Here is a 111,791-nt window from a genome sequence, read left to right on the forward strand (position 1 = left end):
ACGACCTATTGCCCGGTGCCGGGTCCGGTGCCGACCTCGCCGGCCAACAACGACTACAAGCCGGGATTCGCCTCGGCGCTGATGGTGAAGGATCTGACGCTGGCGCAGGACGCCGCGAAGGCTGCGGGCGCGGCCACCCCGCTCGGCAAGCATGCGCAGGAGATCTATCAGTCTTTCGACGCAGCCGGGCAAGGCGGGGTGGATTTTTCCGGAATTATCAAGCACGTTCGCAGCCTCGCTGGAAAATAGCGAGGCTTCGTAGCCCGGATGGAGCGAAGCGACATCCGGGACAGCTGCTTCCAATGGCGTAGCCGGCCCCGGATTGCGCTTCGCTCCATCCGGGCTACGTTCGAAGATCAATTCGACGGGCCCGGAACATGACGACATTTCAGGACGCGCGCGCGTTTCTGCTCAAGCACCGCACGGATTACGAGGCCGCGGTCAAAGGATTCCGCTGGCCGGATCCGGTTCCCTTCAACTGGGCGCTCGACTGGTTCGACGAGCTGGCGAAGGACGCCGAAGCCAAGGACCGGCCCGCGCTCTGGATCGTCGATGCCGCGCAGGACCGCCAGACAAAACTATCCTTTGCGGCGCTCTCCAAGCGCTCGAACCAGGTCGCGAATTTTCTCCGCGCGCAGGGCCTGAAGCGCGGTGATCATCTCTTGCTGCTGCTCGGCAATGTGGTTCCGCTGTGGGAGACGATGCTGGCGGCGATGAAGCTCGGCGTCGTCGTGATCCCCGCGACCACGCTGCTCACCGCGGATGAGCTGCGCGATCGCCTCGATCGCGGCAAGGCGAGGGCGGTGGTGGCCGCCGAGGACCAGGTCGCGAAATTCGCAAGCCTTGGTGCCGAGAACATCGTTCGCATCGTGGTCGGCACGGCTCACGACGGATGGCTCTCCTATGATGAGGCCGCAAAGGCCCCGGAGAGTTTTAGCGCCGATGGGCCGACTAATGCCGACGACCCGATGCTGCTCTATTTCACCTCGGGGACCACGGCAAAACCAAAACTTGTCCGGCACAGCCAGCGCAGCTATCCGGTCGGGCATCTGTCGACCATGTACTGGATCGGGCTGCAGCCCGGCGACGTCCATCTCAATATCTCATCGCCCGGCTGGGCCAAGCATGCCTGGAGCTGTTTCTTCGCGCCGTGGAACGCGGGCGCCACCGTGTTCGTGGTCAACCAGCCGCGCTTCGACGCCAAGAGCCTGCTCGCCACCATCGGCCGCTGCGGCGTCACCACGCTGTGCGCGCCGCCGACGGTGTGGCGGCTGTTCATCCAGGAGGACCTGGCGTCCTTCAAGGTGAGCTTGCGCGAGGTCTGCGGCGCCGGCGAGCCGCTCAATCCTGAAGTGATTGACCAGGTGCGGGCGGCCTGGGGTCTCACCATCCGTGACGGATACGGCCAGACCGAAACCACGGCGCTGGCCGGCAACTCGCCGGGCCAGAACATCAAGATCGGCTCGATGGGCCGGCCGCTGCCTGGCTATCGCGTGCAGATCAGCGATGCCGACGGCAACAAGGCGAAGGAAGGCGAGGTCACGCTGGTGCTCGGCGCCGAGCGGCCCGCCGGCCTGATGCAGGGTTATCAGAGCGACGACGGCAAGCTCGCCGGTGTCGAAGGCGAGCTCTATCGCAGCGGCGATGTCGTGTTCGAAGATGACGAGGGCTATCTTACCTTTGTCGGCCGCTCCGACGACGTGTTCAAGTCGTCGGATTACCGCATCAGCCCGTTCGAGCTGGAGAGCGTGCTGCTCGAGCACGAGCTGGTGGCCGAAGCCGCGGTGGTGCCGAGCCCGGACCCGATCCGGCTCGCGATCCCCAAGGCGTTCGTGCTGCTGACCTCGGGCGCGGAGCGGACGCCTGAGACCGCGCTGTCGATCTTCCAGCACCTGCACACGCGGCTCGCCCCGTTCAAGCGCATCCGTCGCCTCGAAATCGTCACCGAGCTGCCGAAGACGATCTCTGGCAAAATCCGCCGGGTGCAGCTACGCAGGCTGGAGCGGGACGATGATCGCAACGATCCGCTGCGCGGCCGGGAATTCCGTGAGGAGGATTTTCCGGAACTGCCGAAAACACGGAGTGAGACCTAAGTGAACGAAGTCTGGAAGAAGCCGCCGATTTCCTTGGAAGCCTACCAGGCCATGGTCGGCAAGGAGATCGGCGTGTCGTCGTGGCACCTGATCGATCAGCCGCGCATCGACACCTATGCCGATGTGATCGAGGATCACCAGTTTATCCACGTCGATCCTGAACGTGCCAAGAAGGAGACCGCCTTCGGCACCACCATCGCGCACGGCTTCCTGACGATGTCGCTGCTGTCGATCATGTCCTATGAGGTGATGCCCGTGATCGCGGGGACCACGATGGGCGTCAATTATGGCTTCGACAAGCTGCGCTTCATCTCGCCGGTCCGCTCGGGCAAGCGCGTTCGCGGCCGTTTCGTGCTGGCCGAAGCCAAGCTCCGTAAGCCCAACGAACTGCAGTCCCGCACCAATGTCACCGTGGAGATCGAAGGCGAGGACAAGCCGGCGCTGGTCGCGGAGTGGCTGGGTCTGATCTATTTCGCGTAGGCCGGGCCGGGCTTGACCCGGCCAGCCATCGCTGCTCAAAAAGGCAACCCAGAGCGGGGTTTTACCCTCTCCCCTTCGGGAGAGGGTGCCTCGCGGAACGCGAGGCGGGTGAGGGGTCTCTCTCCGCGAGCGCATCTGTCGAGAGAGACCCCTCATCCGGCGCTGCGCGCCACCTTCTCCCACAAGGGGAGAAGGGAAGAAGAAATAGAGACCTTCACTCATGGCAATCAGGTTCGACGGACGCGTCGCCATCGTCACCGGCGCGGGCAATGGTCTGGGGCGCGCGCATGCGCTGGGGCTGGCCAGCCGCGGCGCGAAAGTGGTCGTCAACGATTTCGGCGGCGCGCGTGACGGCACCGGTGGCTCGCTGTCGCCGGCCGAGACCGTGGTCGAGGAAATCCGCAAGGCCGGCGGCACCGCGATGGCGGATGGCGCCGACGTCTCCAATTTCGAACAGGTCACCGCCATGGTCGAGCGCGCCACCAAGGAGTGGGGTAGCGTCGACCTCTTGTGCGCCAATGCGGGCATTTTGCGCGACAAGTCGTTCGGCAAGATGGAAGCGGCCGACTTCCAGAAGGTGCTCGACGTGCATCTCGTCGGCACCTTCTATTGCTGCAAGGCGGCCTGGGCCGGCATGCGCGACCGCAACTATGGCCGCATCGTGCTGACGACGTCGTCCTCCGGCCTCTACGGCAATTTCGGCCAGGCCAATTACGGCGCGGCCAAGTCCGGCATGGTCGGCCTGATGAACGTGCTCGCCGAAGAAGGCCGCAAGTCCGACATCCGCGTCAACATCATCTCGCCGACGGCCGCTACCCGCATGACGGAAGAGCTGTTGCCGCCGCAGGCGCTGCAACTGATGAAGCCGAACGCGATCACGCCCGCGGTCGAGTACATGCTCAGCGAGGACGCGCCGACCCGCACCATCATGGGCGCCGGCGCAGGATCGTTCGCCGTGATCAAGATCGTGGAGAGCGAGGGCATCAACCTGCCGGAATCCGAATGGACGCCGGACGCCGTCGCCGCGCATTTCGCCGAGATCAGCGACATGTCGAAGGCGAAGGCGCTGACCGGCGCGTTCGAGCAAACGCAGAAATACGTGGCCCAGGCGGCGGCACGGGCGGGGATCAAGCTCTGACTGACATCGCCGTCATCGGGGCCGGTCCCGCCGGGCTGATGGCGGCGGAGATGCTGGCGCGGGGCGGCGCGCGCGTCACCGTGTACGACGCGATGCCGTCCGCGGGCCGAAAATTCCTGATGGCCGGCCGCGGCGGGCTCAACCTCACCCACAGCGAGCCGCTGCTGGATTTCATGGCGCGCTATCGCGAGGCCGCACCGAAGCTGCAGGCGGCGGTCGAGGCGTTTTCGCCTGAGGCGTTGCGCGCGTGGAGCGAAGCGCTGGGCGAGCCGACCTTCGTCGGCAGCAGCGGGCGCGTCTTTCCGAAGGCGTTCAAGGCCTCGCCCTTGCTGCGCGCCTGGCTCCGGCGGCTCGATGCCAGCGGCGTGCGGTTTGCGTTTCGTCATCGCTGGACCGGCTGGGACGGTGAGGGGCGGCTGGTGTTTCGAGCGCGCGATGGCGCAGCGGCCGTCACTGCCAGCGCCACCGTGCTCGCGCTTGGCGGCGCCAGCTGGCCGCGGCTGGGGTCGGATGGCAGCTGGGCCGACATCCTTGCCGCGAAGGGCGTTGCCATCTCAAAGCTGCGGCCAGCCAATTCCGGCTTCACGGTCGCTTGGTCCGATGTGTTCCGCGATCGTTTCGAGGGCCAGCCGCTCAAGGGCGTGGCGCTGACGATCGGCGCGCATACGGTGCGCGGCGAAGCCATGATCACCCGTATCGGCATCGAAGGCGGCGCGATCTACGCGCTGTCGGCGGAGTTACGGGAGGAGGTGCTCAGTCTCGGGCAGGCGACGCTTTCGATCGCATTGCGGCCCGACCTCGACGCCGCCGCTCTGACCACGCGGCTGTCAGGGACACGCGGCAAGCAATCGCTCGCGAACTTCCTGCGCAAGGCGGCGCAATTGTCGCCGGTCGGAATCGGCCTGATGCAGGAGGCCGCCATCGTGTCCGGCCGGCCACTGGCCTCGTTCTCGCCGGCCGAGCTTGCGCATCTGATCAACGCAATCCCGGTGCAGCTAAGCGGCGTTGCCCCGATCGATCGCGCGATCTCGACTGCGGGCGGAATCACCTTCGACGAGATCGACAACCACTTCATGCTGCGCAAGCTGCCGGGCGTGTTTGCCGCGGGCGAGATGCTGGATTGGGAGGCGCCCACGGGCGGATATCTGCTGCAGGCGTCTTTTGCCACCGGCGCTGCGGCGGGCAGGGGCGTGCTGAGCTGGCTCAAGAAATCGTAGGATGGGCAAAGGCGCGAAGCCCCGTGCCCACGATCTTTCGCAGTCACGACGAGAAGTCGTGGGCACGCTTCGCTTTGCCCACCCTACGGCAGCTCGCCTACCGTAGCTTGCCCCGCGCCGCCACCGGCAGTGTGCCGATGATCTCCTCGCCGCGGACCATCACCACTTCGTCCATCATGTTGACGACGACGCAGACATGGTTCGGCACGATGCGGACGACGTCGCCGACATTGGGCCGCGTGTTGCTGCGGGAGAGATCGAGGAAGCCGTGCTCCTCGGCGAATTTTGCGATCTTGGCTTCGGGATGCTCTAGGATCAGGCCGTGTCCGTCGAGACCGCCGGTATCAGTGGTCAGCGTCTTCGAGCCGGCATCGAGGATGCCGCGCTCGGGCGCGGCGCGGCTCACCACGGTCGAATAGATGTGCAGCGCGCAGTCGTCCCAGGTGGCGGAGCCCGCCGCGACCTGCATGCGGTCGTTGTAGATGTAGGTGCCGAAGCGATGCTCGGTGCCGCCCTTGAGCTTGCCGATATTCTTCAGGTTCGGCGTGCCGCCGGTCGAGACGATTTTTGCGTCCAGCCCGTGCGCGCGCACGCCGACCAGCGCCTCGTCGTAGAATTTCTGCGCGTCCGCCCAGCCGGTCTCGGTCGGATACAGCATGAAGCCGGCGAACTGCAGCCCCTTGGATGCGGCGATCTCGCGCGCCAGCGCGATCGCCTCCGCCGGGGTCTCGACGCCGGCGCGCTTGCGCCCCGTATCGCATTCGACCACGACCGAGAGCGGACGGCCCGACGCTGCAGCAGCCTTGGGCAGGCCGGCGACGACGGTCGAATTGTCGGCGGCCACCGTCATGTTGGCCTTCGCCTGCAGCGCGCCGAGCCGCGCCATCTTCTCTTCGCCGAGGAGGTTGTAGCTGATCAGGATGTCGTCGATGCCGGCGTTGGCCATGATCTCGGCTTCGCCGAGCTTCTGGCAGGTGATGCCTTTGGCGCCGGCCGCAACCTGCATCTTGGCGATGGTCGGGTTCTTGTGGGTCTTGATGTGCGGACGGTTGGCGACACCGGCCTCGTCGCAGGCTTTCTGGATCCGCGCGATGTTGCGCTCGACCCTGTCCATGTCGATGACGGCGCAGGGCGTGCCGTATTCGCGGGCGATTTTTGCAGCGAGGGGAGTTGTCATGGGAGTCGTCTCTTAGTTGGCGCGCATTCTGGTCGCAAAACTGGTGCCCACTTTTGCGGAATGCGCGCTAGGCCTGCTCAATTTCTTCCCGAAGCATTTCAAGTTCGAGCCAGCGCTCTTCAGCGGCAGACAGTTCATCATGCGCCTTGGCGATAGCGGCGGAGGTGTCGTCGAATTTCTTGCGATCTTTCGCATAGAGATTTGGATCGTCGAGCACGCGCTGCAGTTTTGCAATGTCGGCCTGCAGCGTCTCCATTTTCTTCGGCAGCGTTTCCAGCGCATGCTTCTCGTTGAAGCTCAGCTTGCGCTTCGGTGCGGAGGCGGGAGCAGCGGCGCGCTCCTCTCTCTTCTCCGCAACCGGCTGGGCCTTCGCCGTCTCGCGCTTCAGGTCCGCACCGCGCTGGGTCAGCATGTCGCTGTAGCCACCGGCATATTCGGTCCACTTGCCGTTGCCCTCAGGTGCGATCACGGAGGTGACGACGCGGTCGAGGAAGTCGCGGTCATGGCTGATCAGGATGACGGTGCCCTCGTAGTCGCCGAGCATGTCTTCGAGGACGTCGAGCGTTTCGAGATCGAGGTCGTTGGTCGGCTCGTCCAGCACCAGGAGGTTCGAGGGTTTTGCCAGCGCGCGCGCCAGCATCAGCCGACCGCGCTCACCGCCCGAGAGCACTTCCACCGGCGTGCCGCGCTGCTCCTGCGCGAACAGAAAGTCCTTCATGTAGCCGACGACGTGCTTCGGCTTGCCGCCGACCATGATCTGGTCGCCACGACCGCCGGTCAGTGCTTCGGCCAGCGTCGATTTGGGATCGAGGCTTTCGCGGTGCTGATCGAGCGTCGCTATCTCCAAATTGGCCCCGAGGCGCACCGTTCCGGAATCCGGCTCTGCGCCGCCGGTGAGCAGATTGACCAGCGTGGTCTTGCCGGCGCCATTGGGGCCGATGATGCCGAGGCGGTCGCCGCGCTGGATGCGGGTCGAGAAATTCTCGACGATCTTGCGCTCGCCATAGGCCTTGGTGACGCCCTTGGCCTCGATCACCAGCTTGCCCGACTGCTCCGCTTCGGCCGCCGCGAGGCTGGCGGTGCCGGCCGTGCCGCGGTAGTTGCGGCGCTGGTCGCGCAGCGTATGCAGATTGGCGAGGCGCTTGACGTTGCGCTTGCGCCGGCCGGAGACGCCGTGGCGCAGCCAGTGCTCTTCGTCGACGATCTTGCGGTCGAGCTTGTGCTGGTCGCGCTCTTCTTCCGCCAGCACCTCGTCGCGCCAGCTCTCGAACGAGGCAAAGCCGCGGTAGATCTGCTTGATCTTGCCGCGGTCGAGCCACGCGGTGGCGCGCGAGAGATTGGTGAGGAAGCGGCGGTCGTGGCTGATGATCACCAGTGCGCTGCGCCTGGAGTCGAGCTCCTGCTCCAGCCATTCGATGGTGGCGAGATCGAGATGGTTGGTCGGCTCGTCCAGCAGCAAAATGTCCGGCGAGGGCGCCAGCACATAGGCCAGCGCCGCGCGGCGGGCCTCGCCGCCGGAGAGATTGTGCGGGTTCTCGTCACCGGTCAGGCCAAGCTGTTCCAGCAGGTAGCGCGCCTGGTGCTGGTCGTCGCCGGGGGCGAGACCGGACTCGACATAGGCCAGCGTGGTCTTGTGCTCGCCGAAGTCGGGCTCCTGCGGCAGGTAACGCACGGTGGCGCCGGGCTGCACGAAGCGCGTGCCGCCGTCGGGCTCCACCAGGCCGGCCGCGATCTTCAGCAGCGTCGACTTGCCCGAGCCGTTGCGACCGATCAGGCAGACGCGCTCGGATGGCGCGACATTGAGTTCGACGCCCGAGAACAGTGGCGTGCCGCCAAAGGTCAGCCTGATGTCTTTCAGTTGGATCAGCGGCGGCGCCATGTCAGCCCTGACTCAAATTCTGGCTCGTTGCGGCCTGATCGGCGCGGCGGCGCTGGATCCGGCGCAGCGTCTGGTCGAGCGCCGAGAGGAAGGCGGAGCGGTCGCGCGGCGCGAATGATCGCGGGCCGCCGGTGACTTCGCCGGCCGAGCGCAGATCCGTCATCAGATTGCGCACCGCCAGCGTCATCCCGATCGACTCCTCCGTGAACGGCTTGCCGTTCGGGGCGATCACGTCGGCGCCGGCCTTGACGCAGCGGCTCGCGAGCGGAATGTCCGATGTCACGACGACGTCGCCGGGCTTGACGCGTTCGACGATCCAGTCGTCGGCGGCGTCCATGCCGGCGCCTGCGGCGATGCGCTCGATCAGCGGATCGTGCGGCACGCGGATGAAATTGCCGGCGACCACGCTCACGGGCACGCCGTGCCGGAGCGCGACGCGATAGATCTCGTCCTTTACCGGGCAGGCGTCGGCGTCGACATAGATGCGGGTGGGGGTGTCAGTCATTCGCCGCGTGGTACCCCATTCGGGCTGCAAAGGCGAGGGGATTGACCGGTGTTCCCTGGGGCCTACGATCCGTCCGAAACAACAAGAACAGGGAAGATGACCCCATGCCGAACCGGCTCGAAACCTGGCGCGTCGAGGCCTACAACACCGCCAAGCAATCCGAAAACAAGATGCATGACGACACGGTGGCGCGCCGCTTCGGCTTTTCCGGCGGGCTGGTCCCTGGCGTCGATGTCTTCGCCTACATGATGCACGTGCCGGTGGCGCGCTGGGGCCGCGATTTCCTGTCCCGCGGGCTGGTCGAGGCCCGCTTCATCAAGCCGGTCTATGATGGCGAGACCGCCGATGTCGATGCGACCGAGCACAACGGCTTGCTGACGATCGAGGTGTTCAGCCGCACCGAGCTCTGCGCGACAGGCACGGCCTCGCTGCCGGCGGCCGCGCCTGTGGTGTCGCCGAGCGACTATGTCGCGATGCCCGTGGTGGCCGAGCGCAAGCCGGTCAGTCCCGCGACGTTCGAGACCGGCAAATGGCTGGGCACGACGCCCCGGCGCTGGGCCGGGCAGGATGCGGCTGACTATCTCGCCGACATCAGGGAAACCGATCCGATCTTTGCGCGCGAAGGACTCGGCCATCCCGGCCTGATCCAGCGCGTCATGAACCGCGTGCTGGTCGACAACACCATTCTCGGCCCGTGGATCCATGTCGGCAGCCGCATGCAATTGCTGTCGGCGGTACGCACCGGCGACGAGATCACCGCGCGGGCGAAGGTCACGGCCAATTACGAGAAGAAGGGCCACCGCTTCGTCGAGCTCGACGCGCTCGTCGTCGCCAACGGCACCACGCCGCTCGCCCACTGCCAGCACATTGCGATCTACCAGCCGCGCGAGCAGGCGGTGTAGGGTCTTCGCCTCGCCCCGCTTGCGGGGAGAGGCCGACGCGCGGAACGCGCGGCGGGTGAGGGGGAGTCTCCGCAAGGACGATGAAAGTTGGACTCGCGGAGAGTCCCCCTCACCCGAAGCCTTGCTGCGCTCCGGCTTCGACCTCTCCCCGCAAGCGGGGAGAGGTGAACGACGACTACGCCGCCTTCGCCTTACCATCCTGGATTGCCCGCCACACACGCTCCGGGGTCAGCGGCATGTCGATGTGCTTGACGCCGTAATCCGAGAGCGCGTCGAGCACCGCGTTCACTACCGTCGACAGGCTGCCGGCGCATCCCGCTTCGCCGCAGCCCTTGCTGCCGAGCGGATTGGTCGTGGCAGGCACCGGGTGATCGCCAACCGTCATGTTGGGAACGTCCTCGGCGCGGGGCAGGGCGTAGTCCATCAGCGAGCCCGTGATCGGCTGGCCGCTCTCGTCGTAGCGGATGTGCTCCATCAGGGCTTGCCCGATGCCCTGGACGACGCCGCCATGGAGCTGGCCTGCGACCAGCAGCGGGTTGATCACCGTGCCGAAATCGTTGACCGCGCTGTAGCGCACGATCTGCACCACGCCAGTCTCAGGATCGATCTCGACCTCGGCGACGTGACAGCCGTTCGGAAACGCCGAGGCGACCGGTTCGCTGGTGTGATCGACGTCGAGGCTATCGGGCACGCCTTCCGGCGTCTTGCCGTCGTGCAGCTTCTTGGCGAGCTCCATGATGTCGATGCTGCGGTCGGTGCCGGCGATGGTGAAGCTGCCGCCTTCGAATTCGATGTCGGCTTCGGACGCCTCCAGCATATGCGCCGCCGCGCGCTTGCCTTTCTCGATGACGAGCTTGGCAGCCCCCACGATGGCCTGGCCGGTTGCAGTGATCGAGCGCGAGCCGCCGGTGCCGTTGCCGGTGTGGACGATATCGCTGTCGCCCTGCACCAGCTTGATGCTCTCGAAGGGAACCCCAAGCTGCTCGCTGAGCACCTGCGCGAATGGCGTGGCATGGCCCTGGCCGTAATCGAGCGTGCCGGTGATGAGCTGCACGGTGCCGTCAGCGTCGAACACGATCTTGCCGAGCTCGGGGCTCGGCGGCGCGGTGACCTCGAGATAGGAGCCGACCGCGATGCCGCGCAGCTTGCCGGCCTTCTTGCTCTCTTTCTTGCGCTTGGCGAAATTCTCGTGGTCGGAGATCTCGAGCGCCTTGTTGAACACGGCCTGGAAGTCGCCGCTGTCATAGGTGACGCCGGAGGAGGCCGCGAACGGGATCTGGTTCGGCTTGATGAAGTTGCGCTTGCGCAAGGTCAGCCGGTTGACACCCATCTCGTCGGCGGCGCGATCGATCAACCGCTCCATGTAGTAGTTTGCCTCGGGCCGGCCGGCGCCGCGATAGGCGCCCATCAGCGTGGTGTTGGTCAGCACCACCTTGATGTCGACGGCCATCAGCGGCGTGCGGTAGACGCTGGAAAAATTCTTGCCGGTGTTGAGCGAGAGCGGCCCCGGCGCGACGCCGGTGATGTAGGCGCCGAGATTGCCGTAGCCGGACAGCTTGGCCGCGAGGAAATGCCCCTCGGCATCGAGCGCGAGCTCGGCATGGATCTTTTGCGCGCGGCCGTGGCTGTCGGAGAGGAAGGCGGTCGAGCGCTCGTCGAGCCATTTCACCGGGCGGCCCAGCACTTTCGCCGCGTACAGGATGCACATGTACTCGGGATAGTTGATGTTCTTCATGCCGAAGGAGCCGCCGACATTGGCGGTGAGGATGCGCACCTTCTCGCTCGGCACTTTCAGGTTCTTGGCGAGGTTGGCGCGGTTGCCGGCGACGCCCTGCGTCGGCACCTGAAGCGTGTAGCGCTCGGTTGTCTTGTCGTAGGAGGCAAGGCCGACGCGCGGCTCCATCGAGACCACGGCGACGCGGGTGTTCTCGATGTCCATCCTGGTGACATGGGCGGCGCTGGCAAAGGCCGCGTTGACCTTGTCCATGTCGCCGTAATGGTAGTCGAGCGCGATGTTGTGGGGAATGTGCTCATAGAGCTGCGGCGCGCCGGGCTTGGCAGCTTCTTCAGGGTCGGTCACAGCCGGCAGCGGCTCGATATCGAGCTCGACCGCCTCGGCGGCGTCGCGCGCCTGCGCCAGCGTCTCGGCCACGACGAAGGCGACGGGATCGCCGACGAAGCGGACCTTGTCGGTCGCCAGTGGCTGACGGTTGGTCTGGAGCAAAGGCGAGCCGTCGCGGCTCTTCAGCGGCAGGCCGCAGGTGAAGGGGCCATAGCCGGCGGCATCGAGATCCCTGCCGGTCCACACGCCGAGCACGCCCGGCATCGCCTTGGCGGCATCAATGCCGATGCCGCGGATGGTGCCATGGGCGTGGGTGGAACGGATGACCACGGCATAGGCCTGGCCGGGCAGGTTGAAATCGTCGGTATAGCGGCCCTTGCCGCGCACCAGCGTGTCGTCCTCCTTGCGGCGGACGGGCTGCCCGACGCCATATTTTTGCAGTGCAATAGCGTTTTCGAGCGTGGACGATTTGGTGTGTTCTTGCATGGGAAATGACCTGAAAAGCCGGCATTTGCGCATTTTCGCGGCAGCGGGGCACCGGATCCCCTTGAGATAACCCACCACCCCGTTCACGACAACGCACGAATGGGCATGGTCCCATGTGATGCGTTGTTGCGCAGGCCTGCCGCGCTGCTAATGTTTCAGGCGAAAAATCAATTCCAGACCGGCCCGACCGGCCGCGGAAAGACAGTTTGTATGAATGACCACACGCGGCTCCGCGACGGCCATGCGCCGCACGGTGAGCTGGAGGGGTCGATGGCGGCGGTGGCGTTGGCCACCGAACCGGCTGTCGGCGCGCAGGCGTCGGGAACCGGCGTCTATGCGGCGCTGGACCTCGGCACCAACAATTGCAGGCTGCTGATCGCCTGTCCGACCCAGGACGGCTTTCGCGTCGTCGATTCCTTCTCGCGCATCATCCGGCTCGGGGAGGGGGTCTCGGCGACCGGCTGTATCAGCGAGGCCGCGATCGAGCGTGCCATCGCCGCGCTCAGCATCTGCCGTGACAAGATCAATTTGCGCAAGGCGCGCCGGTTGCGGCTGATCGCGACCGAAGCCTGCCGCGCGGCTTCGAATGCGGAGGGGTTCCGCAGCCGCGTCGCGGCCGAAACCGGCATCGAGCTCGAAGTGATCGACCGCGAGACCGAGGCCGCGCTCGCTGTGCTCGGCTGCTCGCCGCTGGTCGACCCGCGGGGACGCGGCGCGATCCTGTTCGACATCGGTGGCGGCTCGACCGAGTTGGTGCGGATCGAGCGCGACGCGGACAATCCGGAGCCGCGGATCAAAGCCTGGATGTCGATCCCCTACGGGGTGGTCACGCTCGCCGAGCAGTTCGGCGGCCGCGACGTGACGCCGGAGATCTACGCCGCGATGGAGCAGGAGGTCGCGAACCACGTCGCGCCGTTCGCCGAGGTCCACGGCGGCGATCTCGCCGACATGCACCTGCTCGGCACGTCAGGCACGGTGACGACGCTCGCCGGCATCCATCTCAACCTCGCGCGCTATGACCGCCGCCGCATCGACAGCATCTGGATGAACGATTCCGACATCACCGCGACCATCAACAAGCTGCTCGGCATGAGCTACGAGGAGCGCGCCGGCAACAGCTGCATCAGCGTCGAGCGCGCCGATCTCGTGCTCGCCGGCTGCGCCATCCTCGATGCTATCCGCCGCGCCTTTCCGCTGCCGCGCCTGCGCGTCGCCGACCGGGGCCTGCGCGAGGGCATGCTGGTCGAGATGATGCGCGAGGACGGCGCGCTCAGGAGCTGGTGAGATGGCCAAGGACACCACCGGCCGCTTGCACGTCCAGGTCAAGACCGGCGGCAAGCGCAAATTGTCGTCGAAGCTGTGGCTGGAGCGGCAGCTCAACGATCCCTATGTCGTGAAGGCCAAGGCGGCGGGCTATCGCTCGCGCGCCGCGTTCAAGCTGCTCGAGATCGACGACAAGTTCCGGCTCTTGAAGCCCGGCATGGCCGTCGTCGACCTTGGCGCGGCGCCCGGCGGCTGGAGCCAGATCGCGGCCAAGCGCGTCGGATCGGTAGAGGGCAAGGGCAAGGTCGTCGCCATCGATCTGTTGGAAATGCCCGAGATTCCCGGCGTCGATTTCGCGCAGCTCGACTTCATGGCCAACGATGCGCCGGACAAGCTGACCGCGATGCTGGGCGGCGGCGCCGATTTCGTGATGTCCGACATGGCCGCCAACACCACCGGCCACCGCAAGACTGACCAGCTCCGTATCGTCGGCCTGGTCGAGACGGCGGCCGCGTTTGCCTGCGACGTGCTCAAGCCCGGCGGTGCGTTTCTCGCAAAAACGTTCCAGAGCGGCGCCGACGCCGATCTGCTCGCCCAGCTCAAGCGCGATTTCGCGACGGTGCGCCATGTGAAGCCCGCGGCGAGCCGGCAGGATTCCTCGGAACGCTACGTGCTGGCGACGGGATTTCGGGGCGGGGCTGCCTGAGCCAATCTCCACTGTCGTCCCGGACAAGCGAAGCTCCCGACAACGCGTAGCGTTGTCTGGAGCGGAGCGCCGATCCGGGACCCATACCCACAGGGAGAAGTTTGGCGAAGACTCTGGGTGAGAGCTTCACGCAACGTCTCCTCCCTGTGGTTATGGGCCCCTGCGTTCGCAGGGACGACAGCGAGTGCGTTCAGTCCGCTCGCCCAGCTCACCCCAACCTTTGATCCCGCACGTCCTGGGTGTCCTCCGTCGCCGCCTTGACCGCCGCCTTCTCCGCACCCTTGCCGGCGCCCCTGCGGCTTGCGATCTCCACCGCCTTGCGGCCGGATATCTCGTGGCCGGCGTCGACGGGCATCTGCCAGAAGAACCAGCTCGATGCCGCCGAGGTCAGCGCGACCACGAGAAAGGCGGGGGCGAACACGGTGGCGTCGATTTCGCTGACATGGTTGAACCACATCGTCGTTTCCACGCAGGCCGCGCCGACGGCGACGCCGGCGGAGACCGCGAGCTGCTGGTTGACGCTGACGAGGGTGGTGGCGCGGCTCATCTGCGCGGTCTCGACGTCGGCATAGGCGACGGTGTTGATCGCGGTGAACTCGAGCGAGCGGAAGAAGCCGCCGACGACCAGGATGACCATGATGATGAGCAGCGGCGTCGTCACCGTGAACAGCGCGCAGACGGCCAGGAAGAACGCGCTGACGATCGCGTTCACCGTCATCAGGTTGCGAAAGCCGAAGGTGCGGATGATGCGCGCGGCAAGCGTCTTCATGCCCATGGCGCCGAGCGAGGAGGCGAAGGTGACGAGGCCCGAATGGAACGGCGACAGGCCGAAGCCGATCTGCATCAAGAGCGGCAGCAGGAACGGCAGCGCGCCGATGCCGAGCCGGAACAGGAAGCCGCCGAACACGGCCGCGCGCAGCGTCGGCAGCTTCAGGAGCGAGAAATCGAGCACCGGCGAGCCCGTGCGCCGGGCGTGAATGACGTAGAGCGTCATCGAGATCGCGCCGCCCGCGATCAGTGCGGCGACGGTGCTCCACGGCAGCAGGTTGAGACCGGCAACCGACAGGCCGAAGGCGATGCCGGCAAGGCCAATGCCCGCCAGCACCATGCCATAGAGGTCGAACGGCTCGCGTTCCTCGCTCTTGATCGGGTCGATGAACTTCAGCGCCATGAAGATGCCGAGCAGCCCGATCGGAATGTTGATCAGGAAGATCCAGTGCCAGGACGCGTAGGTGGTGATGAAGCCGCCGAGCGGTGGTCCGATCACTGGACCTATGAGGGCAGGGACCGTTACCCACGCCATGGCGTTGACCAGAGCGCTCTTGTCCACTGACCGCAGCAGCACGAGGCGCCCGACCGGTGTCATCATCGCCCCGCCCATGCCTTGCAGGATGCGCGCGAACACGAAATCGGTGACCGAGGAGGAGAGCGCGCAGCCGACCGAGCCCACCATGAACACGCCGACCGCGATCGCAAACACCATTCGCGCGCCGAACCGGTCGGCGGTCCATCCGCTCGCCGGGATGAACACCGCGAGCGACAGCAGATAGGATGTGATCGCGAGCTTCAGCGTCAGCGGGCTGGTGCCGATGTCGGCCGCTATCGCCGGCAGCGAGGTGGCGATCACCGTCGAGTCCATGTTCTCCATGAAAAGCGCGGTGGCCACGATCAGCGGAATGATGCGTTGCTTGTCGACCATGACGGATTGGTAATGAAAATCGGAAGTGGGTGGAGTTGCGGCTTATCACCGCCACTGGTCCCCGACCATTGCGGATCGACGCATAGCACCTAAGTCCCGCGTAACAACGGTGTGACCCTCCGCCACCGTCGTTCCGGGGCGCGCCCTTGGCGCGAACCCGAGATCCATTGGGCCGCAGGGCCGGCTGCGTGATGGATTCCGGGTTCGCGACTTTGTCGCGCCCCGGAATGACAGTGGGAGGGTGGGCTACCGCTCGGCTGAATCGGCCAAAAAAGCCTGTGCATGGCTGGCCAGCGGTCCGAATTGCTTTGATTCGTCACGCGGCCGTGCTATCGACCCGCGTCAACCCCACCGATGGGCTCCGATTCTCAAGGCGATGCCGCAAGGTACGCCGAGGGCGGCGCTCATCCATTAGCATTTGCGGCAAGGCCGCAGGAAGGAGTTGGCAAATGGCCACGGTGCAACTTCAGGGCATCCGCGAAGCCTTTACGTTCGACGACGTGTTGCTGAAGCCGGGCCTGTCGGACGTCATGCCGGGCGAGGTCGACATCCGCTCGCGCGTCACCCGCGCCATTCCGCTCAACATCCCGATCATGGCCTCCGCCATGGACACCGTCACCGAGGCCCGCATGGCGATCGCCATGGCGCAGGCCGGCGGCCTCGGCGTCATCCACCGTAATTTCGACCCCGAAGGGCAGGCCGCCCAGGTGCGGCAGGTCAAGCGCTACGAGTCGGGCATGGTGGTGAACCCGCTCACCATCAGCCCCGAGGCCACGCTCGACGACGCGCTCAAGCTGATGAGCGATCACGGCATCTCCGGCATTCCCGTCGTCACCGGCGCCGGCAAGAATACGCCGGGCAAGCTGGTCGGCATCCTCACCAACCGCGACGTGCGCTTTGCCACCGACCGCCGGCAAAAAGTCTCCGAGCTGATGACGCATGAAGGCCTCGTCACGGTGCGCGAGAATGTCAGCCAGGACGAGGCGCGGCGGATGCTGCATCAGCATCGCATCGAGAAGCTGCTCGTGGTCGACGAGCAATATCGCTGCGTCGGCCTCATCACCGTCAAGGACATGGAGAAGGCGGTCGCCCACCCGCTCGCCTGCAAGGACGCGCAGGGGCGCCTGCGCGTCGCCGCCGCCACCACGGTCGGCGACACCGGCTTCGAGCGCACCGAGCGGCTGATCGATGCTGGCGTCGATCTCGTCGTCGTCGATACCGCGCACGGCCATTCCCGTCACGTGCTGCACGCCGTCAACCGCATCAAGCGACTGTCCAACTCCGTGCAGGTCGTCGCGGGCAACGTCGCCACCACCGAGGGCACGCAGGCTTTGATCGACGCGGGCGCGGACTGCATCAAGGTCGGCATTGGCCCGGGCTCGATCTGCACCACGCGCATCGTCGCCGGCGTCGGCGTGCCCCAGCTCACCGCGATCATGGATGCGGTGGAAGCTGCAAAGAAGGCCGACATCCCCGTCATCGCCGACGGCGGCATCAAGTTCTCCGGCGACCTCGCCAAGGCGCTCGCCGCCGGCGCCGACATCGCGATGGTCGGCTCGCTGCTCGCCGGCACCGACGAGACACCAGGCGAAGTGTTCCTGTGGCAGGGCCGTTCCTACAAGGCCTATCGCGGCATGGGCTCGGTCGGCGCGATGGCGCGCGGCTCGGCCGATCGCTACTTCCAGCAGGACATCAAGGATACGCTCAAGCTCGTGCCTGAGGGCATCGAGGGCCAGGTGCCCTACAAGGGCCCGGTCGGCAACGTCATGCACCAGCTCGCCGGCGGCCTTCGCGCCGCGATGGGCTATGTCGGCGCACGCGACATGAAGGAACTGCACGACAAGGCCCAGTTCGTCCGCATCACCGGTGCAGGCCTGCGCGAAAGCCACGTCCACGACGTCACCATTACGCGCGAGAGCCCGAACTATCCGGGCGGAGGTTAGTCTCGCTCCGATCTCGCGAGCGCGTGAGTTTCGACGTGCTTGCCTCAACGACGGTGTCATGCCCCGGCGTGACCGGGGCATCCAGTACGCCGCGGCTTCTCGGCTCAATTACGACCGTCTCTGGAATACTGGATCGCCCGATCAAGTCGGGCGATGACAGCGAGTGTGTGGCTCCGCCGCTTTTGTATTGACGCGCCTCGCTCCCTCCGCTTCCGTTCATGTCGAAAAACAATCGGAGGAAGCCATGTCCCAAGCCAAGCGCATCGTTCTCGCCGCGCGTCCCGTCGGCGAACCCAAAGCATCTGATTTTCGCCTGGAGGAATTCGCGGTCCCGACGCCTGCGGCAGGCGAGGTCCTGCTGCGCACGATCTGGCTGTCGCTCGATCCCTATATGCGCGGGCGCATGAGCGATGGTCCGTCTTATGCCGCGCCGGTACCGGTTGGCGGCGTGATGGAAGGCGAGGCGGTCAGCGAGGTCGCGGTCTCCAACAATCCGGATTTCGCCAAGGGCGACATCGTCCGTGCACGAACCGGTTGGCAGTCTCACGCGATCTCGAACGGCAAGGGCCTGATCAAGGTCGATCCGAAGCTCGGTCCGATCTCGACCTCGATCGGCGTGCTCGGCATGCCCGGCATGACGGCGTATACGGGCCTCCTCGACATCGGCAAGCCGCAAGCAGGCGAGACCGTCGTCGTTGCCGGCGCCTCCGGTGCGGTCGGCTCGGCGGTGGGACAGATCGCCAAGATCAAGGGCGCACGCGCGGTCGGCATCGCCGGAGGCAAGGACAAGTGCGCCTACGTGGTGAAGGAGCTCGGCTTTGACGAGTGTCTCGATCATCGCGAAACTGATTTTCCGGCCAAGCTAAAATTCGCCTGCCCGAAGGGAATCGACGTGTATTTCGAGAATGTCGGCGGCGCCGTGTTCGAGGCGGTGTTCCCGCTACTCAACCCGTTCGCGCGCGTGCCGGTCTGCGGCCTGATCGCGCACTACAACGACACCGAAGCCAAGGCGCCGAAATGGGCGGCCAGCATGATGCGCGCGACCCTGACCAAGCGGCTGACCTTCCGCGGCTTCATCGTCTCCGACTTCGCCTCCCGCCATGGCGACTTCCTGCGCGACATGTCGGGATGGGTCCGCGACGGCAAGGTCAAATACAAGGAGTTCGTTACCGAAGGGCTGGACAGCGCGCCCGGCGCCTTCATGGGCCTCTTGAAGGGCGCCAATTTCGGCAAGCAGCTGGTCCGCGTCGGGCCGGACAAGGCCTAGCGCGACAGAGACTTGGACTCACGTGGTTACAGAGCCACAGGCCTCGTGGGGATAGTTAAGAAAGAGTCACCAAATGGTCACACCTGCCCGCAAAAGCCGCAGGTGTGACCGGCTGTTCATTGACGGGATCGCGAAGGCATTGAATCATCGGGCATATTTTAGGTGCTGCGATGTTAGAGATCAGTGTTTTCTGCGTTATCCTGCTTGCTGCCGGCTATTGGCTGGCCATGTTCGTCATGGGCCGCCACGACGACGTCATCCATGGCAAGTTCGTCCATGTCGACGAGGAGGGCGATCTTGCTCGCCCCTCGATGCCGGCGCCGCCCCCGCCGTTCCCGAAGCGCCCGGTCAAGGCCGCGCAGCCTGTCAGGCAGCCGCCTGCCAATGATCTCGCGGCCAAGCCGGTGAACAGCGAGGCGCTGCAATCCTTGCTCGCCGCGATCCAGCAGGACCTCAAGAGCGTCGCCTGATCGGCGCGCCTTAATGCTCGCCGCCCATCTGGGCGAGCAACTCCTCAATGTCGACATCGACCTGGCCCGCGGCCCTGACGTGGCGGACTTCAAAACTGTCGGGCCGGAAGCGGTATTCCACCAGCCCGACCTCCTTGATCGCGATCCGGTCCTGGCGCTGATCGTTGATGACGAAGCCGGCCGACGGCGCCCAGACATGGCGGGTATGGCAATAGGTGAAGTCGCGCCGCTGGTGCACGTGGCCACTGGCGATGAGGCGCAGATCGATCGTCCCGAGCATCTCGATCAGCCGGGCCCGGGCCGGCTGCGGCACGTAGCGGATCGCGGTCTCCGGCGTTTCGGGATCGTCAGGCAGGTTGAGAAATAGCGGCTTGTGCAGGAACAGCGCGACCGGCCTGCCCTTCGTGCGCGATATCTCCTGCGACAGCCAGTCGAACTGCTCGGCCTCGAAGGCGAGCCCCGAGTTCATCACCAGCGAGTTGAGGCCAATGAAGCGCCAGCCGGCAGCCTCGAACGCCCAATGGTCTTCGCCGATCAGGTCGCAGAATTGCCGGCGATGCGCTTCCGTGACCGGCGGCTTCGGCGCCGGGCCGACCGCGGTCGGATTATCGCCGATGTCGTGATTGCCGGGGAGGTAACGGCAGGCGACGGGCAGGGCGTCGTGCAGGTCTTTTGCGAAGACGACATCGTCGCGGCCGGTCGGCCCGTCGAAGGCGACATCGCCGGTGTTGATCACGAGATCGGGCCGGTTGCCGGCGATATGTTCGCTGATTGCCTGGAAGTTGGCGATCAGGCCGGGGAAGCGCCGGCCGAGATGGGTGTCGGAAATCTGTGTCAGGCGAAATTCGGGCATGCGATCATCGTACCCGTGCTCGCGCGTCGGAACGATGACGGCGCGGTCATGGATCGCAACGAACAAAGTTTAAAGCACGCGGTAGCGGATCGTGTAGGCGTCCTGCGGCGCGACGGTGTCGGCGAGCGGCGAGGCGATGCGGTCGGCGAGGTGCCAGGGGCCGAACTCTTGGGAGCGATGCGGCTCGGCGGGCAGACGGAGGCGGAACTCGAAAATGCCCTTGCCGGGCAGGTTCACGACCAGCACGCGATCCGCGGTGCGGTGGTTGAGCGCGACCGCGCCGCGCAGCAGCGCGCGGCCGTCCGAGAGGTCGCGCACGCCCTCGACCAGCGCCAGCGTCTGGTTGCGGTCGGTATGCAGCTCGATCTGGCTGTCGGTCACCGCCGTCAGCATCGCCCGGGGCATGCGGATTTCGAACTCGACGGCGGGCTTGGACGGATTGAGACCGAGATAGGCGAGCGCGGCGTGGCGCATGTCGTAGGCGGCAAAGGCGAACAAAGCCGTCGCGGCCAGAGCGGCGAGACCATGCCTGACGACATCGCGCCAGGTTCGGTAGCTCAGGCGAAAGTAAACCGTCATCGCCAGCGCGACCGCGAGCGCCATCGCGATACCTGACAGCGCCGACATCAGGATACCGAGCCGGCCGTCGGCGGATTCGGTCCAAAGGCTGGACAGGGTGGTCATGGCGCCATCTCGCCTCGATCTCGCCTTAGGCCCGAAAAGGGACCGAAATCGCTTTAACTATCGGTGGTTGGTCGCAAGAGCGGGAACGCCGGTTCAACTCGTTGATTGTCAGGACGAGGAGCGGCAGCTAATGGACGGTCCGGCGCCGCCCGCCGGATGGGAAAGTTCCGATGTCCGTTCAAATGGTCTTGCTGCCGGTCTTCGTCCAGATCGGCCTCACCTTCGCGCTGCTGATCGGCATGGTTTTCGCGCGCCGCAAGACGCTGGTCTCCGGCGAGACCAAGATCCGCGAAATTGCGCTCGGCGAGCCGAACTGGCCGAAGGGCGCCACGCAGATCGCCAATTGCTACCGCAACCAGTTCGAGCTGCCGGTCCTGCTCTACGTCCTGATCGCGCTGGCGCTGCCCCTGCGCCATGCCGATCTCTTCATCGTGCTGATGTCCTGGGTGTTCGTGGTGACGCGCTTTGTCCATGCCGGCGTGTTCGTCTCCTCGAACGATCTCGGCCGGCGCTCCACGGTCTGGCTCGCCGGCGCGCTGGTGCTGCTGGCGATGTGGATCTACTTCGCGCTGAAAATGCTGTTGCTGATCTAGGCGCATCCGCCAATGCCATCTGAAAGATTCAAATGACTCCCGCTGCCCGGCTCTCCGCAGCCATCGAACTGATCGACACCATCGAGAAAGACCGCGTGCCCGCGGCCAAGGCGCTGAAGGAGTGGGGTACCGCGCACCGCTTTGCCGGCTCGGGCGACCGCGCCGCCATCGCCGGCCTCGTCTGGGACGTGCTGCGCCGCTACGCCTCGAGCGCGTTCCTGATGGATTCCGATAGCGCGCGTGCCAGGCTGATCGGCATGCTCCGGCTCGAGCGCGACATGGACACGGCCACCATGGGCGCCTTGTTCGACGGCAGCCGCTTTGCGCCGGCGCCGCTGACCGAGGCTGAGCAGGCGGCGCTCAGCCAGCGGTCCCTGAAGGACGCGCCGGCCGCGATCGCCGGCGACTATCCCGAATGGCTGGATCCGCACCTGGCCAAAGTGTTCGGCGAGGACCGCGCCGCGGAGGCCGCCGCAATGGCGAGCCGGGCGCCGCTCGACCTGCGCGTCAACACGCTAAAATCCAATCGCGACAAGGCGCTGCAGTCGCTTGCTCATCTTCATGCGAAACCGACGCCTTGGTCGGCAACCGGCCTGCGCATCGCGCTTTCGGCTGATGCGCGCAACCCCGGGATCCAGGCCGAAGAGGACTTCATCAAGGGCGGGATTGAAGTGCAGGATGAGGGATCGCAGCTGGCGGCCCAATTCACCGCGGCAAAGCCCGGCGAGCAGGTGATCGACCTCTGCGCCGGCGCCGGCGGCAAGACCCTGGCGCTCGCCGCCCTGATGCAGGGCAAGGGCCGGCTGATCGCGACCGACAGCGACAAGCGCCAGCTCGCGCCGATCCACGAACGGCTGTCGCGCGCGGGCGTGCACAATGCCGATGTCCGCACGCCCAAGGGCGAGGCCGATCCGCTGGCCGATATCCGCAGCACCGCCGACCTCGTCGTGATCGATGCGCCCTGCACGGGAACCGGAACCTGGCGGCGTAACCCCGACGCCAAATGGCGGATGCGTCCGGGCGCGCTGGAGATTCGCCTGCGCGACCAGGCCGAGGTGCTGGAGCGCGCGGTGCCGCTGGTGAAGCCGGGCGGCCGCATCGCCTACATCACCTGCTCGGTGCTGTCGGAAGAAAACGGCGAACAGGTGAGGACGTTCGTCGCGCGCCACCCCGAGTTCGCGCCCGTGCCACCCGAGCAGACCGCGAGCGTGCTGTGGGACAAGGCGGAGGCGTTTGGCGAGGCCGCGCTGCAATCGCCCGAGGGCTTGCTGATGACGCCGCGGCGGACCGGGACGGATGGGTTCTTCGTCTCGATCCTGAAAAAGGTCTCGTAGGGTGGGCAAAGCGAAGCGTGCCCACCATTTGCCGTTGTTGGAAGGCGTGGGCACGGCGCGCGAAGTGCGCTCCTTTGCCCACCCTACGGCATCATGCTAGCCGACGGGGTTCCACCCCCAAAACAAAAACCCCGCAGACCGGATCCCGGTCGCGGGGTTTTCTAACTTGACGTTCTGCCGGTACGTCCGTGGTCAGAACGGTGCGCGGGCGTTAGCCGACGCGGAGATTGTCAGCCGAGGACTTGCCGCTGCGACGATCGGCGACGATGTCGAACGAGACCTTCTGCCCCTCGTTGAGGGAAGAGAGGCCAGCGCGCTCGACGGCGCTGATGTGCACGAACACGTCCTTCTGGCCGTCATCCGGCTGGATGAAACCATAACCCTTTTGGGTGTTGAACCACTTCACGGTGCCCATAGCCATGGGAATTTCCTTTAGTTAGTTAGATTGAGTACGCACGCGGACCGGTACGCAGCATTGCGCCCATAGTCCCTGATGAGTCGATGTTTGGAGAATTCATCTGAAGCGTGCGCGCCCGTCAGCAACGAAGCGAAGCGGCCCAGTCGTTCGGCCAAGTATCGATGATCACAATATAGCGAGAATTTGGGGCCAGTTCAAGGCACCACCCGTGGCTCGGCACGTTGCACGACTTTGCTATTTTGCGGTGCAAATTAACCGCCCGGCGGATCTCAGTCCACGATGAAAAGGGTCGCCCCGGTCGCGGTCGAAGACCGGTGCGCGGCGTCGCCGTAGTCCGAGACCTGGTAGCTCATCCCTGCCGTGAGCTTGAATTTGCGCCCGTCGCGCAGCTCGCTGTCGAGCTCGCCCTTGAGCACGTAGAGCACGTGGCCGCGATCGCACCAATGGTCGGCCAAATAGCCCGGCGAATACTCGACCATCCGCACCCGGAGATCGCCGATATCGAGCGTGCGCCACAACGCCTGCCCGGTCTCGCCGGGATGCGTGGTCGCCTCGACCTTGCTCCAGTCGGTGACGGTAAAGGGGGAGGCGGGGAGTTTCATGGGAGAGGTCCTGTTTCAGAGCTGGCAGTCTCGTAGGCTGGGCAAAGCTTCCGGTGCGCTCGAAGAGCGAAGCGGATGCGTGCCCACCATATCTCGGGATCTTGAAAGAGATCATGGGCACGGCGCAAGCGCGCCTTTGCCCACCCTACGAGAGCTGCGCTCGCAATGACGAGGATGGGCTAGTGGGGCAAATGGTTCGCCGAGCCCTGCACGATCAGGCCCGCGTCATTCACCCGCAGATATTCGCAGATCTTCTTGCCGCGCTCGTTCGCATAGAACACCACGACGCTATCAGGGCTGACGAACAATTCGATCAGCGAAAAATGCAGCTCCGGCACCAGCCCGAGCGCCTTCCCCCAATAGGCGCGCAAAGCGTTCTTGCCCCGTACGGTGCCGCTGGCATCGAACCCCAGCGCCGGAATGCGGTCCGAGGTCATCACGGCGGCCTCGTCATAGAGCGCGAGCACGCGCTCGAGATCGCGCGCGTTCCAGGCCTCGACCCAGGTCCGGCCGAGGGCGGCAAGTGATGATGGCTGATGATGCTGTGACATGGCGTTCTCCCTGATCGGGCCCCGTTTGAGGATTGGGGCAAATTAGGTCAATGATACTTACCTATATCCGTCTTGTCCATGCCCAAAGAAGAATGTGGGCGCGCGGCCCGCGTGGTTGCGGGAAAAGCCCCCGTCGCGTATCTGCTGGCCATGACAGCAGCACAGAACGACCGCTCCGCGTCGACGCCCTCGGTGGCCTCGGCGCACGACAAGATTCTCATCGTCGACTTCGGCAGCCAGGTGACGCAGCTGATCGCGCGTCGCGTGCGCGAGGACGGCGTCTATTGCGAGATCGTCCCTTTCAACAAGGCCGAAGCCGCCTTCAATGAGATGAAGCCGAAGGCGGTGATCCTCTCGGGCGGCCCCGAGTCGGTCCACGAGGCCGGCTCGCCTCGCGCCCCGCAAGCGATCTTCGATTCCGGCGTGCCCGTGATGGGCATCTGCTACGGCCAGATGACCATGGCGGCGCAGCTCGGGGGTGAGGTCGAGGGCGGCCATCACCGCGAATTCGGCCGCGCCGATGTCGAGGTGAAGGCGCCGAGCAAGCTGTTCGAGGACGTCTGGTCATCGGGCGGCAAGAACCAGGTCTGGATGAGCCACGGCGACCGCATCACCAAGATGCCGCCGGGCTTCTCGGTCGCGGGCACCTCGCCGAACGCGCCGTTCGCGATCATCCAGGACGAGAAGCGCAAATATTACGGCCTGATGTTCCACCCCGAAGTGGTGCACACGCCCGACGGCGCAAAACTCATCCGCAACTTCGTGCGCAAGATCGCCGGGCTCACCGGCGACTGGACCATGCGCGCCTTCCGCGAGGAGGAGATTGCCAAGATCCGCCAGCAGGTCGGCAAGGGCAAGGTGATCTGCGGCCTCTCCGGCGGCGTCGATTCCGCCGTCGCGGCCGTGCTGATCCATGAGGCGATCGGCGACCAGCTGACGTGCGTGTTCGTCGATCATGGCCTGCTGCGCCTCGACGAAGCCAAGACGGTGGTCGACCTGTTCCGCCACCACTACAACATCCCGCTCGTGCACGTGGACGCCTCGAAGCAATTCCTCGGCGAGCTCGAAGGCGTCACCGATCCCGAAACCAAGCGCAAGACCATCGGCCGCCTCTTCATCGAGGTGTTCGAGCAGGAAGCCAAGAAGATCGGCGGCGCCGACTTCCTCGCGCAGGGCACGCTCTATCCCGATGTGATCGAGAGCGTCTCCTTCACCGGCGGACCTTCAGTCACCATCAAGTCGCACCACAATGTCGGCGGTCTGCCCGAGCGCATGAACATGAAGCTCGTCGAGCCGCTGCGTGAGCTTTTCAAGGACGAGGTGCGCAAGCTCGGCCGCGAGCTCGGCCTGCCCGAAATCTTCGTCGGCCGCCACCCGTTCCCGGGCCCGGGCCTCGCCATCCGCTGCCCCGGCGACATCACCCGCGACAAGCTCGACATCCTGCGCAAGGCCGATGCCGTCTACATCGACCAGATCCGCAAGCACCGCCTCTACGACGAGATCTGGCAGGCCTTTGCCGTGTTGCTCCCGGTGAAAACGGTGGGCGTCATGGGCGACGGCCGCACATATGATTACGTGGTTGGCCTCCGCGCCGTCACCTCCACCGACGGCATGACCGCGGACTTCTACCAGTTCGACATGAAGTTCTTAGGGGAGACCGCCACGCGCATCATCAACGAGGTGAAGGGCGTGAACCGGGTGGTGTACGATGTGACGAGCAAACCGCCTGGGACGATTGAGTGGGAGTAGGGGGTGCCCTTTCAATCTCAAGCGCTTCGGGGAGGCGGCGTCGCTTAGATCATGGGATTTGGGGTATTCATCCATCGATCGGACTCGATCTACGATGACAGCCCCGCTGAACAGTATCAATTTCCTAGCCAGTATCTTCGCCGCGTTGAAGCCTGCGTCGGTGATTGGATAATCTACTACGAACCGAGCAAGGTCGCTGAGACGCGGGGCTACTTCGCGATTGCGCGGGTTCAGCAGGTTGTTCCCGACCCAGGTACTTCGGGAATGTATTTGGCTCTGATCGAACCCGGAAGTTACCTCGATTTCGCCAATCCGGTCCCCTTCAACGGGCCAACTGGTCCCGTAGAGCGCGGCGTCCTGAATGAGCAGGGACGAATTTCAGGACGCGCTCAGTCTGCAGTCCGTCCAATCTCTCCCGGCGACTTCAACAGAATATGTGAACTTGGTTTGGCGGAGAATGCGCCGCTGTTGCCGCGACGCGATGACGATGTCCGTCCACTCGACCTTAACGAGGAGGCGGTGCCGTTCAGGTTCGAACAGCAGCGCGAGCGCATTAACGTGACGGTATCTAGGATTTTGCGCGATCGAGTCTTCCGTCGCGTCGTGCTTCGCGCCTACGATGAGCGTTGTGCCATCACCGGGCTAAAGCTTATCAATGGAATGGGGCGTGCCGAGGTCGCAGCCGCTCACATACGACCGGTCGAGGCGCGTGGACCTGACATCATTAGCAATGGCATCGCACTTTGTGGTACCGCGCATTGGATGTTCGATCGCGGCCTCATTAGCCTGGCGGACGATTTGAAGATATTGATCTCGCGCCAGACAAACGATCCGGACGGCGCGCGATCAATCATCAATAAGACGGGGCACGCACTTGCGCCGCGGCGAATATCAGATCGCCCACACCCGCACTTCCTGAAATGGCATCGCGAACATTGCTTCAAGCAATAGGGAAAGCGAGCGAGGTCAACGCGTAGGATGGGCACCTATCTTGGCGCCAACCCCGCGCCGTTCTGGAACGCCAGCAGCCCGACACAGAAAATCGCTGCACCGACCAACAGCACCACCGGGACCAGGTATGGCGACGAGATGACTTCGAGCGCCGGAAATGCCTTGTCCGAAACGAACCGCCTGTAAGCCACCCATGCGGTTGCGATGAGGGGCGTCAGGGCGACGATGATGTAGAGAGCCCCGAGGATCCAGCCGAAGGCCGTCAGGTCCTTGGATCGGGTGGCCTCTCCTGCAAAGCCAAGCGCGGCAATTGAGATGAAGGCACTCAGCGCGCTGACGACAAGCTCGGCGGCGAGGACGACGATCGAGACCGTTACATTCATTCCCGGATTCCGTTCGAGAATGGACTTCCATGAGAAGTCATCCGTGATTCATCCTGTGCGTGCAGCTCGTAGCATCGGTACTGAGCTAACGCCAGCGCAAGCGCGCTTTGCCGCCGGGGGCGCATCAACCACGGTTGAAGTCCACGAGGTCGAGGATAAAGCGCTCGAAGTTCGGCGCGCTCGCGCTCAAAGTGCGCAGCGGAACCCTGTGCGCTAACCGAGACGCGATCTTAATATAAGTATTGACTTATATAAGCCTATGCCGATATTCCTTCCCCGAAACCAAACGGGAGGTCCGGGATGGAGATCGACGTTGCCAGGGTGTTGGGACTTGTCACGCGTTCGGTGCGCAATTTCGAGAAGGACGGGAAGGCGGCCAGTGCGGTCACCTTGACGCGGCTCTACGACACCAGCGTCGACGACCTCTGGGATGCGGTGACGAGCAGGGAACGCATTCCGCGCTGGTTTCTGCCAGTGGAGGGAGATCTCCAGCTTGGCGGAAGATATCAGCTCAAGGGCAATGCGGGCGGCACCATCACGGCCTGTGCGCCGCCAACCCATTTTGCGGCGACGTGGGAATTTGCAGGCGCGGTGAGCTGGATCGACGTCACGCTGGCGGCAGAACGGAGCCAGGCGCGCTTGACGCTTGAGCACAGCGCGATCATCGAGGATCATTGGAATCAGTTCGGCCCAGGTGCGGTCGGCATCGGTTGGGACCTCGCCATTGCCGGGCTCGAGCGATACGTTGCGACAGGGGCATCGGTCGACCACGAGACGGCCGAGGCGTGGATGGGCTCGCCCGAGGGCAAGGAATTCATGACCGGGAGCGGTGAGTATTGGCGCGCAGCGCATGTCGCGAGCGGGGTGGATGCGGCCTCGGCGAAGCAGCGCTCGGATCGGACCATTGCCTTCTATCGCGGCGAGATGCCGCCTGACATCGCGCACCCCGGCACAGGAAGCTGATGCACGTCTTCGAAGTCCTCGCCGATCCCGTGCGCCGACGCATCCTCGAACTGCTCGCCCCGGGAGAGATGGCCTCCGGGGAGGTCGTGGAGGCGATCGGCGCCGAATTCGGCATCACGCAAGCCGCCGTGTCGCAGCATCTGAAGGTGCTGCGCGAGAGCGGCTTTGCGACCGTTCGGGCGGACGCGCAACGACGCCTCTACTCGGTCGACGTGGCCGGACTTCAGGCGGTGGATGCGTGGGTCGGCCGGTTCAGGACTTTCTGGGAGCCGAAGCTGGACGCGCTGGCGACGGAGATCGCGCGCGGCAAGCGGGAGCGGCGCAATGCACCGCTGACAAAGCGGAGCGGCAAGAGGGCCTGAGAGCTGTGCCGAACCCGAAGCGCCTCACTCATGCGCCTCCTGCCAATGTGGATAGGTGACATAGGCCGTGACGGCGCCTTGCTCATGCGAGCGGATGGTGACCTTCTCGCCCTTGGGCATGTAGATGATCTCGCCGGGTCCGGCCGTGACGGTGCCGGCTGCGCTCGACACCGACAGCTTGCCCTCCAGCACGAGCATGACGTCGTCTACGGCGAGCTTTTCATCGAGGCTCTGGTTCGGCGCATAGCGGCCGAATCCGATGGTGATCGGGCCGCCGTGGCGCTGGTCGATCACATTGCCTGCGAAAATGTCTCCGTCCTGCCCGGGCGAGCGTTCGAACGACGCATCCGCCACGGCAAACTTGCGAACCTTCATGGGGATCCTTCCGTTCTGCGCCTGACTTGACAGGGTGGGACGGTAGACGCCTGAAGCCGGTGTTTGTTCAACATCGCCGCGGGGCGGTTTGACGCAGCGCCACGCATCAGGAGATCCTTGCCACACCTCTGGCGGTGAACGATTGCCTGATCGGCGCGCAGGGACCCGGCGCAAACGTCGGATCTCCGTCACGTTCTGCCGTGATACGACATCCGCATCGTCCTCTCCGGAGCCAGCTTGCATGTCCACTGCGATCGCCCCCAGCCAACAGCCCGCAACCGCCGCCGAGACCGACCCCGAGATCGTCGGCTGGATGAAGGGTTTCCCGCCGGCGCCGGACCGCACCATCACCTTCCAGAACGGCTCGTTCCGCAGCTTTCCCGAGCTGCGCTGGGCGTGGAGCAATGTCCGGCAGCTGGTACCGACGGTGAACGTCTGGCGCGGGGCAGGGCCGGCCTCGCCGCTGCCGCGCGAGGACCACGACATCGGCGCGGTCGCATCGATCACGATGGACGGCCGCCCCATGACCTTCGCAAAGATGCTGGAGGAGAGCTATGCGGACGGCATCGCCGTGCTGCATCGGGGCAAGCTGATCTATGAGCGCTATTTCGGCGCGTTGAAGCCGCACAAGCCGCATATTGGAATGTCGGTAACGAAGTCCTTCACCGGCGTGCTCGCCGGCATCCTGGTCGCCGAGGGCAGGATCGATCCACAGGCGCAGGTCACGGACTACGTGCCGGAGCTGAAGGCCAGCGCGTTCGGAGATGCGCGCGTGCACGAGGTCATGGATATGACCACGGGGCTCGCCTACACCGAAGTCTACACCGACAAGAACTCCGCCGTGTGGGGATTGCGGCGCGCCAACGGCATGGCGCCGATCGAGCCTGGTTATGATGGCCCGACCACCATTTTCGATTTCCTCATGGCGCAGAATAAGCAGGGCGAGCACGGCAAGGTCTTTGCGTACAAGACCGTCAACACCGACGTGCTGGCCTGGATCATCAGGCGCGCCAGCGGCATGACGCTGTCCGATTTTCTGTCCGAGCGCATCTGGCAGCCGATGGGTGCGGAGGAGGATGCATATTATCACGTCGACCGCATCGGCACCGAAAGCGGCGGCGGCGGTCTTTCCACGACACTGCGCGATCTTGCCCGCTTCGGCGAGACCATGCGCAACCATGGCCGCTTCAACGGCCGGCAGATCGTGCCTTCGTCCGTGGTCGAGGACATCGCGCGCGGCGGCGATCCCGAAAAATTCAAGCCCGCCGGCTACATCACCTTGCCCGGCGCCTCCTACCGCAACCAATGGTGGGTCAGCCACAACGCCCACGGCGCCTACATGGCGCGCGGCGTTTACGGCCAGGGCATCTATGTCGATCCCAAAGCCGAGATGGTGATCGCACGCTACGCATCGCACCCCGTCGCGGGCAACGCCGCCAACGATCCCGTGACGTTGCCGGCTTATATGGCGTTGGCGAAGGCGTTGATGGCGGGATAGGTGCGTAGGGCGGATTAGCCGCAAGGCGTAATCCGCCGCTCTCGTTCAGATGGCGGATTACGCTTCGCTAATCCGCCCTACGGGGCCGGCGAATGCCGCGATATCCTCTCAAACCGCAAGAGCGGTCGAGCGCGTTATCGCCGTCTGCGACTAGATGGAGCCGCCACGGAGGAGGGACGATGAAGGCGGCGCTGCAAAACTATCAGGACCGGATGCGACGGGTGCTGGATCATATCGACCGGCATCTCGACGATGATCTGGACCTCGACGGGTTAAGCGCTGTTGCCGCGTTCTCGAAGTTTCATTTCCACCGGCAATTCACCGCGACCTTCGGGTTGTCAGTGCATCGCTATGTCCAGTTGGCCCGCATGAAGCGCGCTTCGCATCAGCTGGCCTACGGCAACGCCCAAAGCGTCACTGATATTGCGATGGATGCCGGTTACGACACGCCAGACGCCTTCGCCCGCGCCTTTCGGCAACGGTTCGGGCAATCGCCGTCGTCGTTCCGGAAATCTCCCGACTGGGAGCCGTGGCTTGCGGCCTTCGGGCCTCTCGATATCGCGAGAAACAAGCTCATGAAGACTTTTAACAGTGACGATGTGACGATACGCGACGTGCCCACCACGCGGGTGGCGATCATGGAGCATCGGGGCGACCCGGCGACGCTCGGCGCCACCATCCAGCGGTTCATCGCTTGGCGCAGGGCCGCCGGCCTGCACCCCAGGACAAGCCCGACCTTCAACGTCTGGCGATCCGAGCGGCGTCCTGCGTCGTCGGCCGACTATAGCACGGACCTTTGTGTCGGGACCGACCAGCCGATTGAGGCGAATGGCGAAGAGATCAAGGCTGGCGAGATCCCCGGCGGACGCTGCGCCGTGCTGCGGATCGTCGGCTACACCGACAATCTGGAGCCCGCCGCGCTCTATCTCTATCGCGACTGGCTTCCGGCCAGCGGCGAGGAGGCACGCGACTTCCCGATCTATTGCCAGCGGCTGAGCTTCTTCCCGGAAGTGCCCGAGCATGAAACGGTCGCGGATTTGTTTTTGCCGCTGAAATAGCGCTGCTAGGACCCCAGCGTGCCTCGACAGCCGCTGGATCCAGCAACGACCGTCAGTCGTCGCCTTCGTGATCCAGATCAGAAGACCGCGCCGGCGGAGGAGGTCACGCAGGGGGCCGAGCGGGCTCACAATACTCGATCAGCAATTCTGTGAGCACCCGTATCTTCCGCGCGGGATGCTGGCCCGGCGGGCGGATCACATATGCACCCGCGGGAGGCGGGGGATATCGTGTCATTACGGGCACAAGCCCTCCGGAAGCGACATATTCATGGGTGAGACTGTCGGGAAGATAGGCGATCCCGAGTCCTGCCGTTGCTGCGAAGAGGAGAGCTGTGCCGTTGTCGGCCTTGAAGCGCCCCTGCGGACGAACCGTGATGATCTTGTCGCCATCCATGAGCTGCCACGCTTCGGTACTTTGCATGAGGGCCTCGTGGGCGAGGAGTTCCTCCGGCGACTTGGGCGACCCATGGGCCTTGATGTAGTCCGGGCTCGCGACAAGCTTTCCATAGACGGCGCCGACGCGTCTTGCGATCAAATTGGAGTCCTGAAGATAACCAACCCGTATCGCACAATCATATCCTTCTGCGATGAGATCGACGAAGCGATCACTATAGCAGGTGTGGATCTGGAGCTGGGGATGGCGCCGAGCCATTTCCGCCAGGATGGGAGCGAAGTGGGTCGGGCCGAAGGAAAACGGCACTGCAACCCGCAAGCGGCCGCGCAGCTCTCCAGCGGGTAGGATCGCCTCCCTCGCTGCATCGATCTCGGCGCTGACTCTGGCTGCATAATCGCGGAAGGTAACGCCAGCTTCCGTGAGCGCAGCCCCACGGGTCGTTCGTGCAAGGAGCTGGACGCCAAGTTCCTCTTCAAGCCGGAGGAGCCGACGACTGACGATCGATTTGGCGACGCCCAGCCGAAGCGCGGCGGATGAAATTCCCCCGGCATCAGCGACTTCGACGAACGTCTGTATCTCTTCGATATCCAATTCAGCGTTCCTCATTCGGCGACACAGCGTTCCGCAATGCGACACTACCGCATCGCATTCGGGAACACCAATCTCGGCGTTGGCTACGTCGCTGCTGGCGTACGTCTTTAAAAAACCAGTGCCGCTCACAACGGCAATAGAGGATGCAACGATGAACTTTCGTAACGGCCTTGCTTCGCTTCTTCGTCCCGAAGACTCGGTACTCGTTCTGATTGACCACCAGCCTTACCAGCTCGCGAACGTGAACAGCCACGAACCGCAGATGGTGATCAACAATACGACGGGTCTGGCCAAGGCCGCGAAGGCCTTCGGTGTCCCCACGATCCTGACCACGGTGATCGCTGAGCGGGGTGGTCTTCTGTTCCCTCAGATCACGGATGTCTTTCCTGGCCAGGACGTGATCGACCGGACGTTCATCAACACCTGGCAGGACCGAAAGGTGGTGGACGCGGTCAAGGCCACGGGCCGCAAGCAGCTCATCATCGCCGGCCTGTGGACCGAAATTTGCGTTGCGATGCCGGCGATTCAGGCCCTCGGCGAAGGCTGGGATGTAACGGTGATCACCGATGCCTCTGGCGCCGTGTCAGTGGAGGCCCACGAGGTCGCAATCCAGCGGATGATTGCGGCGGGGGCGAATATGATGACCTGGTTGGCGCTGGCGGCCGAATGGCAGCGCGACTGGGCTCGGACCGATCAAGCTGCCGCGCTGACGGAGGTGATTACGCAGCATGCCGGCGGTAGCGGCATCGCGTTCCTGTGGGAGCAGCAGCTGCTCAATACGCCTGTTCCCGGCAACGCAGGATGATCTGAGCGAGGGTGCGAAGGTCTTGCCAGCGGCTGCGCGAAAGCAAAGGCCGCTGGCGTCATCCAGCAGCTCTTGCCCGTCGCGCCGGGGCAGGACAATTGCATATGGCCGCGATTTCGCCTGTGGCCATTCTTCGAGACGCCCGCCGTTGGCGGGCCCTCAGGATGAGGACCGGACGTTCGGCACTCGCTTCAACGAGCACCGATGCTGCTTAGCCTCATCCTGAGGAGACCGCTCAGCGGTCGTCTCGAAGGACGAGGCGTGCGCTGAGGTCGCTCAAAGCGCCATATGCGATTACCCTGGCCGGCGGGGCGGGTGGAATGCGCTTCCGCTAGTCCTCTATGAGCCGCGCGACATCTTCTCGTACTTCTTCACCAGCCGCTCGCGCTTCAGCCGCGACAGTCGCTGGATCCAGAACATCCCGTCGAGCTCGTCGATCTCGTGCTGGTGGCACACGGCGCGCAAGGCTTCCGACTCCTCGCTCTGCAATTGGCCGTCGAGATCGTGGTAGCTGATCCGCACCCGGGCGTGGCGCTGTACCTCGTCATTGACGCCGGGCATCGAGACGCTGCCTTCGCGGTGCAGGATCATCTCGGGTGACGTCCATTCAATAACTGGATTGACGTAGGTGAGGGGGCCATCCTTGGCGTCGAGCTCGAGCACGACGACGCGCAAGGGCACGCCGATATGCGGCGCGGTGATGCCGATGCCGGGCGCGGCGCGCATGGTGTCGAGCAGGTCCTGCGCGAGCTCACGCAAACCGTCGTCGAATGCGGTGACAGGTCGTGCCGGCATCGCGAGCCGGCGATCGGGGTAGCGGACGATGGGGCGGATGGTCATGCAGGGCTCCTACCACTCACGGAGGGTTGAAGCACGCCGTTCTTGACGACCTACCAACTGGAAGGTAGCTAACTGCCATGACCAAGATTTCCTCGACCGCCGACGACATTCTGGACTGCGCCCGTACGCTGATCATTGCAGGCGGCTACAACGGCTTCAGTTACGCCGATGTGGCCGAGATCGTCGGCATCCGCAAACCGAGCATTCATCACCATTTCGCCAGCAAGGTCGATTTGGTCCGCACCCTCGTGTCGCGATATCGCGAGGAGGCCCAGGCGGGGCTGGCGGCTATGGAGCGCAACGTCCCGGACCCCGGCGAGCAGCTCAAGAGCTACGTCGCGTATTGGGAAGCGTGCATCAAGGACGCGACGGCTCCGTTCTGCGTTTGCGCGCTGCTCGCCAGCGAGCTTCCGATCCTGCCTGAGGAGGTCGCGCTCGAGGTCCGGGCTCACTTCCGCTCGCTGGCGTCGTGGCTGACATCGGTGATGGAGCGCGGCAAGCGGCAGGGGCGGCTCCAGCTCTCCGGTACGGCTCGGGTCGAGGCTGAAGGCTTCATGGCGACCGTTCACGGCGCGATGCTGTCGGCGCGGGCCTATGGCGATCCGAAGATGTTCGGGATCATCTCCCGGCCGCTGCTGGATCGGCTTTCCCCCAAGCACTGACACAACCGGCACCGCTGCAATCGCCCTGAATGGCGAGGCGATCTCGTTTCGCAAGAAAACTACCAACTAGTAGGTAAGGAAGAGAAAATGAGAGATCTTGAGATGGCTTCGGATACGTCCGAGCGTGCGCAATGGCTGAAGCAATACTATTTCCTTCGCGCCGCGTTTTCCGTTGCCTGGGTCATTGCCGCCTTTGCCGTCGCGCCGTCGTCTGCGGCAATCGCGGGAACGTTGCTCGTCGCCTATCCAGCATGGGACGCCGCGGCCAATTATCTCGACGCGTTCTGCAGCGGCGGATTGAACCAAAACCGCACCCAGTCCCTGAACGTATTGGTCAGCCTGGCGACCGCCATCGCGGTCATCCTCGCCTTGCGTGTGAGCATGAACTGGGTGCTCGGGATCTTCGGTGCGTGGGCGATCCTTGCCGGATTGCTTCAGCTCGGCACGGCGGTCCGGCGCTGGAGGAGCTACGGCGCGCAATGGGCCATGGTGCTCAGCGGAGGCCAGTCGGCGCTGGCGGGCGGCTTCTTCATCTTTCAGGCTACGATGCCCGCAATCCCGTCGATCGCGAACGTCGCGGGCTACGCTGCGGTCGGCGCACTGTACTTCCTTGTCTCGGCGGTCTGGCTCACCGTCGGCACGTGGCGCCGTGGCGTGGCGCTGTGAGACGTCACGCCGGATAGGGCGTGCCGTCCTTGTGCAGGAAGCGGCCGTCGGACGCCGGGCTCATCATGTCGACGTCGGAGCAAGTGATGAGGTCGTCGGGTGAGCGCGAGCCGATTTCGAGATAGACGGCCGTTGCATCCGACCGGTTGATCATGTGATGGCCGTTGCCGCTAGCCTTGGGGAAGGCGGCGCAGTCGCCCGCGCGCAGCACGGTTTCGCCGCCGTCCTCGATCAGCGTCAGTTCGCCTTCGAGCACATAGACGAACTCGTCCTCGTGCGAATGCCAGTGCCGCTGGCTCGACCAATTGCCCGGCGGCAGGCGCATCAGGTTGATCCCGAAATCCCTCAGGCCCCCGGCATCGCCGAGCCGCTGGCGGATGCGATCAGTGCAAGGCACATTGAAGGGCGCCGGATAACCGGAGCCTTTTCGCGTTGGCACGGCGGCGATGTCGATCTTCGGCATGGATGCGTCCCTGGAGTTGGCGATATGGGATGGGGAGAGCGCGCTGCGATGAAGAGGGAATACGGCCGCAGACCTCGCCGCTATCGCGCGGAGAGCCTGGGATCGCGGACGTCACGATCGCAGGGGTACACGGGAGCTGGAAGAGCGGGATGATGGCATGGTGCCGGTGTTTTGCCCGACGAGTCAAATGGCGGCATGGTTGTCGCAAATCATCTGCCTCGTAAGTCATTGATTCGACAGCCGCCGGCTACTGTGCATGGGGTTGTTTTTCGACTTTTCTGTTGGCAGCTCACAAAAGCGTGCGGCAAAAATGACGTTCCATTGTCGGCCGGCACTGTTCCCATTCGTCTTCCACGTGAGACAGACCTGACGGGAGACCGAAATGACTTCTTCCCACTATCGCTGGGTGATCGTCGCCGCCGGCGGCCTGCTTGGCTGCGTTGCGATCGGCGGCATGTTTTCGCTGCCGGTGTTCCTGCAGCCGATCGCCAAGGACACCGGCTGGTCGGTGACCGGCATCTCCAGCGCGATGACGATCGGCTTTCTGGCAATGGCCTTCACCAGCATGGTCTGGGGCACGCTGTCCGACAGGTTCGGGCCGCTGCCGGTGGTGCTGACGGGATCGACGGTGCTGGCGCTCAGCCTGTTCGCGGCGAGCCATGCGACCTCCCTGATCGTGTTCCAGTTCGTGTTCGGCCTTCTGGTCGGCGCCTCCTGTGCGGCGATCTTCGCGCCGATGATGGCGACCGTCACCGGCTGGTTCGATACCCATCGCAGCCTTGCCGTGTCGCTGGTGTCGGCCGGCATGGGCGTGGCGCCGATGACGATGGCGCCGCTCGCGGCCTGGCTCGTCTCGAACCATGACTGGCGCACCTCGATGCAGATCATCGCGCTCGTCGTCGGCGCCATCATGATTCCGGTCTCGTTCCTGGTGCGCCGCCCGCCGGCGCTCACTAATGCGGCGGTCGCACCAACGGGCGAGGGGGCCGCGCAGAGCGAGATGTCGATGGGCGAGGCGCTGCGCTCGCCGCAATTCCTCATCCTGCTCGCGACCAACTTCTTCTGCTGCGCCACCCATTCCGGTCCGATCATCCACACCGTCAGCTATGCCGTGAGCTGCGGCATCCCGCTGGTCGCGGCGGTGACGATCTACAGCATCGAGGGTTTTGCCGGTCTCGGCGGGCGCATCGCGTTCGGCCTGATGGGCGACCGCTTCGGGGCCAAGCGCGTGCTGGTCTCGGGGCTGCTGCTCCAGTCGTTCGGCGCGCTCGCCTACGTCTTCGCCCATCAGCTCGCGACCTTCTACGCCGTCGGCGCCGTGTTCGGCTTCATCTATGCCGGCACCATGCCGCTCTATGCCGTGCTGATCCGCGAAAACTTTCCGCTGCGGATGATGGGCACGGTGATCGGCGGCACGGCGATGGCCGGCAGCCTCGGCATGGCGACGGGCCCGCTCGCCGGCGGCCTGATCTACGACGCCTTCTCCAGTTACGCCTGGCTCTACATCGCTTCCTGGGCGATGGGCCTGGGTGCCTTCCTGATGGCGATGAATTTCAGGCCGTTTGCGAAGCCGCAAGGCGAGGTGGCGCCGGCGGCGGCGTAGGTTCGACATCGAGGCGCAAGGTCAGAGCTGCGCCTCGATCGCGGTCTTGTCGATCACCGACCAGACCTGCCGGATCTTGTCGTTGTCGAATTCGTAGAACACGTTCTCGCAAAACGACACGCGCCTTCCGTTGACGGCAAGCCCAAGGAACGTCCCGACCGGCGTACAATCGAACTTCAATCGTGCCGCGATGCGGGGTGGATCGATGATGAGCATCTCGATGTGGAATTGCAGGTCGGGTATCTCCCGAAAATCCTGCTCCAGCATCGCGCGATAGCCGGAGAGCCCGAGCGGCCGCGCATTGTGGGCGACCTCATCATGCACGAACTGGCCGAGCGCCGGCCAATCCTGCCGGTTCAGGCAGGCGATGTAGGCACGGTAGATGCCGGCGAGCTCTTCTCTCTCCATGCGGGCTCCTTCCGGTTCACGCGCGCCGCCGCAGATGCTCGATCAGCGCACGCAGCTTCGGTGCGACGTTGCGGCGGCTCGGGTAGTAGAGATAGAATCCGGCGAAGCGGGGGCAATAGTCCTCCAGGATCGGCACCAGCTCGCCGCGCGCGATCGCGGGGCGAAAGCTCGCCTCCATGCCGAAGGTGATGCCGGCGCCGGCCGCCGCCAGCTTGATCATCAGCGCCATGTCGTTGGTCGTGATCTCGGGCGCGACCGCGACGCTGAACTCCTTGCCGCCGTCGGCAAACTCCCAGCGATAGGGCGGAGCGTTTGGCGCCGGACGCCAGCCGATACAGCGAAAGGACGCCAACTCGGACGGATGAGCGGGCACGCCGAAGCGGTCGCGGAAGTCCGGCGCGCAGACGGCGAGCTGGCGTTCCTCGCCGGCGATCGGCACCGCAATCATGTCCTGCTCGATGACCTCGCCAAGGCGGACGCCGGCGTCATAGCCGGCGGCGACGATGTCGAATTCCGCATCCGTCACGGTGATGTCGAGCTGCACTTCCGGGTTGGCCTCGGTGAAGGCCGCAAGGAAGTGCCCCGAGAGAAAATGCTCGGCGATCGAGGAGACGGCGAGGCGCAGCAATCCGCGCGGCCGCCCGCGCAGCGCCTCGGTACCGTCGAGCGCGGCGCGCATGTCCGCGATCGCGGGCGCGACCTCCGCATGCAGCCGCTCGCCGGCTTCGGTCAGGCTGACGCTGCGCGTGGTGCGCTGGACCAGCGCGATGCCGAGCGTTTCCTCCAGCCGCCGGATCGTCTGGCTCACCGCCGAGCGTGTCACGCCGAGACGGTCGGCGGCGGCGCGGAAATTCCGCTCTTCGGCGACCAGCGCGAAGACGGCGAGGGCGTTGAGGTCTGGTTCCATCGGTTAGCGTAGCTTGTCAGTGTGGTTAGGTATCGTCGTCTTATCACAGCGATGGCGCCGGTCCATCTTCCCGCAATCACTCCGAAAGCAACGGGAAGAATCTCATGCCAATCGACAAAGTCATTCTCATCACCGGTGCCTCCAGCGGTATCGGCGCAGGCATTGCCCGCGAGCTGGCCGCGGCCGGCGCGAAGGTTCTGCTCGGCGCGCGGCGCACTGACCATTTGAACGCGCTCGCGGCCGAGTTGAACGGTTGGGGCGGAACGGCGCTCGCGCATCCGCTCGACGTCACCGACCGCGCCAGCGTTGCCGCCTTTGCGGATGCCGCGCGCGGGGTCTGGGGCCGTGTCGACGTCATCGTCAACAATGCCGGCGTGATGCCGCTGTCGCTGATGGCCTCGCTCAAGGTCGAGGAGTGGGACCGGATGGTCGACGTCAACATCAAGGGCGTTCTCTACGGCATCGCCGCCGTGCTGCCGGAGATGGTGGCGCGCGGCTCCGGCCAGATCATCAACATCGCCTCGATCGGTGCGCTGAGCGTGTCGCCGACGGCTGCGGTCTACTGCGCCACCAAATATGCTGTGCGGGCGATCTCGGATGGCCTGCGCCAGGAGCACGACAAGATCCGCGTCACCTGCATCCATCCCGGTGTGGTCGAAAGCGAGCTCGCGGGCACCATCACCGATCCCGTGGCCGCCGAGGCGATGAAGACGTATCGGGCGATTGCGCTTCAGCCCGACGCCATTGCTCGCGCGGTGCGCTTCGCCATCGAGCAGCCCGATGACGTCGACGTCAACGAGATCGTCGTGCGCCCGACGCGGACGAGGTGACGATACCCGTCCGCGTCAGATGCGCTTCTCGAAAAACAGGTCCGGGTAGGGATCGTCATTGTAGCGTGGGATCTCGCGCCAGCCCGTGGTGCGGTAGAGCTGGCCGGCCTCGGGCAGCGCGCTGTTGGTGTCGAGCCGCAGCAGCGTGATGCCGAGCTCGCGCGCGGCGCTCTCGGCCGCGTCCATCAGGCGCCGGCCGAGCCGCAACCCGCGCGCGGCGGGCGCCACCCACAGCCGCTTGATCTCGGCGTAACCGTGATCGGTTCCCTTCAGGCCCACGCAGCCGATCGGCAGCGTGTCCGACATCGCGACGATGAAGCTGCCGCGCGGGCGGCGCATGTCCTTGGCGTCAGGGTCGCGCGACAGCGAGACGTCGAAGCCTTGGCTGAAGCGGCGGCCGAGCTCGGCATAATACTCGCCGAGGCAGTAACGCGCTTGCTCGCTTCGCGGATCCATGTCCTCCAGCGCAACGCGCTCGCGCGTCAATGCGGACGCGATCAGGTCCATCGCCGCCAGCAGGACGTCAGCCTGCGAATGCTGTGCGAGCAATCCCTCGGCCTGCGTGTTCGACAGCGCCTCATAGGCCGCGAACTCGCGCCGGCCCGCACGCGTCAATGTCGCGACCCGGCGGCGGGCATCGTCCTCATGCGCGGCGGTCTCGACCAGACCGTCCTCTTCCAGGCTGCGGAGCAGCCGGCTCATCAGACCGGAATCCAGGCCGAGATAGTCGCGGATATCGGCCACGTCCGAACGCCCGTGCCCGATCGCATTGAGCACACGCGCCGCGCCGAGCGGGCGGCCGCGCCCAAGAAACGAGGTATCGAGCGCGCCGACGGCGGAGGTGACGGCACGGTTGAAGCGGCGAACGCGGGAAACGGGGTCGAGCATGATGTCTGACTTTAGTCAGATATCATGCTCTGTCAATCGGGCGGGGAACTGATAGGGCTTGGATGCTAGGTTTCCGGCCGGATCAGCTTGATGTCCTGGTCGGCGGCCCAACCGGCAACATCCTCGCGCTTCAGCGCGGTTGCCATTAGATCCGGAAACTGATCCGGCGTGCAGGCGAACACGGGAATGCCGAGACTTGCGACCTTCGCAGACAGCGCGGGATTATATGAGGGGTGGCCGGTGTCGGTCAGCGCCAGCAGCACGATCACGTTGATGCCGCGCGTTGCGAGCCGTGCCAGCCGGTCGACCAGCGCGTCCGCATCGCCGCCCTCATAGAGGTCGGTGATCAGGATCAGATGCGTTTTCGCCGGCCGTTCGATGCGCTCCTCGCAATAGGCGACGGCGCGGTTGATGTCGGTGCCACCGCCGAGCTGGACGCCGAACAGCACCTCGACGGGATCGGCGAGCTCTTCGGTGAGGTCGACGATCGCGGTGTCGAAACAGACGAGCTTGGTCGCGACCACCGGCAGCGAGGCCATCACCGCCGCGAAGATCGAGGCATAGACGACCGAGGTTGCCATCGAGCCCGACTGGTCGACGCACAGGGTGACCTCGTCGAGATCAACGATGCGACGCTGCTGGCGCAGGAAGCCGATCAGTCGCTCGGGCACGACCGTGCGATGTTCCGCCTGATAATGGCGCAGATTGGCCTTGATGGTGCGGGGCCAGTCGATGTCGGCAAAGCGCGGGCGGTGGGTGCGCAGCGAGCGATTCAACGCGCCGCGGACCGCGTCCGCGGTGCGCCGCTCCAGCCGCTCCATCAGCTCGGCCACCACCTTGGCGATCACGATGCGGGCGGTATCCTTGGTCTTCTCCGGCATCACGCCGCGCAGCGCGACCAGATCGGCGATCAGGCCCACATCCGCCTCGACGGTCGCGAGGAATTCGGGCTCGAGCAGCATCTGGCGCAGGCCCTTGCGCTCGAAGGCGTCTTTCTGGATCACCTGCACCACGGGCGCGGGGAAGAACTCCCTGATGTCGCCGAGCCATTTTGCGACACGCGGCGCCGAGCCTCCGAGCCCGCCGCGGCCCTTCTTCGGTGCCTCCTCGCCGTCGCCATAGAGCGCCGTCAACGCCTCGGACATGCGGCGGTCGCTGGCGGACAGGGCAGGGCCGCCCTCGGCGCCTTCGGCGTCAACGCCGAGGGCGAGCGTCCAGCGGCGGCTGCGTTCATCGGCTTCACTCATCGCGCAGCTCCCGGGGTAAGAAGCTCGAGCACGCGGGCCTGATGCGCGGGCCAGATATCGCCTGCGCCGGCGAGCAGCCGATATCCCTTGGCGGCATCGGTGCGGCGCGCGAACAGCGCGTCCATCAATCGCCTGCGCTCGGTCCGGTCCAGCACCGAGAAGACGCGGCGGAACAGCGGCAGGCTGGCGGTGAAGGATTCCTCGTCCAGCGTCATCAACCAGGCGTCGACGGCGCCGCGCAGCGTGCCATCGTGGATCAGCCGCTGGCCGGCCCCCTCGAAAAAGCCCTCGAAGAACCCGGCGGCTTCCGCGACGGGCGTGCCGGGCGAGAGCATCCGCGTCAGCAGGTCGGCCGCGTGATCGGCCGTCAAGAGCTCGGCCTCGTAGAGCAGCCGTGCCGCGGTGCCGGCGATCAACCGGGTCGCCTGATCGTCGTTCAGCAGCGCGCTCAGCGCGTCGCGCCAGCTGGCTACGATTTCGGGCTCGATCTGGGCAAGCTGGATCGCGGCGTCGGCTGCGAGCAGCGCGCCGCGCAGCTTGGCCGCCGCGGGCCCGTCCAGATTGCGCGCCGCATAGGGCAAAGCGAGCGCGGCCTGCACGACAATGCGCGGCATCAGCGCCGCCAGATGCTCGACCGTGCCGGCGCGTGCCTCGCCATAGCGCAGGATGTCGGCCATCGGCGGCATCGCACCGAGCAGAGACTGTCCGTCGCTGGTCAGCGCCGCCTTGGTCTCCAGGGCCGCGATGCCGAACGCGGTGGCACGGGACAGGTCGGCGATCATGGCGTTGCGCACCAGCGTCGCGAGCGGAGCAAGCTCGGCTTCCTTGCCCATCGCTTCGATCAGGCGTCCCCCGGCAGCCTCGGCGATGGTCGATCCATAGAGCAGATTCTCCACGAGCCTGACTGCGAATTCCGGCTCCCAGCGCAGCTGCCAGTTCTCGCGAAACGTACCGCGGCTGCGGCCCGCATCGGACAGCCGTCCCCAGGGCACGTCGAGCGCGTTCAGCCGGTGCAGCAGCGTGGAGCGCATCAGCCCGCTTTCGCTGCGCAGATCGAGCGTCAGCGGTCGATCGAGCGCCTCCGGCTTGAGCCGCGTCGCCTTCTGCTGGCGCTGGAGATCTTCGAGCAGCGGCGCGAGCGGTGTCGCCGCCGGGATCGCGCCGACACCTGCGCCGATCAGCAACTCGGCCGAAATGTCGTCCCACATGGCGCGTTCGCCGTTGCACAGGCAGGCGATCGCCGCCTCGCGCAGCTCCGCGAAACCCGCTGCCGGGCGGCCGCGCAGCGCCGCAAGCGCCGTGCCCAGCCGCTGCGCCTCGATCACCGAAGCGGTCGAGACGAAGTGACCGCGATCGCGCAGCACGCGCGTCGCCTTGGCAAGCCACTCCGCGGCACGATCGCGCTCGCGCGTGTCCCAGACATGTGCGCACCATCCCGGCGCCACCACGCCCGCGCCATAGCCGCTCGCGCGCGCCAGGCGCGGCGCGGTCCAAGGCGCCCAGGTCGCCTTGATCTTCGTCTTGGGCCGGCCCTTGAGCAATTCGCGATCCGCGGCGAGGCTGCGACGTTCGGCGAGCGCCGGCACGTGCCAGGCGCCGCAGACGACCGCGATGGCGCCGTCGTATTCCTTTGCCGCCTTCGCGATCTCGATCCGCATATGCGCCTCGCGCGCGGCCTCGCGGGCCGACAGCGATTTTTCGTCCGCGCGCAGCGCCGTCATCGCGTCGGCGACGGCTGCGAACACCGGCCCCGTCGCGGGGTTCTCCTCGATGACGTCGGACCACCAGGACTCGCCGTCATCATAGCCTGCGGCGGTCGCGAGCGCCCCGATCGGGTCGTGGCTGATTGGATCGGCCTCGGCCCTTGCCGCAATTTCCTCCGCAATGTCACCGTCGGTGGCACCCAGCCGGTCCGACGCCGGCAGGTCGATGAAGCGCAGGGTCGCGCCGTGGCGCACTGCCCAGCGTGCGGCCTGGTATTCCGGTGAATAGTCGGCAAAGGGAAAGAAGCTGGCGTTGGCCGGATTGTCCTCGGCGTAGGTGAGCAAGGCCACCGGCGTCATCATGTCAGGATCGGCGAGCATCGGCAGCAGCTCGGATGCATCTGCCGGGCCCTCGATCAGCACTGCGGCGGGCTTCAGCGCGTCGAGCGCTTCCACCAGCCGCCGCGCTGAGCCGGGGCCGTGATGCCGGATGCCGAACAGAGAGACCTGGCCTGCCATCGGGCGCCGTGCCGTCAGATCAGGTCGGTCAGCGAAGCATAATAGCCTTCGAAACCGCGCCGCTTCTTCAGCACGGTTTCGAGATATTCGCCGAGCACGGCCGTATCCTGCACCGGATCCTTCACGACCGCGCCGATCATGTTGCTGGCGAGCGTTTCCGGTGTCAGCTTGCCGTCGTTGAAGAAGGTCGCCTGGCTGATGCCGCCGACCATCACCGCGATCGCTTCGGCTGTCGACAGCCCGCCCGAGGGCGACTTCAGCGCGACCTTGCCGTCCTCGGTCGAACCCGAACGCAGCTCACGGAAGATCGAGACCACGCGCGCGACCTCGTCGGCGACGTTCTTCGGTGCCGGCAAATCGAGGTTCTGCGCCATCTCGCCGACCCGCTTGATGATGATCGCCACTTCCTCCTCGGCGCTGTCGGGCAGGGGCAGCACGACGACGTTGAAGCGGCGCTTGAGCGCGGAGGACAATTCGTTGACGCCCTTGTCGCGGTTATTGGCGGTGGCGATGATGTTGAAGCCGCGCTGGGCATAGACGGCAGTGTTGAGCTCCGGGACCGGCATCATCTTTTCGGACAGCACGGTGATCAGCGTGTCCTGCACGTCGCTGCCCATCCGCGTCAGTTCCTCGAAACGGCAGAGCTTGCCGCTCTCCATGGCACGCATCAGCGGGGTGGGGACCAGCGCCTCGCGGCTCGGCCCGTGTGCGAGCAATTGGGCATAGTTCCAGCCGTAGCGGATCTGGTTCTCGTCGGTCCCCGCGGTGCACTGGATCACGAGTGTGGAGTCGCCGGTGATGCCCGCGGCGAGATGCTCGGACACCCACGATTTGGCGGTGCCGGGCACACCCAGCAGCAATAATGCGCGATCGGTCGCAAGGGTCGCAACCGCGGTCTCGATCAGCCGCTTGTCTCCGACATATTTCGGCGTGATCACCGTCCCGTCGGTTGCCTTGCCGCCCATGAGGTAGGTCACGACCTGCCGCGGCGAGAGTGCCCAGCCCGGCGGACGATGCCCGTCGCCCGCGGCAAGCGCCTTCAACTCGGCGGCATAGCTGTCCTCGGCGGGCAAGCGCAGTTTCTCGCTCATGGTTTCGCTCCGTTATCGTCCAACGCGGCGTTGAGCCGCAGCATGTCGAGGCGCGGGTCACCCTGCAGCAGGCCCGCAGCCGTCAGTCGTTGCAGTGATCGTTGCGCGCCGTCGCGCGAGGCGATGAGGCCCAGCGCGTGAAGCTCCGAGACCTGATCGCCGGGCCTCGCGTCATCGCGCTGAAGCGCGGCGAGCAGGGTCTTGCCGGCGGGCGCGGAGAGCGGATCGTCCAGCCGTGCCGCTGCGCCTGCTAGTTGTTGGGCCAGTTCGAAGCTGATGCCGTGGGTGCGCAGCGCCGCCTCGGCATGCCCTGTGCGTGCGGCGGGCGCAAGGCGCGGCGCGAGCGCGGTAACGAGGCCGGCGGCATCGCGTTCGCCGATGGTATCCGCCGCTTGCGTGACCAGCGCATCCGTCCCGGTCGCGACGATCAGGTTGATCAGTGACACGTCGGCAGCATGGTCCGCGTTCCAGTCCCAGGCGGCGATCAGCTCCTGCGGCGCAAGCCCCAGCGCTGCGGAAAACGAGGCGAGGTTGGCGCCGTCGAACAGCGCCTTGCGGCGTTGCACTTGCGCTGGTGTCTTGAGTGGTTCGGCCTGGATCACGCGCGAGCGACGCAGAATCCCCTTGGTCTTGACCGAAAAGAAGCGGGCAAGTTCGGCGACGTCCTCGCCGGCCGCAGGGCCTCGGCCAAGACGCGTGAGCAGCGAGGCCGCAAGCGCCTTGACCTTGGGGGCGCGATCATCAGTCGCGATGCGTTCGAGAAAGGCGACGTCGTCGTCGGATAGCCGCTCCGACAGCAGCAACAGGAGGCGCAAGCGTGCGTCGGCAGTCTCGCTCGCGAGCTTGGTCTCGAGCACCGCGCGTGCAGCGGACGGGTCGCGCCGCCTAAGTTCGGCCAGTGCCGCCTTGCGCGCAGCGGGCCAGAAATCGTCCCAGTTCTCGGCGGTGAGATCGTCGCCGGTTTGCTGCCGCCCGGCGCCGTCGGAGTTTGCAAGCGCCGCCCAGTCGCGCCAGACGGCATAGACGTCCGGCGCGTCGTCATCATCGGCTCCGGGCATCCAGTCGGCCGGATGCGTTGTCCAGCCGCGCGCCGCGAGGAAGTGGACGAGTTCGGTCCCGGCCTGCGCCTGCTTCTTCGCCGCGAGGATCCGGCGCACGAGCGGACGCAGCTGTTCGGGCACCGTCGGCAATGCAAGCGTCGGGATATCGGGCAGGACGCGGAGCACCGAGGCCGGCTCCATTGTCACGGAGGTGCCGAGAAACTGGCCTGAAAGCGCAAGCAGCCGCAATTCCGCTTCGGCGGGATCATCGCCGAGTTCGGTACGCCAGAAATTGGCTGCGGGCGCGGCCGCCGATCCCATGGTCCAGCGCGTCAGGACTGCGCTCATGGCATCAAAAATTGCTTCGGCCCTTGTCGCCTCAGTCATGGCCGCCGATCCGCCCCCAAGGGGTCTGCGCGGCGAGGATCGCGAGCCGATTGCCCGACCAGATCGCAGCGGTGCGCGTGAGATCGGTGCCGCACAGAATGCCGTTGACTTCGGAGGCGACCGGCAGCGTCGCGAGGCCATCGGCCGATCGCCACCATGTGTGTCCGGCAGCGTCGCGCGCGATGCGCCCCTGCGGCAGCAGCAGCGGAATGTCGATCATCCAGGGCTCTGCCAGCAACGGTCGCGTCAACGCCTCGGAGAGTGTGTCATCCGGCGCGGGCCATGCCGGCGGCGGCATCTCGTGCGCGGCGTCGCGCCGGACGAGCAAAGCGCGAAGCGGCTGCGCCGACGGATAGAAGACGAGCTCGCCGTGAAAGCGCTCGCCGGGCGTGAAGACTGAACCGCGCCTTCCCGCGCTGGCCGGGAAAAAATCCAGCAGCATAGCGAAGCGTGGACCGGCCGCGGCGAGGTTGAGCAGCCATGTGGTCTGCGATACCAAGCCGTCGCGGCGCGTCTGCACCTGCTCGGCAAGAACCTCCCAGTCCGCATCGACCCGTAGCGCATCTGGATCGACCAGCACCGTCTCGCGGGTCTCCGAGGCGGCGACCGCGCGCCGGATCTCTGTATTGCGCGGGGTGGCGCGGAAGGCGCGCGCGAGCAGAACAAGTTTGCCGAGCTCGACCACGGCGCCGCGCGGACGGTCGCCTGCGGAGAGCGCGAGGAGGCGGGACGGCAGCTCGTCGATCCGGCCGGCGAGCACCGCGGCCTTGCCATCGACAAGCCGCGCCGCGATCCGCCGGCATCGCGCCGTGGCATCATCGATGAAGCCTGACAATCCCATGCGAAGCTGGTCGCCGATCCATTGCTTGAGCGCATCCAGCGCATCGAAAATGGCGCGCTCGGTCTCTTCGTTACGTTTGGCTGCCTGGGCCTCGCGCCGCGCCACGTCCTTCGGGTCGTCTGCGACCCCAGGCTCGGCGGCGCGCGCGGCACCCAGATCCTTGTCGCCGCCGGGCGGCGCATTGGTCGCAGGCTTTGCCGTGGACGGGCCGCGCCGGCGGCCGAGCCAATCGCTGACCCAGGCCGGCGTGTCGGCGGGCGTGAATGGCACCACCGCTTCCGCATTCAGCCACAACAGGCCGAGCACGTGCTTGCAGGGGAATTTGCGTGAGGGGCAGGTGCACTTGTTGCCGAGGTCGCGCAGATCGGCCATCACGCGGTACGGATTGGCGCCGGAGCCCGCGCATTCGCCCCAGATCAGCGCGGCATCACGGCTCATGCCGACACCGGACCATTTGGCGGGCTTGGCGAGGCCGGCGGCGGCCTTGAGCGAGGATTGATCGGTAGCGAGTTGCTCGACCGCCTTCAGATCAATCGCCACGCCGATGTCCTAAATCGAATCCAGAACCGGCAGTATAACGGGGAACAATGAAAGCTCAATGTCGCCGCGAGCGATCCGGGTGCTGCACGCGGGAATGGTCATCATTGCCCTGGTGAGGCGAGGCCGAGTTCCTTGCGTGCCTTCCGCGTCAGCTTTGCCGCGATCAGCGCGTGCGCCTGCGCCAGATACAGAGTGAGCTCAGCATCGGGTAGGGCGTTGTTGCTGACGAGTTGCACCCATTTGGCGCGCGCCAAATACGGCGCAGGCCGGGCCAGGCCGTGCTCGATCAGCATGGCATAGGCCATGTTCGCGGTCTTGAACATGTAGCCGCCGGAGCGCGCGGCAAAGCCGCCGCCGAGCGCGAACATCTTGCCGCCGACCTTGAAGACGGAGGTGCCCTCCCACTGCACCACCTTGGTGACGGCGGGCAGGCGCAGGCAGCGGGTTTCGAAGGATTTGGGTGTCATTGCCGGAGCGATAGCAGGTTGCGCGCGGCTTGCAACGTGCATGCTGGCGGCCGCGCGGCGAGACGTTCGATTGTTTCGCTCGGTTCGCACGGTGATGGCGAAGTTGATGCCGTGTGCCGCCCTTTGTGAGTTGTGCCGGCGCCGCAGGCCGCTACCATGTGCCAACTGCCGTGGAACACGGGAGCGAGCACAAGCGGAGGCGACATGAGCGGACAGGAGCGCAAGGTGAAGGGATCGGATCTGTTTGTCGCGGCGCTTGAGAACGAAGGCGTCGACCGCATCTTCGGCGTTCCCGGCGAGGAGAATCTCGATCTCGTGGAATCGCTCCGCACCTCCAAGATCGAGCTGGTCCTGACCCGTCACGAGCAGGCCGCCGCCTTCATGGCGGCCACGCATGGGCGGTTGACCGGCAAGCCCGGCGTTTGCCTCTCGACGCTCGGCCCCGGCGCGCTCAATCTGTCAACGGGCGCGGCCTATGCACATCTCGGCGCGATGCCGATGATCCTGATCACCGGCCAGAAGCCGATCATGAGCAGCCGTCAGGCGCGCTTCCAGATCGTGGACGTGGTCGCGACCATGAAGCCGCTGACCAAACTGTCGCGGCAGGTCGTCAGCGCCTCCAGCATTCCGACCGTGGTGCGCGATGCCTTTCGCGTCGCGATGGAGGAGCGGCCGGGGCCGGTGCATCTTGAATTGCCCGAGGACATCGCGGGTGACGAAGTGCCTGATGTCCCCGTGATCCCGGTCCATCCGATCGAAATCCCGGTCGCCCATCGCGCCGCGCTCGACCGTGCCGCCGAGATGATTCTGTCAGCGAGACATCCGCTGGTCATGATGGGCGCTGCGACCAGCCGGCCGCGCGCGACCCACGGAATCGCCAGCTTCGTGCGGCGGACCGGCATTCCGTTCTTCACCACGCAGATGGGCAAGGGCACCGTGCCCGGTGGCACCAATCTCTACATGGGGACCGCCGCGCTGTCCGAACGCGACTACGTTCATGACGCGATCGATGCCGCCGACCTGATCATCGCGATCGGTCACGACCCGATCGAGAAGCCGCCCTTCATCATGGGGCCCTCAGGGCCGAAGGTCATTCACGTCAGCTACACATCGGCCAGCGTCGAGCTGGTCTATTTTCCCGACGCGGAGGTCATTGGCGACGTCGGCCCGAGCCTGGAGCTGCTCGCTGACCGGCTCGAAGGCAAGCTGCCGCAGGCTGCGGCGCTGCTGCCGTTGCGCGAGAAGATTCTCGGCCACATCGCCGACCGCGCCACCGAGGCGCGCTGGCCGCCGACGCCGCAGCGGATCGTACACGACATCCGGCAGGTGATCCCGGAGAACGGCATCGTCGCGCTCGACAACGGCATGTACAAGATCTGGTTCGCGCGCAACTACCGCACCCGCGTCGCCAACACGCTGCTGCTCGACAATGCGCTGGCGACCATGGGCGCCGGCCTGCCGTCGGCGATGATGGCCGCGATGCTCTATCCCGACCGCCGCGTGCTCGCGGTCGCCGGCGACGGCGGCTTCATGATGAACAGCCAGGAGATGGAGACTGCGGTCCGCCTCAAGCTCAATCTCGTCGTGCTGGTGCTGGAGGACAATGCCTACGGCATGATCCGCTGGAAGCAGGCCGTCGATCATTTCGCCGATTACGGCATGACCTTTGGCAATCCCGATTTCGTCCTCTACGCGAAGGCATACGGGGCGAAGGGGCATCGGATCGAGAGCATCGACAGCTTTGTCCCGACGCTGGATGCAGCTTTCAAAGAGGGCGGCGTGCATCTGGTCGTGGTCCCGATCGACTATTCGGAGAACGTGCGGGTGCTCGTGGACGAGCTGCGGTCGCGGGAGAGGTAGCGCTCCGGCCGGCGTTTGCCCGGAGGATCATACCAGCCATTCCTTGATATATATCGTGACACGATATATTGGCAGCGCCAAGGACCCTCCCGTCAAAATCTCCCGACAAGAGCTAGCCATGCGCCAGACCCTGGACATCACCGGCGGCCTCCCGCGTCCTCGCGGCAAGCCCGGAGACTTCACCGCCGACCGCCGCGTATTGATCCTGATCGGCATGGCCCTGCTGGTCGGCAGCCTCGGGGCGGGCGCCGCGTGGGTGCTGCTGAAGCTCATCGCGCTCGTCACCAATCTGGTCTGGTTCGGTCATTTCAGCACCGAGAACGTTTCGCTGGCGAATGCCCGTCCCGGGATCTGGATGGTGCTGGCGCCGGCGCTCGGCGGCCTCGTCATCGGGCTGATGGCGCGCTTCGGCTCGGAGAAGATCCGGGGACACGGCATCCCCGAGGCGATCGAGGCGATCCTGATCGGCGGCAGCCGCATGCAGCCGAAGGTTGCGGTCCTGAAGCCGCTGTCCTCGGCGGTGTCGATCGGCAGTGGCGGTCCGTTCGGCGCCGAGGGGCCGATCATCATGACCGGCGGCGCGATCGGGTCGATCTTCGCCCAGTGCTTTCATCTCACCGCCGCCGAGCGCAAGACCCTGCTGGTTGCCGGGGCTGCCGCCGGCATGACCGCGATCTTCGGCTCGACGATCGCGGCCGTCCTGCTCGCGATCGAACTGCTGCTGTTCGAATGGAAACCGCGCAGCTTCCTGCCCGTGGTGACCGGGGCGGTGATCTCGGCGGCGTGGCGGCCGTTGCTGTTCGGGACCGGACCCTTGTTTCCGTTTGCCGAGCGGCCAGACCTGCCGTGGTGGGGGCTGGCGGCAGCGATCGGCGTCGGCATCGTCGCCGGCCTGCAATCCGGGCTGATGACGCGGCTGCTCTACGCGATCGAAGACCTGTTCGACCGCCTGCCGGTGCACTGGATGTGGTGGCCGATGCTTGGCGGTCTGATCGTCGGCCTCGGCGGCCTCGTCGATCCCCGCGCGCTTGGCGTCGGCTACGACGTCATCGCCGATCTCTTGTCGGGCCACATGGCGCGCGATGAGGCGATCCGGCTGCTGCTGGTGAAGTCCGCGGTCTGGGTGATTGCGCTCGGCTCAGGCACGTCGGGCGGCGTGCTGGCGCCGCTGCTGATCCTCGGCGGCACGGCCGGCTGGATGGAGGGGCTGGCGCTGCCCGGTGGCGCGTCATTCTGGGCGCTGGTCGGCATGGCCGCGATGATGGGCGGCACGATGCGCTCGCCGCTGACAGGCGTGATGTTCGCCATCGAGCTGACCGGCAATATCGACATGTTGCTGCCGCTGCTGGCGGCGACCGGCGCAGCGCATGCCGTCACTGTGCTGCTGCTGAAGCGCTCGATCCTGACCGAGAAGATCGCGCGCCGCGGCCAGCATATCACGCGCGAATACGCGATCGATCCGTTCGAGCTGCTCCGCGCCGCCGATGTCATGGTCACTGATGTCGACACGCTGCCGGTCGACATGCCCATCGACGAAGCGGTCGCTTTCTTCACCTCGGACCAGCGCCGTCACAAATCCTATCCCGTCGTCACCGCCGATGGACGGCTGGCCGGCATGGTCACGCGCGCCGATGTGCTGCGCTGGCGCACCGAGGGCGATCATCAGGCCGCAACGCTGGACGACGTGGTCTCGGACTCATCGGCCTTGATGGCGCATCCCGACGACGTGCTGGGGCGTGTCGCCGATCTCATGGTCGCCTCCGATCTCGGGCGCCTGCCGGTGGTCGAACGCAGCACTCATCGCGTGGTGGGCCTGGTTGCGCGCAAGGACTTGCTGCGAATTCGCGCGGTCGTGAACGCGCAGGAGGAGGACCGCAACGCATATTTCCTGCGCGAAAAGGCGCTTGTGCCGGAGGCGTAGATCGCGGAAGGTCGGGCCTCTAGAACTCCAGCACTGATGGGAATGAACATGACTCGTGTTCGCTGCGTCACCGAAATGGGTATGGGCGTCGATGTCCACGGCCGGGACGCCACCAAGGCGGCCAGGCGCGCGGTGGCGGATGCCATCAGGCATTCGAGCCTCGGCTTCTTCCGGATGATCGGCAAGACTGCGAACGACATGTTCGTCGATGTCACGATCGCGGTGCCCAATCCGGAAGCCGTCGACAAGGAGGCTGTGGCCAAGGAGCTTCCTTACGGCACCGTGACCGTCACCGCCGTCAAGGGCGGGCTGGAGATTCCCTCGGCAACCGAAGTGGCCAACGATCCCATCCTGATCGCCAATGCTGCCGTCATCGTCAGCTTCGACAAGGACTAGGCCGGTGTCCGACAGCGATGAGGCGCTGCTGGATCGTCCGATCTGGAGCGCGCTGACGACCAGCCACAAGCATCTGGCCGAAGGCGGCCCGCGGGCGCTGCGCTATCCCGTCGACATGACGCCGTTCGCCGACATGGTCGACATGTCCGCGGCGAGCTTTGCCGCGCTCCGTGATCTGCTGTCGGGCACGCAGGTCGCCGCGCTGTTCACGCCGGATCCGGTCGAGGTACCCGCCGGTTTCAAGGTCGTGATCGCCGGGCCCTGCGAGCAGATGATTGGCTCGCCCGCCGACAGTCCGCTCCGCGATGCCGAGATCGTCACTCTGGGTGCCGACGACGTTCCCGCGATGATGGCGCTGACGGAGCTGACGAAGCCCGGTCCGTTCGCGCGGCGGACCCATGAGCTCGGCACGTTCCTCGGCATCCGCGCCGGGGATCAATTGGTCGCGATGACGGGCGAGCGCATGAAGCCGGGTAAGTTCGTGGAGATGACGGCCGTATGCGTGCATCCCGACTATCGCGGCCGCGGCTATGCGCAGGCGCTGCTTGCGGCCGTCGCCCGCGGGATCGAGGCGCGCGGGGAAATTCCGTTCCTGCACGTGTTTTCCAGCAACGTGTCGGCGATCGCGCTGTACCAGCGGCAGGGCATGCGCATCCGTCGCTGCTTGCACGTCACCGCGTTCATGAAGCAGCAATAGACGCTGCGGCCTTCATTTCCCGCGAAAGCGCGCTATATCCGTCCGAACCACAATTGGGGGAGACTCATGGACGCCAAGGTTACGGAATTTTCCGCCGCACGGACGGCGATGCAGCGCTACGTCGATCAGGAGATCATTCCGGGCGCATCCTGGGCCGTGCTGCGCGGGGGCGAGGTGGTCGACCAGCAATGCGTCGGCTTTGCCGACCGCGAAGCCAAGACCGCGCTTCGTCCCGACCATATCTTCCGCGCGTTCTCCAACACCAAGATCTTCGTCACTTGCGCGATCATGCTGCTGGTCGAGGAGGGCCGCATCGGGCTCGACGAGCCGATCGAGAAATTCCTGCCGCAGCTCGCTGGTCGCAAGGTGCTGAAGCCGGACGCTTCGAGCCTTGCCGATGTCGAGCCGGCGAAGAACCCGATCACGATCCGCCAGCTCCTGACCCACACCTCCGGCCTCAGCTATGGAATCTTCGATCCCGGCACGGTGTTGTTCAAAGGCTACAATGAGGCGCGCGTGCTCAATCCGCTGACGCCACTGGCCGACATGATCGACCAGCTCGCCAGCCTGCCGCTGTCCTATCACCCGGGGACGTCCTGGGAATATTCGGTGGCCACCGACGTGCTCGGCCGTATCGTGGAGGTCGTCTCCGGCCAGGCGCTCGATACCTTCCTGAAGGCGCGCATCTTCGATCCGCTCGGCATGACCGATACCGGCTTTCATGTTCCGGAAGCGCAGCAGGGCAGGCTGGTTGCGCTCTACAATGGCGCTGATGTGCTCGATCCGATGAAGCCCGGCCTCACGCGGGCCGACAATCTGCCGTTTCCGCAAGCCTATCGGCGGCCGTTCCCGCGGCTCTCGGGCGGTGGTGGTCTGGTCTCGACCTTGCCCGACATGCTCGCACTGGTCCGCGCGCTGCTGCCCGGTTCGGATGCGCTGCTGAAGCCGGAGACGCTGCGGCAGATGATGACGAACCAGCTCCCGGCAGGGCAGACCATCCGCTTCGCCAATCTCGGCCCGATCCCCGGCAAGGGCTTTGGCCTCGGCGGCGCCGTCACCTTCGCGCCGACGCCGTTCGATCCGCCGAACTCGACCGGGGAATTCCAGTGGGGCGGGCTCGCCGGCACCCATTGGTGGATCTGCCCTGAGGCCAATACCGCGGGGGTCCTGATGGCCCAGCGTTACATGGGCTTCTGGAATCCATACTTCTTCGAGTTCAAGCGCCTGGCCTATCAGGCCGTCGGAGGCTGACCCGCGAAAAAATTGCACGCGCCCGCGAATCCTTTTCGGTCGGGACGTCCTCTTTGTGGTCGAGGCATTTTGCCTCGGCCTAACTCGGAGGATGAGATGGCGTTTTACAGGAAGAACATCGGCGGCCTGCATCAGGCACTGCGGATCGCCTCGGGCGTCGCGGTGATGGTCGCGGCATTTGTCTATCTGGCGGGTACGACGGCCTGGCTGGTCGCGCTGGGCGGCGCCGGCTTCGCGCTGACCGGCTTCGTCGGCTATTGCCCGATGTGCGCGATGGCGGGGATCGGGCGAAAGGGCGTCTCGTGAGTGCGGCTGCGATCTCGCCAAACCTGTTCGAAGCCGCGCGACTCGGCGATCCCCACGCGATCGCCTCGCTGCTCGAGACGGCGCAGCCGGATATCCGCCGCTACGCGCGCGCCACCTGTCGCAGCTCGGCGGATGCCGAGGATGCGACGCAGGAGGCGCTGTGGATCCTGTTCCGCCATGTCGGCACGATCCGCTCGCTGCTGGCGTTTTCGGCCTGGCTGTTCAGCGTCGTTCGCCGCGAATGCCTGCGGCTGGCGCGTCGGGCCGGTGTCGCCGCCGCCATCGACGACGGCGAGGCGGAGGCGCTGCTGCTGGCTCGCCCCGAAGCCGATCTGCGGCTCGATGTGGCCGCGGCGTTCGAGGCGCTGCCGCCGCACTACCGCGATGTCGCCCTGATGCGCGACGTCAAGGAAATGACCATCGACGAAATCTCCACCGCGCTCGGCGCGTCCCGGCAGACCGTGAAGGCGCGACTGCACCGCGCCCGCGCCTTGATGCGCGAGTATCTGACGAGATGAGACGTGAGTGAATACCGGAGGAGAAGAATCGAATGATGCGGGCGGGAGGTGACGCTCTCCCGCCCGCTGCTTGCGTCAGTCCTTCCAAGGATCGAACTCGCCTTCGCCGGCCATGGCGACGGCGAACGGCCGCAGTGTGTGCAGCACCTTCACGGTGCCGGCGTGCTGCGCCAGCACGTCCGGCAGGCGACGATAGGCCATCGGGCTCTCGTCGAGGTCGGCACCGATCAAGGTGACGCCGCGCTCGTTGAGCCAATGGTCCATCTCCGCGCGCGAGAAGCGCCGCTTCGCCTCCCGTCGTCCGAACAGGCGGCCGGCGCCGTGCACGGTCGAGTAGAGAGAGGCCTTGGCTTCGGGACTGTCGACGCCTTCGAGAATGACGGCGTCGTCGCCCATCGAGCCGCCGACGAATCCCTTCTGGCCGGGAAACGCCGGCGTCGCGCCCTTGCGCACCACCCACAGATCCTTGCCGTCGTGGGTCTCACGCCAGGCATAGTTGTGGTGGTTGTGCACGCTCTCGGTCACGCTGCCGCCGATGATCTGGCGGACGCGCTCGATGACCCACTCGCGGCCCGCATAGGCATAACGCCCGGCGAGCTGCATCGCCGCGATGTAGCGGCGGCCGAGCTCGGAATCCTCGTCGACGACCGCGGGCGGGACGTTCATACCGTCCTTGCCCCCGGCGGCCTTGAGGTAGCGCGTCGCGGAGGTGTGTCCGAGACCGCGGCTTCCGAAGTGGACGCCGATCCAGACAAAGCCTTCCTCGTCGCGCATGAGGTCGACATAGTGGTTGCCCGATCCGACCGTGCCGAGCTGGCTCACCGCCTTCTGACGGTAGGCCTCCATGTCGCTTTCGTGCCAGGCATCTGCGTCGTCGAACAGGTCGTGCTCGGCCCGCTCGGCATTGGCGCGGCCGACCCCGAACGAGATCACCTTGGCGACGTCGCGGATGATCGTGGGGACGAGGCCTGCAATGTCGTCGAAGCGCGTGTCGAGCCGGGCGGCCATGTTGCCGCAGCCGATGTCGAAGCCGACGCCGGAGATGCTGATCTGCTTCTCATAGGCGATGACACCGCCGACCGGCTGGGCGTAACCGAGATGGCCGTCGGCGCAGATCACGCCGGATACGACGTTGCCGACCGCCATGCAGTTGCGCATCTGCGCGATCGTCGCGTCCTCGTGCGGGCCGAAAACCTTCAGCGGCGCATTCTGGAAGCGGGCGTCCTGCATCCGGACCTCGGCGATCGAGTTCGCGGTCGCATTGGCCTCGCGGGCAAGATGCTCCTTGCGCGCGGCGTCCTTGTACAGGCACCAGGCCGGCTGGCCGCGTCCTTCGCCGACGCGCGAGTCGGGATCGATGCCGGCGGCGAGGCAGAGCTCGCGGGCGCGTTCCATGTAGGGATCGGATCGTCGCATGGTCGTGTGTCCTGCTTTGCATTCCGCACGCACCATAGCCGGGCGGACGGATCATTTCAGAGATTTTGAAAACCCCGGGCGCAGTACCCTGCGTCCGGGGCCGTTGTCGTTGCGCATCAGTTCAACGCCGTTTCCGACGCCGCGATCCACGCGACCACGGCCTCAGAGAAGCCGTTGACGCGGGTCCAGGCGCCGTGGCCGACACCGTGCTGATACGAGGCCACGTTCACGATGGTGCCGCGCGCCCTGGGCTCGGGCACCTGGTCGTGGCTCTGCTCGTCGGTGAAGACGATGAGGCGATCGCCCTTGCGGTCGATCTCCGCCACCGCCTTGCCGAGCCAGGTTCCGCTATGCGGCTGCGAGTTGATGATCGCATCTCGAAGCGCGAAGCCGCGGCGGGGAGGGACCTTCACCACCCTGTCGGAGAAGGTGAAGATCTCGACCTCGTCGCAGATCTCGCGGGCGAGGATGGCCAGGCCACACGCCGCCTCCGCGCGCGTCATTTCCGACTGCGCGGAGAGCGTCGCGAACATCGAGCCCGACACGTCGATCAGGAGCCGGGAGCGGCCCGGGAGCCGCACATGATCCTTGACCGACTTGAGCATCGCAGCCTCGAGCTCGGGCTCGAAGTCCGGCGCATAGCGCGCCGCCGTGATGAAGCGATAGGGAAGGATACGATCCGTCCGCATCGCGTCGATCGCGCCTGCGATGGTCTCGCGCGGGACCTGCGCGTTCTGCATCAGCCGCAGATTGCGCATGAGCGCCAGCCCGCCGAGCTTGCGCTCGGCGATCAACCGCTCGAAGGTCTCGCGCTTGTTCTTGCCGGCCGAGAGCGAAACCTCCCAGGTGTCGGGGGAGGCGAGCTCGCCATCGACGAGCTGCTTCCACACCTTGGCCTGGTCGGCGTCCTTCGGCTTGGCGTGCACCAGGAACAGCACGTCCCTGATCCGCACCGCGCCGTCGCGGTCCCACTTGGCGAGCTGGTACGCGTCGAACTTGGTCAGCGCGCGGGCAAGGCCCTTCTTGACCTGCGCCGAGACCGGCTGACGCTTGCGCTGCTGCTGCGGGCCGAGCGCATCCGCCCAGTAGATCGCAAGCAGCTCCGTCATCTCGTCGGGACGCTGGATCACCCGGTGAAGTGTGTCGGCCACGAGGGCGCGGTGCTTCTCGCTCCGCGCCATCTCGCGGATGACGAGCAGCGGCGCGTGCCGCAGCTTCATCACCTCGCGCGCCTCGATCGCAAGCTGTGCCACGCGCGCCGGAGCAACCTTCGGCACCAGGGCCCTGATGCGATCGGCGATCGCGACGCCGTCCTCGTAGAACTGGTCCTCCCACAGGAGGCAGTTGATCAGCGCGCGCTTCAGCTCCATCTCGGGCGTGAAGCGCACGGCACGGGCGCCCTGACGCGTGAAGGCGCGAACGATCTTGTTGAGCCTGACCATGACGGCCTCCTCTTGGGTTGGTGATGGAATGGAAGCGGGTGCCGGGGAACAAGCGAGGCTGAACGTGCTCTACCAACTGAGCTACGGACTGATGTCCGGGAGGGCTCGAACCTCCGACCGCGAAGTAACAGCGCTCTTCACCACCGGCGGTGGCGACGAAGGGACACGATCCGGGAACAGGCGATTCTGTGACCCGGCGAGCGAAAGCCCGCCGGAAAGCGCTCTGGCCACTGAGCTACCGGTGCATCGTACACCGGGCGGGATTCGAACCCGCGACCTCTCGCGTGATAGGCGAAGTAACAGAAATCTTCACCACGGACCGTGATGGTTTGGCGGGGAACGAGCGATGCTGTTGCTGCCCTTGCGGGCGATCCGCCCCTTGCTCTTGCAGGAGTCGAACCTGCGCGGTCCGAAGTAACAGACATCTTCACCACCGCCAGGCCGACGCTCTCGCGTCGGCCGTTGATGGGTACGCTGGGGAACGGGCGATCTCGGCTTTCAGTGACGACAACACAGGACCCTTCTTGCGAACGGATCCTGCGCCGGGCCGCGTGCGAACCTTTTCCGAGGCCGCATCCCGGTGCGTGTGTCAAAGGCGGGAGGCATACCCGCTTTGCCGTGTGGAGAAGTATCCGAGATCTTCACCACCAGCGTCGGTTGAGCCGCGACGACAGCGGCAAACCGAACTACAAAAATTCTATCGCGGCGCTGTCGACGCGCCGCATGTTGCGAACCATCAGGGTTCGCTCTGCCATCGGTGTCCGGCTCATCGCCTCGTTCCCTCCGGCAGGCCCCGCGCGCTTGGGCACGCGCCTCTCTAGCGCGAGCCCCGAGATCCGGGTCTCTCGTTCCGGCGATTGCCGGGATGTTCGGTTGGGCCGCGCGGCGAGCAATAAAAAACCCTCCGGAGCGGCAGGCTCGGGAGGGTCCGTGAGAAGCGGACTGTCGATCTTGCGGTCAGGCAAGATCGCTCCCATGAGCCGGGCATGCGACGTCGAATAGCTTTGAGCTATTCGGCATGCGGACAATTCTTTCGTAGCGGTGTGACATCGCTCGGTTCATGGTGTGCTTGTCGCAAACGGAAGTGTTCTGCGAGGGCGCGGGACATACGCCCGCAACTTGCGGATGTCAAGCGACGCGCGCGTGGAAAAATGAAAATGACGGACGGATGACGTGCCAAACTATCTCGGCCTCGACGGATTTCGTTTCGGCTGGGTCGCGGCCTGGATCGACGAGCGCGACAATCATGGCTTCGATTATTCGCCGGGCCTGATACGCTTGCTCGCGTTGCCGCATGCGCGCGCGATGATCGACATGCCGATCGGATTGAATCCGGCCGGCTATCGCCTGTGCGACCTGCATGCGCGCGAGCTGATTGGCCCCGCCGTGTTTCTCGGTGCGCGCCGCGATCTCTGGACATTTCCCGATATGGCGGCGGCCAATCGTCACTACTGGACGCATGAAGGCAAGGGCAGGGGCGTGTCGGCGCAGCTCTGGAATATCAGGGAGAAGATCAGGGACGTCGATGAGATCATGACTCCGGCACGGCAGTCGACGATCGGCGAAGCGCATCCGGAATTGGTGTTCTGGAATCTCGCAGGGCGAGTGCGGCTTGAACCGAAGACGTCGGCGCAAGGCCGCGAGCAGCGCGTCGCGCTGCTGAGAGCTCGGGGTTTTACCAAGGTCGAAAGATGGCTGACGCTTCGCCACGGTACCGGCATCGGTCGCGACGATCTCATCGACGCCTGTGCCTGCGCGGTGGCGGCGCGTGACAGCACGCAGCGTGTCGGGGGCGAAGAGATCGATCCGCGCGGACTGCGGATGGAGATCAACTACTGACCAGATCAACTCTGCCGATCGCTTGTACCGGCAAGGTGACCACGATCACAACGGCTCGGCTTCAAGGAGCCACCCTCATCGCCCAGCCTTGCTGCTCGCGCTTCGTACACATCGGCCATTGCTCGCAGCCTTCGTGCGGCTTCGCGATGGGCGAGATCGTCCGCGACGCGGCGACAGCGCTGAGCGTGATCGAGCAGGGCGCGCTTCTCAATGTTCATCCCGTCACAACGCGCAAGTTGCTCGATGGTCCCTCGAAACAACGCAACGTCTCGTCTGAGAAAACGGGAAAAACCGGCAAAATTTTCCTGCCGAGTTGGAACACGGCATGTCAGCGGGCGTTTAAGCCACAGGAGTTGAGGGACAAATACCATGCACGATGTCTGCCAATGGGCGACCGCGACCCTCGCGATTGCCTTCACGGCTGCGCTGCTGATCACGGGTCAATGGTTCATCCAGTATCGACTGCAGCATGAAACCATGACGCCGGTCGTCAAGATCGCGACGCTGCCGCTCTAGTCCCTTCAAGGGCGTCAATTGCTAATCCACGCCTTCCCCTGATCTTCCAGATAATCGGCTGGCCTTGCGCCGTTCGCTTGCTCGCCTAGATTAGGCGGCATCTCACCAACGCAGCCGGAGTGCCGATGTCTGATCTGTCCGCCTTTCCCATCACCAAACGCTGGCCGGCCAAGCATCCCGAACTGCTTCAGCTCTATTCGCTGCCGACGCCGAACGGCGTCAAGGTCTCGATCATGCTGGAGGAGATCGGACTTCCCTACGAGGTCCATCTCGTCGATTTCGGCAAGGACGATCAGAAGACGGCTGAATTCCTCTCGCTCAATCCGAACGGCAAGATCCCGGCGATCCTCGATCCCAATGGTCCGGGCGGCAGGCCGCTGCCGCTGTTCGAGTCCGGGGCGATCCTGCAATACCTCGCCGAGAAGACAGGCAAGCTGCTGCCCGAGGATGCCGCGCGCCGCTACCAGACCATCCAGTGGGTGCACTTCCAGATGGGCGGCATCGGACCGATGTTCGGCCAGGTCGGCTTCTTCCATAAATTCGCCGGCAAGGATTTTGAGGACAAGCGGCCCCGTGAGCGCTACGTCGCCGAGGCCAAGCGCCTGCTCGGCGTGATGGAGACGCATCTTTCGGGGCGGCAATGGTTCATGGATGACGACTACACCATCGCCGACATCTCGATGCTCGGCTGGGTGCGCAATCTCATCGGCTTCTACGGTGCCGGCGATCTCGTCGAATTCACCCAGTTCAAATCGGTCGGTACCTGGCTCGAACGCGGCCTCGCGCGTCCGGCGGTGCAGCGCGGGCTGAACATTCCGCCGCGGCCGTAAGATCAGGTTAGCGCCTTGTGGGTCATGTAGAGCGCCATCAGGGAGACGAAGGCGATCATGACCCGGCGCAGCACCGATTTGCTGACGCCATTGGCCAGGCGTGCGCCGAGATCGGTGCCGATCCAGAGGCCGGCCAGAATGCCTGTGATGGCCGGCCATCCGACCAGCAGGCCCTTGCTCCAGTAGATCCAGGCCGCTGGAAGGTTGGTCGGGAGGATCGAGAAGACGAGGCTGACAAGCTGCGCCTGATGCTGCGGCACGCGCAGGCCTGCAGCAAGGCCGACGGTGATTGCAAGGCCGCCGCCGATGCCCATGAAGCCGGAGGAAAATCCGGCAAGCAGGCCGATGAGCAGCAGCGGTAACCGGGGCAGTTGGTCCTGGTCGCCGGGCTCACGGCCGCCGTCCTTGCGATCGCGACGCAGGATCAGCAGGACGATCAGCGCGAGGAGATAGACGACATAAGTCCATTGCAAGACCTGGTCGGAAACCGCCGCCGCGGCGTAGCCGCCACCAGCGCCGCCGACGAGAAATCCGATGCCGATCCAGATAATCCACGGCAAGGGGCTGCGATTGCCGCTCTGCCAATAGCGGCGCGCGCCGGCAAGGCCCGTCGGCGGGACCTGTGTGATCAGTGACGTCCCTTGTGCGACGTGTTGTTCCGCGCCGAGCAGCAGCACGCTGAAGATCACGAGCCCGCCCCCCGGGCTCGTCCCCGTGAAGCCCGATGCCAGGCCGCTGATCAGGCCGACGCCGGCGCCAGCAAGCAGGTCGTGGATCCCTGACATCGCTTACGTCCTGGTTCGCCGCTTGATGTCGGGCCTGGTCGTGCGAAAGCCGTCGATCACCCCGGCCACGGCCGCCATGCAGGCCTCGACGTCGAATGCGTCGCCCCAGCATTTTTGCAGCACAAAACCCTGGAAGATCGCGATCAGCACGCGTGCGATCGCTTCCGCACCGAGGTCGCGTCTGATCAGGCCGTCATGCTGGCCGCGCTCGATCAGCGCCACGATCAAGGCGCGCGGCATGTCGATGCCCTCGACGACGCTGGCGCGGACGCGGCGGTTGCGCAGGGCTTCGGCCCAGCCGTGAATGCCGACACGGCGGCGCGCTTCGCCGGCGGGGTCGGTCAGCCATTGCGCGTAAACGCGGATCAGCGCGTGAAGCCCTTCGATCGGATCGCCGGATCCTTGCGCGACCGAATTGAGCACGGCTTCGTGGCGATGCCGGTCGTCGGCGAGCGCCTCGATCAGATCGTCCTTGCTCTGGAAGTAGAGATAGACCGCGCCGTGGCTCAGTCCGGACCGTTTCACGATGTCGGCCATGCCGGTCTGGTGAAAACCGTCTTCGGAGAAGCAGGCGAGGGCAGCTTCGAGAATTTGCTGCCGCCGGCTTTCGCGCTGCTTGTCGCTGATCTTGGGCATCTCGCCGTCCTTAAATAACTGACAGGTCGATCGTTTTATCCTCGATCCATATTGGGCCGAGAACCAACCGATCGCGATAAAAAACGATCAGTCAGTCATTTTTATTGTAGAAGAGGATTTTGGTCAAGTCTGGCCGGTCTCGGGCCGGGAAGGAGGAGATGATGTCCGTTGCGAATGCGTCGACAGAGGCGACGCTGCACTCGATCGCGCCCGGCTAGAACAGCCGTCCGCCGTTCGGCACTGGCCTGCTCGGCTGCACCAGCACGACCTTGCCGTCGGCATCGGGGAAGCCGAGCGTCAGCACCTCCGAGATGACGGGTCCGATCTGGCGCGGCGGGAAATTGACGACGGCCGCGACCTGTTGTCCCACCAAAGTCTCGAGCGGATGGTTTTCGGTGATCTGGGCCGAGCTCTTCCGCACGCCGATCACCGGGCCGAAGTCGATCCACAGTCGAAAGGCCGGCTTGCGCGCTTCCGGAAACGGTTTTGCCTCGACGATGGTCCCGACACGGATATCGACCGCGAGGAAGCTGTTGAAGTCGATGGTCGGCGTGGCGGTGGCTGCGGGATCGTGAGTGACGTGCATAAAGTGTCCGTTCGGAGAGTTGGCTTCGTTCGCAATATTGTCGCGCGAAGCGGAGTTTCGTACAACGCTGCGAACATCACGATACGCCATGCGCGAGGAACATCTTGCCCAACACCATCTACGGCATCAAGAACTGCGACACCATGAAGAAGGCGCGCGCCTGGCTCGATACCCATGGCGTCGCGTATGAATTCCACGACTACAAGGCGGCGGGCGTCGAGAAGGACAAGCTCAAGCAGTGGAGCGACAAGGTCGGCTGGGAGACGCTGCTCAATCGCGCCGGCACGACATTCAAGAAACTGCCCGATTCCGACAAGGAAGGCGTCACCGAGAAGAAGGCGCTGGCGCTGATGCTAGCGCAACCATCGATGATCAAGCGGCCGGTGCTGGAAATCGGCGGCAAGCTGCTGGTCGGCTTCAAGCCGGACATCTATGCCAAGGAAGTCGGCGCCAAGACGCGTTAGAGATTAGTTCAGCTCGATGATCTCGTTGGTGACGCCGGGAGCCGGCTGGTCCGCGAATTCGACCACGTCGGCCGTCGCGATGCGGCCAGGCGCGCGATGGAAGAGATCGCGATCGATCACGGCGCGCAGTTTCGGGCGCGGCAGCGCGTCATTTCCGCGCATCAGATTCTTGATCTCAAAGCCGCCGTCCTCGCAGAAGGTCTTGACCGAGGCGATGACGTGGCAGACTTGGCCGCCGGTCTGGAAAGGCAGCAGCAGCCGTTCATACGCGACGATGCGTCCGTAGATGTCGTCGACATTGGCAACGCTGTAGACGGGAAGCCCGCGTGCCACGCATTCATAGTAAACTGGCATCACGAAGGGGGCGAGCCGCGGCCCGAGATAATCGTCGAGCAGAACACCCTTGCCGGTATGCCCATAAGCACGGGAGATGCGCGTGCCTTCGCTTTGGATGGTGAGGCGTGGCGCCGGCGTCGAAGCGTCCACCGTATAATAGATGAGATCGGACAGCTCTTCCTCGAGCCGCGCAGGCTGATATTCCCAAACCGCCGGCGCGATCTGCTGGCTCGCGTAAAGTCGCAGCCACGTGTTCAGGAGATCACGCTGCCTGATCGACTTGACGACGGACGGAGCGGCGCTGGCGAAATCCAAAACGATAATCCCGGAACGTCAAAACCCGCACATGATGCCGTGTGCGGGAAAATTTTCTATGAAGGCTGGCGTGCCGGACGAAAGACCGTTAACGACGGCTTGATGACCGGTGCCTTGCGAACCGGGAGGCCGGGCAGGCACGACATCAAAACATCTCCGACTAAGGGAGCATTTGTATCCCAGCCGGAGACCTGATCTGCTCAGCTTTCCGCCTTGCCTAACCCCCGTCACCTCCGGCATATTCCGCGCCCGGAGGCGGCGTTCCGGATGGGCTCCAAGGATAGGCTCCAAGGCCCCCGGAAAGCCGAAGCAACAAGGATAGCCACGCGGCTCGCGCGGGCAGGGGGAAATCTGTTTGGCCGATGAGTTTATTCTCGAAACGGAAGGCTTGACCAAGGAGTTCGCGGGCTTCTTCGCCGTCCGCGACGTTGCGCTCAAGGTTCGCCGTGGGAGCATTCATGCGTTGATCGGCCCGAACGGCGCCGGCAAGACGACCTGCTTCAATCTTCTGACCAAGTTCCTGAAACCGTCCGCCGGAAAGATCCTCTACAAGGGGCAGGACATCACCGCGATGGCGCCGGCCGACGTGGCCCGCATGGGGCTGGTTCGCTCGTTCCAGATTTCGGCGGTGTTTCCGCATCTTACGGCGCTGGAAAACGTCCGTGTCGCGCTTCAGCGCCAGCACGGCTCTTCGTTCGATTTCTGGCGCTCCAAGTCGGTGCTCAACCGCTTCAACGATCGCGCGCGCGAATTGTTGAACGATGTCGGCCTGAACGAGTTTGCCAACACGCCCGCGGTCGAGATGCCCTACGGGCGCAAGCGTGCACTGGAGATCGCAACCACGCTCGCGCTCGACCCGGAGATGATGCTGCTGGACGAGCCGATGGCCGGCATGGGCCACGAGGACATCGACAAGATCGCGGCGCTGATCAAGCGCATCTCGGCGAAATACACCATCCTGATGGTGGAGCATAATTTAAGCGTCGTGGCCAACCTGTCCGACATCATCACCGTGCTGACGCGCGGCCAGGTGCTCGCGCAGGGCCATTACTCGGAGCTCACCAAGGACGAGCGCGTCAAGGAAGCCTATCTGGGAGCCGGTCATGCCTGACACTGCGATCGCCGAGGCTCCGGCCAAGGCTGCGACCGGCGGAAACATCCTTCAAATCCGCAACCTGGAAGCCTGGTACGGCGAGTCTCACATTCTGCACGGGATCAACTTCGACGTGAACGCGGGCGAGGTCGTCACCCTGCTCGGGCGTAACGGCGCCGGCAAGACGACCACGCTGAAGTCGATCATGGGCATCATCGGCAAGCGTACCGGCTCGGTGAAGTTCAACAACCAGGAGATCATCCGCGCGACCTCCGACAAGATCGCGCGCATGGGCATCGCATTCTGCCCGGAAGAGCGGGGCATATTCTCCAGTCTCGACGTACGGGAGAATTTGATGCTGCCGCCGGTGGTCCGCGAAGGCGGGCTGCCGCTCGATCAGATCTTCGAGCTGTTTCCGAACCTGAAGGAGCGGCTCAACAGCCAGGGCACCAAGCTGTCCGGTGGCGAGCAGCAGATGCTCGCGATCGCGCGCATCCTGCGCACCGGTGCGAGCTTCCTGATGCTGGACGAGCCGACCGAGGGCCTTGCGCCGGTCATCATCCAGCAGATCGGCCACACCATTGCGCGGCTCAAGAAGGAGGGTTTCACCATCCTCCTGGTCGAGCAGAATTTCCGCTTCGCATCCACCGTCGCCGACCGTTACTACGTGGTCGAGCACGGCAAGATCATTGACGGATTTTCCAATGCGGATCTTGCCGCCAACATGGACAAGCTCCACACCTATCTCGGTGTGTAGCCGAGCAGACCGGACGTGCAAGAGTAACTATCAAAGGAATATTGGGAGGCGGATTATGAAGCACAGCATTTCGGCAATGTTGCTCGGGACGGCCCTGGCGCTCGGCGCGGCAGGTGGCGCAGTTGCGCAGGACAAGAACATCAAGATCGGCGTGCTGACCGACAATTCGGGACTCTATGCCGATCTCGGTGGCTCTGGCTCGACCGTCGCCGCACAGATGGCGATCGAGGATTCCGGGCTCGCTGCCAAGGGCTGGAAGCTCGACCTGATCTCCGCCGACCATCAGAACAAGCCCGACATCGGCTCCACGATTGCTCGGCAATGGATCGACGTCGAGAAGGTCGACATCTTCATGGATGTCCTGAACTCCGGCGTCGCGCTGGCGGTCAACAATGTCGTCAAGGAGAAGAATTCGATCCTGATCGACACGGGCGCGGCGACGTCGGATCTCACCAACGCGCAATGCTCACCGAACACGATCCACTGGGTCTATGATACCTATATGCTGGCCAACAGTACCGGGCAGGCGCTGGTGAAGGCGGGCGGCGACACATGGTATTTTCTCACCGCGGACTACGCCTTTGGCCATGCCCTCGAGCGCGACACCGCCGCGGTCGTGGTGAAGTCGGGCGGCAAGGTGATCGGCAATGTCAAGCATCCCCTGAATACTGCCGACTTCTCGTCGTTCCTGCTTCAGGCGCAGGCCTCCAAAGCCAAGATCATCGGCATGGCGAATGCCGGCGGCGACACCACCAACACCATCAAGCAGGCGGCGGAGTTCGGCATCGTCTCGGGCGGCCAGAAGCTTGCGGGCCTGCTGCTCTTCATCACCGACGTGCACTCGCTCGGTCTGAAGGTGGCGCAGGGCCTGAACTTCACCGAGACCTTCTATTGGGACATGAACGACGGTACGCGCGCGTTCTCCAAGCGCTTCTCCGAGCGCATGAAGAACAAGGCGATGCCCTCGATGGTGCAGGCCGGCGTCTACTCGGGTCTGCTGCACTATTTCAAGGCGCTGGAGGCGATGGGCGGCAATCCGCATGACGGGGCCAAGGTGGTCGCCAAGATGAAGGAGATGCCGACGGACGATCCGCTGTTCGGCAAGGGGACGATCCGCGGGGACGGTCGCAAGCTGCATCCCGCCTATCTGTTCGAGGTCAAGAAGCCCGAGGAATCCAAAGGGCCCTGGGACTATTACAAGCTGATCGGCACGACGGCCGCGGATCAGGCGTTCCGGCCGCTGTCCGAGAGCGTCTGTCCGCTCGTGAAGAAGTAAGTGTGACGATGCGAGCCGGCGCAACGGCGCCGGCTTGCTCTTGGGGAACGACGAGAAGGGACCGGGTGCGGGATCGATGCAGGCTCTATACGCTCAGCTACTGGTGGGATTGATCAACGGCTCGTTCTACGCGCTGCTCAGTCTCGGGCTTGCCGTGATTTTCGGCATGCTCAACATCATCAATTTCGCCCATGGCGCGCTCTACATGATGGGCGCCTTCGTTGCCTATTTCCTGTTGAGCCTCGGTGGCATCAACTACTGGTGGGCACTGCTGATCGCACCCGTGATCGTCGGCATCTTCGGCATGATCCTGGAAAGGACCATGCTGCAATGGCTGACCGGGCTCGACCATCTCTACGGCCTGCTCCTGACCTTCGGCATCGCGCTGATCGTGCAGGGCGTGTTCCAGAACTATTTCGGCTCCTCCGGTCTGCCTTACGCCATTCCGGACCAGCTCAAGGGCGGCATGAATCTGGGCTTCATGTTCTTGCCGATCTATCGCGGCTGGGTGGTCGTGTTCTCGCTGGTCGTATGTCTGGCGACATGGTTCCTGATCGAGAAGACCCAGCTCGGCGCTTACCTGCGCGCCGCCACCGAAAATCCGACGCTGGTGCGCGCCTTCGGCATCAACGTGCCGCGCATGATCACGCTGACCTATGGCCTCGGCGTCGGCCTTGCCGCGCTCGCGGGCGTGCTGTCGGCGCCGATCAACCAGGTGCGACCGCTGATGGGCGCCGACCTGATTATCGTGGTGTTCGCGGTGGTCGTGATCGGCGGCATGGGTTCGATCATGGGCTCCATCATCACCGGATTCGCGCTCGGCGTGATCGAGGGTCTGACCAAGTATTTCTATCCCGAGGCCTCCAACACCGTCGTGTTCGTGCTGATGGTGCTGGTGCTCTTGGTGAAGCCAACGGGATTGACGGGAAGGGCGGCCTGATATGACAACCCTGACGGACGACACGCTGCCGGTGACCCCTCGCGCGATGCGCGACGAGATGATCGCTTTCGTAGTGATGGCGCTGCTGCTGGCGTCGGTACCATTCACGGGCGTCTACCCGTTCTTCGTGATGCAGGCGCTGTGCTTTGCGCTGCTCGCCTGCGCCTTCAATCTGCTGGTCGGCTATGGCGGCCTGCTGTCGTTCGGCCACGCCATGTTCCTGGGGACCGCCGGCTATTGCTGCGCGCATGCGCTGAAAGTGTGGGCGTTGCCGCCTGAGCTCGGCATCCTCGTCGGCATCGCCGCGGCTTTCGTGCTCTCGATCATCACCGGCTACATCTCGATCCGCCGCCAGGGCATCTATTTCTCGATGATCACCCTGGCTCTGTCACAACTCCTGTACTTCATCTACCTCCAGGCCCCGTTCACCCACGGTGAGGACGGCATCCAGGGCATCCCGCAGGGACGCATGTTCGGCGTCTTCGATCTCTCCAAGCCGACGGTGCTCTATTACGTCGTGCTGGTCGGGTTTCTTGCCGGCTTCCTGTTGATCTACCGCATCATCAACTCGCCGTTCGGCGAGGTGCTGAAGTCGATCCGGGAGAACGAGCAGCGCGCGATTTCGCTGGGCTACCGCACCGACCAGTACAAGTTCCTGGCCTTCGTGCTGTCGGGAACGCTGGCCGGTTTTGCCGGTGCGCTGAAGGTCTTTGTGGCGCAGAACGCCTCGCTCACCGACGTCCATTGGTCGATGTCGGGCGAGGTCGTGCTGATGACGCTGGTTGGCGGCCTCGGAACCATCTTCGGCCCCGTGGTCGGTGCCTTCGCGATCATCGCCATGCAGCAATATCTCGCCGGCTTCGGCCAATGGGTGACGGTGATCCAGGGCTCGATCTTCGTGGTCTGCGTGCTCACCTTCCGCCGCGGCGTCATCGGCGAAATCGCGCATTACTTCCGGAGATCGCTCTAACTGGTTGATTTTAAATCGGTTTGCCGGCCGCTTGAAAGCGGTGGATGATCCGGCTCCGCGGGCGTGAGATGACACGCGCGCGGATCGAAAATGGTCTATGACAGTTTCATGACGGCCTGACAGGGCCGGGCCATTTCCAACCGGTAGCCTACCCCCATGATGCGATGGTTTCGTGCTTTCCTGCCCAAGGAAGAACGGTTCTTTGACCTGTTCGACCGGCATGCCCAGACGGTGATCCAGGGCTCCATCGCGCTCCAGGGCATGCTGAACGGGGGCGAGGAGACGCCGGTCTATTGCCAGCGCGTCAACCAGTTCGAGAATGATGCCGACAACATCACCCGCGAGGTGCTGACGGCGGTGCGCCGCACCTTCATCACCCCGTTCGACCGCGGCGACATCAAGAACCTGATCACGTCGATGGACGACGCCATCGACCAGATGCAGCAGACCGCCAAGGCGGTGATGCTGTTCGAGGTCCGCACCTTCGAGCCGCCCATGCGCGAGATCGGCGGGCTATTGATCGAATGCGCCAATCTGGTCGGCCGCGCGCTGCCGCTCATGCAATCAATCGGCCCGAACGTCGCCATGCTGACCGCGATCACGGAGGAGCTCGGCAAGCTCGAGGGCCGCGTCGACGATCTCCACGACATCGGTCTGAAGGAGCTGTTCCTCAAGCATCGCGACGGCAATGCGATGGACTTCATCGTCGGCGTCGAGATCTACGACCACCTCGAGAAGGTGGCGGATCGCTTCGACGACGTCGCGAACGAGATCAACAGCATCGTCATCGAGCAAGTTTAGGGCAGGCCGCTGTGGATGCCGCGTTGGGTCTTCCCGTCCTGGTCGGCTTGATCGCCGTCGCGCTGCTGTTCGATTTCCTGAACGGCCTGCACGACGCCGCCAATTCGATCGCGACCATCGTCTCGACCCGCGTGCTGCGGCCGCAATTCGCGGTGTTCTGGGCCGCGTTCTTCAATTTCGTCGCCTTCATGGTGTTCGGCCTGCACGTCGCCCAGACCATCGGCACTGGCATCATCGATCCCTCGATCGTCGACGCCCAGGTGATCTTCGCGGCCCTGGTCGGCGCCATCGTCTGGAACCTCGTGACCTGGGCGCTCGGCATCCCGTCCTCGTCGTCGCATGCGCTGATCGGCGGGCTCGTCGGCGGCGGCATGGCCAAAGCCGGGATCTCGGCTGCGGTGTGGAGCGGATTGAGCAAGACGGTGCTGGCGATCGTGCTGTCGCCGCTGATCGGCTTCCTGCTGGCGATGATGCTGGTGGCGATCGTGTCCTGGGCCTCGGTGCGCTCGACGCCATTCGCGGTCGATCGCGCCTTCCGCATCCTGCAATTCGCCTCCGCCTCGCTCTATTCGCTCGGCCATGGCGGCAACGACGCGCAGAAGACCATGGGCATCATCGCGGTGTTGCTCTATTCGCAGGGCCATCTCGGCAGCGACTTCTCGGTGCCGTTCTGGGTGGTGCTGTCCTGCCAGGCGGCGATGGCGCTGGGCACGCTGATGGGCGGCTGGCGCATCGTCCGCACCATGGGCCTGCGCATCACCAAATTGACTCCCATGCAGGGCTTTTGCGCCGAGACCGGCGGGGCCGCGACTTTGTTCATGGCGACCTATCTCGGGGTTCCGGTCTCCACCACGCACACCATCACCGGCGCCATCGTCGGCGTCGGCGCCGCCCGCCGCGTCTCGGCGGTGCGCTGGAACGTTGCCAGCTCGATCGTCTACGCCTGGGTAATCACGATCCCGGCCTCGGCCATCGTGGCGGCGCTGACCTGGTGGGCGGTCAAGATCTTCGTCAAGTAACCAGCTTCAGCCCGACGATCCCGGCAACGATCAGGGCGATGCTGGCAAGACGAAGGGCGGTGGCCGGCTCCCCGAACAGGACAATGCCGAGGGTCGCGGTGCCGACCGCGCCGATGCCGGTCCACACCGCATAGGCGGTTCCGACGGGCAGCGATTTGAGGGCGAGGCCGAGCAGGATGACGCTGCCAGCCATGGCCGCGAGCGTGACGACGGACGGAACAAGTCTGCTAAAACCCTCGGTGTATTTCAGGCCGATCGCCCAGGTGATCTCGAGAAGACCCGCGACGAACAGGATGCTCCAGGCCATGACGACCCTCCCTTCAAGGCAGGGTCGTCCCCGCGGCTGATGGGCGGGGAGGCCGTCCTCCCCCAAGGCCAGTATGGCCAAGGCCGATATGGGGCTGGCCGGAAGGCTCCGCAATCACCAAATGAGGCTTGATCAGGCCCGTTTTCCCTGCCACACGCTCCCGCCATGTCCGACATCGCCACCACCACAGCCGAATCGCCGGCCCGTTCCCCGCTTGCCGCTGAAGTGGCGCGGCGGCGCACGTTTGCGATCATCTCCCATCCCGACGCCGGCAAGACCACGCTGACCGAAAAGCTGCTGCTGTTCGGCGGCGCCATCAACCTGGCCGGCCAGGTCAAGGCCAAGGGCGAGCGGCGCAACACGCGCTCGGACTGGATGAAGATCGAGCGCGAGCGCGGCATCTCGGTCGTGACCTCGGTGATGACCTTCGAGTTCGAGGGCCTTGTCTTCAACCTGCTGGACACGCCGGGCCACGAGGACTTTTCGGAAGACACCTATCGCACGCTGACCGCGGTCGATTCCGCCGTGATGGTGATCGACGCCGCCAAGGGCATCGAGGCGCGCACCCGAAAGCTGTTCGAGGTGTGTCGTCTTCGGGATATCCCGATCATCACCTTCATCAACAAGATGGACCGCGAGAGCCGCGACGTGTTCGAGCTGCTCGACGAGATCGAGAAGACGCTGGCGCTCGACACCACGCCGATGACCTGGCCGGTCGGCCGCGGCCGCGACTTCCTCGGCACTTACGACGTCGCCAATGGCGGCGTGCGCCTGCTCGAAGGCGGCGGTGCCAAGACCGGCGCGGCGCAGCAGATCGAGATCGCCGAGCTCGCCAAGCTCAATGCCAATCTCGATGTCTCCGCGGTCAAGGACGAGCTCGAACTCGTCACCGAAGCGTCAAAACCGTTCGAGCTCGACGCGTTTCGCGAGGGCCACCTGACGCCGGTCTATTTCGGCAGCGCGCTGCGCAATTTCGGCGTCGGCGACCTGCTGGAAGGCCTCGGTAAGTTCGCGCCCGAGCCGCGCGCGCAGGACAGCGACCAGCGCAAGGTCGAGGCCACCGATCCGCGCATGAGCGCCTTCGTGTTCAAGATCCAGGCCAACATGGATCCCAACCACCGCGACCGCATCGCGTTTGCGCGTCTCTGCTCGGGCAAGCTGAGCCGCGGCATGAAGGCCAAGCTCGTGCGCACCGGCAAGAGCATGCCGCTGTCGAGCCCGCAATTCTTCTTCGCCCAGGACCGTTCGGTCGCGGATGAAGCCTTCGCCGGCGACGTCGTCGGCATTCCCAATCACGGCACGCTGCGCATCGGCGACACGCTGACCGAGGGCGAGGATTTCAACTTCGTCGGCGTGCCGAGTTTCGCGCCGGAAATCGTCCGCCGCGTCCGTCTCACCGACGCGATGAAGGCCAAGAAGCTGAAGGAAGCGCTGCAGCAGATGTCGGAAGAGGGCGTGGTGCAGGTGTTCCGCCCGCGCGACGGAGCGCCGGCGCTGGTGGGTGTCGTCGGCGCGCTCCAGCTCGACGTGCTGAAGGCACGGCTGGAGGCGGAATATTCACTGCCGGTCGAGTTCGAGGTCAGCGAATTCCAGCTCGCGCGCTGGGTCTCCTCGGAGGACCGCAAGAAGCTCGACACCTTCATCGCCGCCAACACCTCCAGCATAGCCGACGACGTCGACGGCGATCCCGTGTATCTGGCGCGGAACGAATTCTATCTCGGCTACACCAAGGAACGCGCCGAGGGCATCGAATTCACCAACGTCAAGGACGTCAAGAAGAAGGGCTAGGGTGGGCCTGCCGCTCGCGCGCGAGCATGTGAACGCGCGCGGACTTGACGCATTCATGGACAATGCCACCTTTTCTGGTGTCATTGCGAGCTCACTCCATGTGGCGCGGCTTCCTTGTTTTTCTCCTGCTGACGATCTCGACGATCGCCGCCGACGCGCAGCGACGCCAGATCAATCCAATCCCGTTTGCGCACGAGCCGTGCAGCGTGCTCGACTATCGGCCCTGCACGCCGTCCTATTGCAGCCCGCTCGAGCCCGGCCCCTGCATTCCCGAGATCGACTATCCCTATGGGCAAAATCTTCAGCTGACGATCGAGAGCGTGCCCTCCGAAGCCGATCGCGCCAAGTATCGGAAGCCGGATCACGATCTCGACACGATCGGCGATCTCTTCGCCGAGCTACGCACCTGCTGGTCGCCGCCATCAGACGGTGCGCGCGCGGGCATGCAGATGTCGGTGCGCTTCAGTTTCAACAAGGCGGGCGGCCTGATCGGTCCGCCGCGCCTGACATTCGCAACCACCGGCGTTCCGGCCGACACCCGCGCGACCTATCTGAAGGCGATCAACGCCTCGCTGAACGCCTGCCTGCCGCTGAAATTCACTGGCGGACTCGCCGGTGCCCTGGCCGGGCGGCCGATCGCGATCCGATATGTCGACAATCGGCAGATCGGCCAGTAGCGCACGAGTTGCGAGCAGCCGCCAATCGATGATACCTCAGTGGCGGGGGCTGCATTGCGGGGAGGATGTCGTGGGTCTGCTGGTCATGATCCTGGGGCTGGTGCTGTTCTTCGCCACCCATGTTTTCACCACCAAACGTGAGGCGCGTGCGCAGGCAATCGCAAGGCTGGGCGAGGGGACCTACAAGATCCTCTATACCGTGGTCTCGCTCGCGGGTCTCGCGTTGATCATCTGGGGCTTTGCGCATTACCGCAGCTCCGGCTGGATCGACGTCTGGTATCCGCCGAAGGCGATGAAGCACATCACGCTCGCGCTGATGCTGCCCGCGGTCATCCTGGTGGTCGCCTCTTATCTGCGCGGCCGCATCTACGCGACGCTGAAGCATCCGATGCTGGCCGGCATCAAACTGTGGGCGGCGGCGCATCTTTTGGCCAACGGCGATCTCGGCTCCATCATTCTGTTCGGCTCGTTCCTGGGCTGGGCGGTGTATGACCGCATTTCGCTCAAGCATCGCACCGACGCCGGCGGCCCCCCGATCCCGGTGGGCGGCGTCAGCAATGATCTGATTGCGGTCGTCGTCGGCGTCGTCGCCTATCTCGCGCTGGCCTTCGCGTTCCATCCGGTTGTGATCGGTGTTCCCGTGATCGGGGTCTAGCCGGTCAGCACAAGACGAAACCCCGATGTCCATGCGCGGAAGCTGATAAGAGCAACAAACCGAGGGCCCTTCGATGGACTGGTCGCAATCTCAGATCCCGCCGATGCGGTTCGAGGCGCGCTTCGGCGACCGGGTGGTGCCGGCATTTTCGGATCGGCCGGCGAGCGTGTGGGCGATGATCGCGGAGGCGCGCGATCGCAATGCCGAAGGCGAGGCACTGATCGCAGGCAATGTCCGGCTGAGCTGGCGGCAGGCCGTGGAGCAGGCTGCGCGGATCGCCGCGGGCTTCCGCAAGCTTGGCCTGCAACGGGGCGACCGCGTCGCGATCCTGCTCGGTAACCGCATCGAATTCCCGCTGCTGCTGTTTGCCGCCGCGCATGAGGGGCTGGTGACGGTGCTGCTCAGCACGCGCCAGCAGAAGCCGGAGATCGCCTATGTCCTCGCCGATTGCGGCGCCAAGATCCTGATCCACGAAGCAGGCCTCGCAGAGCGGCTGCCCGATGCGGAGGAGGTGCCCGATGTGATCCACCGCATCGCCGTCGATGACGATCCGGCTCGCTCACGTTTCGCTGCGCTCGCCGACAACCCGCCGGCGCCTGCGGCGCCGATCGAGGTGAGCGAAGAGGACACCGCGATGATCCTCTACACCTCGGGCACGACAGGCAGGCCGAAGGGCGCGATGCTGGCCCATTGCAACATCGTCCATTCCTCGATGGTGTTCGTGTCCTGCCTGCAATTGACGCAAACGGATCGCTCGATCGCGGCGGTGCCGCTCGGTCATGTCACCGGTGTCGTCGCCAACATCACGACGATGATCCGCTGCGGCGGGGCGCTGATCATCATGCCCGAGTTCAAGGCCGCCGATTACCTCAAGCTCGCCGCGCGCGAGCGCGTCACCTACACGGTGATGGTGCCGGCGATGTACAATCTCTGCCTGCTGCAGCCGGATTTCGACAGCTACGATCTGTCGAGCTGGCGCATCGGCGGCTTTGGCGGGGCGCCGATGCCGGTCGCGACCATCGAGAAGCTCAAGGCGACAATTCCCGGCCTGAAGCTGATGAACTGCTACGGCGCGACCGAGACGACGTCGCCCTCGACGATCATGCCGGGCGAGCTGACCGAGAGCCATATCGACAGCGTCGGCCTGCCCTGTCCCGGCGCGCGCATCGTCGCGATGGATCCGAGCGGGCGCGAGCTGCCGCACGGGGAGATCGGCGAGCTCTGGATCCAGAGCGCCTCCGTCATCAAGGGCTATTGGAATAATCCCAAAGCCACCGCCGAGAGCTTCACCAGCGGGTTCTGGCACTCCGGCGATCTCGGCTCGGTCGATGCGGAAGGGTTCGTCCGCGTGTTCGACCGCCAGAAGGACATGATCAATCGCGGCGGCCTGAAGATCTATTCGGCCGAGGTGGAATCCGTGCTGGCCGGCCATCCCGCCGTGATCGAGAGCGCGATCATCGCCAAGGCGTGCCCAGTGCTGGGCGAGCGCGTCCACGCCGTGGTGGTGACGCGCGCGCCGGTCGCCGGCGAGGCCCTGCGCGCCTGGTGCGCGGAGCGTCTGTCCGACTACAAGGTTCCCGAGACCCTGGCGATCACACCTGAGCCGCTGCCGCGCAACGCCAACGGCAAGGTGCTGAAGCGGCAGCTCCGGGAGCTCCTGGGCCTTTGAGCCGGGCAGGGCCATCCGGGCTCTCCCGGGTGGTTAACGCCTTGATCGGGCTCGCTTTGCCTTGCCACCGCCATATCGTTAGGGTACCTCGCCGCCACGTGGGGGACGGGATTCCTGACGCGAACGCTTCGGCGCGCGTACCCGGACGGGCATGGGATTAGCATAAGTGTCTGAATTATTTGACGAAGTCGACGAGGAAGTACGTCGCGAACAGCTCAAGAAGCTGTGGGATAGATATTCGATCTACTTCATCGCCCTGATGGTGCTGGTCGTTGCCGGCGTCGGCGGCTGGCGCGGTTATCAATATCTGGAGGCCAAGAAGGCCGCCGAGGCCGGCGCCGCCTTCGAGAAGGCGGCGGAGCTGTCCGACCAGGACAAGCATGCCGAAGCCGAGGCCGCCTTCACCGAGCTCGCCGCCAAGGCGCCCTCGGGTTATCGCACCCTGGCGCGGCTGCGCGCCGCAGCCGAGGCGGCGCCCCGTGACGCCAAGGCTGCTGCCAAGATGTATGACGACATCGCTGCCGACCGCAGCGTCGGTGGTGAGTGGCAGGATCTGGCCAAGATCCGCGCCGCCGGCCTGGTGCTCGACAGCGCCAGCTATGCCGACATGCAGCAGCGGCTGGAGCCTTCCGCCGCCCCCAAATCGACCTTCCGCCACACCGCCCGCGAGATGCTGGCGCTGTCGGCCTGGCGCAACAACGACATGACGGCAGCCCGCAAATGGCTCGACGCGATTGGTGAAGACGGCGAAACGCCGCCCGGCCTGCGCTCGCGCGCCGAGGCGCTCCAGGCCCTGCTGCCGCCCGTCGCCAAGAGCTGAGCAAAAAGAGCTGAGCAAGAAGAGCTGACGACGGCTCCCTGACCTAGACGAGACACGATATGCGCCGCACGCCACGCTTGATCGCAACCGCCGTCCTGATCGCCTTTACGGGCGTCCTGGGCGGCTGCTCCAGCTTCGATCCAAGCGACATGCTCGACTTCCTCGACACCAAGAAGAAGCTGCCGGGCGACCGCAAGCCGGTCTTCCCGGAGGGCGTGCCGGGTCTCGAGCAGGGCGTCCCGAAGGACCTGTACAAGGGCGCGCAGCAGCAGCCCGATCCGAACGCGCCTGCCGTCGCGGCCTTGCCCGCCGAGCCGCCGCCCGAGGCCAAGCCGGCGAAGGGAGCCAAGGCGAAGCACACGAGGCAGCCGGCCGCCGCAGCGGCAGCGCCGACGGACGCGCCCGCTGGCGAAGTCGACGGCGAGGCTCAGCCGGAGGCGGCGCCGGCCACGGCCGCTCCGCCGCCCAAGCACAAGATCGTCCGCAAGCGCACCACTGCGCCGCCGCCGGATCAGCCGGTCCAGCAGGCGCAACCGACCCAGACCTCGCAGCAGCAGACGCAGGGCGGCTTCCCGGCGCCGCTGCCGAGCGGCAGCTTCTCGCGCTAATTTTTTCCTTTGATTGACAGGCGCAGCCCCGGCAGCGCACGAATGACCGATGTCCTTCACGATCGCCATCATCGGCCGGCCCAATGTCGGCAAATCGACGCTGTTCAACCGCCTGGTCGGACAGAAGCTTGCGCTCGTCGACGACCTGCCGGGCGTCACCCGCGACCGCCGCGAGGGTGAGGCGAGGCTCGGCGATCTCGAATTCACCATCATCGATACCGCAGGCCTCGACGAGGGCGCCAAGGGCTCGCTGACCGCGCGCATGCAGGAGCAGACCGAGACTGCGATCGCGCAGGCGGATGCGCTGTTCTTCGTCATCGATGCCCGCGTCGGCCTCACGCCCACCGACCGCGCCTTCGCCGATTTCGCCCGCAAGGCCAACAAGCCCGTGCTGCTGGTCGCCAACAAGAGCGAGGGCAAGCACGGCGATGCCGGCGCGATGGAATCCTTCGCGCTCGGCCTTGGCGATCCCATCCAGATCTCGGCCGAGCATGGCGAGGGCATGGGCGAGCTCTACGATGAGCTCGCCAAGCTGATGCCGGAGCCTGTCGACGACGACGAGACCGAGGACGACGAGCCGCTCACCGAGGAAGAGGCCGCGACGCGCCCGATCCGGGTCGCCATCGTCGGCCGGCCCAATGCCGGCAAGTCGACGCTGATCAACCATCTGCTCGGCGAGGAACGCCTGCTGACGAGCCCGGAGGCCGGCACCACGCGCGATTCCATCGCGGTCGAGATCAACTGGAAGGGCCGTGAGTTTCGCGTGTTCGACACAGCAGGTCTCCGCCGGCGCTCCCGCATCGAGGAGAAGCTGGAAAAGCTCTCGGTCGCCGACGCCCTGCGCGCGGTCCGTTTTGCCGAAGTCGTCGTGATGATGATGGATTCGCAGAACCGCTTCGAGGAGCAGGATTTGCGCATCGCCGATCTGATCGAGCGCGAGGGCCGCGCGGTGGTGCTCGCCGTCAACAAATGGGACCTGATGGAGAGCAAGGGGGGCGGTGCGATCTCGGGTCTGCGTCGCGATGCCGACCATTGGCTGCCGCAGATCAAGGGCGTGCCGATCGTCGCGGTCTCGGGCCTGATGGGCGAGGGCATCGATCGGCTGATGCAGGCGATCCAGGACGCCTACGCGCTTTGGAACCGGCGCGTGTCGACGTCGGCATTGAACCGCTGGTTCGAGCAGGCGGTTCAGGCCAATCCGCCGCCGGCCGTGTCCGGCCGTCGGCTCAAGCTCAATTACATCACGCAGACCAAGGCGCGCCCGCCGAGCTTCGTGCTGTTCTGCTCGCGCGCTGACGCGGTGCCGCAGTCCTATTTGCGCTACCTCATCAATTCCATGCGCGAGACCTTCGAGTTGCCGGGCACGCCGGTGCGCATCACCTTGCGGGAGAAGGCCAATCCCTTCGCGCATAAGCGCAAGCGCCCGTCGTGAGTGACGGCGCGGGCCAGGCAACGGCGCAAGGCTCTGTGCCGGTCCGGCGCGGCGCGGTCGCCTTCATCTTCGTCACCATCCTCCTGGACATGCTCGCGCTCGGCGTGATCATGCCGATCCTGCCGAAGCTGATCGAGAGCTTCGTCGATAACGATACCGCCCACGCCGCCCGCATCTTCGGCCTGTTCGGTACCGCCTGGGCGCTGATGCAGTTCGTGTTCTCGCCGTTGCTCGGCGCGCTGTCGGATCGTTTCGGGCGGCGGCCGGTGGTCCTGCTGTCGAATTTCGGGCTCGCGGCCGACTACGTGCTGATGGCGCTGGCGCCGTCCCTGGTGTGGTTGTTCGTCGGCCGCGTCATCTCGGGGATCACTTCGGCCAGCATCTCGACGGCGTTTGCCTATATCGCCGACATCACGCCGCCGGAGCGGCGCGCGGCGGTCTTCGGCCGGATTGGAGCGGCGTTCGGCGCCGGCTTCATCCTGGGGCCAGCGCTCGGCGGTCTGCTCGGCGACATCGATCCGCGCCTGCCGTTCTGGGCGTCGGCGGCCCTCAGCTTCGCCAATGCCCTCTACGGTCTGTTCGTCCTGCCGGAATCGCTCGCGCCCGACAAGCGCGCGCCGTTCTGCTGGCAAAGTGCCAGTCCGCTCGGCGCGCTCCGCCTGCTGCGCTCCAATGCGGTGCTCGCTGCGTTGTCCGTCGTCAATTTCATCGCGCAGGTCGCGCATGTCGTGCTGCCCTCGACCTTCGTGCTCTATGCGACCTATCGCTACGGCTGGGATTCCAAGACCGTGGGACTGACGCTGGCGATGGTCGGCATCTGCGCCATGGTGGTGCAGGGGCTTGCGATCGGCCCGATCGTGCGCGTGCTCGGCGAGCGGAACGCGCTGTTGCTGGGCCTGTGTTGTGGCGCGCTCGGCTTCGTCGTCCTGGGCGCTGCGCCGACCGGGCCGCTGTCCTGGATCGGGATTCCCATTCTGGCGCTGTGGGGCATCTCGGGTGCTGCGTCGCAAGCATTGATGACGCGGCTGGTCTCAGCCGATCAGCAGGGCCAGCTCCAGGGCGCGACCGCGAGCGTGCAGAGCGTGTCGCAGCTCGTCGGCCCGTTCCTGTTCACGCTGACCTTTTCCTATTTCATCAGCGCCGGCGCGCCGCTGCATCTGCCCGGCGCACCGTTCCTGCTCGCGGCAGCGCTCATGGTGGTCTGCGTAGCGATCGCGGTGCGGACGCTCGGGGCGGCGAAGACGGCATCGTAGGGTGGGCAAAGGCGCGCAGCGCCGTGCCCACCATCTGTTCGTGATAGCAAGAAGTCGTGGGCACGCTTCGCTTTGCCCACCCTACGGCAGCGGAGAATGCCGCGCGAGATCCCGGGTTCGATGCTTCGCATCGCCCCGGGATGACCGCTACACTCTTACTTTTTCACCAGCGGACAATCGCTGTCCTTGAGCGGCTTTGCTGCGTCTTCGGCGGAGATCGTGGCGATCTGCTTGTAATAGTCCCACGGCCCCTTCGACTCCTCGGGCTTCTTCACCTCGAACAGGTAGGCCGGGATGAGGCGGCGGCCGTCCTGGCGCAGCGGGCCGTTGCCGAACAGCGGATCGTCGGTCGGCAGCTCCTTCATCTTGGCGACGACCTTGGCGCCGTCATGCGGATTGCCGCCGAGCGCGTCCATCGCCTTGAGATAGTGCAGCACCATCGCGTAGTTGCCGGCCTGCGTCATCGACGGCATCGCGTTCTTGTTGGCCAGCGCCGAGAAGCGCTTGGACCATTCGCGGGTCTTGTCGTTCAGGTCCCAGTAGAACGATTCGGTGAAGGTCAGGCCCTGCGCGGTCTTGAGCCCCAGCGAGTGCACGTCGTTGATGAACAGCAGCAGCGCCGCAAGCTTCTGGCCGCCCTGGACGATGCCGAACTCGGCCGCCTGCTTGATGGCATTGGTGGTGTCGCCGCCGGCGTTGGCGAGGCCGATGATCTTGGCCTTCGACGATTGCGCCTGCAGCAGGAAGGAGGAGAAGTCCGCGGTGTTGAGCGGATGCTTGACACCGCCGAGCAACTTGCCGCCATTGGCGGTGACGACGGCACTGGTATCGCGCTCCAGCGCATGACCGAACGCGTAGTCGGCGGTGAGGAAGAACCAGCTGTCGCCGCCGGCCTTGGTCAGCGCCTTGCCGGTGCCGTTGGCGAGCATGTAGGTGTCATAGGTGTAGGAGACCGTGTTGGGCGTGCAGGCCTTGCCGGTGAGATCCGCGGTTGCAGCGCCCGAATTGAGCAGCACTGCATTCTTTTCCTTGACGAGGTTGCTGACCGCCAGCGCGACGCCGGAGCTCGGCGTGTCCGCGATCGCATCGACCTTGTCGTTGTCGATCCACTGCCGGGCGATGTTGACGCCGACGTCGGGCTTGTTCTGGTGATCGCCGCTCAGCACCTCGATCTTCCAGCCCTTCTTGAGCAGGCCGGAATCCTCGACCGCCATCTTGATCGCAACCACGGAGTTGGGGCCGCCGATGTCGGCATAGAGGCTCGACATGTCGTTGAGCACGCCGATCTTGACGGTCTTGTCCTGCGCGTAGGCGGATGTTGCAAAACCGAAGGCGGCACAGGCCAGAAGGGCGGCGGAGCGGCGCGCGAACGTCGTCGTCATAAAAGGTTTCCTCCATTGTCAAATATGCGGACTGCTCTCTTGCGGAGCCTTGTTCCGGCTGATTGGCTCTAGCCTGTCCCAGGGCCGGCGGCAATGCGCCTAAAGCCGGATGACGCTGCGTCGTAGCGTCATCCGTCGGTTAACTTTTTGGGAAAAATGCGTTGAGACGCTATTTGAGCGCGTCCGATGTCAGCTTGAATTTCTGGATGCGCTTTCCGGTATCGACCTCGGCGGTATAGACGTTACCCCCGGCGTCGATCGCCATGGCGTGCACCCAGTGGAATTGACCGGCGTTGCGGCCGTTATGCCCGAAGCTGCCGACCACGCTGCCGTCCTCGCGCTTGATGACCCGGATCTCGTTGTTCTCGCCGTCGGCGCTGAGCAGATAGGTTTGCTTCGGATCGGGCCAGATCGCGATGTCCCACACCGCGCCGTTGCCGAGCGTGTTCTTCTCGAAGAAGAACTCCTTCACGAAGCTGCCGTCCTTCTTGAACACCTGGATACGGTTGTTGATGCGATCGCAGACATAGACGAGGCCGTCATTGGCGAGCTTCACGCAGTGGACGGGGTTGCCGAATTGCTGCGACGCCGGCGCCTTGGGATCGTAGGGCGCCTGCTTGTTGTCATCGGGCTTGTTGCCGTAGGCCCCCCAGTGCCGCTTGTAGGCGAGCGTCGTCGCATCGAACACGATGACGCGGCGGTTGCCATAGCCGTCAGCGACGTAGATTTCGTTGGCCTCCTTGTCGAGCGCGGTCTCGGCGGGTTTGCCGAGCTGCGTCGTATCGTTGCTGCCGAGGCTCGGGGCGAACTTGCCGATCTGGGCGACGAATTTGCCGTCGAGCGTGAACTTCACGATGGCGTTGTCGTTGTCGGCATTGCCGCCGACCCAGACGAAGCCGCGCTCGTCGACCTCGATGCCGTGCTCGCGGCCGACCCATTCATAGTCCTGCCCGGGACCGCCCCATGAGCGCAGCAGATTACCGTCGACGTCGAACTCGAGCACGGGCGGCGCCGACACGCAGCATTTCGAGCGCGGCGGATTGAGGCTTGCGCCTTTCTCGTCGTCGGTAAGCGAGCGCGGGCGATGGATTACCCAGATATGGCCCTGCCAGTCGACGGTGATGCCGCCGACCTGGCCGAGGATCCAGTTGTTCGGCAGCTGCTTTGGCCAGGAGGGATCGACCGCAAAAGTCGGGACGTCGCCGGCATTCGACGCAACCGGAAGAGCGAAGGCGACGGCTGCGATCAGAATGGAGAGAGCGTGACGTGCGAGCGCGGACGCAGGGCCGGCGCGATCGTGCCATGGCGCCATGGCAACCTCCCTTTTTTGGCGTGCGGCTTGCTGCCGCTTGCGCGCGGGCAGTCAATCGCGGGGAGGCAGTCAAGTCAATCAGGCCGGGGAGCGGAAGCTCATCAGGCTGCGGGTCTTGTAATCGTAGAACTTGCCGGTCTCGGTCCAGTCAGGCGCGCACATCGGCACGATGAATTCGGCGACTTGCTCGGGCGTATCGAGCGTCGCCGGGTCTTCGCCCGGCATCAGCGTCGCGCGCATGCGGGTGCGGACCGGACCCGGATTGAACAGATTGACGCGCAACTTCGTGTTCGCGGTCTCCTGCGCCCAGGCGCGAGCCAGCGTCTCCAGCGCGGCCTTGGACGCCGCGTAGGGGCTGACATAGGCGGTCGCCTTGTTGGCGGCGCCCGACGTGATGAACACGGCGCGGCCGGCATCGGATTGCTTGAGGAGCGGCTCCATGCAGCGGATCAGCTGGAAGTTCGCGGAGACATTGAGGGCCATCACGTCGGTGAAGGTCTTCAGCTCGATATGGCCGATCGGCGAGGAGGGGCCGAGCACGCCGGCATTGCCGACGAGGATGTCGAGTTTGCCGTAGCGTTCGTGCAGGCCGGCGCCCAGCCGCGCGATGCCGTCGGAATCGGCGAGGTTGAGCGGCACCAGCGTGGCGCTGCCGCCGATCTTGCGGATTTCATCGTCGAGCTCTTCGAGCCCGCCTTGCGTGCGCGCCACCGCCACGATATGCGCGCCGGCCTTGGCGAGCGCGATGGCGGTGGCATAGCCGATGCCGCGCGAGGCGCCGGTGACGAGAGCGATACGGTCAGCGAGAGGATTGGTCATGGCGGGGTTTTACAGGGGTGGATGGCCGGGACAAGCCCCCATCACGCCGTCATTCCGGGGCGATGCGAAGCATCGAACCCGGAATCCAGAGCTTACAGGACTACGTCGAGATTCCGGGATCGCGCTGCGCACGCCCCGGAATGACAGCCGAGGGTCAGCTCGCCTCCGCCAGCAGAGACAGCTGCCGGGGCTGCTGCTCGGTCTGGGTCTGGTCGGTGAGGTGGGTCGGATAGGCCCCGGTAAAGCAGTGATCCGAGAATTTTGGATTGGCAGGATCGCGGCCGGGTTCGCCCATGGCGCGGTACATGCCGTCGATCGACAGGAAGGCGAGCGAGTCGGCGCCGATGATCTCGCGCATCTCCTCCAGCGAATGCGTCGCCGCGAGAAGACCGCCTCGATCGGGCAGGTCGATGCCGTAATAATCGGGATAGAGGATCGGCGGTGAGGCGAGACGGAAGTGCACTTCCTTGGCGCCGGCATCGCGCATCATGCGCACGATCTTCTTCGAGGTGGTGCCGCGCACCAGCGAGTCGTCGATCAGGATGATGCGCTTGCCTTCGATCGCGGCTCGGTTGGCCGAATGCTTCATGCGCACGCCGGATTCGCGGATCGCCTGCGTCGGCTGGATGAAGGTGCGGCCGACATAATGGTTGCGGATGATGCCGAGCTCGAACGGCACACCGGAATACTGGCTGTAGCCGACCGCGGCGGGGACGCCGGAATCCGGCACCGGCACGACGACGTCGATCGGCACGTGGCTCTCGCGCGCGAGCTGCGCACCGAAGGCCTTGCGCACCTCGTAGACCGAACGGCCGTGGACGATGGAATCCGGGCGGGCGAAATAGATGTATTCGAAGATGCAGGGACGCGGCGCCATCGGCGGGAACGGCTTGTGGATGTCCTGGCCGTTCTCGTCGAACACGATGACTTCACCCGGCTCGATGTCGCGGATGAAGCGCGCGCCGATGATGTCGAGCGCGCAGGTCTCCGAGGTCAGGATCGGGCAGCCGTCGAGCTCGCCGAGCACCAGGGGACGGATGCCGCGCGGATCGCGCGCGCCGACCAGCTTCTTGTTGGTCAGCGAGACCAGCGCATAGGCGCCCTCGATCTCGCGCAGCGCGTCGATATAGCGCTCGATGAAGCGGGCGCGCCTGGAGCGCGCGACCAGATGCAGGATCACCTCCGTGTCGGTGGTCGACTGCATCATCGCGCCGTGCTTCACGAGCTCGCGGCGCAGCGTCAGGCCGTTGGTGAGATTGCCGTTATGGGCGACCGCGAGACCGCCGGCATTGAGCTCGGCGAACAGCGGCTGCACGTTGCGCAGGATGGTGGCGCCGGTGGTGGAGTAGCGGACATGGCCGACGGCCATATTGCCGGGGAGGCGGTCGATCACCTCGCGGCGGGAGAAGGTGTCGCCGACGAGGCCGAGGCGACGTTCACTGTGGAAGCGGCTGCCGTCGTAGGAGACGATGCCGGCGGCTTCCTGGCCGCGGTGCTGAAGGGCGTGGAGACCGAGCGCGGTGATGGCGGCGGCGTCGGGGTGGCCATAGATGCCGAAGACGCCGCATTCCTCGCGCAGCGTATCTCCTTCCAGGTCGTCCTGAACCTCTAGTGCGGCCGGGCCCGGACCGGCGTTTGGATCGAGATCAAGTTGGGCGTCCTGGTCAGGGTGTCGCATCTCGTCCGCGCCTCTCTTTAAGGGCAATCAACGCGCCGCAGGTTTCTCGATCAGTTTCTTCAAACTGTCACGAGCAGGTTTACTGTATCCGTCACCACTGCCCGAAGGCTGCTGCTCGGATTCAGCTTGATCATCATCTGGTTTGTTTTTCTTGAATCTCTTCAAGATGGTGTTCTCGGGGTCGTCAGGCAAGAGGGCCATCAGCCAATCCCCGGTTCCCTGGAGCACGACGCGGGATTTGGCCCCCGTCACCCAGTCCGGGCGCTGCTTGTCCGGAACCAGCCAGGTGAAGAACAGGAAGGCGACCACGACGATCAAAAGCCCGCGAGCCAGGCCAAACAGGAAGCCGAGGGTGCGGTCCAGCGCGCCGATCCTGGAATCCAGGATCATGTCGGAGATCCGGACCGTGATCACGGAAACCACGACCAGCGTGCCCACGAACACGCCGGCGACCACGACCACGCTCGCGACGGTGTCGTTGTTGAAATAGGTCTTGGCGGTCGGCAGCAGCTTCGAGAACGAGTACAGCGTCACGATCGCCGCGGCGCCCCAGGCCGCGATCGACAGGATTTCGCGCATGAAGCCGCGGACCATGGCAAGCAGGCCCGAGATCAGCATCACACCGAGCAGGATCAGGTCGAGGAGTGTTACTGGCATCGGCTGGTCTGGTCCGCTCGTACGTCGAAGGTGCTCTAGCGAATCGGTGTTTGGCCGCTGCCCTAAAAGAGGGGCAGACGGCGTTCCCGGCAAGGCCGCAACCACGCAATCCCATGCTGCTTTTGTGACGGCTGTATAGCGGCGGGGGCCTCCGACGTCACCTCCACCTAACCCTCTCCACGGCGGAATCTTGCCGGTGTGGCATTTTTCTCTGCCGGCGCGTTCGATTCGCCCCGGCGGGAGCCCTTGGCGGCAATCTCTGCGACCAATGTCGTCAGGCTGTTGACCGCATTCAGGGCCAGTCCGGCGTCACCGCCGGCATCCCCGCCTCGGGCCGATTCGGGCAGCACGGCGCGCTTGAAGCCCAGCTTGACCGCCTCCTTGAGCCGGGCCGGGGTCTGCGCCACCGGCCGGATCACGCCAGAAAGTGAAATCTCGCCGAAATAGACCGCATCGGTGGGTAACTGCGCATTAACCAGGGAGGACACCAGCGCGGCCGCGGCGGCCATGTCGGCCGCGGGCTCGTGGATGCGCAGACCTCCCGCCACGTTCAGATAGACGTCGTGGCCCGACAGCTTGACCCCGCAATGGGCCTCCAGCACCGCCAGCACCATCGAGAGCCGACTCTGATCCCAGCCCACCACCGCGCGCCGCGGCGTGCCGAGCGAGGTCGGCGCCACCAGTGCCTGCAATTCGACCAGGACGGGCCGCGTGCCCTCGATTCCCGCGAACACTGCGGTGCCGGGCGTGCCGAGATCGCGCTCGGACAGGAACAACTCGGAGGGGTTGGTGACCTCGCGCAGGCCAAGGCCCGTCATCTCGAACACGCCGATCTCGTCGGTCGGGCCGAAACGGTTCTTCACGGCTCGCAGTATGCGGAATTGCTGCGAGCCTTCGCCCTCGAACGACAGCACGGCATCGACCATGTGCTCGACCACGCGGGGGCCGGCGATCTGGCCGTCCTTGGTGACATGGCCAACCAGGATGATGGCAGCGCCGGTCTTCTTGGCGAAACGTATCAGCGCCTGTGCCGAGGCGCGCACCTGGGTCACCGTGCCGGGCGCGGATTCCACCGTGTCGGTCCACATCGTCTGGATCGAATCGATCACGATCAGCCGCGGGACCGCGCCCTCCGACAGCGTCGAGACGATGTCCTCGACCGAGGTTTCGGCGGCGAGCTGCACCGGCGCATCCGACAGCCCCAGTCGTTCGGCGCGCAGCCGCACCTGCGCGACCGCCTCTTCGCCGGAGATGTAGACGATGCGGTGGCCGGCGCGCGCCATCATGCTGGTGGCCTGCGTCAGCAATGTCGACTTGCCGATGCCGGGATCGCCGCCGACCAGCAGCACCGAGCCGCGGACGAAGCCGCCGCCGGTGACACGGTCGAGCTCGGTCATCCCGGAGGACAGACGAGGCGCATCCTGGGTTTTCCCCGACAGGCTCTCCAGCGCAAACGTTCGTCCCTTGCGCTTGGAGCGGATCGAGACCGGGACGCTGCCGCTGGTGTCTTCTTCCGCGAGCGTATTCCACTCGCCGCAGGATTCGCACTTGCCCTGCCAGCGGTTATAGGCCGCGCCGCAGTTCTGGCAGACGAAGGAAAGGGTGTTCTTGGCCATGGGGCGTCAATCGTGCTCAGGGAGATTGCGTCGCGTTCCATAGCATGGAGAGCCCGGCCGCGACCATGATCGCGTCCATCAGCAGGCGGAACACGTCCGGCTTCAGGTGCAGCACGAAGCGTTTTGCGATGAAGGCGCCCGACATCAGCGAGGCGCCCGCGATCAGCCCCTTGATGAAGACATCGCCGGTCAACGCGCCGAAGCGCTCGAAGGTCACGGATTTCGCGAAGTAGAGGCCGAGCGAGGAGGCCGCCTCGGTGGCGAGGAAAGCGCCCTTGCTGAGTCCGTAGAACAGGAACAGCGGCACGCTGAGCGGGCCGGTCGAGACCACGATGCCGGTGAGATAGCCGATCACGGCGCCGCCGACGGCGAGATGCCAGAGATTGGCCTTGAGGTCGTGCCGCGCCAGCCAGTGCCGCACCGGCACCATCGCGATCAAAAAGATGCCGATGGCGAGGTCCACCGCATGCGAAGGCAGCGCCAGCAGCGTCCGTGCGCCGAGCACGGCCGCCGGAATGCCCGTGACCGAGTAGGCCGCACAGGCCCGCCAGTCGACCTCGCGCCACCAGGCCAGGATCCGCGAAAAGTTCGCCATCACGGACGCCACCGCCATGATCGGCACCGCCTCCTTCGGTCCATAGGCGTAGACCAGCACCGGCATCAGCATGATCGACGAGCCGGTGCCGACGATGCCTGAGATGGTGCCGGCGACGAGGCCGACGGTGAGGACGAAGAGGAAGGCCAAAACGCTCTCCACGAATCGGGAGAGTTTAGCCGCGGGCAGCGATATGGGCGATTCGTGCTAGGCGAGGGAACCTATTGCGCTGCGCATCGGCATGCCGGTCTGGGCGCCGGCTTTGAGGCATTTCAATGCGGCGGCTTCGCAGCTCACATCGAGCGCAATCTGCAGCGACACGCCTTCGCTCAGCATGGCCGCAAACGCGCCGACAAAGGTGTCGCCAGCGCCGGTCGTGTCCACCGGCGTGATGCGCGGGGCGGGCGCTCGCAGGCGGGTGCCGTCGGCCGTCACGGCCAGCGCGCCTTGCGCACCGGCGGTCACGATGCAGGTGAGGTCGCCGGCCCTGGCGAGGTCCGCGGCAGCGGCCTCGTAACTGGACGTAGCGAGGTCGATGGCTGCGGCGGCGTCCAGCGCCTCGTGCTCGTTGACGAGGAGATGGTCGGTCACGGCAAGAAGCTTTGTCACCATCTCGCGGGTCATCCTCTCCGGGACGGGCGCGAGATTCCAGACGACGGTGCCGGCGGCCAATGTCGTCCTGCGCGCAGCCTCGAGCGCCTGCGCGAAGGGCACTTCCATCTGAAGCACCAGCACCGTGTCGGGCGTGAAGAGTGCGGCACCAAGATCTCCGGCACTCGCGGCCATGTTGGCGCCGCTCGCCACCGTGATCGCATTCTCGCCGGCCTGATCGACCGTGATGAAGGCGCAGCCGGTCGGCTCGTCGGCCGCGACGACGAGACCGGTGTCGACACCGTTTGTCCGGAGGTTCTCGATCGCGCTGTCGCCAAACCCGTCCCGGCCGACGCGGCCCGCCATCCGGACTTGTCCCGGTCGCGCGATCCGCGCGGCGGCGACAGCCTGGTTGGCGCCCTTGCCGCCGAAATGAATCTGGTAGGACGGCGCGAGCACCGTCCGGCCGGGGCCGGGAATGATCGGGACCTTCGCGACGAGATCGATGTTGAGCGATCCGAACACCAGGATCATGGCGGAGAGGCCTTCAGCCTTGCTCGTCCATGACGCGCAGTTTCTCGACCCGGCGGCGGAAATCCTCGTCGGTCGAGAATTCCGCGGAGAGGTAGGACGAGACGAGATCCACGGCGAGCCAGGCGCCGACGATCTGCGCGCCGATGCACATGACGTTGACGTCGTCGTGCTCGACGCTCTGATGGGCGGAATGAACGTCGTGGCAGACCGCGGCGCGGATGCCCTTCATCTTGTTGGCCGCGATCGAGGCTCCGACCCCGGTGCCGCAGACCATGATGCCCCGCGCGGCTTCGCCCGACGTCACCTTCTGCGCCACGGCCCGCGCGATGTCGGGGAAGTCCACCGGCTTGTCGTCATGGGAGCCGACATCGACGATGTCGTGGCCGAGCTTGCGGATGTGGTCGATGACGGTCTGCTTGAGCGGCCAGCCGGCGTGGTCGGATCCGATGACGAGACGCATGTGGTGTCCTTCTTGATTTTGCATTGACCGTGACAGCCGGAAAGCGGCTGTCACGGCTTCTCTTCGTTCAGCTACGCATGTCGGGCGGCAGCTCGACCCCGTGGAATTTCTTGTAGATCGCGTTGAGCTTGCCGTTCTTGACGTTCTCGGTGATCCAGCCGTTGAGCTTGTCCATCAGGCGCTGCTCGCCCTTCTTCAGGCCGATGGCGAGGTCGAAGGTTGCGAGCGGAATCTTCGACTCGAAGATGCGGGCGGGATTCTTGACGCCGATCTGGTTGATGATCGTGGCCGATGTGCCGACGCAATCGACCTGACCGGAGACGGCCGCCGTGACTTCCGTGGCGTCGTCGTCATAGCGGGCGATCGTCAGCTCCTTGTCCTTCATGTTGGACAGGGTGGTATCCTGCGTGGTCCCGCGCGAAACGCCGATGGTCTTGCCTTTCAGGTCGGGCCAGTCCTTGACGTTCATCGACTTGAGGCAGCCGACGTCGGATTGCAGCGTCGCATAGCGCTTGGTGAAGTCGATGACCTTGGCGCGCTCGGGCGTCACCGACAGGGTCGAGATGATGATGTCGGCCTTGCCGGTCAGGACGTTCGGGATGCGGGTCGCGCCGGTGGTCTGGATGAATTCGAGCTCGAGGCCCCAGTCCTTGGCGAGCAGCTGGGCCACCTCGACGTCGGAGCCGGTCGGCTTCATGCTGGAATCCATCATGCCCGAGGGCGGAATCGCAAGGTCGGTTGAAATGCGAATCTTCTTGGCCTTCATCACGTCGTCGAGCAGGTCGGCCGATGCCGGCGTGGTGGACAAAATGACGAGGCCGAGCAGCGCGGCGGCGGTCCCAAGCAGTGTCTTGTTGGTCATCCCTAGTTCTCCTCTCCCTGTTATGATTTTAGATTTCCGGTGCCCACGAATTGCGTGAGTTCCGGCGTCGTCGGCGATGTCAGGATCGAGGCGGGGCCGGTTTCGTGAACCTTGCCGCGGTGCATGAACACGATCCGGTCGGCGATCCCTTTGGCAAAGCCCATCTCGTGCGTGACCATCACCATGGTCATGCCGTCCGCCGCCAGCTGCTCGATCACCTTCAGCACTTCGGCGGTGAGCTCGGGGTCGAGCGCAGAGGTGACCTCGTCGAACAGCATCACCTTCGGCTGCATGGCGAGCGAGCGCGCGATCGCGGCGCGCTGCTGCTGGCCGCCCGACAATTGCTCGGGATAGGCGTGCAGCTTCTCTTCGAGCCCGACCTGCGCCAGCACCTTTCGTGCGAGGTCCCTGGCCTGGGAGTTCGCCAGGCCCTTCACGGCGCAGGGCGCCAGCGTGATGTTCTGCTCGATCGTCAGGTGTGGAAACAGGTTATAGCTCTGGAACACGATGCCGACGTCCTGGCGTAGCGCGCGCAGATCGACGTCGGGACGGTCGACCCGATGCCCGCAAACGACGATCTCGCCGCCGTCGACCTTCTCGAAACGGTCGATGCAGCGCAGCGCCGTGCTTTTGCCGGAACCTGAGCGGCCGATCAGCGCCAGCACTTCGCCGCGCTCGACTGCGAAGCTGACGCCATCGAGGACCCGGAGCGAGCCAAAGCTCTTTTGCACGTCGCGGAGCGACACGATTGAATCAGAGGAGGGGTTCTGTTGCATGTCAGGCTGGCGCGAGGTTGGATCTGCCACGCCCCATCCGCCGTTCCAGCCTCTGGCTGAACAGCGACAGCGGATAGCACATGGCGAAATAGATGACGGCGATGATGGCGTAGATGGCGAACGGCTCGAACAGCGAGTTGTTGACGATCTGGCCGGAGCGCATCAGCTCGACGAAGCCAACGACGGAGGCGAGCGAGGTGTTCTTGACGATCTGCACCATGAAGCCGACGGTGGGCGGCGTCGCGATGCGAATGGCTTGTGGCAGGATAACTTTCATCATGCGCTGGGTCCGGCTCAGCGCCAGGCCTTCGGCGGCCTCCCATTGCGGCTTCGGCACCGACTGAATGCAGCCGCGCCAGATCTCGCCGAGATAAGCGGCGACGTACAGCGTCAGCGAGGCGCCGGCCGCAGCGAGCGGCGAGACCTTGAGGCCGATCGCGGCGAGACCGAAATAGCCCAGGAACAGGATGACGAGCAGCGGCGTGCCCTGGATGAGCTGGACATAGACGGCGCTGGCGATCCGCACCGATTTGAGCGGCGAGATCCGCGCGAGCGCGATCACGAAGCCGACAATTCCGCCGCCGATCAGCGCGATCACCGATAGGCCAATGGTCCACAGCGCGCCCTGGCCGAGGAACATCAGATGATTGATGTTGAGATGTCCGCCCATGATCATTTCACAATGGCGTGCCGAGCCGGCGACGGCGCGGAAACAGCACGAGGCCGAGGCCCCAGAAGCCGGCGCGCATCACCAGCGACAGGATGACGTAGAGCACGGCGACGATGATGTAGGTCTCGAACGCGCGATAGGTGTCCGACTGGATGTAGTTGGCGACGGCGGTGAGCTCCTCGGCCGAGATTTGCGAGCAGACCGAAGAGGCCAGCATCAGCAGCACGAACTGGCTGGTCAGCGCCGGATAGACCTTCTCGATCGCCGGCAACAGGATGATGTGCCAGTAGATCTGGAGGCGCGACAGCGCCAGGCCCTCGGCCGCCTCGATCTGTCCGCGCGGGATCGCCTCGAAGCCGGCGCGCATGATCTCGGCGGTGTAGGCGCCGACATTGATCGTCAGCGCGGCCACGGCCACCGCGAAAGCGGAGAATTTAAGCCCCAGACTGGCAAGGCCGAAATAGACCAGGAAGATCTGCACCAAGAGCGGCGTGTTGCGGATGGTCTCGACATAGACCTTGCAGGCGCCTGATATCAGCGCGTTGTGCGTTCCGCGCCCGACCGCCGCGAGCGTGCCGAGGAGGGCGCCGAGCACCGTCGCGAAGGCGGCAAGCTCCAACGTGAGGACGGCGCCGGCGAGAAAGCTCGTCCAACGCTCCAGCACTGCGGGAAAGTCGAGTTGAAGGCTCATCGGCGCCCGTTCAGCCGGTTGTCTGGTTGGTCATGCGGTCGTAGACGCGGAACAGCGCCTGGTTGCCGTTGCTTCCTTCGCCATGCGCGCGCGCATCGACATACTGGCTGGTCACGAGCGCGGTGCCGGGGAGCGGCACGCTGAGCGCCTGCGCATGCTCCTGGACGAGGCGAAGGTCCTTGAGCTGGAGATCGATCCGGAAGCCGGCGGAGACGTCGCCGGCGATCATCTGGGGGCCGAGCTTGTCGAGCATCCAGGAGGCGGCGGAGCCACCGAGCAGCACCCGGCGCAGCAGATTGAGATCGAGGCCCGAAGCGCGGCCAAGCGCCAGCGCCTCGCAGATCGCCTGGATGTTGATGCCGCAGATCAGCTGGTTGCAGAGCTTGACGGTCTGGCCGGCGCCGGACGCGCCGACATGCGTGATGGTGGTGCCCATTGCACGAAAGAACGGCTCGGCCTGCGCAAAGGCGCCCGCATCGCCGCCGGCCATGATCGAGAGCGCGGCATTCTTGGCGCCAACCGGCCCGCCCGAGACCGGCGCGTCGATGAAGCCGACGCCGATCTTTTGCAGGTCGGCATGGATGCAGCGGACGGCGACCGGCGAGATCGTGCTCATGTCGACGATGAGCATGCCTGATGGCGGCGACTTCAGCAGGCCGTGCTCGCCGTAAATAGTCGCCTCGACATGGGGCGTGTCGGGCAGCATGGTGATGACGATGTCGGCGCCTTGCGCGGCATCGGCAGGGCTGTTGGCGCGAGTCGCGCCTTCCCTGGCGCTGTCGGCAAGTGCCGCCTCATTGAGATCGAACACGCGAACTGCGTGGCCGGCCAGCAGCAGGTTGCGCACCATCTCTCGGCCCATCGTGCCGATGCCGATGAAGCCGACATTGCCCTTGTCGTTCCGTCCCATGTGATCAGTCCGTTTCTTGGTTGATTGGCTTCTTGGTTGACCGCGCTGCCGCGATCATCCCGAGGCGCTGGTCTTGTCGATGTCGCCGACGATGGCGCGCCGCCGGTACTCGTCGCCGATCGCAAAATGCTTGCGCAGGGTCGCGTCCGCCCGCTCCGGGTCGCGCGCAATCACGGCCTCGAAGATGCGGCGGTGATCGTCGATCAGATAGGTCTTCATCGACGGGAAGGCCTGCACCAGCTCACGGCGGCTGCGATGCGAATGGGTCAACAGGCCGGCCAACGAACCATGCAGGACCGTCAGCGTCTCCGAATGCGAGGCGACGACGATGGCACGGTGGAAGTCGAAGTCGGCCATGCCGCCGGCATCGGCCTCGTCGATTGTCTCGCCGATCTTCGCGAGCGCGCGCTGCAGGCGTTCGAAATCGGCAATGTTGGCGCGCTCGCAGGCGAGGCGGATCGCCTGGCATTCGATCGCGACGCGCGCCTGCATGACGTCGTCGAGCATGTCGGCCTGCTGGGCCAGCGCGAAGGTGAAGAAGTCGTTCAGCACCGAGACATCCGGCCGGGTCACCACTGTGCCGATGCGGTCGCGGATCTCGACGATGCCGAGCACCGTGAGGGCGCGCAGCGCCTCGCGCACGATCGGCCGGCTGACGCCCAGGAGAGTTGCCAGCTCGCGTTCGGAGATGAGGCGGTCGCCGGGCTTGAGCGAGCCCGCAAGCAGGCGTTCGCGCAGGAAGGCGAACACCTTCTCGAACCCTTTTTCGCCTTCGGTGGCCCGCTTCAGCTCCATTCCCGTCCCACTGGTCTGATCTTGGTCAGACCAGTATGCTGACCAATGGGCTGGGGTCAAGAGGTTTGGCTCTCAAGCCGGCCTCGGTTCCGGCCTTGGTCCACCGGCGGAGCCGCTTTTGGCCGTCGATGTCGACATCGCCCACTCCGTGATCGGGTCGTCGGGGCGGCATCGAGGCGGCGCTCGCGGGAAACTGGACGGCGAAGCTCGACTATCTCCACATCGACCTTGGCAGCACCTATTCGACGAAGACGTTCATTCTCGACAACGACGAGTTACCGATCTGACACCCGCAACAATGTCGATCGCGTCGGCTTCAATTCAGCGGACGATCCTCGCAGCGATACTGACACCCATTGCGGGGCGGAGTTTCGGAAACGCATCTTGAAGAAATGGTCATTGGTCACGTTGCGGCGCGCTCTCCGAGTTGCCATCATCCGTGCAAACCGCGATCATGATGCCGTGACTCTCAATTCTCTCAGAAGCAATGTCCGTCGCCTCTACGAGGGCGAAACGCCGAGCGGCGTGCGCTTCCGCTACGCGCTGCTCGCCTTCGACATCGTGACGGTGCTGTTCATCATCGCGACCTCGTTCCTGCCGCCCAGCGAGATCGTTGAAACGCTCGATGTCCTGTTCGGCGTCACGTTACTTGCCGACTTCTCGGCGCGGCTTCTGGTCGATCGGCATCCGCTTCGAAAATTCAGTCAACTCGCGACTTGGGCTGACATGGTTGCGATCGTATCGTTCCTGGCACCGCTTGCCGGCGAGGCGGGCGGCTTTTTCCGGATCCTGCGAACGTTGGGCCTGCTTCGCGACTACCAGATGCTGGTGAGATTGCGCATCGATTCTCCGTTCTTCCGCCGCAACGAAGACGTCATCTTCGCCGTCACGAACCTGGCCGTTTTCATCTTCGTCATGACCGGGATCGTTTACGAGACTCAGAAGTTTCGCAACGATGAGATCCGGAACTATGCCGATGCGCTGTATTTCACCGTCACGGCGCTGACAACGACCGGCTTTGGCGACATTACCCTGCCGGGCACGCTCGGTCGCTTGATCACCGTCGTGATCATGATTTTCGGCGTGACGCTGTTCTTCAATCTCGCACGCGCTCTCCTCAGTCCCCACAAGGTGCGATTTCCGTGCCCGGCTTGCGGGCTCCAGAGGCACGATGCCGACGCCGTGCATTGCAAGGCCTGTGGCGTTGTTCTCAATATTCCCGACGAAGGCGCCACCTGAATCCCCGACGGAGGCATCGTGCCGGTGTTTTGCCCGACGGCAGGCAGGTCGAATTGCGGAATCAGTAAGTCATTGATCCGACAGCGGTCGGCTACTGTGCATGGGGTTGTTTTTCATATTTTGGTTGAGGCGTCCTGCTGCTGACAGCATGTTGGCAGCAGGGCTGGCTATGCCCCAGCTCTGACACAACGGGGAGCGGGTCATGCCGATCGAGGCAAGTTGTCATTGCGGTGAGACGGTGTTCGAGGTGACGGAGGTGCCTTCGAGCTTGACGCGCTGCACCTGCTCGCTCTGCGCCAAGCGCGGCGCGCTGTGGGCCTATTACACGCCGGCGCAGTTTCGTCTGCTGTCACCGCTGGACAATGTCGCGACCTATCTTTGGGGTAGCCGCACCGTCAAACATCATTTCTGTGCAAGCTGCGGCTGCGGCACCTATTCGGAGTCGCCGGACTGGTCGACCGGCAAGCCGGATTTCGACAATCCCAAGGTCGCGGTGAACGCACGTCTGTTCGACGATTTCGATCTGGAGGCGGTGCCGGTCAACATGATCGACGGCAAGAACTTGTGGTGAGCATGCATGCGCGCCGATGTCCGCAGCACGTTCGTGCTCTTGTCGACAGTTCCTACACCATGGGGCTGGATGCGGGGACGGCGCAGCTTCTGCAAAAGGCGACGTGGGAGACGGTGCAGGACTATTATGGGCGCTGAACTCGCGTGATCTCGTAGGGTGGGCAAAGGCGCACTTGCGCCGTGCCCACCATCTGTCTCCGTAAGCCGGGATTGCGTGGGCACGCTTCCGCCTTCGCTCGTCGAGCTACGGCGGACAAGTCGCTTTGCCCACCCTACGGCACCTCACGTTGAGGCTATTTCAACACCACCCATGCCGGCGCGTGATCGCTGGCGCCATCCTCGCCACGGATCTTCTTGTCGACGCCGGACTTGGCCAGGCGCGGGGCGAGGGCAGGGCTGAGCAGGAGATGATCGAGCCGCAGCCCGGCATCGCGCGGCCAGCGGTTCCGCTTGTAGTCCCAGAACGTGTAGATGCGCTGGTCCGGATGCAGCTCGCGGATCGCATCGCACCAGCCTTGCTCGACCAGCGAAGCAAAGGCTGCGCGGCTCTTTGGCTGGATCAGCGCATCCTTGTCCCATGAGCGCGTCGGATAGATGTCGATCTCTGTAGGCGCGACGTTGTAGTCGCCGGCGAGCACGACCGGCAGATCCTGCTTGATGAAGCTCTTGGCGTGGCGCCTGAGGCGCGCGAACCAGTCCAGCTTGTAGTCGAATTTCGGTCCCGGCTGCGGATTGCCGTTCGGCAAATAGATGCTGGTGACGATGATCCCGCGCACGGCGGCTTCGATGTAGCGGGCTTCGAGATCGCTCGGTTTTCCAGGCAGGCGGTCGTGGGTGAGAATGGGCTCTGCATTGCGGGCGAGGATGGCGACACCATTCCAGGCCTTCTGTCCGCGCCACACCGCGCCATAGCCGGCCTTTTCGATCGCGGCCGCCGGAAATTCGCCATCACTTGCCTTCAATTCCTGAAGCGCGACGACATCGGGCTTTGCGGCGCGCAGCCATGCCAACAGATTGGGCAGGCGGCGGTTGACGTTGTTGATGTTGAATGTCGCGATCTTCATGTAGAGCTACCGGCTCCTGCCTTCCGTACCCGGAGATACAATGTCCAAGTTGAACTTTGCCGCCATCGTCGTCGCCCTCGCGTTCTCCGGGGCCGCGTCGGCACAATCGTCCGACCCGCGCGGCGCGTGCAAGGCAGACTATGACAAATTCTGCGCCGGCATCGCGCCGGGTGGAGGGCGCGTCGTCGCCTGCCTCACCGACAAGCGCGACCAGCTCAGCGCGACCTGCAAGGCGGCGCTGGACAACAGGAAGAAGAAATAGGCGATTCCTTCCGCGTCCCGGACGCGCGCAGCGCGAGCCGGGACCTAGAAGGCGACACGGTCAGATGTAGAGAGATAGGCCCCGGCTCTGCAGCGCATTACGCCGTGAAGTGCGGCGCGCTGCGCCACGTCCGAAGCAAGAGAGTTCAGCCCGGCAGCGGCGGCGGGGCCGCCGGCTGCTCGATCGGCGGCGGGGAGGGCGGCTGCTCGGCGGTCTGCGCGGCCGCCGGCTTCACCAGCGGCTCCTCCACATTGCCGCCCTTGTAGAGGCGGGCGTAGCGGTGGCCGAGGCTGGTCAGCACCTCATAACCGATGGTGCCGAAATGATGCGCGAGCTCGTCGACGGTGATGCCCTCGCCGAGCAGCGTCACCATGTGGCCGCGCCGCGCTGCATTCGGCGGCAGATCGGTGATGTCGATCGCGATCAGATCCATGGAGACGCGGCCGGCGACCGGGCAGCGCTTGCCGGCGACGATAACCTCGGCGCCGCGGGTGCCGTCATTGGAGCTGGCGGCGCGGAAATAGCCGTCGGCATAACCGACCGCGATGATCGCCAGTTTCGTCGGCCGCCGCGCGGTCCAGGTGCCGCCATAGCCGACGGTTTCGCCGCGCTCGATGGTGCGGATCTGCACGATGCGCGCCTTGAGGTCGACCACCGGCTGCATCGGATTGTCGGCCTCCGGCGTCGGGTTGACGCCGTAGAGCGCAGCGCCCGGCCGCACCATATCGAACTGGAAGGGCGCGCCGAGGAAGATGCCGGAGGAATTGGCGAGCGCCGCCGGCACGCCGGAGAATTCGCTGGCGATGCCGCGGAAGGACGCCAGCTGCTTGGCGTTCACCGGGCTGTTGAGCTGCTCGGCCGAGACCAGATGGCTCATCACCAGCGTGATGCCGTGATCACCGGCATTGATGCGTGGGATGATGGCCTGCGCTTCCGATAGCGTCAGGCCGAGCCGGTTCATGCCGGTGTCGATGTGAACCGCCGTGCCCCCGGTCCAGCCGGTGCGGCGACAGAACACGTCCCATTCGGCGAGCTCGTTGAGGTCGCCGATGACCGGACGGCAATTGATCTTGGCGTAGTGCTCGCCGGTATTCTGGAAATAGCCGCCGAGCACGTAGATCGTGGGTTCCGGCACGGCTGCGCGCACCTTGCGCGCTTCCTCGATGGTGGCGACGAAAAAGGTCTTGCAGCCGGCCTTGCTCAGCGCGCGCGCGACCTCGGCGGCGCCGCAGCCATAGGCATCGGCCTTGATCACCGCCGAGCATTCGGCCGGCACCGCGGTCTTCTCGAGCTTGCGCCAATTGGCCATGATGGCGTCGAGATCGACGGTCAGCACGCCGCCATAGGCAGCGAGCGCGGCAGCCTGGTTGGCCTCCGCGGAGAGAAGGCCGGATTGTGAGATGGTTTTCGGGTCGGACGCCATTGTCATGACGCCGTTTTACGCAAGAGGCAGGTCCTGTTCAAGGAACTCAGTAGTCGTTGCCGCTGCGAACCGGAAGCTGACTGTCAGGGGCGAGGTCGCCAAACCGCGTGACCGAGGCTTCGAAGGCCAGGTCGACGGTGCCTGTGGGGCCGTGACGCTGCTTGCCGATGATGACCTCGGCCTTTCCGTGCGCAAGACTCATGTCAAGCTGCCACTTCTCGTGCTCAGGCGTGCCCGGGCGCGGCTCCTTCATGGCGAGGTAATATTCCTCACGATACACGAACAGCACGACGTCGGCGTCCTGCTCGATCGAGCCGGATTCACGAAGGTCCGAGAGCTGCGGCCGCTTGTCGTCGCGGGATTCGACCTGTCGTGAAAGCTGCGACAGCGCGATGACGGGAACGTTGAGTTCCTTCGCCAGCGCCTTCAGGCTGGTCGTGATCTCCGTGATTTCCTGCACGCGATTATCGCTCCGCTTGCCCGAGCCCGACAGCAGCTGGATGTAGTCGATCACAAGCAGGTCGAGGCCCTTCTGCCGTTTCAGCCGGCGCGCGCGCGCCATCAGCTGCGCGATCGAAAGGCCGCCGGTCGCGTCGACATAGAACGGCAGCGATTGCAGCTCGATCGAGACCTCCCGGATCTTTTCGAAATCGGCTTCCGAGATGCCGCCGCGGCGGATGTGGGAGGAGGGAACGCCGGTGCGCTCGGCCACGATACGGGTCGCGAGCTGGTCGGCCGACATTTCACAGGAGAAGAAGCCGATCACGCCGCCATTGGCGGCCTTCGTGGTGCCGTCGGCCTGGAGTTCCGGCACATAGGCTTGCGCGACATTGTAGGCGATGTTGGTCGCCAGCGAAGTCTTGCCCATGCCGGGACGGCCCGCGACGATGATGAGGTCGGAGTGCTGCAGGCCGCCCATCTTGGTGTCGAGGTCGCGCATGCCCGTCGAGATGCCGGACAGCTTGCCGTCGCGCTGGAACGCCTTTGCAGCGAGATCGACAGCGACCGCCAGCGCCTGCGAGAATTTCTGGAATCCGCCGTCATAGCGGCCGGATTCGGCGAGTTCGTAGAGACGGCGCTCGGCGTCCTCGATCTGCGCTCGCGGCGCGAAATCGACCGGGGCGTCATAGGCGACATTGACCATGTCCTCGCCGATGCCGATGAGGTCGCGTCGCAGCGCCAGGTCATAGATGGTGCGGCCGTAGTCCTGGGCATTGATGATGGTGGTCGCTTCGGCCGCGAGGCGCGCCAGATACTGCCCGATAGTCATGCCGCCGACATCGGTGTCGGCGGGCAGGAACGTCTTCAGCGTCACGGGCGTGGCGATCTTGCCCATCCGGATCAGGCTGCCGGCAGTCTCGTAGATGGTCTGGTGCAGCGGCTCGAAATAATGCTTCGGCTCGAGGAAGTCGGAGACACGGTAGAACGCATCGTTGTTGACCAGGATTGCGCCCAGAAGGCTCTGTTCCGCTTCGATATTATGCGGCGCGCTCCGATAGGCGGGAGTTCCGGGCTCGGGTGCGAGTTTGAGGACGTTCGAATCAGTCAGGGCCATGGTCGGACGTGCTTAGCAATTTTCTTGGGCGGATGCGGGGCCGGGATAAAGCGCCGCCTCGGTGCAAAGCGGAAGCGAAAGCTGACCGCTATCAACCGCTCAGTTAAAATGGTGGATGATTAGCGCTCGCAGCACGCGTCGCGCTTGACGGATTTTTGCGGAACTCGCCCCGGCCAGGATGCGGCCGCGACCGCGCCATGGAAAAATCCTGAACCATGAACCTTATGGTGTGAACCTGATGGATTGGCGCGCAGACGAATCCAGAGGCGCGCGAAATGACGCACGCTGGCGGCCTTGGGCTCGCCTTCAGACCAGCAGGAGGTAGACCAGCGCAACCAGAGCCGCCCCGACGCCGGTAACGATCAGGGCGTAATCGGTGCGGAGGTCGTCCTGCACGTCGAATGAGGTTTGGGTCTCTTTGCTCATGGCGACGGTCTAGGCCAGGCCCGACCAGACTTATGTGAATTGGATCACATCTCCCCGGAATCTTTCGGGGGTAAGACGGGAACAGGCAGGCGGGGGAGGGAATTGTCTCCCGCGATCCGTCAACAGGGAACGAGGCAGGCGATGCGGCCAGAACGGCAGCACCAGATTTGGCGGAGCGAGGCAGGTAGCCGGCTTTGGCTCTCGGGGCTGATTGCGGCCATGGAGCACGCGGAACGGCCGGAAATACGTCGCCAGCCGGTCGCCCCGGAAATCCTGGTCGCGCTGAGGGCGCAACTGGCGTTAACGGCCAGTTTCCGCTCCTCCCAAATTTCGACCCTGCGTCACTAGGATCTATTCACCAGACTAAGACCTATTCACCAGCCAATTTCAGCCTGGGCTTGCTCGTGCGTTCGCGAGCTCGCAGCCGGGCTTCTTCACGCGGCATGTAGTCGCGGGTCATCGGCACCACGCCCTGGCGCCGGGTGAGCTGGATCTGGAAGTTCATCATGGCCTGCTTGCGGAACGTCATCTCGCAGGCCGCCAGATAGAATTCCCACATCAGTGCGAAGCGCTCGTCGTAGAGTTGCACGGCCTCCTCGCGCCGCGCCATGAAACGTTCCCGCCAGGCCTTCAGCGTCTCCGCGTAATGCAGGCGCAGGATCTCGATATCGCAGACCAGGAGGCCGGCGCGCTCGATCGCCGGCAGCACCTCCGACAGCGCCGGGATGTAGCCGCCAGGGAAGATGTATTTGGCGATCCAGGGATTGGTCGAGTCCGGGCCCTGCGAACGGCCGATCGCGTGTAGCAGCATGATGCCGTTTTCGCTCAACAGCTCGGCGCAGCGTTGGAAGTAGGTGTCGTAGAAGCGGGCGCCGACATGCTCGAGCATGCCGACCGAGACGATGCGGTCGAACGGGCCTTCGACGTCGCGATAGTCCTGGAGCAGGAATCTGGCCGAGCCGGTCAGGCGCTTTTCGGCCGCGCGCGCGTTGGCGAGCTGCAACTGCTCGCTCGACAGCGTCACGCCGGTGACGTCGGCGCCGGCGATCTCGGCGAGGTAGAGCCCGAGCCCGCCCCAGCCGGAGCCGATGTCGAGGACGCGCTGGCCGGGCCTGATCAGCAGCTTTGCGGCGATGTGCCGTTTCTTGGCGAGCTGCGCGTCGTCGAGCGTCGCGTCCTGCGTCTCGAAATAGGCGCAGCTATATTGCTTGTCGGCGTCCAGGAAGAGCGAATAGAGCCGGGCATCGAGATCATAATGATGCGCGACGTTGTGGCGGGAGCGCGAGCGCGGATTGAATTGCTTCAGATGCCGCGTCAGATAGCGCAGGCGCCACCAGGGTTTTGCCCACTGCGGCAATAGGTCGGGTTGATCGAGCAGGATCGCGAGGGCATCAGCTATGGTGCCGCGCTCGACGACGAACTCGCCGTCCATATAGGCCTCGCCAAGCCCGAGCTCGGGATTAACGAGGATCTTCCGCTCCGCCTCCGCGGTGACGAAGCGCACCGCGACCGGCTCGCCAGTGCCGTCGCCGACGGTGAACTTCGATCCGCGCGAGCCGGTCACCGTCATCGTGCCGCGGCGGATGAATTGAGACAGAAATCTACGCAACAAGAGGTCCATCGACACCTTCCTCTCGAGCGAACCCGAAGGGATGCGACTAACCCGGCCTTCACTTCTGACGCCCAGGTGACGCGGCGGTTCCTATGCGCTTGCATCCAATTTAGGGAGGCAGGATCGGCTACGCTAATGCGCTGAGTTCACAGCCGATATTCGCAAACCGCTTAATCACATCCTTGCGCGTGGTGCCTGCTTCCATTCGTGGCTCAATCGGATAAAAGGTGACCGCGCCGCGCCGGACGCCGGCTGCACCTCTCGGAATTCAATGGAGATGATGGGAATGTCGAGCCGAGCGCTCAGCCTCGCGACGGTATTGCTTCTGATCGGCTTCGGTGCGGCCGATACCGTTTTTGCGCAGGTGACCAATCTCGAGGCCGGCAAAACCCCGTCCCAGCTGTTCGCGCAGACCTGCAATGCGTGCCACAAGAGCCCGCGCGGACTTCTGAAGTCCGTCGCGCCGGGCTCGCTGCCGGGCTTCCTGCGCCAGCACTACACCACGAGCTCGGACATGGCGGGCATCCTCGCCTCCTATCTCGTCTCCAACGGTGCCACCGACACCCGCTACCAGGCCAAGGACGGCAAGAAGGACGGCGCCAGGGAGAAGGACGCGAGCACCAATCCCGAGCATCAGGGCCGCCGCCCGCGCGCCCAGGACGCGGCCAGGCCGGACGGCGAGGCTGCTGCTCCCGCAGCCGAGGGTGCGCGCCAGAAGCGCGCCGCACGCCCGGCCGAGGAGGGCACGAAGCCCGAGGGACAGGCTGCGCCCGAGGGACGCAAGAGCAAGCGCCGCGCCAAGCCCGGCACCGAGGAGGCGCCGAAGGTCGATGCCGCCGCGCCAGCCACTGACGAGAAGAAGAGCGAGCCCAAGCCTGAATCCAAGTCCGAATCCAAGCCTGAGTCCAAGCCCGACGCGGCGAAGGTCGAGCCCGGTCGCGACGAGGCCAAGCCCGACAGCGGCAAGGCATCCGAGAAGCCCGTTGAGACGAGGCCCGATAGCGCCAAGGTCGAGCCCCGCGGCAGCGAAGCTCCGGCGCTGCGGCCCGATCCGGTCCCGGCGGTAACGCCGGCTGCAAAGCCTGCCGAGCCAGCCGCACCCAAGCCGGCGGAAGAGGCTGCTCCCAAGCCGGCCGCGCCTGCGGCCAGCTCCGAACCGGCGGCCAAGCCGCAGCCCGCACCGCCCGCGACCGCTGCAGCCCCACCTGCTGCGCCGGCCGAGCAGTCCGGTCCGCCAACGCCGCCTATCTCGCGCTAAGCCAGCGACGTTTTTGATCGACATGCGGAGGCCGCGTTCATCGCGGCCTCCCCATTGCATTGACCGCGCCTAGAGTATTGCTCTAGAGTGCTACTCTAGGAGGTCTCAATGACGGCGAGCGTGCGGGACGACCTGGTGGCAGCCGGGCTGATCGTGTTCGACCGCGTCGGCTTCGAAGCCGCGACGGTGGCGGCGATCCGCACCCGGGCGCGCGCCTCCAATGGCAGCTTCTTTCACGCCTTCGGCTCGAAGAAGGAGCTTGCCGGTGCGCTGTTTCTTGAGGTCTTGCGGCACTATCACGCCGCGGTGCTGGCGGCGCTCGATCCCGTGCCCGATGCGGAGCAGGGCATCGACCGGCTGATCCGGGCACATCTTGAGTGGGTCGTGACCAGCCGGCGCGAGGCGCGCTATCTGTTCGAGATTTCGCGAAGCGAGTGGGGGGAGGAAGTTCGCGACGCCCAGCGCGCGCAGAATGCGCGGCTCGCCGACGGCATCGAGCGCTGGCGCGCGCCGCTGGTTGCAAATGGCGAGCTCTTGCCGATGACGCCGGTGATGTTCGTCAGCCAGCTCATCGGTCCCGCGCAGATCTTCTGCCGTGCGTTCCTGTCGGGACGCGACCGCGCCGATCCGCGCGTCGAGGCCGATACGCTGATCGCCTGCGCAATCCGCGCGCTGGTCCCGCCCGATCGCATCAACAAACAATAAGGAGAGGCTGCATGCGCAACGACGCAGATCCTGAATTTGCACCGATCGCCGAGCACATCCATGCCAATGTCGGCCGGCAGGGTTTCATGAACCTGGTCGGCGCCGAGCTCTCGGAATTGTCGCGCGGCACCTGCACGATCGCCGTGGACCGCCGGCCGGAGCTGCTGCAGCAGCACGGCTTCTTCCACGGCGGCGTCACCGCCTTCCTGGTCGACAACGCCACGACGATCGCAGCCGCGACCTCGCGCGGCCAGCCGGCGCTGACGGCGGAATACAAGCTCAACCTGCTGTCGCCCGCGGTCGGCGAGAAGCTGATCTGCCGCGCGAGGGTGATCAAGCCGGGCCGCCAGGTGTCGGTGGTCGCGGCCGACGTGTTCTGTGTCAGCGGCGGTGTCGAGAAGCACACGGCAACGGCGCTGGCCTCGATCGCGATGTTGAGCGAGGACGTCGCCGCCAAAACGAAAAGCCCGGCCGCCTGAGGCGACCGGGCCTTAGTCGTGCCCGTCATTCCGGGATGGGCGCAAGCGCCAGACCCGGAATCTCGAGATTCCGGGTCTAGTCCTTCGGACCATCCCGGAATGACGAGTTGAGCCGCTTACTTCTCTTCCGCGGCCGGCGCCGGCGCGACGTCGTCGTGCTCGGCTTCCGGATCGAAGAACTCGCCGGCGGCGGCGATCGCCTCGGCGGCTGCGTCGCGGTCCTCGTTGCGGGTCGAGATGTCCTCGCCGCGGTTGATGCGCTCGGCCTCGTCCTGGCTGCGCGCGACCGTCACGGTGATCTCGACCTCGACCTCGGGGTGGACGGCGACGGTGATCGCGTGCTTGCCGATGGTCTTGATCGGCGCGTCGAGCTGGATCTGCGGGCGGGCGAGCGAAACGCCATCGGCCTCGAACGCGATGACGATGTCACGCACGTTGACCGAGCCGAACAGCTGGCCGGCTTCCGAGGCCTGACGGATCACGATGATGTTCTTGCCTTCGATCTTCTCGGCGACCTTGGCAGCTTCGCCCTTCGAGGCGAGGTTGCGGGCCTCGAGCTCGGCCTTCATGCCGTCATACTTGGCACGGTTGTCGGCGGTGGCGCGCAACGCCTTGCCGCGCTTGAGCAGGAAATTGCGGGCATAGCCGTCGCGAACCTTCACGACTTCGCCCATCTGGCCGAGCTTGTTGACGCGTTCCAGCAAAATGACTTCCATATTCGTTCTCCTTTTGAAGTGCTCTGTAAGGTTTCGGTTTCGGGTTGAACTCAAGGGGTCGGCAGCGGCGGCGGTTGCCGGCTGCGCAGGAAGCGTTCGCGGAAGCCGAACACGGCATCCGCAAGGCCGAGGATCACCATCGCGATCACGGGCCATCCGAACACGACCACGGCGGCATAGGCCGAGCCGAGCCAGAAGGTGCGGCTCTTCAGTGCCAGCGTGAGCGTATGCAGCACGGCAAAGCCGGTTACCGCATAGCCCATCATGAGCGCGGCCGCGGTGATCTGGGCGACGATCGCGAGCAGCCCGCCGGTGAAGCAGAAGGCGAGTGCGATGCACAGCGCCACCAGCGTCATCGGCGGCAGCTCGGCCGACCTCATATCCGGCCACGGGCGTCGCAACCGGCCCGACGTCGCCGTGACCTTGGCGCTGAGCCAGAGGTTGAGGGTCAGCGTCATCATCGCGATGACGGTGGCCCCGGCTGGTGCGATCCGCACCAGCGCGTCGACGAACTGTCCGGCTTCGCCGGAGCTTTGCGGGTCGGTGGCCCGGAGCAGGCGCATCAGGCCGCGTCTGAGCGTACCGATGATGGTCTCGGCGTCGGTCCCGAGCGTGAGCAGGGCGGCGATCGTGGTCAGCGTGGCGAAGCCCGCGAGCCACAGCAGGATGCGGCCGACCGGATACCATTCGAGCTCGGGCTCGGCGGGCGCGGTGGCGTCAGGCGCGACATGTCCCACGGCAACCTTTCCCACAGGACGGCTGAGCAGCACGAGATGGCCGAGCCACCACGCCGGCAGCGCGACGGTGAGGGCGAATGCGATGCAATAGGGCAGGCCGAACAGGGCACCGAGGCCGATCGCAGCAGCGATGCCGCCGAGGCTTGCGCAAAGCGGTCCCCAGCCGATCGCGGCGACCATCAGCGGCAGCGGTGCGAGATAGAACAGGACGAGCGAGATCAGCGCGCCCGAAATGATCGAGGCGAACATCAGGGCCGACGCAGCGCCGGCGATCAAGGCTATCAGCACAAAGGCCATCATCAGCTGTCCCGCTCCCTTCGAGCGGTTAGAGGCATCTCGCCCCAACCATCGGCGACCGGACGATCCGGAAGCCTTATGAGTTCAGAAAAGTCGCGACCGGCGGCTTGGCGCCGCCGGTCGAATTGGTCGTATCAGCGAATGACGTAGGGCAACAGGCCCAGGAACCGCGCGCGCTTGATGGCGCGGGCGAGCTCACGCTGCTTCTTCGCGGACACCGCGGTGATGCGGCTCGGCACGATCTTGCCGCGCTCGGAGACGTAACGCATCAAGAGTTTGGAGTCCTTGTAGTCGATCTTGGGAGCATTGGCGCCCGTGAACGGGCAGCTCTTGCGACGACGGAAAAACGGGCGGCGTGCACCAGCTTCAGCCATTGTTCTTACTCCCCATCCGTCGTGGTGGTTTCAGCTTCTTCGCGCGGACGACGCGGGCCGCGGTCACCACGGAAGCCACCGCCTTCACGATCGCCACCACGGAAACCACCCTCGCGGTCACCGCGGAAGCCGCCTTCACGCTCGCCGCGGAAGCCGCCGCCACGATCGTCACGCTCGCGGTCGCGGTCGGCCTTGCGCATCATCGCGGACGGGCCTTCCTCGAGCTCCTCGACGCGGACGCTGAGATAGCGGATGACGTCTTCGCTGATGCGCTCCTGGCGCTCGATCTCGGCGATCGCCGCGGACGGCGCGTCGATGTTGAGCAGCACGAAGTGCGCCTTGCGGTTCTTGTTCATGCGGTAGGTGAGGGAGCGTACGCCCCAATTCTCGGTCTTGGTGACCTTGCCGCCGAGACCCTCGACGATACCGGTCATCTGCGCAGTCAGCTCTTCGACCTGCTGCGTGCTCGCGTCCTGACGCGCGAGAAAGACATGCTCATAAAGAGCCATGGTGGTCCTTTCCTCATGTTGGCGCATCGCCCGGCGTCAAGCCCTTAAGAGGCCTTCGGAAAGGACTCTGGGATTAAGCTCAGAAGGCGGAAACACGGGACGACGGGCCGACTGGCCCTGCCACACCAAAATCACGAATGACTTGCTGAGACCGTCCGTTCAGCTCCCGGCCGGGGTCTGCGGATGCGCGCCTTATACGGATTTTGGCTGACTTGGCAAGGAGCGCCTCGTTTTCGGCCAGACGGTGCTGACAGGCGCGTCCAAACCACCCTCCCGTACCAGCTTGACCTATTTGTTTGTATGTCATACAAATAATGGATCGGGAGGTGCTAATGGCGGGTGAATCGGTCCAGGCTCCGCTTGAGGCGTCGGCGGGTGATCCGAAGCACGCTGCGCGGGCCACACGGTCGGCCGGCCGCAAGATGCGCTCGCTGCTGCTGGATGCAGCAAGTCCGCTGTTCCGAGAGCGCGGGCTGTCGGGCACGGCGATCACCGACATCGCGGCCGCCGCGGACGCCTTCCCAAGCCAGATCACCTACTACTTCCGCACCAAGGAGGCGCTGTTCGTCGAATGCGCCTGCCGCGACCTCTTGTATCTGGCGCGTGCGACCGAGCAGGCGGCGCTGAAGGCGCGCACGCCACGGGAATACACGCATGCGCTGGCGGAGACCGTGACGGCGAGCGATTCGGTGGCTTTCTTCGCCGAGGCGCTGACATTGACGCGGCGCCGCCAGGATCTTGCACCGCTCGTCGAGCGCACGATCGAGCGCCTGCACGGCGAAGGCGCGCGCGCCTATGCGAGCCAGGTGGCGCGGCACGGCTGGCGCTCCCTGCGCGCGCCCGACGAAAGCTCGCGGCGGTTCTGGGCCGTCGCTATCGGCGTCATTCTCGAAGGCTACGCCATGGGCCGTTCGCCCGAGGCGCTCTGTGCCGAGATGCTGCGTGTGCTGGGCGAGCAAGCGAAATCTGATGACGCGGCGCGCCTGCGTCTTGTCGAGGGCCGCGAGGCATCAAGCAATTCGAACGAGGAAGGCTAGGCCATGACCGCTCTTCGCATGCGTGCCCGCGATTTCCTGACCGACGACCAGCTTGCCGACGTGCGAGAGCGTGTGACCTGGAAAGGTGTTGCGCTGATCGTGCACGCCTGGGCGCTGATCATTGGCGCGATCGCCCTGGTCGCGTGGTGGCCCAATCCGGTCACCTATGTCCTTGCCGTTGCAATCATCGGCTCGCGCCAACTGGGCCTCGCGATCCTGATGCATGATGGCGCACATGGCTGCCTGTCCGCCGACGAGAAAACCAATCTGGCCCTGAGCCAGTGGCTCTGTGCCTATCCGCTGTTTGCGGAGACGCGCAGCTACCGGCGTTACCACCTGCAGCACCATGCGCGCACGCAGCAGGAGGATGATCCCGATCTCGTGCTGTCGGCACCGTTTCCGATTACGAAGCTGAGCTATCGCCGCAAGTTCATTCGCGACATCACCGGACAGACCGGCTACCAGCAGCGCAAGGCGCAGCTGCTCAATGCGCTCGGTCCGAAGGACTGGCCGTGGCGGCAGCGTCTGGCGCATTTCTGGGACAAGCTAGGCCCGCAATGCCTCCTCAACGCCGCGATGTTCGCCGCGCTCGCGGCGGCCGGCATATGGTGGGCCTATCCGCTGCTCTGGCTGGTGCCGCTCCTGACCTGGATGATGGTCATCACCCGCATCCGCAACATTGCAGAGCATGCCGTCGTCCCCGACAGCAGCGATCCCCTGCGCAACACCCGCACCACGCATGCCAATGTTCTCGAGCGCCTGTTCATCGCGCCGTACTACGTGAACTATCATCTCGAGCATCATCTGCTGTTCTACGTGCCCTGTTACAATCTGCCGAAGGTCCATCGCCTGCTGAGTGAGAGCCGGCATGCCGGCCGCATGGAGGTGCAGCCGAACTACGCGGCAGTGTTGCGGCTGGCGACGGCAAAGCCTGACAGGGAGGATCGGCCGGGGCAGTTGGCGAGCAGCGCGCGCCGTGCGCAGGCCGGAGCGGAGGTCGACGCCAACCAGACCGCCGGTGGGTTTTGAGGGGGCGCATCCCCAGTTGAGTGCTGCTCGAAGTTCCCATCTCGGCTTGACAGTCCGGCCCCGGACAGTGTCTACGGCCCCCTTTGGAGCACGATCCGGAACCATGGCCTAACGCCGTGCGTAATCGGCTGCCGGTTCTCGCGGGGATCGTGTCCGACAAGCAGGGAGCGCCGATGACGGCTGCATTCACATTTCCTGGGCAGGGTTCCCAGGCGGTCGGCATGGGCAAGGCCCTGGCCGATGCCTTTCCGGTGGCGCGCGCCGTGTTCGACGAGGTCGATGCCGCGCTCGGGGAGAAGCTGACGGCGATCATCTGGGATGGTCCGGCCGAAACCCTCCAGCTCACCGAAAACGCCCAGCCGGCGCTGATGGCGGTGTCCGTCGCCACCCTGCGCGTGCTGGAGGCTGAGGCTGGATTTTCCGTGGGACGAGATGCGGCCTTCGTCGCCGGCCACTCGCTCGGTGAATATTCGGCGCTGGCCGCGGCCGGCAGTCTGACGGTCTCGGATACCGCCCGCCTGCTTCGCATCCGCGGTCTCGCAATGCAAAAGGCCGTCCCGGTCGGCGCCGGCGCGATGGCCGCACTGCTCGGTCTCGACTACGAGGCCGCCATGGAGGTCGCCAAGGAGGCGGCGCAGGGGCAGGTCTGCCAGGCCGCCAACGACAATGGCGGCGGGCAGGTTGTCGTCTCGGGCGACAAGGCCGCGGTCGATCGCGCCGTCGAGATCGCCAAGACCAAGGGCGCCAAGCGCGCGATGCTGCTGCCGGTGTCCGCCCCGTTCCATTGCAAGCTGATGCAGCCCGCTGCCGACGCCATGGCCGAAGCGCTGTCGAAGGTCACGATCAAGGCCCCGGCTTCGCCGCTGGTGTCGAACGTGCTGGCGAGCGCCATCACCGATCCCGACGAGATCCGTCGCCGCCTGGTCGAGCAGGTCACCGGCACCGTGCGCTGGCGCGAGTCGGTTGCCTATATGGCGGGGCAAGGCGTCACCCGGTTCTTCGAGATCGGCGCCGGCAAGGTGCTATCCGGTCTCGTCAAGCGCATCGCGGACGGCGCCGTCGGCGTTTCGGTCGGTGGCCCGAACGACATTGCCGCCGCCAAGGATGCATTGGCCGCTGCCAAGCAGGGCTGAAGCGCGATGATTTCTCGTCGCGCTTGAGTTTTTCAGTTTACGCACGATCTTCGGAAAACCGCTGCGCACTTTTCCGGATCGTGCTTTGGAGGAGTTTTCGATGTTCGATCTGACTGGCAAAAAGGCGCTCGTCACCGGCGCGACCGGCGGTATCGGCGGTGCGATCGCGCAGGCGCTGCACGCGCAGGGCGCGACCGTTGCGATATCAGGAACGCGCAAGGAGGTGCTGGACGAGCTTGCCGGCAAGCTCGGCGAGCGCACCCATGTGCTGCCCTGCAATCTCTCC

At 65.1% G+C, this 111,791-nt stretch carries 113 protein-coding genes and 1 pseudogene (2 of these 114 cut by a window edge); 60 read left to right on the forward strand and 54 right to left on the reverse strand.

Going from position 1 to position 111,791, the window contains the following annotated elements:
* The 5 genes from mmsB to GGD62_RS00555 form a co-directional block, all read left to right on the forward strand.
* On the forward strand, positions 1-249 hold the 3' portion of the coding sequence (gene mmsB / locus GGD62_RS00535) for a 3-hydroxyisobutyrate dehydrogenase (RefSeq protein WP_312014246.1). Its footprint begins 660 nt before the window's first position; the window shows 249 of its 909 coding nt (coding positions 661-909); the start codon falls outside the window, past its left edge; it ends in the stop codon at positions 247-249.
* 128 nt (positions 250-377) lie between these two features.
* Entirely contained in the window at positions 378-2,093 is a 1,716-nt protein-coding gene (locus GGD62_RS00540; RefSeq protein ID WP_183706796.1) for an AMP-binding protein, read from the forward strand.
* Entirely contained in the window at positions 2,094-2,573 is a 480-nt protein-coding gene (locus GGD62_RS00545; protein WP_028145119.1) for a MaoC family dehydratase, read from the forward strand.
* 220 nt (positions 2,574-2,793) lie between these two features.
* Positions 2,794-3,711 carry an SDR family NAD(P)-dependent oxidoreductase gene (locus GGD62_RS00550; protein ID WP_018319886.1) on the forward strand — a complete coding sequence of 306 codons (918 nt, stop codon included), beginning with the start codon at positions 2,794-2,796 and terminating at the stop codon, positions 3,709-3,711.
* The gene (locus GGD62_RS00555) at positions 3,708-4,928 is read left to right on the forward strand and encodes a TIGR03862 family flavoprotein (RefSeq protein ID WP_183707552.1); all 1,221 of its coding nucleotides are present in this window, start codon (positions 3,708-3,710) and stop codon (positions 4,926-4,928) included. The genes GGD62_RS00550 and GGD62_RS00555 overlap by 4 nt, the downstream gene beginning before the upstream one ends.
* Positions 4,929-5,025: 97 nt before the next feature.
* On the opposite strand, the gene GGD62_RS00560 is transcribed toward GGD62_RS00555, so the two are convergent.
* From GGD62_RS00560 to GGD62_RS00570, 3 genes are all read right to left on the reverse strand, one after another.
* The gene (locus GGD62_RS00560; RefSeq protein ID WP_018319888.1) at positions 5,026-6,105 is read right to left on the reverse strand and encodes a D-TA family PLP-dependent enzyme; all 1,080 of its coding nucleotides are present in this window, start codon (positions 6,103-6,105) and stop codon (positions 5,026-5,028) included.
* 67 nt (positions 6,106-6,172) lie between these two features.
* Entirely contained in the window at positions 6,173-7,984 is a 1,812-nt protein-coding gene (locus GGD62_RS00565) for an ABC-F family ATP-binding cassette domain-containing protein (RefSeq protein ID WP_183706797.1), read from the reverse strand.
* A 1-nt stretch (position 7,985) separates the two neighbouring features.
* On the reverse strand, positions 7,986-8,489 hold the full coding sequence (locus tag GGD62_RS00570) for a YaiI/YqxD family protein (RefSeq protein ID WP_018319890.1): 504 nt from the start codon (positions 8,487-8,489) through the stop codon (positions 7,986-7,988).
* Positions 8,490-8,593: 104 nt separating this feature from the next.
* Here GGD62_RS00570 and GGD62_RS00575 point away from each other — a divergent pair, with 104 nt between their 5' ends.
* Positions 8,594-9,391, forward strand: coding sequence for a hypothetical protein (locus tag GGD62_RS00575; RefSeq protein ID WP_183256665.1), 798 nt, complete (start codon positions 8,594-8,596; stop codon positions 9,389-9,391).
* A 175-nt stretch (positions 9,392-9,566) separates the two neighbouring features.
* Here GGD62_RS00575 and GGD62_RS00580 read toward each other — a convergent pair whose 3' ends face one another.
* A complete protein-coding gene (locus GGD62_RS00580) occupies positions 9,567-11,939 on the reverse strand; it encodes a xanthine dehydrogenase family protein molybdopterin-binding subunit (protein ID WP_183706798.1) in 2,373 nt (790 codons plus the stop codon).
* 210 nt (positions 11,940-12,149) lie between these two features.
* On the opposite strand from GGD62_RS00580, the gene GGD62_RS00585 reads away from it, so the two are divergent.
* Positions 12,150-13,223, forward strand: coding sequence for a Ppx/GppA phosphatase family protein (locus GGD62_RS00585; protein ID WP_018317671.1), 1,074 nt, complete (start codon positions 12,150-12,152; stop codon positions 13,221-13,223).
* 1 nt (position 13,224) lies between these two features.
* On the forward strand, positions 13,225-13,908 hold the full coding sequence (locus GGD62_RS00590) for an RlmE family RNA methyltransferase (protein WP_183706799.1): 684 nt from the start codon (positions 13,225-13,227) through the stop codon (positions 13,906-13,908).
* A gap of 208 nt (positions 13,909-14,116) precedes the next feature.
* Here the strand turns inward: GGD62_RS00590 and GGD62_RS00595 are convergent, their stop codons facing one another.
* Positions 14,117-15,607 (reverse strand): DHA2 family efflux MFS transporter permease subunit, encoded by a 1,491-nt coding sequence (locus tag GGD62_RS00595; protein WP_183706800.1) that lies wholly within the window; start codon positions 15,605-15,607, stop codon positions 14,117-14,119.
* A 449-nt stretch (positions 15,608-16,056) separates the two neighbouring features.
* Between GGD62_RS00595 and guaB the strand changes: the two genes are divergently transcribed.
* From guaB to GGD62_RS00610, 3 genes are all read left to right on the forward strand, one after another.
* On the forward strand, positions 16,057-17,550 hold the full coding sequence (gene guaB / locus GGD62_RS00600; RefSeq protein ID WP_018317668.1) for an IMP dehydrogenase: 1,494 nt from the start codon (positions 16,057-16,059) through the stop codon (positions 17,548-17,550).
* Positions 17,551-17,794: 244 nt separating this feature from the next.
* Complete coding sequence (locus GGD62_RS00605; RefSeq protein ID WP_179730763.1) at positions 17,795-18,817, forward strand: NADP-dependent oxidoreductase; 1,023 nt, start codon at positions 17,795-17,797, stop codon at positions 18,815-18,817.
* A 170-nt stretch (positions 18,818-18,987) separates the two neighbouring features.
* Positions 18,988-19,287: a hypothetical protein gene (locus GGD62_RS00610; protein ID WP_092252700.1), complete on the forward strand. Its 300-nt coding sequence runs from the start codon at positions 18,988-18,990 to the stop codon at positions 19,285-19,287.
* A gap of 10 nt (positions 19,288-19,297) precedes the next feature.
* Here the strand turns inward: GGD62_RS00610 and GGD62_RS00615 are convergent, their stop codons facing one another.
* Complete coding sequence (locus GGD62_RS00615; protein WP_179730761.1) at positions 19,298-20,140, reverse strand: metallophosphoesterase; 843 nt, start codon at positions 20,138-20,140, stop codon at positions 19,298-19,300.
* 69 nt (positions 20,141-20,209) lie between these two features.
* The gene (locus GGD62_RS00620; protein ID WP_183706801.1) at positions 20,210-20,824 is read right to left on the reverse strand and encodes an acriflavin resistance protein; all 615 of its coding nucleotides are present in this window, start codon (positions 20,822-20,824) and stop codon (positions 20,210-20,212) included.
* A 170-nt stretch (positions 20,825-20,994) separates the two neighbouring features.
* Here GGD62_RS00620 and GGD62_RS00625 point away from each other — a divergent pair, with 170 nt between their 5' ends.
* Both GGD62_RS00625 and GGD62_RS00630 read left to right on the forward strand, forming a co-directional pair.
* Positions 20,995-21,417, forward strand: a complete 423-nt coding sequence (locus tag GGD62_RS00625; protein WP_183706802.1) for an MAPEG family protein — start codon at positions 20,995-20,997, stop codon at positions 21,415-21,417.
* A gap of 32 nt (positions 21,418-21,449) precedes the next feature.
* Complete coding sequence (locus GGD62_RS00630) at positions 21,450-22,751, forward strand: RsmB/NOP family class I SAM-dependent RNA methyltransferase (protein ID WP_183706803.1); 1,302 nt, start codon at positions 21,450-21,452, stop codon at positions 22,749-22,751.
* Between the two features lie 211 nt (positions 22,752-22,962).
* Here GGD62_RS00630 and GGD62_RS00635 read toward each other — a convergent pair whose 3' ends face one another.
* The 3 genes from GGD62_RS00635 to GGD62_RS00645 all read right to left on the reverse strand — a co-directional run bounded on the left by GGD62_RS00635 (position 22,963) and on the right by GGD62_RS00645 (position 24,322).
* Positions 22,963-23,172 carry a cold-shock protein gene (locus GGD62_RS00635; protein ID WP_008141931.1) on the reverse strand — a complete coding sequence of 70 codons (210 nt, stop codon included), beginning with the start codon at positions 23,170-23,172 and terminating at the stop codon, positions 22,963-22,965.
* Between the two features lie 266 nt (positions 23,173-23,438).
* Entirely contained in the window at positions 23,439-23,771 is a 333-nt protein-coding gene (locus GGD62_RS00640; protein ID WP_183706804.1) for a DHCW motif cupin fold protein, read from the reverse strand.
* Positions 23,772-23,950: 179 nt separating this feature from the next.
* Positions 23,951-24,322 (reverse strand): nuclear transport factor 2 family protein, encoded by a 372-nt coding sequence (locus GGD62_RS00645; protein WP_183237215.1) that lies wholly within the window; start codon positions 24,320-24,322, stop codon positions 23,951-23,953.
* A gap of 150 nt (positions 24,323-24,472) precedes the next feature.
* Between GGD62_RS00645 and guaA the strand changes: the two genes are divergently transcribed.
* Together guaA and GGD62_RS00655 are read left to right on the forward strand one after the other, a co-directional pair.
* On the forward strand, positions 24,473-26,071 hold the full coding sequence (gene guaA, locus GGD62_RS00650) for a glutamine-hydrolyzing GMP synthase (protein ID WP_183706805.1): 1,599 nt from the start codon (positions 24,473-24,475) through the stop codon (positions 26,069-26,071).
* 51 nt (positions 26,072-26,122) lie between these two features.
* Positions 26,123-27,022, forward strand: a complete 900-nt coding sequence (locus GGD62_RS00655) for an HNH endonuclease (protein ID WP_183706806.1) — start codon at positions 26,123-26,125, stop codon at positions 27,020-27,022.
* 35 nt (positions 27,023-27,057) lie between these two features.
* Here GGD62_RS00655 and GGD62_RS00660 read toward each other — a convergent pair whose 3' ends face one another.
* A complete protein-coding gene (locus GGD62_RS00660; protein WP_183706807.1) occupies positions 27,058-27,405 on the reverse strand; it encodes a hypothetical protein in 348 nt (115 codons plus the stop codon).
* A 300-nt stretch (positions 27,406-27,705) separates the two neighbouring features.
* Here GGD62_RS00660 and GGD62_RS00665 point away from each other — a divergent pair, with 300 nt between their 5' ends.
* Together GGD62_RS00665 and GGD62_RS00670 are read left to right on the forward strand one after the other, a co-directional pair.
* Positions 27,706-28,368 carry an SRPBCC family protein gene (locus tag GGD62_RS00665; protein WP_018317656.1) on the forward strand — a complete coding sequence of 221 codons (663 nt, stop codon included), beginning with the start codon at positions 27,706-27,708 and terminating at the stop codon, positions 28,366-28,368.
* Positions 28,368-28,730, forward strand: a complete 363-nt coding sequence (locus tag GGD62_RS00670; RefSeq protein WP_183706808.1) for a helix-turn-helix transcriptional regulator — start codon at positions 28,368-28,370, stop codon at positions 28,728-28,730. Before GGD62_RS00665 ends, GGD62_RS00670 begins: the two co-directional genes overlap by 1 nt.
* 24 nt (positions 28,731-28,754) lie before the next feature.
* Here GGD62_RS00670 and GGD62_RS00675 read toward each other — a convergent pair whose 3' ends face one another.
* A complete protein-coding gene (locus GGD62_RS00675; RefSeq protein WP_183706809.1) occupies positions 28,755-29,105 on the reverse strand; it encodes an AraC family ligand binding domain-containing protein in 351 nt (116 codons plus the stop codon).
* Between the two features lie 241 nt (positions 29,106-29,346).
* Here GGD62_RS00675 and GGD62_RS00680 point away from each other — a divergent pair, with 241 nt between their 5' ends.
* Both GGD62_RS00680 and GGD62_RS00685 read left to right on the forward strand, forming a co-directional pair.
* Complete coding sequence (locus GGD62_RS00680; protein ID WP_183706810.1) at positions 29,347-30,603, forward strand: serine hydrolase; 1,257 nt, start codon at positions 29,347-29,349, stop codon at positions 30,601-30,603.
* Between the two features lie 179 nt (positions 30,604-30,782).
* Positions 30,783-31,661, forward strand: a complete 879-nt coding sequence (locus tag GGD62_RS00685; protein ID WP_183706811.1) for a GyrI-like domain-containing protein — start codon at positions 30,783-30,785, stop codon at positions 31,659-31,661.
* Positions 31,662-31,764: 103 nt separating this feature from the next.
* Here GGD62_RS00685 and GGD62_RS00690 read toward each other — a convergent pair whose 3' ends face one another.
* The gene (locus tag GGD62_RS00690; RefSeq protein WP_183706812.1) at positions 31,765-32,646 is read right to left on the reverse strand and encodes a LysR family transcriptional regulator; all 882 of its coding nucleotides are present in this window, start codon (positions 32,644-32,646) and stop codon (positions 31,765-31,767) included.
* A 151-nt stretch (positions 32,647-32,797) separates the two neighbouring features.
* Here GGD62_RS00690 and GGD62_RS00695 point away from each other — a divergent pair, with 151 nt between their 5' ends.
* Positions 32,798-33,451 (forward strand): hydrolase, encoded by a 654-nt coding sequence (locus tag GGD62_RS00695; RefSeq protein WP_018317650.1) that lies wholly within the window; start codon positions 32,798-32,800, stop codon positions 33,449-33,451.
* 339 nt (positions 33,452-33,790) lie between these two features.
* Here GGD62_RS00695 and GGD62_RS00700 read toward each other — a convergent pair whose 3' ends face one another.
* Positions 33,791-34,291, reverse strand: a complete 501-nt coding sequence (locus GGD62_RS00700) for a peptide deformylase (protein ID WP_183706813.1) — start codon at positions 34,289-34,291, stop codon at positions 33,791-33,793.
* Positions 34,292-34,368: 77 nt separating this feature from the next.
* Here GGD62_RS00700 and GGD62_RS00705 point away from each other — a divergent pair, with 77 nt between their 5' ends.
* Complete coding sequence (locus tag GGD62_RS00705) at positions 34,369-34,953, forward strand: TetR/AcrR family transcriptional regulator (RefSeq protein ID WP_183706814.1); 585 nt, start codon at positions 34,369-34,371, stop codon at positions 34,951-34,953.
* Between the two features lie 87 nt (positions 34,954-35,040).
* Entirely contained in the window at positions 35,041-35,619 is a 579-nt protein-coding gene (locus tag GGD62_RS00710; protein ID WP_246799966.1) for a DUF308 domain-containing protein, read from the forward strand.
* A gap of 4 nt (positions 35,620-35,623) precedes the next feature.
* Here the strand turns inward: GGD62_RS00710 and GGD62_RS00715 are convergent, their stop codons facing one another.
* Positions 35,624-36,082, reverse strand: coding sequence for a cupin domain-containing protein (locus tag GGD62_RS00715; RefSeq protein WP_183706815.1), 459 nt, complete (start codon positions 36,080-36,082; stop codon positions 35,624-35,626).
* Between the two features lie 382 nt (positions 36,083-36,464).
* On the opposite strand from GGD62_RS00715, the gene GGD62_RS00720 reads away from it, so the two are divergent.
* Positions 36,465-37,685 (forward strand): MFS transporter, encoded by a 1,221-nt coding sequence (locus GGD62_RS00720; protein ID WP_183706816.1) that lies wholly within the window; start codon positions 36,465-36,467, stop codon positions 37,683-37,685.
* 21 nt (positions 37,686-37,706) lie between these two features.
* Here the strand turns inward: GGD62_RS00720 and GGD62_RS00725 are convergent, their stop codons facing one another.
* Together GGD62_RS00725 and GGD62_RS00730 are read right to left on the reverse strand one after the other, a co-directional pair.
* Positions 37,707-38,093 (reverse strand): ester cyclase, encoded by a 387-nt coding sequence (locus GGD62_RS00725; protein ID WP_183237203.1) that lies wholly within the window; start codon positions 38,091-38,093, stop codon positions 37,707-37,709.
* A gap of 16 nt (positions 38,094-38,109) precedes the next feature.
* Positions 38,110-39,000 carry a LysR family transcriptional regulator gene (locus GGD62_RS00730; protein WP_183706817.1) on the reverse strand — a complete coding sequence of 297 codons (891 nt, stop codon included), beginning with the start codon at positions 38,998-39,000 and terminating at the stop codon, positions 38,110-38,112.
* 104 nt (positions 39,001-39,104) lie between these two features.
* Here GGD62_RS00730 and GGD62_RS00735 point away from each other — a divergent pair, with 104 nt between their 5' ends.
* Complete coding sequence (locus GGD62_RS00735; protein ID WP_183706818.1) at positions 39,105-39,830, forward strand: SDR family oxidoreductase; 726 nt, start codon at positions 39,105-39,107, stop codon at positions 39,828-39,830.
* Positions 39,831-39,845: 15 nt separating this feature from the next.
* Here GGD62_RS00735 and GGD62_RS00740 read toward each other — a convergent pair whose 3' ends face one another.
* The 7 genes from GGD62_RS00740 to GGD62_RS00770 all read right to left on the reverse strand — a co-directional run bounded on the left by GGD62_RS00740 (position 39,846) and on the right by GGD62_RS00770 (position 48,553).
* The gene (locus GGD62_RS00740) at positions 39,846-40,718 is read right to left on the reverse strand and encodes a bifunctional helix-turn-helix transcriptional regulator/GNAT family N-acetyltransferase (protein ID WP_183706819.1); all 873 of its coding nucleotides are present in this window, start codon (positions 40,716-40,718) and stop codon (positions 39,846-39,848) included.
* Positions 40,719-40,783: 65 nt separating this feature from the next.
* Positions 40,784-41,965 (reverse strand): VWA domain-containing protein, encoded by a 1,182-nt coding sequence (locus GGD62_RS00745; protein WP_183706820.1) that lies wholly within the window; start codon positions 41,963-41,965, stop codon positions 40,784-40,786.
* A complete protein-coding gene (locus GGD62_RS00750) occupies positions 41,962-44,187 on the reverse strand; it encodes a DUF5682 family protein (protein ID WP_183706821.1) in 2,226 nt (741 codons plus the stop codon). Before GGD62_RS00750 ends, GGD62_RS00745 begins: the two co-directional genes overlap by 4 nt.
* A gap of 14 nt (positions 44,188-44,201) precedes the next feature.
* Complete coding sequence (locus tag GGD62_RS00755) at positions 44,202-45,278, reverse strand: AAA family ATPase (RefSeq protein WP_183706822.1); 1,077 nt, start codon at positions 45,276-45,278, stop codon at positions 44,202-44,204.
* A complete protein-coding gene (locus tag GGD62_RS00760; RefSeq protein ID WP_246799967.1) occupies positions 45,275-46,639 on the reverse strand; it encodes a DUF5691 domain-containing protein in 1,365 nt (454 codons plus the stop codon). The genes GGD62_RS00755 and GGD62_RS00760 overlap by 4 nt, the downstream gene beginning before the upstream one ends.
* Positions 46,640-46,697: 58 nt before the next feature.
* Positions 46,698-48,086 carry an SWIM zinc finger family protein gene (locus GGD62_RS00765; RefSeq protein ID WP_183706823.1) on the reverse strand — a complete coding sequence of 463 codons (1,389 nt, stop codon included), beginning with the start codon at positions 48,084-48,086 and terminating at the stop codon, positions 46,698-46,700.
* Between the two features lie 101 nt (positions 48,087-48,187).
* A complete protein-coding gene (locus GGD62_RS00770) occupies positions 48,188-48,553 on the reverse strand; it encodes an MmcQ/YjbR family DNA-binding protein (RefSeq protein WP_018317635.1) in 366 nt (121 codons plus the stop codon).
* Between the two features lie 204 nt (positions 48,554-48,757).
* Here GGD62_RS00770 and GGD62_RS00775 point away from each other — a divergent pair, with 204 nt between their 5' ends.
* The 7 genes from GGD62_RS00775 (at position 48,758) to GGD62_RS00805 (ending at position 55,502) form a co-directional block, all read left to right on the forward strand.
* Positions 48,758-50,413 carry an acetolactate synthase large subunit gene (locus GGD62_RS00775; RefSeq protein WP_183706824.1) on the forward strand — a complete coding sequence of 552 codons (1,656 nt, stop codon included), beginning with the start codon at positions 48,758-48,760 and terminating at the stop codon, positions 50,411-50,413.
* 118 nt (positions 50,414-50,531) lie between these two features.
* Positions 50,532-52,334: a chloride channel protein gene (locus tag GGD62_RS00780; RefSeq protein WP_183706825.1), complete on the forward strand. Its 1,803-nt coding sequence runs from the start codon at positions 50,532-50,534 to the stop codon at positions 52,332-52,334.
* 48 nt (positions 52,335-52,382) lie between these two features.
* Positions 52,383-52,730 carry a Lin0512 family protein gene (locus GGD62_RS00785; RefSeq protein WP_092253069.1) on the forward strand — a complete coding sequence of 116 codons (348 nt, stop codon included), beginning with the start codon at positions 52,383-52,385 and terminating at the stop codon, positions 52,728-52,730.
* Positions 52,731-52,734: 4 nt separating this feature from the next.
* Positions 52,735-53,427, forward strand: a complete 693-nt coding sequence (locus tag GGD62_RS00790) for a GNAT family N-acetyltransferase (RefSeq protein ID WP_183706826.1) — start codon at positions 52,735-52,737, stop codon at positions 53,425-53,427.
* Positions 53,428-53,493: 66 nt separating this feature from the next.
* Positions 53,494-54,678, forward strand: a complete 1,185-nt coding sequence (locus GGD62_RS00795; RefSeq protein ID WP_183706827.1) for a serine hydrolase — start codon at positions 53,494-53,496, stop codon at positions 54,676-54,678.
* Positions 54,679-54,774: 96 nt separating this feature from the next.
* Entirely contained in the window at positions 54,775-54,984 is a 210-nt protein-coding gene (locus tag GGD62_RS00800) for a DUF2892 domain-containing protein (RefSeq protein ID WP_183706828.1), read from the forward strand.
* Positions 54,981-55,502 (forward strand): RNA polymerase sigma factor, encoded by a 522-nt coding sequence (locus GGD62_RS00805; protein WP_183706829.1) that lies wholly within the window; start codon positions 54,981-54,983, stop codon positions 55,500-55,502. The genes GGD62_RS00800 and GGD62_RS00805 overlap by 4 nt, the downstream gene beginning before the upstream one ends.
* Before the next feature lie 75 nt (positions 55,503-55,577).
* On the opposite strand, the gene GGD62_RS00810 is transcribed toward GGD62_RS00805, so the two are convergent.
* Together GGD62_RS00810 and GGD62_RS00815 are read right to left on the reverse strand one after the other, a co-directional pair.
* Complete coding sequence (locus GGD62_RS00810; RefSeq protein WP_183706830.1) at positions 55,578-56,918, reverse strand: RtcB family protein; 1,341 nt, start codon at positions 56,916-56,918, stop codon at positions 55,578-55,580.
* A gap of 116 nt (positions 56,919-57,034) precedes the next feature.
* Positions 57,035-58,360 carry a TROVE domain-containing protein gene (locus GGD62_RS00815; RefSeq protein ID WP_183706831.1) on the reverse strand — a complete coding sequence of 442 codons (1,326 nt, stop codon included), beginning with the start codon at positions 58,358-58,360 and terminating at the stop codon, positions 57,035-57,037.
* Between the two features lie 1,173 nt (positions 58,361-59,533).
* On the opposite strand from GGD62_RS00815, the gene GGD62_RS00820 reads away from it, so the two are divergent.
* The 3 genes from GGD62_RS00820 (at position 59,534) to GGD62_RS00830 (ending at position 61,545) form a co-directional block, all read left to right on the forward strand.
* Positions 59,534-60,199 carry a DUF429 domain-containing protein gene (locus tag GGD62_RS00820; RefSeq protein ID WP_183237189.1) on the forward strand — a complete coding sequence of 222 codons (666 nt, stop codon included), beginning with the start codon at positions 59,534-59,536 and terminating at the stop codon, positions 60,197-60,199.
* A gap of 369 nt (positions 60,200-60,568) precedes the next feature.
* Positions 60,569-60,715, forward strand: coding sequence for a hypothetical protein (locus tag GGD62_RS00825; RefSeq protein WP_018317626.1), 147 nt, complete (start codon positions 60,569-60,571; stop codon positions 60,713-60,715).
* A gap of 125 nt (positions 60,716-60,840) precedes the next feature.
* A complete protein-coding gene (locus GGD62_RS00830) occupies positions 60,841-61,545 on the forward strand; it encodes a glutathione S-transferase family protein (RefSeq protein ID WP_183237188.1) in 705 nt (234 codons plus the stop codon).
* A gap of 2 nt (positions 61,546-61,547) precedes the next feature.
* Here the strand turns inward: GGD62_RS00830 and GGD62_RS00835 are convergent, their stop codons facing one another.
* The 3 genes from GGD62_RS00835 to GGD62_RS00845 all read right to left on the reverse strand — a co-directional run bounded on the left by GGD62_RS00835 (position 61,548) and on the right by GGD62_RS00845 (position 63,552).
* A complete protein-coding gene (locus GGD62_RS00835; protein ID WP_183237187.1) occupies positions 61,548-62,330 on the reverse strand; it encodes a sulfite exporter TauE/SafE family protein in 783 nt (260 codons plus the stop codon).
* A gap of 3 nt (positions 62,331-62,333) precedes the next feature.
* The gene (locus GGD62_RS00840; RefSeq protein WP_183706832.1) at positions 62,334-62,966 is read right to left on the reverse strand and encodes a TetR/AcrR family transcriptional regulator; all 633 of its coding nucleotides are present in this window, start codon (positions 62,964-62,966) and stop codon (positions 62,334-62,336) included.
* 214 nt (positions 62,967-63,180) lie between these two features.
* Positions 63,181-63,552, reverse strand: a complete 372-nt coding sequence (locus tag GGD62_RS00845; protein ID WP_183237186.1) for a tRNA-binding protein — start codon at positions 63,550-63,552, stop codon at positions 63,181-63,183.
* Between the two features lie 104 nt (positions 63,553-63,656).
* Between GGD62_RS00845 and GGD62_RS00850 the strand changes: the two genes are divergently transcribed.
* Complete coding sequence (locus GGD62_RS00850) at positions 63,657-64,016, forward strand: ArsC family reductase (protein ID WP_183237185.1); 360 nt, start codon at positions 63,657-63,659, stop codon at positions 64,014-64,016.
* A 3-nt stretch (positions 64,017-64,019) separates the two neighbouring features.
* Here the strand turns inward: GGD62_RS00850 and GGD62_RS00855 are convergent, their stop codons facing one another.
* Positions 64,020-64,667, reverse strand: a complete 648-nt coding sequence (locus tag GGD62_RS00855) for a hypothetical protein (RefSeq protein WP_183706833.1) — start codon at positions 64,665-64,667, stop codon at positions 64,020-64,022.
* A 355-nt stretch (positions 64,668-65,022) separates the two neighbouring features.
* Here GGD62_RS00855 and GGD62_RS00860 point away from each other — a divergent pair, with 355 nt between their 5' ends.
* The 7 genes from GGD62_RS00860 (at position 65,023) to GGD62_RS00890 (ending at position 71,523) form a co-directional block, all read left to right on the forward strand.
* Positions 65,023-65,778, forward strand: a complete 756-nt coding sequence (locus tag GGD62_RS00860; protein ID WP_018317619.1) for an ABC transporter ATP-binding protein — start codon at positions 65,023-65,025, stop codon at positions 65,776-65,778.
* Positions 65,771-66,517, forward strand: a complete 747-nt coding sequence (locus GGD62_RS00865) for an ABC transporter ATP-binding protein (protein WP_018317618.1) — start codon at positions 65,771-65,773, stop codon at positions 66,515-66,517. The genes GGD62_RS00860 and GGD62_RS00865 overlap by 8 nt, the downstream gene beginning before the upstream one ends.
* 55 nt (positions 66,518-66,572) lie before the next feature.
* Positions 66,573-67,793 (forward strand): ABC transporter substrate-binding protein, encoded by a 1,221-nt coding sequence (locus tag GGD62_RS00870; RefSeq protein ID WP_179730720.1) that lies wholly within the window; start codon positions 66,573-66,575, stop codon positions 67,791-67,793.
* Positions 67,794-67,869: 76 nt separating this feature from the next.
* Positions 67,870-68,733 (forward strand): branched-chain amino acid ABC transporter permease, encoded by an 864-nt coding sequence (locus tag GGD62_RS00875; RefSeq protein ID WP_018317616.1) that lies wholly within the window; start codon positions 67,870-67,872, stop codon positions 68,731-68,733.
* Between the two features lies 1 nt (position 68,734).
* Complete coding sequence (locus GGD62_RS00880) at positions 68,735-69,703, forward strand: branched-chain amino acid ABC transporter permease (RefSeq protein WP_092252768.1); 969 nt, start codon at positions 68,735-68,737, stop codon at positions 69,701-69,703.
* Positions 69,704-69,859: 156 nt separating this feature from the next.
* Positions 69,860-70,504 (forward strand): DUF47 domain-containing protein, encoded by a 645-nt coding sequence (locus tag GGD62_RS00885; protein ID WP_018317614.1) that lies wholly within the window; start codon positions 69,860-69,862, stop codon positions 70,502-70,504.
* Between the two features lie 11 nt (positions 70,505-70,515).
* Positions 70,516-71,523, forward strand: coding sequence for an inorganic phosphate transporter (locus tag GGD62_RS00890; RefSeq protein ID WP_092252770.1), 1,008 nt, complete (start codon positions 70,516-70,518; stop codon positions 71,521-71,523).
* Here GGD62_RS00890 and sugE read toward each other — a convergent pair.
* Complete coding sequence (sugE, locus tag GGD62_RS00895; RefSeq protein ID WP_018317612.1) at positions 71,516-71,830, reverse strand: quaternary ammonium compound efflux SMR transporter SugE; 315 nt, start codon at positions 71,828-71,830, stop codon at positions 71,516-71,518. The genes GGD62_RS00890 and sugE overlap by 8 nt on opposite strands.
* Before the next feature lie 165 nt (positions 71,831-71,995).
* Between sugE and GGD62_RS00900 the strand changes: the two genes are divergently transcribed.
* From GGD62_RS00900 to GGD62_RS00935, 8 genes are all read left to right on the forward strand, one after another.
* Positions 71,996-73,618: a peptide chain release factor 3 gene (locus GGD62_RS00900; protein ID WP_018317611.1), complete on the forward strand. Its 1,623-nt coding sequence runs from the start codon at positions 71,996-71,998 to the stop codon at positions 73,616-73,618.
* A 98-nt stretch (positions 73,619-73,716) separates the two neighbouring features.
* Positions 73,717-74,295, forward strand: coding sequence for a hypothetical protein (locus GGD62_RS00905; RefSeq protein WP_177236929.1), 579 nt, complete (start codon positions 73,717-73,719; stop codon positions 74,293-74,295).
* Between the two features lie 70 nt (positions 74,296-74,365).
* Positions 74,366-74,950 (forward strand): NnrU family protein, encoded by a 585-nt coding sequence (locus GGD62_RS00910; protein WP_092252774.1) that lies wholly within the window; start codon positions 74,366-74,368, stop codon positions 74,948-74,950.
* Positions 74,951-75,023: 73 nt separating this feature from the next.
* Positions 75,024-76,619, forward strand: a complete 1,596-nt coding sequence (locus GGD62_RS00915) for a class I adenylate-forming enzyme family protein (RefSeq protein WP_183706834.1) — start codon at positions 75,024-75,026, stop codon at positions 76,617-76,619.
* A 166-nt stretch (positions 76,620-76,785) separates the two neighbouring features.
* Positions 76,786-77,439 carry a tetratricopeptide repeat protein gene (locus tag GGD62_RS00920; protein WP_092252778.1) on the forward strand — a complete coding sequence of 218 codons (654 nt, stop codon included), beginning with the start codon at positions 76,786-76,788 and terminating at the stop codon, positions 77,437-77,439.
* 59 nt (positions 77,440-77,498) lie between these two features.
* The gene (locus tag GGD62_RS00925; RefSeq protein WP_183706835.1) at positions 77,499-78,047 is read left to right on the forward strand and encodes a hypothetical protein; all 549 of its coding nucleotides are present in this window, start codon (positions 77,499-77,501) and stop codon (positions 78,045-78,047) included.
* Positions 78,048-78,096: 49 nt separating this feature from the next.
* A complete protein-coding gene (der, locus tag GGD62_RS00930; protein ID WP_018317605.1) occupies positions 78,097-79,479 on the forward strand; it encodes a ribosome biogenesis GTPase Der in 1,383 nt (460 codons plus the stop codon).
* Positions 79,476-80,732 carry a TCR/Tet family MFS transporter gene (locus GGD62_RS00935; RefSeq protein ID WP_183706836.1) on the forward strand — a complete coding sequence of 419 codons (1,257 nt, stop codon included), beginning with the start codon at positions 79,476-79,478 and terminating at the stop codon, positions 80,730-80,732. The genes der and GGD62_RS00935 overlap by 4 nt, the downstream gene beginning before the upstream one ends.
* Positions 80,733-80,887: 155 nt before the next feature.
* On the opposite strand, the gene GGD62_RS00940 is transcribed toward GGD62_RS00935, so the two are convergent.
* The 15 genes and pseudogenes from GGD62_RS00940 to GGD62_RS01010 all read right to left on the reverse strand — a co-directional run bounded on the left by GGD62_RS00940 (position 80,888) and on the right by GGD62_RS01010 (position 95,080).
* Positions 80,888-82,114 (reverse strand): ABC transporter substrate-binding protein, encoded by a 1,227-nt coding sequence (locus GGD62_RS00940; RefSeq protein ID WP_183706837.1) that lies wholly within the window; start codon positions 82,112-82,114, stop codon positions 80,888-80,890.
* Positions 82,115-82,283: 169 nt separating this feature from the next.
* The gene (locus GGD62_RS00945; RefSeq protein WP_183706838.1) at positions 82,284-83,426 is read right to left on the reverse strand and encodes a hypothetical protein; all 1,143 of its coding nucleotides are present in this window, start codon (positions 83,424-83,426) and stop codon (positions 82,284-82,286) included.
* Between the two features lie 78 nt (positions 83,427-83,504).
* Complete coding sequence (locus GGD62_RS00950) at positions 83,505-84,245, reverse strand: SDR family NAD(P)-dependent oxidoreductase (protein ID WP_183706839.1); 741 nt, start codon at positions 84,243-84,245, stop codon at positions 83,505-83,507.
* A gap of 154 nt (positions 84,246-84,399) precedes the next feature.
* Positions 84,400-85,923 carry an amidophosphoribosyltransferase gene (gene purF / locus GGD62_RS00955; RefSeq protein WP_018317600.1) on the reverse strand — a complete coding sequence of 508 codons (1,524 nt, stop codon included), beginning with the start codon at positions 85,921-85,923 and terminating at the stop codon, positions 84,400-84,402.
* 27 nt (positions 85,924-85,950) lie between these two features.
* The gene (locus GGD62_RS00960; RefSeq protein WP_018317599.1) at positions 85,951-86,580 is read right to left on the reverse strand and encodes a CvpA family protein; all 630 of its coding nucleotides are present in this window, start codon (positions 86,578-86,580) and stop codon (positions 85,951-85,953) included.
* A gap of 167 nt (positions 86,581-86,747) precedes the next feature.
* A complete protein-coding gene (gene radA / locus GGD62_RS00965) occupies positions 86,748-88,196 on the reverse strand; it encodes a DNA repair protein RadA (protein WP_092252790.1) in 1,449 nt (482 codons plus the stop codon).
* Positions 88,197-88,212: 16 nt separating this feature from the next.
* Positions 88,213-88,941 (reverse strand): sulfite exporter TauE/SafE family protein, encoded by a 729-nt coding sequence (locus GGD62_RS00970; RefSeq protein WP_183706840.1) that lies wholly within the window; start codon positions 88,939-88,941, stop codon positions 88,213-88,215.
* A gap of 57 nt (positions 88,942-88,998) precedes the next feature.
* Positions 88,999-89,916 (reverse strand): ribokinase, encoded by a 918-nt coding sequence (locus tag GGD62_RS00975; protein WP_179730710.1) that lies wholly within the window; start codon positions 89,914-89,916, stop codon positions 88,999-89,001.
* 13 nt (positions 89,917-89,929) lie between these two features.
* Positions 89,930-90,376 carry a ribose 5-phosphate isomerase B gene (gene rpiB / locus GGD62_RS00980; RefSeq protein WP_018317596.1) on the reverse strand — a complete coding sequence of 149 codons (447 nt, stop codon included), beginning with the start codon at positions 90,374-90,376 and terminating at the stop codon, positions 89,930-89,932.
* Between the two features lie 67 nt (positions 90,377-90,443).
* Positions 90,444-91,238: a transporter substrate-binding domain-containing protein gene (locus GGD62_RS00985; RefSeq protein WP_092252796.1), complete on the reverse strand. Its 795-nt coding sequence runs from the start codon at positions 91,236-91,238 to the stop codon at positions 90,444-90,446.
* A 20-nt stretch (positions 91,239-91,258) separates the two neighbouring features.
* Positions 91,259-92,014, reverse strand: coding sequence for an amino acid ABC transporter ATP-binding protein (locus GGD62_RS00990; RefSeq protein ID WP_183707557.1), 756 nt, complete (start codon positions 92,012-92,014; stop codon positions 91,259-91,261).
* 1 nt (position 92,015) lies between these two features.
* Positions 92,016-92,684 (reverse strand): amino acid ABC transporter permease, encoded by a 669-nt coding sequence (locus tag GGD62_RS00995; protein WP_026201880.1) that lies wholly within the window; start codon positions 92,682-92,684, stop codon positions 92,016-92,018.
* A 7-nt stretch (positions 92,685-92,691) separates the two neighbouring features.
* Positions 92,692-93,375, reverse strand: coding sequence for an amino acid ABC transporter permease (locus tag GGD62_RS01000; RefSeq protein ID WP_183706841.1), 684 nt, complete (start codon positions 93,373-93,375; stop codon positions 92,692-92,694).
* Between the two features lie 10 nt (positions 93,376-93,385).
* Positions 93,386-94,288: pseudogene (locus GGD62_RS01005) on the reverse strand (NAD(P)-dependent oxidoreductase); the annotation flags it as partial.
* A 51-nt stretch (positions 94,289-94,339) separates the two neighbouring features.
* A complete protein-coding gene (locus GGD62_RS01010; RefSeq protein WP_018317590.1) occupies positions 94,340-95,080 on the reverse strand; it encodes a FadR/GntR family transcriptional regulator in 741 nt (246 codons plus the stop codon).
* A 462-nt stretch (positions 95,081-95,542) separates the two neighbouring features.
* Between GGD62_RS01010 and GGD62_RS01015 the strand changes: the two genes are divergently transcribed.
* Complete coding sequence (locus tag GGD62_RS01015; RefSeq protein ID WP_183707559.1) at positions 95,543-96,319, forward strand: potassium channel family protein; 777 nt, start codon at positions 95,543-95,545, stop codon at positions 96,317-96,319.
* A gap of 202 nt (positions 96,320-96,521) precedes the next feature.
* A complete protein-coding gene (locus GGD62_RS01020; protein WP_183706843.1) occupies positions 96,522-96,890 on the forward strand; it encodes a GFA family protein in 369 nt (122 codons plus the stop codon).
* Positions 96,891-97,182: 292 nt separating this feature from the next.
* Here GGD62_RS01020 and GGD62_RS01025 read toward each other — a convergent pair whose 3' ends face one another.
* Positions 97,183-97,953 (reverse strand): exodeoxyribonuclease III, encoded by a 771-nt coding sequence (locus GGD62_RS01025; RefSeq protein WP_183706844.1) that lies wholly within the window; start codon positions 97,951-97,953, stop codon positions 97,183-97,185.
* Positions 97,954-97,993: 40 nt separating this feature from the next.
* On the opposite strand from GGD62_RS01025, the gene GGD62_RS01030 reads away from it, so the two are divergent.
* On the forward strand, positions 97,994-98,215 hold the full coding sequence (locus tag GGD62_RS01030; protein WP_028145037.1) for a cysteine rich repeat-containing protein: 222 nt from the start codon (positions 97,994-97,996) through the stop codon (positions 98,213-98,215).
* 145 nt (positions 98,216-98,360) lie between these two features.
* Here GGD62_RS01030 and alr read toward each other — a convergent pair whose 3' ends face one another.
* From alr to GGD62_RS01045, 3 genes are all read right to left on the reverse strand, one after another.
* Entirely contained in the window at positions 98,361-99,638 is a 1,278-nt protein-coding gene (gene alr / locus GGD62_RS01035; RefSeq protein WP_183707561.1) for an alanine racemase, read from the reverse strand.
* A gap of 46 nt (positions 99,639-99,684) precedes the next feature.
* Positions 99,685-101,193: a replicative DNA helicase gene (locus GGD62_RS01040; protein WP_018317583.1), complete on the reverse strand. Its 1,509-nt coding sequence runs from the start codon at positions 101,191-101,193 to the stop codon at positions 99,685-99,687.
* A 796-nt stretch (positions 101,194-101,989) separates the two neighbouring features.
* Positions 101,990-103,240: a cyclopropane-fatty-acyl-phospholipid synthase family protein gene (locus tag GGD62_RS01045; RefSeq protein WP_183706845.1), complete on the reverse strand. Its 1,251-nt coding sequence runs from the start codon at positions 103,238-103,240 to the stop codon at positions 101,990-101,992.
* A gap of 277 nt (positions 103,241-103,517) precedes the next feature.
* Between GGD62_RS01045 and GGD62_RS01050 the strand changes: the two genes are divergently transcribed.
* The 3 genes from GGD62_RS01050 (at position 103,518) to GGD62_RS01060 (ending at position 105,673) form a co-directional block, all read left to right on the forward strand.
* Positions 103,518-104,489, forward strand: a complete 972-nt coding sequence (locus tag GGD62_RS01050; protein WP_183706846.1) for a hypothetical protein — start codon at positions 103,518-103,520, stop codon at positions 104,487-104,489.
* Between the two features lie 108 nt (positions 104,490-104,597).
* Entirely contained in the window at positions 104,598-105,194 is a 597-nt protein-coding gene (locus GGD62_RS01055) for a TetR/AcrR family transcriptional regulator (RefSeq protein WP_183706847.1), read from the forward strand.
* Between the two features lie 11 nt (positions 105,195-105,205).
* Entirely contained in the window at positions 105,206-105,673 is a 468-nt protein-coding gene (locus GGD62_RS01060) for a PaaI family thioesterase (RefSeq protein ID WP_018317578.1), read from the forward strand.
* A 116-nt stretch (positions 105,674-105,789) separates the two neighbouring features.
* On the opposite strand, the gene rplI is transcribed toward GGD62_RS01060, so the two are convergent.
* The 4 genes from rplI to rpsF all read right to left on the reverse strand — a co-directional run bounded on the left by rplI (position 105,790) and on the right by rpsF (position 108,306).
* Positions 105,790-106,389, reverse strand: a complete 600-nt coding sequence (rplI, locus tag GGD62_RS01065) for a 50S ribosomal protein L9 (RefSeq protein ID WP_018317577.1) — start codon at positions 106,387-106,389, stop codon at positions 105,790-105,792.
* A gap of 50 nt (positions 106,390-106,439) precedes the next feature.
* Positions 106,440-107,426: a hypothetical protein gene (locus GGD62_RS01070; protein ID WP_183706848.1), complete on the reverse strand. Its 987-nt coding sequence runs from the start codon at positions 107,424-107,426 to the stop codon at positions 106,440-106,442.
* A gap of 131 nt (positions 107,427-107,557) precedes the next feature.
* Complete coding sequence (gene rpsR / locus GGD62_RS01075) at positions 107,558-107,797, reverse strand: 30S ribosomal protein S18 (RefSeq protein WP_007592020.1); 240 nt, start codon at positions 107,795-107,797, stop codon at positions 107,558-107,560.
* A gap of 5 nt (positions 107,798-107,802) precedes the next feature.
* Complete coding sequence (rpsF, locus tag GGD62_RS01080; protein WP_026201876.1) at positions 107,803-108,306, reverse strand: 30S ribosomal protein S6; 504 nt, start codon at positions 108,304-108,306, stop codon at positions 107,803-107,805.
* Between the two features lie 332 nt (positions 108,307-108,638).
* Between rpsF and GGD62_RS01085 the strand changes: the two genes are divergently transcribed.
* From GGD62_RS01085 to fabG, 4 genes are all read left to right on the forward strand, one after another.
* Entirely contained in the window at positions 108,639-109,343 is a 705-nt protein-coding gene (locus GGD62_RS01085) for a TetR/AcrR family transcriptional regulator C-terminal domain-containing protein (RefSeq protein WP_092253091.1), read from the forward strand.
* Positions 109,344-109,346: 3 nt separating this feature from the next.
* Positions 109,347-110,372, forward strand: a complete 1,026-nt coding sequence (locus GGD62_RS01090; RefSeq protein WP_183256718.1) for a fatty acid desaturase family protein — start codon at positions 109,347-109,349, stop codon at positions 110,370-110,372.
* A gap of 173 nt (positions 110,373-110,545) precedes the next feature.
* Positions 110,546-111,505: an ACP S-malonyltransferase gene (fabD, locus tag GGD62_RS01095; protein WP_183237168.1), complete on the forward strand. Its 960-nt coding sequence runs from the start codon at positions 110,546-110,548 to the stop codon at positions 111,503-111,505.
* Positions 111,506-111,605: 100 nt separating this feature from the next.
* Positions 111,606-111,791: the 5' end (the start) of a 3-oxoacyl-[acyl-carrier-protein] reductase gene (gene fabG, locus GGD62_RS01100; RefSeq protein ID WP_183237167.1), read on the forward strand. Its footprint extends 552 nt past the window's final position; only the first 186 of its 738 coding nucleotides appear in the window; the start codon lies at positions 111,606-111,608; the stop codon falls past the right edge of the window.

The sequence above is a fragment of the Bradyrhizobium sp. ERR14 genome, assembly GCF_014198235.1.
Classification (GTDB): Bacteria; Pseudomonadota; Alphaproteobacteria; order Rhizobiales; family Xanthobacteraceae; genus Bradyrhizobium.

Coding starts and splice junctions, on each gene's coding strand:
- GGD62_RS01025 (WP_183706844.1), bottom strand. CDS start 97,953: ATGAAGATCGCGACATTCAACATCAACAACGTCAACCGCCGCCTGCCC.
- GGD62_RS00745 (WP_183706820.1), bottom strand. CDS start 41,965: ATGAGTGAAGCCGATGAACGCAGCCGCCGCTGGACGCTCGCCCTCGGC.
- GGD62_RS00940 (WP_183706837.1), bottom strand. CDS start 82,114: ATGACGACGACGTTCGCGCGCCGCTCCGCCGCCCTTCTGGCCTGTGCC.
- GGD62_RS00945 (WP_183706838.1), bottom strand. CDS start 83,426: ATGGCGCCATGGCACGATCGCGCCGGCCCTGCGTCCGCGCTCGCACGT.
- GGD62_RS00610 (WP_092252700.1), top strand. CDS start 18,988: ATGTTAGAGATCAGTGTTTTCTGCGTTATCCTGCTTGCTGCCGGCTAT.
- GGD62_RS00975 (WP_179730710.1), bottom strand. CDS start 89,916: ATGATCCTGGTGTTCGGATCGCTCAACATCGATCTCGTCGCGAAGGTC.
- GGD62_RS00635 (WP_008141931.1), bottom strand. CDS start 23,172: ATGGCTATGGGCACCGTGAAGTGGTTCAACACCCAAAAGGGTTATGGT.
- GGD62_RS01000 (WP_183706841.1), bottom strand. CDS start 93,375: ATGAGCCTTCAACTCGACTTTCCCGCAGTGCTGGAGCGTTGGACGAGC.
- GGD62_RS00685 (WP_183706811.1), top strand. CDS start 30,783: ATGAAGGCGGCGCTGCAAAACTATCAGGACCGGATGCGACGGGTGCTG.
- der (WP_018317605.1), top strand. CDS start 78,097: ATGTCCTTCACGATCGCCATCATCGGCCGGCCCAATGTCGGCAAATCG.
- GGD62_RS00695 (WP_018317650.1), top strand. CDS start 32,798: ATGAACTTTCGTAACGGCCTTGCTTCGCTTCTTCGTCCCGAAGACTCG.
- GGD62_RS00725 (WP_183237203.1), bottom strand. CDS start 38,093: ATGGAGAGAGAAGAGCTCGCCGGCATCTACCGTGCCTACATCGCCTGC.
- GGD62_RS00995 (WP_026201880.1), bottom strand. CDS start 92,684: ATGGGCGGACATCTCAACATCAATCATCTGATGTTCCTCGGCCAGGGC.
- GGD62_RS01020 (WP_183706843.1), top strand. CDS start 96,522: ATGCCGATCGAGGCAAGTTGTCATTGCGGTGAGACGGTGTTCGAGGTG.
- GGD62_RS00810 (WP_183706830.1), bottom strand. CDS start 56,918: ATGCGACGATCCGATCCCTACATGGAACGCGCCCGCGAGCTCTGCCTC.
- GGD62_RS00580 (WP_183706798.1), bottom strand. CDS start 11,939: ATGCAAGAACACACCAAATCGTCCACGCTCGAAAACGCTATTGCACTG.
- GGD62_RS01085 (WP_092253091.1), top strand. CDS start 108,639: ATGGCGGGTGAATCGGTCCAGGCTCCGCTTGAGGCGTCGGCGGGTGAT.
- GGD62_RS00680 (WP_183706810.1), top strand. CDS start 29,347: ATGTCCACTGCGATCGCCCCCAGCCAACAGCCCGCAACCGCCGCCGAG.
- GGD62_RS00655 (WP_183706806.1), top strand. CDS start 26,123: ATGGGATTTGGGGTATTCATCCATCGATCGGACTCGATCTACGATGAC.
- GGD62_RS00885 (WP_018317614.1), top strand. CDS start 69,860: ATGATGCGATGGTTTCGTGCTTTCCTGCCCAAGGAAGAACGGTTCTTT.
- GGD62_RS01045 (WP_183706845.1), bottom strand. CDS start 103,240: ATGGACCTCTTGTTGCGTAGATTTCTGTCTCAATTCATCCGCCGCGGC.
- GGD62_RS00785 (WP_092253069.1), top strand. CDS start 52,383: ATGACTCGTGTTCGCTGCGTCACCGAAATGGGTATGGGCGTCGATGTC.
- rpsF (WP_026201876.1), bottom strand. CDS start 108,306: ATGGCTCTTTATGAGCATGTCTTTCTCGCGCGTCAGGACGCGAGCACG.
- GGD62_RS00710 (WP_246799966.1), top strand. CDS start 35,041: ATGAGAGATCTTGAGATGGCTTCGGATACGTCCGAGCGTGCGCAATGG.
- GGD62_RS00775 (WP_183706824.1), top strand. CDS start 48,758: ATGAGCGGACAGGAGCGCAAGGTGAAGGGATCGGATCTGTTTGTCGCG.
- GGD62_RS00705 (WP_183706814.1), top strand. CDS start 34,369: ATGACCAAGATTTCCTCGACCGCCGACGACATTCTGGACTGCGCCCGT.
- GGD62_RS00570 (WP_018319890.1), bottom strand. CDS start 8,489: ATGACTGACACCCCCACCCGCATCTATGTCGACGCCGACGCCTGCCCG.
- GGD62_RS01050 (WP_183706846.1), top strand. CDS start 103,518: ATGTCGAGCCGAGCGCTCAGCCTCGCGACGGTATTGCTTCTGATCGGC.
- GGD62_RS00760 (WP_246799967.1), bottom strand. CDS start 46,639: ATGGGATCGGCGGCCGCGCCCGCAGCCAATTTCTGGCGTACCGAACTC.
- GGD62_RS01070 (WP_183706848.1), bottom strand. CDS start 107,426: ATGATGGCCTTTGTGCTGATAGCCTTGATCGCCGGCGCTGCGTCGGCC.
- GGD62_RS00630 (WP_183706803.1), top strand. CDS start 21,450: ATGACTCCCGCTGCCCGGCTCTCCGCAGCCATCGAACTGATCGACACC.
- rpiB (WP_018317596.1), bottom strand. CDS start 90,376: ATGCGTCTCGTCATCGGATCCGACCACGCCGGCTGGCCGCTCAAGCAG.
- GGD62_RS01040 (WP_018317583.1), bottom strand. CDS start 101,193: ATGGCCCTGACTGATTCGAACGTCCTCAAACTCGCACCCGAGCCCGGA.
- GGD62_RS00740 (WP_183706819.1), bottom strand. CDS start 40,718: ATGCTCGACCCCGTTTCCCGCGTTCGCCGCTTCAACCGTGCCGTCACC.
- GGD62_RS01010 (WP_018317590.1), bottom strand. CDS start 95,080: ATGGAGCTGAAGCGGGCCACCGAAGGCGAAAAAGGGTTCGAGAAGGTG.
- GGD62_RS00925 (WP_183706835.1), top strand. CDS start 77,499: ATGCGCCGCACGCCACGCTTGATCGCAACCGCCGTCCTGATCGCCTTT.
- GGD62_RS00880 (WP_092252768.1), top strand. CDS start 68,735: ATGACAACCCTGACGGACGACACGCTGCCGGTGACCCCTCGCGCGATG.
- GGD62_RS00560 (WP_018319888.1), bottom strand. CDS start 6,105: ATGACAACTCCCCTCGCTGCAAAAATCGCCCGCGAATACGGCACGCCC.
- GGD62_RS00985 (WP_092252796.1), bottom strand. CDS start 91,238: ATGACCAACAAGACACTGCTTGGGACCGCCGCCGCGCTGCTCGGCCTC.
- GGD62_RS00835 (WP_183237187.1), bottom strand. CDS start 62,330: ATGTCAGGGATCCACGACCTGCTTGCTGGCGCCGGCGTCGGCCTGATC.
- GGD62_RS00990 (WP_183707557.1), bottom strand. CDS start 92,014: ATGCAACAGAACCCCTCCTCTGATTCAATCGTGTCGCTCCGCGACGTG.
- GGD62_RS00645 (WP_183237215.1), bottom strand. CDS start 24,322: ATGTCACAGCATCATCAGCCATCATCACTTGCCGCCCTCGGCCGGACC.
- GGD62_RS01090 (WP_183256718.1), top strand. CDS start 109,347: ATGACCGCTCTTCGCATGCGTGCCCGCGATTTCCTGACCGACGACCAG.
- GGD62_RS00915 (WP_183706834.1), top strand. CDS start 75,024: ATGGACTGGTCGCAATCTCAGATCCCGCCGATGCGGTTCGAGGCGCGC.
- radA (WP_092252790.1), bottom strand. CDS start 88,196: ATGGCCAAGAACACCCTTTCCTTCGTCTGCCAGAACTGCGGCGCGGCC.
- GGD62_RS00845 (WP_183237186.1), bottom strand. CDS start 63,552: ATGCACGTCACTCACGATCCCGCAGCCACCGCCACGCCGACCATCGAC.
- GGD62_RS00625 (WP_183706802.1), top strand. CDS start 20,995: ATGTCCGTTCAAATGGTCTTGCTGCCGGTCTTCGTCCAGATCGGCCTC.
- GGD62_RS00660 (WP_183706807.1), bottom strand. CDS start 27,405: ATGAATGTAACGGTCTCGATCGTCGTCCTCGCCGCCGAGCTTGTCGTC.
- GGD62_RS00550 (WP_018319886.1), top strand. CDS start 2,794: ATGGCAATCAGGTTCGACGGACGCGTCGCCATCGTCACCGGCGCGGGC.
- GGD62_RS00795 (WP_183706827.1), top strand. CDS start 53,494: ATGGACGCCAAGGTTACGGAATTTTCCGCCGCACGGACGGCGATGCAG.
- GGD62_RS00870 (WP_179730720.1), top strand. CDS start 66,573: ATGAAGCACAGCATTTCGGCAATGTTGCTCGGGACGGCCCTGGCGCTC.
- GGD62_RS01030 (WP_028145037.1), top strand. CDS start 97,994: ATGTCCAAGTTGAACTTTGCCGCCATCGTCGTCGCCCTCGCGTTCTCC.
- GGD62_RS00700 (WP_183706813.1), bottom strand. CDS start 34,291: ATGACCATCCGCCCCATCGTCCGCTACCCCGATCGCCGGCTCGCGATG.
- GGD62_RS00830 (WP_183237188.1), top strand. CDS start 60,841: ATGTCTGATCTGTCCGCCTTTCCCATCACCAAACGCTGGCCGGCCAAG.
- GGD62_RS00670 (WP_183706808.1), top strand. CDS start 28,368: ATGCACGTCTTCGAAGTCCTCGCCGATCCCGTGCGCCGACGCATCCTC.
- GGD62_RS00800 (WP_183706828.1), top strand. CDS start 54,775: ATGGCGTTTTACAGGAAGAACATCGGCGGCCTGCATCAGGCACTGCGG.
- GGD62_RS00900 (WP_018317611.1), top strand. CDS start 71,996: ATGTCCGACATCGCCACCACCACAGCCGAATCGCCGGCCCGTTCCCCG.
- GGD62_RS00540 (WP_183706796.1), top strand. CDS start 378: ATGACGACATTTCAGGACGCGCGCGCGTTTCTGCTCAAGCACCGCACG.
- GGD62_RS00715 (WP_183706815.1), bottom strand. CDS start 36,082: ATGCCGAAGATCGACATCGCCGCCGTGCCAACGCGAAAAGGCTCCGGT.
- GGD62_RS00905 (WP_177236929.1), top strand. CDS start 73,717: ATGTGGCGCGGCTTCCTTGTTTTTCTCCTGCTGACGATCTCGACGATC.
- fabD (WP_183237168.1), top strand. CDS start 110,546: ATGACGGCTGCATTCACATTTCCTGGGCAGGGTTCCCAGGCGGTCGGC.
- GGD62_RS00840 (WP_183706832.1), bottom strand. CDS start 62,966: ATGCCCAAGATCAGCGACAAGCAGCGCGAAAGCCGGCGGCAGCAAATT.
- rpsR (WP_007592020.1), bottom strand. CDS start 107,797: ATGGCTGAAGCTGGTGCACGCCGCCCGTTTTTCCGTCGTCGCAAGAGC.
- GGD62_RS00755 (WP_183706822.1), bottom strand. CDS start 45,278: ATGAGCGAGAAACTGCGCTTGCCCGCCGAGGACAGCTATGCCGCCGAG.
- GGD62_RS00815 (WP_183706831.1), bottom strand. CDS start 58,360: ATGGTCAGGCTCAACAAGATCGTTCGCGCCTTCACGCGTCAGGGCGCC.
- GGD62_RS00825 (WP_018317626.1), top strand. CDS start 60,569: ATGCACGATGTCTGCCAATGGGCGACCGCGACCCTCGCGATTGCCTTC.
- GGD62_RS00750 (WP_183706821.1), bottom strand. CDS start 44,187: ATGGCAGGCCAGGTCTCTCTGTTCGGCATCCGGCATCACGGCCCCGGC.
- GGD62_RS01060 (WP_018317578.1), top strand. CDS start 105,206: ATGCGCAACGACGCAGATCCTGAATTTGCACCGATCGCCGAGCACATC.
- GGD62_RS00780 (WP_183706825.1), top strand. CDS start 50,532: ATGCGCCAGACCCTGGACATCACCGGCGGCCTCCCGCGTCCTCGCGGC.
- GGD62_RS00675 (WP_183706809.1), bottom strand. CDS start 29,105: ATGAAGGTTCGCAAGTTTGCCGTGGCGGATGCGTCGTTCGAACGCTCG.
- rplI (WP_018317577.1), bottom strand. CDS start 106,389: ATGGAAGTCATTTTGCTGGAACGCGTCAACAAGCTCGGCCAGATGGGC.
- GGD62_RS00875 (WP_018317616.1), top strand. CDS start 67,870: ATGCAGGCTCTATACGCTCAGCTACTGGTGGGATTGATCAACGGCTCG.
- GGD62_RS00960 (WP_018317599.1), bottom strand. CDS start 86,580: ATGCCAGTAACACTCCTCGACCTGATCCTGCTCGGTGTGATGCTGATC.
- GGD62_RS00730 (WP_183706817.1), bottom strand. CDS start 39,000: ATGGAACCAGACCTCAACGCCCTCGCCGTCTTCGCGCTGGTCGCCGAA.
- purF (WP_018317600.1), bottom strand. CDS start 85,923: ATGCGACACCCTGACCAGGACGCCCAACTTGATCTCGATCCAAACGCC.
- sugE (WP_018317612.1), bottom strand. CDS start 71,830: ATGGCCTGGAGCATCCTGTTCGTCGCGGGTCTTCTCGAGATCACCTGG.
- GGD62_RS00575 (WP_183256665.1), top strand. CDS start 8,594: ATGCCGAACCGGCTCGAAACCTGGCGCGTCGAGGCCTACAACACCGCC.
- GGD62_RS00720 (WP_183706816.1), top strand. CDS start 36,465: ATGACTTCTTCCCACTATCGCTGGGTGATCGTCGCCGCCGGCGGCCTG.
- GGD62_RS00590 (WP_183706799.1), top strand. CDS start 13,225: ATGGCCAAGGACACCACCGGCCGCTTGCACGTCCAGGTCAAGACCGGC.
- GGD62_RS01055 (WP_183706847.1), top strand. CDS start 104,598: ATGACGGCGAGCGTGCGGGACGACCTGGTGGCAGCCGGGCTGATCGTG.
- GGD62_RS00665 (WP_018317656.1), top strand. CDS start 27,706: ATGGAGATCGACGTTGCCAGGGTGTTGGGACTTGTCACGCGTTCGGTG.
- GGD62_RS00770 (WP_018317635.1), bottom strand. CDS start 48,553: ATGACACCCAAATCCTTCGAAACCCGCTGCCTGCGCCTGCCCGCCGTC.
- GGD62_RS00865 (WP_018317618.1), top strand. CDS start 65,771: ATGCCTGACACTGCGATCGCCGAGGCTCCGGCCAAGGCTGCGACCGGC.
- GGD62_RS00620 (WP_183706801.1), bottom strand. CDS start 20,824: ATGACCACCCTGTCCAGCCTTTGGACCGAATCCGCCGACGGCCGGCTC.
- GGD62_RS00735 (WP_183706818.1), top strand. CDS start 39,105: ATGCCAATCGACAAAGTCATTCTCATCACCGGTGCCTCCAGCGGTATC.
- alr (WP_183707561.1), bottom strand. CDS start 99,638: ATGGCGTCCGACCCGAAAACCATCTCACAATCCGGCCTTCTCTCCGCG.
- GGD62_RS00605 (WP_179730763.1), top strand. CDS start 17,795: ATGTCCCAAGCCAAGCGCATCGTTCTCGCCGCGCGTCCCGTCGGCGAA.
- GGD62_RS00615 (WP_179730761.1), bottom strand. CDS start 20,140: ATGCCCGAATTTCGCCTGACACAGATTTCCGACACCCATCTCGGCCGG.
- GGD62_RS00950 (WP_183706839.1), bottom strand. CDS start 84,245: ATGACCAATCCTCTCGCTGACCGTATCGCTCTCGTCACCGGCGCCTCG.
- GGD62_RS00565 (WP_183706797.1), bottom strand. CDS start 7,984: ATGGCGCCGCCGCTGATCCAACTGAAAGACATCAGGCTGACCTTTGGC.
- GGD62_RS00640 (WP_183706804.1), bottom strand. CDS start 23,771: ATGAAACTCCCCGCCTCCCCCTTTACCGTCACCGACTGGAGCAAGGTC.
- GGD62_RS00585 (WP_018317671.1), top strand. CDS start 12,150: ATGAATGACCACACGCGGCTCCGCGACGGCCATGCGCCGCACGGTGAG.
- GGD62_RS00595 (WP_183706800.1), bottom strand. CDS start 15,607: ATGGTCGACAAGCAACGCATCATTCCGCTGATCGTGGCCACCGCGCTT.
- guaB (WP_018317668.1), top strand. CDS start 16,057: ATGGCCACGGTGCAACTTCAGGGCATCCGCGAAGCCTTTACGTTCGAC.
- guaA (WP_183706805.1), top strand. CDS start 24,473: ATGACAGCAGCACAGAACGACCGCTCCGCGTCGACGCCCTCGGTGGCC.